Origin of the sequence: Paenibacillus sp. FSL H3-0457 (assembly GCF_037981725.1) — a bacterium.
Classification (GTDB): Bacteria; Bacillota; Bacilli; order Paenibacillales; family Paenibacillaceae; genus Paenibacillus; species Paenibacillus amylolyticus.
Window position 1 is genome coordinate 807,400 of record NZ_CP150283.1, and the last position, 115,343, is coordinate 922,742.

The window sequence follows — 115,343 nt, forward strand, 5'->3', positions numbered from 1 at the left end:
CAGATGGAATACGGCGTTCCACTGAGGGCCAAATATTTTGCCAATGCCCAGAAACAGTACAACCCAGAACAGTGCGCCTGAATAGGCGTAGAGAGCGAATTTGCGAAAGGGAACAGCGGCTATGCCCGCGAAATACCCGGTGAAATGCCTTACACCCGGAATGAAATAACCGATGAAGATTAAGGCATTACCATACTTGGCAAACCACTTTTGCGTTTTATCGAGCTTGTCCTGCTTCAGCAGAAACCATTTTCCGTATCGTGTTATAAAGGGCAGTCCTGCTTTGGCTCCAATAAAATAAGTGATGGTCATGCCAATCGTTGTTCCCAGAAAAGCCAGTATGGTGAGGATTCCGAAGTCCAGATGCCCCTTGTAGGAGAGAAACCCTGCGTAAGCCATCGTTGTTTCACCAGGAAAGGGAAGTGCGATGAATTCAAGCAACAAGCCAAAAAACAATACGCTGTATCCGTAGGACCCAAACAGATGTTGGATCTTCTCAAGCAATTCCAATAGATTTCACTCTCCTGAATACGGGGTGGGAGCATGAATACTCTCCAAGGTGTTTTAATGTGTTCTGCCTGTTCATTATGCTACCTAATCTGAAGCGAAGAATCAATCAGGCTACATAGCAAATTGTGAAAAAATATTAAACAAAATCACGTCTTTTTTCAATGTAGCCTCCATATAATTCTAACAAATCTGCTGAAGTCTATCAGCAAATTACTAGAGACGGTGGAGGTCGATTCATAAATGGTACAGAGACCGGAATTCAGAATCAAGGAAAATGGGGAAAACTCTGCAACAACCATACATATGTTTTTAGCTGGACAGTGGTCTGTCATTCTCATGCGTATTGCGATATTGTTATGTGCATTTGCTGTATATGCAGGCACGGCTTATGCATCTTCTGCTTCCGGCTCAGGTGATCCAATCCCGGAAGATAAGAATACTCAAGACAAGGTAGTTTATCTGAGTTTTGACGATGGACCGGGTAACCATACCCGTGAAGTATTGGATATTTTGCGTAAGGAGAAGGTTTTGGCTACATTTTTTGTGCTGGGTGAGCAGGCAGAACGTTATCCGGAGTTAATCAGGGGGCTTGTGGAGGATGGACATGCTTTGGGCAATCATACGTTCAATCATCAATATGAACAGCTGTACAGTGATTTCAAAGTGTTCTGGAAACAGATCAAGCAGACAGAGGAAGTGCTGGAGCGTATAACCGGTTTCCGTCCGAATCTGGTGCGAGCACCAGGCGGTACATATGGACACTTTGACCAGAGTTATTTTGATTTGCTCCAACTGGGTGGATACACCGTCATGGACTGGAACGTCGATAGTGGAGATTCCAAGCGTAAAGGTGTTCCGGCCAAAGAGATCCTCAGCAATTCGACCAAAGTACCTGCGGGAGCACGTTCGGTCGTTGTCCTGATGCATGACGGTGGTGCACATGCTGAAACGGTAAAAGCACTTCCGGGTATTATCAAATATTATCGTGATCATGGATATCGTTTTGACACCATAAAGAGTACGGATCAACCAGTTCAATTCCGTGTACATCCAGATGGTAAGTATAAGGCCCGCAAGGCGCCGGGAAAGGCATGGATCGCAGAGCATGTAGAAGCGAACGCGACGTTATGGCTTGCAAGCAAGAAGCTGAAGGTAGAGGTGGGATTGGCTGCGGCTACCTTGCAACCGGGCGAGTTCCGCATGGAGGGTCAGCGAATCATGGTGCCTTTGCGTACGTTTATGAAAAAATTCGGGGGCAGCACTCGCTGGGACTCTGAAACAAGGACGGCCATAGCAGTATGGAAGGAAAGAACGATTTATGCAGACAGTGTGAGCGGAACACTGACAACAACAGGGGCAATTGAAACGGACGCAGTACAGAGTCAGGGTGGAACCATCTGGGTTCCGTTACGTGAGTTACTGGAGCAGATGGGGTTGAGGGTGAATTCCTTAACCAGTAATGAAGCAGAGTGGACGGTGAAGGCGGGCACTTCCAGATCCATTTCGGCAATGAATAACATATTTAAGTATAAAATGATCTGAAGAAAGTCATTCTTGCAGGACTATTCTCTCTACTTCCGGGCAACACTGAATCATAGATTACTATGGTTCAGGAATGCTGATGAACGGAAGGAGATCAGAGAAATGTCTTATATCCGAATGGAACATGAACATGCTGTTGAATTGTTAAACCGGGTCATGAAGCGTGTTGAGAGTGTGATTATTGGCAAAAAAACAGAGATTCGTTATGTCCTCACTGCAATGCTCAGTGGGGGGCATGTACTTCTGGAAGATGTGCCGGGTACCGGGAAAACGATGCTGGTTCGTGCCGTTGCTTCTGCACTGGACTGCTCCATGGGCCGGATTCAATTCACGTCCGATGTCATGCCGGCAGATGTTACGGGCACTTCAATCTATCATCCACATACAGCTGAATTCAAGTTTCGGCCCGGACCCGTCATGTCCAACGTTGTCCTGGCTGATGAAATAAATCGCGCTTCACCACGCACTCAGTCTGCCCTGCTGGAGGCAATGGAGGAACGACGTATTACGGTTGATGGCACAACCTATGCCTTGCCACGCCCGTTCTTTCTGCTGGCGACACAGAACCCGTTACAGTTCGAAGGTACGTACCGTCTGCCTGAAGCGCAGCTGGATCGATTTATCATGAGAATTGGACTGGGGTATCCCGATCCGGAACAGGAATTGGAATTGTTAACCCGCATGCAAGGTAGAGAAGCGATTGATGAACTTCGCCCTGTCCTGCTTGCTGAAGAGGTCGTAGCCATGCAGCGTGAAGTCAAACAGGTACATGTTGATCCGGTCGTTAAACAGTATCTGGTGGCTGTTGCTGTAGCCTCTCGCAGCCTTCCGGCGGTCAGACTGGGCATCAGTCCGCGTGGAACACTGGCCTGGATGGCTGCGGCGCAGTCATTTGCCTATCTTCAAGGGCGCAGTTATGTCATTCCGGATGATGTGAAAGAGGTAGCTGTGCCTGTCCTTTCCCACCGTATTCAATTGAAGGCCCAGAACAGAGCGGAGGTTTGGGGGCAAGTACAGGTCATTGAAGAAGCATTGTCAACGGTCCCGGTACCTGTACAGATGGCATCACAGGGAAGGGGACGGAGGCAATGACTGCGCTGGGACAACGGATTGTGAGTGCTGTCTTGGTGGTGGCTTTTGCTTCCTTGTATCAGTGGCATGGGGGCAAAGCGGCGTTGTTTCTATCCGTTATAGCTTTCTTGATGTTCACAGGAGGTCTGCTTCTCCATTGGTTCAGACCACGGCGTATTCACATCCGTCGGAAAATACACACGAACCGGATTGAGGCAGGCGAGCAGGTACGGGTTCTAGTCGAACTGGAATTCAATTGCCGTATTCCACTGTTATGGATCGTTCTGTGTGAGAACACACCTGCTGGTGTTCATCGCAAATTGATTTTCCCGGGAACACGGCGACAATTTTCCTATCAATATGAATGTTCCGGGTTACGCAGAGGAGTCTACAGATGGGATACGGGCAGATTGTACTGGGGTGATATGTTTGGCTGGAATACTCTCTCCGCAGAGACCTCGGGAGGTACCCCCTTGATTGTTGTTCCTCAAGCAACAGCTTGGGGGAAGGGTGATTCGGTAGAATTCGCAGCGATGATCGAAGGGACTCTGTCGGAGCGACGAAATAGCCAGGGAAACCGTAGTCCTGAGTTCCGTGAATATCAGCAGGGTGACCCACTGGGACGAGTTCATTGGAAAAGTACAGCCAAAACGGGAAAACTTCAGACCTTTCTGCCTGATACCACGGATCTGGCTTCGCTCGGCATCCTTGTGTATGAAGGCGCGTCGGGTTATGACGTAAAACAACGAGAGAACATGGATGCACATGCCTTTGAACGAGTGGTTCGTGCAGCTGCCCGCTGGATTCATACCGCTGAACGGGATGACATTCCTTATCATCTGTGGATGGAAGGCGGCGATAAGAACTATGATGCACAAGATCAATGGCAACATGGGCCGTTCCATGCAGATGATGAGAATCATGGACTGGACAAGTTAGCGGGGGCACAAATATCCAAAGCACAATCAGGCTCTGTTTCGCTTCGAACGGAGATGCTGGATGGACTAACGAGCGGGTCGCGAATTGTGGTTCTCACAGGTAAGATGGATCAGGTTCTGGCCGAATGGATCATAACTGCAATCGGGTCGGGTTATCGTGTAGAGGTGCAATTGACTGAAGCAAACCAGGACCAATTAGGATCAACGGATAGATTGATGAATGGATTGGGATATGACAGCTTAAGCTTGGAGCGGCTTCGTCACAGCGGGGTGCCGATCCATGCGGTTACAGACGTTGCGTTATCTTCATTGGGAAAGGTGGGGGTAACGGATGTGGGAGCGTAATGTTAACCAGCAACCAAATTCCACTGTGGTCGACTTAGAGTCAACGGACCGTACGAGAATAGAATCGGCCCATTCCGTATATAAAGCTGTGAACCAGAATTCTGTAACGGATATAAAGGATGAGGGATATGTGAGCGTACCTGTCCTGTACAAAATTGTTATTTCGGCCATTTTACTTATACTGTCTCTGGAGTGGATATATCCGGTTACATCATCAGATCAGCAGGGCAGTGAACGGTTCTTGTCCGTAATGGCGGGATTAACGGGAGCATTGTTGCTCGCGGGGTTAATTCGTACAGGATGGATCACCGGAGTACTGATCCGATTATTCATTGCACTCACTGCGCTATGTCTGATGTACGGAGGAAGTGATCCTGTCCGTTGGGCCGTTGCATACCCGGGGATACTTTCAGCGGATATGGACACGTTTATAAATAACTGGCGATTCCACTCGATTAGTACAGAAACGAGAGGGTTGTTCATGATGTGCGGCTGGAGCATGCTCATGGCTTCTGTGCAATCCCTCGTATTGTTACGTCGAAGCGTGATGCTGTTTGGCAGTGCAACGCTGCTCTATTTGCTTTTGCTTGAATCCTTTGCGGGGCTGGATGTGTATGCTTCCGTAATACGGTCTGTCCTATGGACTTTTCTTATTCAGGCTCTGCTTCAGCTACTACGTCTCAATGGAGGAGTCACGACTCCGAGTTATCGCGGCAGCCCCTATGGCCGTTGGAGTGCAGTAACTATCGTTGCTTCTGCAGGTATGGTGCTTCTCTCCGCGTTACCTGGCCAGTTTGCTTCCATTCCTCAACCGGAACGCATATCTCTGGAGCAGATGGGTGAACGCCTAGCTCGCTGGGCAGGTTATACACAGCATAGTAGTATCCCTGCTGCAACGGCAGTCACGGGATATAGCACAGCTGACGCGCCTATGGGAGCACCGTTAGTGCAGGGCAACTCCATCTTTTTTATAGCGAAGAGTCCAAAAGTGACGTATTGGCGAGGGGAGACCCGTTCATATTATAACGGTAGTACTTGGAGTGATCCGGGTCAAAGCTTCGAAACGGCAAGTCCATCCGGAATGCTGCGTGCTGATGGTTGGGAGAATCCAACCTATTGGAGTCGCATTCGCCAAACTGTCATGATGCAGCGAGAGTGGAAAGGACCAAATCCTCTCTTTACCGGGGGCATACCGGTTAACGTATCGTTCCAGGATAAGAACAAGGATAATCAGGAAAACATGTTTTCTTTGCTGTCTAATCGCGATTCGGCAACATTGTGGCTCGCGAGCTCCGGAAACGATAAGATAGTTAAACATTATTCGGCAGACGTCATGGTTCCTGTCGCAACACCTGAACAGTTACGTCTTCTTGAGAAAACGAATAAAGGGAAAGATCCGGCAGCCATTCGGAGGGATTATCTGCAATTGCCTGCATCACTCCCTGGTCGAGTGAAGACGCTTGCCAAGGAAATCATTCAAGGCAGTGAGACCCGGTATGACGCTGTGCAGGCCGTCAAGACTTATCTGGCTGCTCATGCCGAGTATACGTTGGATACCCGTATGCCACCGCGTGGAACAGATTTTGTGGACGATTTTCTATTCGTCACCCGGCAGGGGTATTGCAATCATTTCTCCACAGCTATGATTGTGTTGCTGCGTGCAGAGGGCATCCCCGCACGCTGGGTTAAAGGCTTTGGGCCTGGAATTGCTGACCCGAATGTGCCCAGTCAATATGTGATTTCACAGGGAGATGCACATTCCTGGGTAGAGGTATATTTTCCGGGTGCAGGCTGGATGCCGTTTGAGGCTACGCCGGGCTTCACCATGGCGCAAGGCGCGGGCAAAGATGCCACAGCACTCGCCGGGGCGCAGCCTGTTGCGGAGAATCCGCCGTATATGAGCGGCGGATTGGGTTACGCGGGCGCATGGCTGCTCGCCCGTGCACGGGCCATTGCCGCGGAGCCATGGCTCGCGGCAGCCCTTGTGGCAGCGGCCCTGTTGGGCGCCGCTGCTCTGGTCCGCATGCGGCGGCTACGCCCCGCGCTGCGGTTAGGGCTGCTGCTGGCGTGGCCACGCAGCAGCTTTCCAGACCGCGAGCGGTTGCTGCGCGCCGCCGCTCCGGTCTGGGCCGCGCTCGCGCGCCGGTACGGCCCGCGGCCGCCGGGTATGACGCTGCGTGAATATGCAGCGTCATAAGCTTTGGCCGCAGGCGCGGACGGCGCGGACATCGCGCGGTTTGCAGCCGACTGGGAACGGCTGCTGTACGGGCCAGACCGTCCGCTGCGCGCGGACAGTCTGAACTTCCTGCGCCGGGCACTTCGTTTGGCCCGGCGGTTGCAGGCGTTGTAACACAAGGATGTTACAACGTTACACCAAAGATTCGAAGCAGCTGCCATACAGTCGCTATCGCTTTCCAATAGAGCTTGGCCACATGTGGGCAGGTGAAGATCTCCATTGCTGGCGCATTGTTATCTAAATGCAGCGTTTGGTTCATCGTTGCATGCCATACATAAGACGCCTTTCGCGCTGCGCTGCGAATGAGGCGTCTTTCCACGATCATACACTTGAACCAGCATCTTGCTACCAAGCTTTTCTATTCGAAATTTCATATTTAGAGGCATTTGGTAATCCTGTTTTGATATGTCGAAAAAAGGAGTTTCGCCTTTCCTTGACGGTATGTTTTGTCGTTGCGTATAATTAGTTTCATTGAATTGAGGGAGGCACGGTTATGAATAAACAGAATGAAATTGTAGTTGTCCTTGACTTCGGGGGTCAATACAATCAGTTAATCGCCAGAAGAATCCGGGATCTTGGCGTATACAGCGAGCTTTTGCCGTATAACACAATTTACGGAAAAGATCGCAGAAATAGCACCAAAAGGAATCGTATTTTCGGGTGGTCCGTCCAGCGTATACGCTGAGAATGCTCCACACGTGGACCCAGGTGTCTATGACCTGGGCTTGCCAATCTTTGGTATCTGCTACGGAATGCAGCTTATGGCCCAGCAGCTCGAAGGTAAAGTAGAACGTTCCGAGAAGCGAGAGTACGGTAAAGCAGACCTTGAGTTTGCCGCTGGATCTACATTGGCAAAAGGCATTGAAGGCGAACATACGGTATGGATGAGTCACGGTGACCACGTGGTTACACTTCCTCCAGGTTTCAAACTGGATGCAGGCACGGAAAGTGCGCCAATCGCTGCCATGAGTGACGATGAGCGTAAATTGTATGCTGTTCAGTTCCATCCGGAAGTACGTCACTCTGTTCGCGGTAACGACATGATTCGTAACTTCCTGTTCGAAGTTTGTGGTTGCGAAGGCAACTGGACGATGGAGACATTCATCGATGACACGATCAAAGACATTCGTGAAAAAGTTGGCGACAGTAAAGTACTGTGTGCGCTTAGCGGCGGTGTAGATTCTTCCGTTGTAGCTGCATTGCTTCACAAAGCCATTGGTGATCAACTGACATGTATGTTTATCGACCACGGTCTGTTGCGTAAAGGCGAAGCAGAAAGTGTAATGGAGACGTTTGTCGGCAAATTCGACATGAAAGTTGTCAAAATTGATGCTCAGGAGCGCTTTATGTCCAAGCTGGCTGGCGTGGATGATCCAGAACAAAAACGTAAAATCATCGGTAACGAGTTTATTTACGTATTTGATGAAGAGTCCAAGCAGTTCGATGATTTTGCATTCCTGGCGCAAGGTACACTGTATACGGACATCGTAGAAAGTGGTACAGCGACTGCACAGACCATCAAATCCCACCACAACGTGGGCGGTCTGCCTGAGGACATGAACTTCAAACTGATCGAGCCACTGAGCACGTTGTTCAAGGATGAAGTACGTAAAGTCGGTACCGAGTGTGGCTTGCCGGACGAAATTGTACACCGTCAGCCGTTCCCTGGTCCGGGTCTTGCGATCCGTGTTCTTGGTGAGGTTACCGAAGAGAAACTTACCATCGTTCGTGATTCAGACTACATCCTGCGTGAAGAGATTGCCAAAGCCGGTCTCGACCGCGAAATCTGGCAGTACTTCACAGCCCTGCCGAACATGAAGAGTGTCGGCGTTATGGGTGATGCGCGTACGTATTCCTACACTGTAGGTATCCGTGCTGTAACGTCCATCGACGGTATGACAGCTGACTGGGCACGTATCCCTTGGGATGTGCTGGAGAAAATCTCCGTACGGATCGTTAACGAAGTTGATAACGTAAACCGTATCGTCTATGACGTAACTTCCAAACCACCTGCAACAATCGAGTGGGAATAGGATATAGACTCTTAACGATAGATTTAAAAAATGCTCTTTTATCTGCGGTATTTCGCAAATAAAAGGGCGTTTTTTTTATTAAGAAGAATATTGTGATCAAATTTTTGTAGGGCTACTTATTACAAGTAATAAACTCTCAAAATTAATCCCATTTTAAAGTTGACTTCATGATCCTTTCAGGTCGGGCCTGTACAATAAGTACATACTAAGAGCTATATGGCTACTGAAAGGAGAATTGAATGTATGCGTAAAACCGACTATATGAGCAAATGGAAGATGGGCATTGGAAGTGCGTTTCTGATGGTGATGCTGGCAGGATGCGGTTCAGGTATGCAAGACCTGGCTTCCGGTTCGGGGGACTTTCCATTTGTGAACTTAGAGGCAGCGGATGCTTCTTCCGATCAGACCAGAAACCAGGAGTTATCCTCTGACACAACAACGAACACAAATCAGGAACAACAAGATATACAGGATACTCCGCAGACAGAGATTTAATTAACATAGGACTGATCCGGTAAAAAATAGCTCCGGAACATGTCGCAAATTGCTCCATATACCTAATGAGTATAAGTCTTCGGAATACGAGATATCGTTATTCCTAGATCATCATTCACCTGATTGCTAAAACGCATCAGAAATATAAGCTAGCCTGATTAGAGCGCTTCTGCTCTTTGATCAGGCTAGCTTTTTATGTTATCCTGCGGAACTTTCAGTCTGAAAGAATGGACATATCCCATTGAGATTACACCGAAAAAAGCGTATTCAATTGGGTTGTAAACCGCTGAACTGGTTCAATCTGTTAAATAATACGAACGATATTCTAAAAGCGTGATATTAATATTCGTTTTTCTCATTGACAAAAACATACTGCCCTCCTAAAATAGTGATGGGAAACAAACAAATAGCGCATACTTATTCGTATAATCCTGGGGATTGGCCCGGGAGTCTCTACGAGATCACCCTAATGATCTGGCTACGAAGAGGAGAAGGCTAAGCACATGAATTCTACATGATTGCGGGGACATCACGCACATTAGAATTTTTTTTGTTCTTAGTAAAGGCATCATGCCACTCCTTGTCAGCTGAACCCTGGGTGAAGAATATTCATCAGGGTCATTTGTCGTTTTTCAATATGGCTTCAACATCTCTAGGGGGAGTTAGTAATTATGGATCGTTTCTTTAAATTAAAAGAAAACGGAACAAACGTTAGAACGGAGATTGTTGCGGGTCTCACTACGTTTATGACAATGGCTTACATTCTTTTTGTAAATACGTTGTTCTTGGGACAAGTAGGTGCGGGGATGTCGGATAATGCAGTATTCTTTGCGACAGCCGTCGGCGCCGGATTAATGACTATTATTATGGGATTGTTCGTGAATATTCCGATCGCACTTGCACCAGGTATGGGGCTGAATGCGTACTTCATGACTGTCGTTCTAAGTTCGAATGGAGCGATTACTTGGCAAGCAGCTCTCGGAGCGGTATTCCTTTCCGGTATCGTGTTCATTATTTTGACTGTGACGAAGATTCGTCAAATGCTGCTTGTTGCAGTTCCGCAGTCAATCAAAATGGCCATTACGGTTGGTATCGGTCTCTTTATTACCATTATTGGTTTCAAACTTGCTAATCTCGTGGCTGTAACAGTTAATGTTGCACCAGACGCAGATCTGAGTCAGCCGATTCCGGGTAGCAGTTTTAACTTGTCATTGGGCAACTTTGTAACACATCACGATGCGTTGCTGGCCCTGATTGGTTTGCTCCTTATTGCTATTCTGATGGTTATGCGCGTCAAAGGCGCTCTGCTGATCGGGATCGTAGCAACAACGCTGATTGGTATTCCGATGGGAGTTACGAATCTGAGTGGTCTTTCAGGCGCAAGCTGGTTGCCTAACTTCAGTGATCTGGCGGTTGGACAGCTTGATTTGAAAGGTGCCATCAGTCTCGGATTGTTCGAGATCATCTTCATCTTTACCTTCGTTGAATTGTTCGACACGTTTGGTACGATGGTAGGTACTGCAACGCGTATGGGGATTATGAAGGATAAGAAAAAGGCGAGAAAACGATCGGTAAAGCGATGCTCGTCGATGCAGTTGGTGTCAGCGCAGGTGCTGCACTAGGTACAAGTACCATTACGGCATACGTTGAAAGTGCTTCAGGTGTTGAGGCAGGTGGACGTACAGGACTGACTTCGGTAACGACAGGTTTATTGTTCATTTTGGCCCTGTTTATCGCACCGCTTGCGCTGGTTGTTCCATCCGCTGCGACGGCTCCGGCATTGATCATCGTGGGTGTACTTATGATGAGTCAAGTGCGCAGCATTGAGTGGGATGATTTCCTGCAAGCTTTCCCTGCGTTCCTTACCATTGTATTGATGCCTTTCACAGGTGGAATCGCAAACGGGATCTCCGCAGGTATCGTATCTTATGTAATTCTGGCGGTGTTCAGTAACTTGGTTACAGAGCGTAAAGTGAAAATTCACTGGCTTATGTGGATCTTGGCGCTCATCGTAGTCTGCCGATACGTATTTATTGGCGGGGAGTAAGCGTGCATTAGGTTTAATGAAGAATACGGAGATAAGTTTGATACCTTATATATGAAAGAAGCGGAAGCCACGGGATTTAAACCCGGAGCTTTCGCTTTTTTTGCATTCTTTTCTTGAGCAAAAATGAATTACAAAAATGTTTTCCTTCTATATAGAAGGAATGAGTATAATGTTCTAAGATCTGTTGGTTGTTTATCCAATGAAATCAGCGGTTAATAAGTTCTATAACGTGATGAGTATGTACTGTATACAACATAATTTCTCTATAATTGGATTAGGAATTATATGAAAAACCTTTTTTATTACTCCGATCATTAAAGTTAGTGCGCAGATGTATCATTTAGCTGGTTATAAGGAGATACTTGTTAAAAGGTCTACAGGGTACTCATTGTATAAGAATTTAATGTTTATCGAAAAAAGACTTGCGTTCCATAACTGTACATGGTATATTCTATTTCCGGCCAAAAAAAACACGAGATACACGGTGCGGCAAGCGAATGAAATAAGCTTCGAAAGAAACTTAAAAAAAGAGCTTGCAAAGTTGGTTCGGACATGATATTATATAAGGGTTGCTGAAGAGAACAACATTCGGTAACGAAAACAAGTTTGATCTTTGAAAACTGAACAACGAGTGAGTAAACATTCTGCTTGCAGAATGAACGCGAAAGTTTGAAACAAGCCTTGGCTTGGATCGACTAGAGCACAAATGAGATTTTTAATCTCGTCAGATTCAAAATGAGCTTATCGCTCTTTTCAATACTTTATTGGAGAGTTTGATCCTGGCTCAGGACGAACGCTGGCGGCATGCCTAATACATGCAAGTCGAGCGGAGTTGATAGGAAGCTTGCTTCCTTGATACTTAGCGGCGGACGGGTGAGTAACACGTAGGCAACCTGCCCTCAAGTTTGGGACAACTACCGGAAACGGTAGCTAATACCGAATAATTGTTTTCTTCGCCTGAAGAGAACTGGAAAGACGGAGCAATCTGTCGCTTGGGGATGGGCCTGCGGCGCATTAGCTAGTTGGTGAGGTAACGGCTCACCAAGGCGACGATGCGTAGCCGACCTGAGAGGGTGATCGGCCACACTGGGACTGAGACACGGCCCAGACTCCTACGGGAGGCAGCAGTAGGGAATCTTCCGCAATGGGCGAAAGCCTGACGGAGCAATGCCGCGTGAGTGATGAAGGTTTTCGGATCGTAAAGCTCTGTTGCCAGGGAAGAACGCTTGGGAGAGTAACTGCTCTCAAGGTGACGGTACCTGAGAAGAAAGCCCCGGCTAACTACGTGCCAGCAGCCGCGGTAATACGTAGGGGGCAAGCGTTGTCCGGAATTATTGGGCGTAAAGCGCGCGCAGGCGGTCATTTAAGTCTGGTGTTTAATCCCGGGGCTCAACCCCGGATCGCACTGGAAACTGGGTGACTTGAGTGCAGAAGAGGAGAGTGGAATTCCACGTGTAGCGGTGAAATGCGTAGATATGTGGAGGAACACCAGTGGCGAAGGCGACTCTCTGGGCTGTAACTGACGCTGAGGCGCGAAAGCGTGGGGAGCAAACAGGATTAGATACCCTGGTAGTCCACGCCGTAAACGATGAGTGCTAGGTGTTAGGGGTTTCGATACCCTTGGTGCCGAAGTTAACACATTAAGCACTCCGCCTGGGGAGTACGGTCGCAAGACTGAAACTCAAAGGAATTGACGGGGACCCGCACAAGCAGTGGAGTATGTGGTTTAATTCGAAGCAACGCGAAGAACCTTACCAGGTCTTGACATCTGAATGATATGCAGAGATGTACCTTTTCTTCGGAACATTCAAGACAGGTGGTGCATGGTTGTCGTCAGCTCGTGTCGTGAGATGTTGGGTTAAGTCCCGCAACGAGCGCAACCCTTATATTTAGTTGCCAGCACTTCGGGTGGGCACTCTAGATAGACTGCCGGTGACAAACCGGAGGAAGGTGGGGATGACGTCAAATCATCATGCCCCTTATGACCTGGGCTACACACGTACTACAATGGCTAGGCACAACGGGCTGCGAAATCGCGAGATGGAGCCAATCCCAACAAAGCTTGGCCTCAGTTCGGATTGCAGGCTGCAACTCGCCTGCATGAAGTCGGAATTGCTAGTAATCGCGGATCAGCATGCCGCGGTGAATACGTTCCCGGGTCTTGTACACACCGCCCGTCACACCACGAGAGTTTATAACACCCGAAGTCGGTGGGGTAACCGCAAGGAGCCAGCCGCCGAAGGTGGGATAGATGATTGGGGTGAAGTCGTAACAAGGTAGCCGTATCGGAAGGTGCGGCTGGATCACCTCCTTTCTATGGAGAATCGTTTCCTGCAACGGAAACATTCAAAACTGCAGCTTAGCTGCAAAACACTCACTCGTTGTTCGGTTTTGAGAGCTCAAACTCTCAAACAGCTTGCTTTTGCATGGAGCTTGTTCTTTGAAAACTAGATATCGAAACGAAACAAACGCGAATTAGAACATTCCTTTTTAGCTGAACTTGTGTTAAACAAGTTTTAATAAAAACGGTAGTTAAATTGCTTTTGCGATGGTATTGAATGGGAGCGACTTTTGGCTTTGCGTAAGCAAACCAAGGGAAGCGAGCAGTCAAAATCCGAGCAATATGGTTAAGCTACTAAGAGCACACGGAGGATGCCTAGGCGCTAGGAGCCGATGAAGGACGTGGCGAACAACGAAACTGCCTCGGGGAGCTGTAAGCAAGCTTTGATCCGGGGGTGTCCGAATGGGGAAACCCAGCTGGGGTAATTTCCAGTTACTCACAACTGAATACATAGGTTGTGTAGAGGCATACCAGGGGAACTGAAACATCTAAGTACCCTGAGGAAGAGAAAACAATAGTGATTCCGTCAGTAGCGGCGAGCGAACGCGGAGAAGCCCAAACCAGAGAGCTTGCTCTTTGGGGTTGTGGGACGTCTCACATGGAGTTACAAAGGAACCTATTAAGCGAAGAGGTCTGGAAAGGCCCGCCAAAGAAGGTAAAAGCCCTGTAGTTGAAAGTCTGTTCCCTCCGAGACGGATCCCGAGTAGTGCGGGGCACGTGAAACCCCGTATGAATCCGGCAGGACCATCTGCCAAGGCTAAATACTTCCTAGCGACCGATAGTGAAGCAGTACCGTGAGGGAAAGGTGAAAAGCACCCCGGAAGGGGAGTGAAATAGAACCTGAAACCGTGTGCTTACAAAAAGTCAGAGCCCGTTTTAGGGGTGATGGCGTGCCTTTTGTAGAATGAACCTATGAGTTACGTTCCCGTGCAAGGTTAAGGTGAAGAGCCGGAGCCGCAGCGAAAGCGAGTCTGAATAGGGCGAGTTAGTACGTGGACGTAGACCCGAAACCGGGTGATCTACCCCTGTCCAGGGTGAAGGTGCGGTAACACGCACTGGAGGCCCGAACCCACGCATGTTGAAAAATGCGGGGATGAGGTGGGGGTAGCGGAGAAATTCCAATCGAACTCGGAGATAGCTGGTTCTCCCCGAAATAGCTTTAGGGCTAGCCTCGGAAAACAGAGTCGTGGAGGTAGAGCACTGATTGGGTGCGGGGCCCGCAAGGGTTACCAAGCTCAGTCAAACTCCGAATGCCATAGACTTACTTCCGGGAGTCAGACAGTGAGTGCTAAGATCCATTGTCAAAAGGGAAACAGCCCAGACCATCAGCTAAGGTCCCCAAGTGTGTGTTAAGTGGGAAAGGATGTGGAGTTGCACAGACAACCAGGATGTTGGCTTAGAAGCAGCCATCATTGAAAGAGTGCGTAATAGCTCACTGGTCGAGTGACTCTGCGCCGAAAATGTAACGGGGCTAAACACACCACCGAAGCTATGGCTTGATGCTTTGCATCAGGGGTAGGGGAGCGTTGTATAAGGGTTGAAGGTGTACCGTAAGGAGCGCTGGACATTATACAAGTGAGAATCTTAGAGATGAGTAACGAAAAGATCAGTGAGAATCTGATCCGCCGAAAGCCTAAGGGTTCCTGAGGAAGGCTCGTCCGCTCAGGGTAAGTCGGGACCTAAGGCGAGGCCGAAAGGCGTAGTCGAAGGACAACAGGTCGAAATTCCTGTACCACCGTAAGCCGTTATGAGCAATGGGGGGACGCAGTAGGGTAGTGACGCGGACTGATGGATGTCCGTCTAAGCAGTAAGGCTGATGTGTAGGCAAATCCGCACATTGTAAGGCTGAGCTGTGATGGGGAGCGAAAATTATAGTAGCGAAGGTCATGATCTCACACTGCCAAGAAAAGCCTCTAGCCAGGTGATGGTGCCCGTACCGCAAACCGACACAGGTAGGCGAGAAGAGTATTCTAAGGCGCGCGGAAGAACTCTCGTTAAGGAACTCGGCAAAATGACCCCGTAACTTCGGGAGAAGGGGTGCCCCGGTAGTGTGAATAGCACGAGGGGGCCGCAGTGAAAAGGCCCAAGCGACTGTTTAGCAAAAACACAGGTCTGTGCGAAGCCGTAAGGCGAAGTATACGGGCTGACGCCTGCCCGGTGCTGGAAGGTTAAGGGGAGTGGTTAGGAGCAATCCGAAGCTGTGAACCGAAGCCCCAGTAAACGGCGGCCGTAACTATAACGGTCCTAAGGTAGCGAAATTCCTTGTCAGGTAAATTCTGACCCGCACGAATGGCGTAACGACTTGGGCGCTGTCTCAACGAGAGATCCGGTGAAATTTTAATACCTGTGAAGATGCAGGTTACCCGCGACAAGACGGAAAGACCCCATGGAGCTTTACTGCAGCTTGATATTGAATTTGGGTACGATCTGTACAGGATAGGTGGGAGCCTTTGAAGTGTGAGCGCCAGCTTGCGTGGAGGCAACGTTGGGATACCACCCTGATCGTATCTAGGTTCTAACCTGGTACCGTAATCCGGTGCGGGGACAGTGTCAGGTGGGCAGTTTGACTGGGGCGGTCGCCTCCTAAAGAGTAACGGAGGCGCCCAAAGGTTCCCTCAGAATGGTTGGAAATCATTCGAAGAGTGCAAAGGCATAAGGGAGCTTGACTGCGAGACCTACAAGTCGAGCAGGGACGAAAGTCGGGCTTAGTGATCCGGTGGTACCGCATGGAAGGGCCATCGCTCAACGGATAAAAGCTACCCTGGGGATAACAGGCTTATCTCCCCCAAGAGTCCACATCGACGGGGAGGTTTGGCACCTCGATGTCGGCTCATCGCATCCTGGGGCTGAAGTAGGTCCCAAGGGTTGGGCTGTTCGCCCATTAAAGCGGTACGCGAGCTGGGTTCAGAACGTCGTGAGACAGTTCGGTCCCTATCTGTCGTGGGCGTAGGAAATTTGAGAGGAGCTGTCCTTAGTACGAGAGGACCGGGATGGACGTACCGCTGGTGTACCAGTTGTTCCGCCAGGAGCACCGCTGGGTAGCTATGTACGGACGGGATAAACGCTGAAAGCATCTAAGCGTGAAGCCCCCTCAAGATGAGATTTCCCAGTATGTAAGACCCCTTGAAGACGACGAGGTAGATAGGCTGGGGGTGGAAGTGCAGCAATGCATGGAGCTGACCAGTACTAATCGGTCGAGGGCTTATCCAATTAGCAAGTTGTAATTCGCATGTTTCGTTTCGAATCTAGTTTTCAGAGAACGATCTCTGAATGTAAGCTATGCTATGCGTTTGGTGGCGATGGCGGAGGGGTTCCACACGTACCCATCCCGAACACGACCGTTAAGCCCTCTAGCGCCGATGGTACTTGGACCGCAGGGTCCTGGGAGAGTAGGACGCCGCCAAGCAATAGGAAGACACACTTGATTATATCGAGTGTGTCTTTTTTATTTTAATCTTAAATACTTGTATAAACCTTAACAGCCTTGGTTATTTACCAGGGCTGTTTACTATTTCAATATTTATGAGCATGTTAAATAACTTTAAAAGGATCATTTCTTCTCTATCATCGATTTAAGTACAACATCTGTCTATACTTTCATTTGGTTGCAAGCCTCCCTAAGGATTGTAAGGGAGTTCTGCAATGCATGCTGGGTTTCCGAATCAATGATGACGCCTTGTTTGTTCATTTTCAATGTAATATGAGGAATGGATAAACAGCCCTCCTGTAGAACTTGTGCATTGATCATGTTTAGTGTGAGCAATAAGGAAGCATGGGCTTTGTCACCTCCCATGGGGCTTGGGGAAGCAGCAATGACAATGGTGGGTTTATTGAGCCATTCTCCAGAAGATACAACCCAATCTAGTGCGTTTTTTAAGACCCCAGGAACGCCGTTTCCATACTCTGGCGTGCAGATAAGGACACCGTCCGAATGCTTAAGTTGGGCTCTCAAGTTCTGTACGGACACTGGACCCTCCTCGACATCGAGGTCAGGGTTAAAATGCGGCAGATCATTTAATCCATCATATACTTCAAACTTAAGGTTAGTGTGAGCCAGTTTAATCATGGCGTGCATTAGTAACGTATTGGAGGACTGATTGCGCAGACTTCCGGAAATGGCAAGGATATTTAATTCTTTTTTCACGGATATAGATCAACTCTATTCTTTAGTAATGTAGGGCAATTTGTTTATTTTCCTCCTGTTTGAATGAGCTGTCTATAAAAAACGCATATAATTAAGGCATTCTTCATGTTAGTCAGGGAATATCCACAATTCTTCATCAAAAAATGCATGCCATCGTTTGTATTGCTCTGGGTAATAGAATGAAGAGATCACTTTAAAATAAACAACTAACGAAAGAATCATAATAAATATTTTATAAAATTAGTACCAAGTACTAAGACTTAGTGCTATAATGGTAAAAAACAAGTGAGGTGACTACCGGTATGAATCATCAATCAAAGGCAACCATCACGGCAATGGGGACGTATGTACCGGATCGAATATTAACGAATGCTGATCTGGAGAAATTGGTCGAGACAAGTGACGAATGGATTGTACAGCGTACTGGTATGAGAGAACGGCGAATTGCAGCTGAAGATGAATTTGTATCTGACCTGGCTACGAAGGCTGTAGAAGATATGATACGTCGTTATGATGTAAGTGTAGAAGAGGTGGATATGATCCTTGTGGCTACAAGTACACCTGAATATGCTTTCCCAAGTACGGCATCCAGAGTACAGGCTAATCTTAAGATCCCACACACGGGTGTACTGGATTTAAATGCTGCATGCGCAGGTTTTACCTACGGATTACAGCTAGCCGACAGTCTGGTGACCAGTGGAATGTACCGTAAAGTACTGGTTATAGGAGCAGAGACATTATCCAAAATTACGGATTACACAGACCGCACGACTTGTGTACTGTTTGGTGATGGAGCGGGGGCCTTCTTGGTGGAGAGATCATCGGGTGCTGAAGGTGACTTTATGGCAGCTATATCAGGTACACATGGAGAAGGCGGTGTACATCTCTATAAGAGTGGCTTGTCTTCGGAGATGAATGGTGTGCCTTTACAGGGCGGAGGTTGTTTAGTTCAGAATGGCCGAGAGATTTATAAGTGGGCTGTACGGACGATTCCAGAGCAATTGGGTAAACTTATAACGAAAGCTGAATTAAGCCCTGACCAGATTGACTGGTTTGTCCCGCATAGTGCCAACATGAGAATGATTGAAGCTGTTTGCGAACGTGGTCCGGTTCCTTTGGAACGTACTTTAACCAGTGTCGAGTATCGGGGGAACACATCTGCTGCTTCCATTCCGCTTGCTTTACAGCTTGCAGTGGATGAAGGGAAATTGAAAGAAGGACAGAACGTAGCTCTCTTTGGCTTTGGCGGTGGTCTGACGTACGCAGGTCTGGTGCTGAAATGGGGCGTGCCGGACAAGGTTCAGGAATGAGTAACATCGGACGGTATGCAACATAAAAATAAATAGAGAACATAAAAGAGACCACCCAAACTTCATGCTGTCATGAAGAAGGTGGTCTCTTTAGTGGGTTAACTCGTTTCAAAAAAGTGATATGATTGCATCTATTTTTTGTGTTAACCGGAATTGCTTAATCCCATAAATATTTTACGGCGTAAGCTTAGGCGCTTGGCGGTGATGTGTACCTTGTTCGTAGCTGTAAGCCAGCTTGATCAAGGTTCCTTCATCAAAGGCACGACCAAGGAATTCCATGCCTACTGGCAAACCATCAGTTGTGAAACCAGCAGGGACCGTAATCGCCGGGAAGCCGGAGAAAGGACTCAATCGGTTGTTACCACCGGAGTTTTGTCCTTCGCCAATAACACCAGCGGCTTGTGTGGACGTAGGATAGATGATGGCATCCAGGTTGTTGTCTGCCATAACTTTCAGCAGGGACTCACGTGTAACTTGGGTGCGTTTCAGGACGATGTCCTTGTATTCGGTAGTCTCCAACGTTTGGCGTGCATCCCGAGTCTTCATGGATTGCTCCTGAGATTTGTCGAACTCTCCGGAAGCGATGATCTCGGACAGACTGTGATATGGAGCGTCTGCACCCAATGAGTCCAGATAGTCATTCAGTTGGAACTTGAATTCATATCCGCTGAGACTTGGGTATTTGTTGATCTCAGTCAAGTTCGGGATGGAAATGGGAACTGCGGTAGCGCCCAGTGTCTTCAGTTCTTCCACAGCGGTGTTGATCACGTCAGCAACGGCTTTTTCTTCAGCTTTGGTACTTGGGATGAGTTCTGTGGCCACACCGATGCGTGCACCTTTCAGTCCGTTTACATCCAAGAAGTCTGTATAGCTGGATGGAATTTTGCCAACCGCGTAGGCTGTAGCGACATCCTTTTTATCATAGCCGGCTGTAGCATCCAGCATAATTGCAGCGTCACTTACCGTACGAGCCATAGGTCCACCTACATCCTGTGTCAAAGCCAGTGGGATAATGCCTTCACGGCTGGACAGTCCGATGGTTGGGCGGATACCCACAAGGCTGTTGAAGCTGGATGGGATTCGGATCGAACCGCCAGTGTCTGTACCCATGCCGGCTGCAGCAAAGTTTGATGCAATGGCTGCACCTGTTCCACCGCTTGAGCCACCTGGATAATGGTCCAGGGCGTATGGGTTCAGCGTTTGTCCACCCAATGAGCTAGATGTCGTGATGCCAAATGCGAATTCATGCAGGTTTGTTTTGCCCAAAATAATGGCGCCAGCTGCTTTGAGTTTCTTCACTTGTTCAGCATCGTGAGCAGGAATGGAATCTTTCAGACAGATACAGCCTGCGGTTGTCGGCATGTCATTGGTATCGAAATTGTCTTTCACCAAAACCGGAACGCCATGCAGAGGCCCGCGGGTACCTTGGGCTGCACGTTCTTCATCCAATTGCTCCGCAATTTGGAGTGCATCCGGGTTCAGGGTTAATACGGCGTTGATGCTTACACCTTGATCATCGTATTTTTCAATGCGGTCCAGATATTTCTGAACCAGCTCTTTTGATGTCAGTTTTCCTTGCGTCATTGCAGTCTGGAGATCCATGATGGTTGCTTCCTCCAGGACAAACGGTTTTATGTAGTTATAAATGCGGTCTTTCAGTATGGAGAGGTCATTCTCGGTAAGTACAGCGTTTGGAAGGAAGAGGGAATCGGTATAACCTTTCATTAGCCCTGCCGTATTCAATGCACCAACAGCACCTGCGAAAGTGGCTTCATTCGGGACATCTTTGAATGATACGATAGTCGAATCCAGCTTGAGCCATTGTTGCAAGGCGACCGCAGCATCTTTACGTTGTACGGTTGTGCCGGAGAGCTTGTCCATGGTAAAAGGAACACCTGCAAGTGTAGCCGCTTCTTCCATAGCCTGAACAAATGCTACCGGAGTTGCTGGCGCTTTTCCTTTGGATACAGTTGCTACTGTTGTTTTACTCGTAGGCGTTGCCGTTGCGGCTGATGCCGAAGGTACCGTTCCTCCCCATGTTGTGGCAACAACAGCACCTGCCAGTAACAAAGCCCCACTTTTTTTCAATACAGATCCATGATAAGTCATGCATCCACGCTCCCTTCCTGTGTCTCATTGATGTGTGTAGCGATTCTGTTTCTATGCTTTTGACACATTGTATAGTTATGTCAGGTAATCTTACAAGGTTTATATTTATCCAAAAAAACGTATACATCAATACTTTTCAGTGTTAATACTTATTCATACTGCTGTTTACATGTACTCAGAAAAACTATTACACACTTCGATGTTAATAAATGTGACATGAACTAGATATATTGATTAAACATGAGGTTACAGGATGCGAGTAGGTTAGGAAGTAGAGATGACAGAGCATACCTTTAGTGTGAAATGATATAATGAAAAGATAGGGATAAAAGAGACATAACGTTCTACCAGAGAGGAAGAGATATGAAGTGAAGACATTGGTACTCGCAGAAAAACCATCTGTAGCACGCGAAATAGCCAGAGTTATGGGTGCGCGTGATAAACATAAAAGTTATATGGAAGGCCCGAAATATATCGTTACCTGGGCGCTTGGACATCTGGTGGGATTAGCTGAACCAGAGGATTACGACAAAAAGTATGCCACATGGAATCTGGAGGACCTGCCCATTCTGCCAGAGCGTACGAAACTGAAGGTACTTAAAGAGACCAACCATCAATATAAAGCCGTGCAGCAGCTGATGAAGCGTCAGGATGTGGGTGAGCTTGTCATTGCCACGGATGCAGCACGTGAGGGAGAATTGCTGGCACGTTGGATCATGCAGATGGCAGGGTGGAAAAAACCTTTTAAACGCCTGTGGATTTCATCCCAGACAGATAAGGCGATCAAAGACGGATTTGCTTCGCTGAAGCCAGGCAGTCAGTTCGACCGCCTCTATGAATCTGCACGTTGCCGGGCGGAGGCTGACTGGATGATCGGACTTAACGTGACCCGTGCATTAACCGTTCGTTTCAATGCCCAGTTGTCTGCTGGACGTGTACAAACTCCGACCTTGGGCATGATTATGGACAGGGAAAATGAAATTAACGGTTTCCGCTCGCAGGAGTATGAGACGTTAACGGCAGACATGGGAGGTTTTCAGGCTGTGTGGCGGGCAGCTGGAGGAGATTCACGAATTTTCGACCCTCAAGAAACACAAGAATTGAAGAAACGGGTAGATGGGCGCAAGGGCACGATTGCCCAAGTGAAGAAAAGCGAGAAGGTTGAGCCGCATCCACTGGCATATGATCTGACGGAACTGCAACGGGATGCCAACCGGAAATATGGTTTCTCTGCAAAGCAAACATCAAATGTCCTGCAACGTCTGTACGAACAGCACAAGCTCGTAACGTACCCACGTACGGACAGCCGGTACCTGACTTCCGATATGACAGCTACATTGAAAGAACGTTTGGACAGTGTAGCCATTGGACCTTATGCGTCTTTGGCACGTCCTTTGCTGCGCAAAAATCTGAATATCACCAAACGTATTGTGGATGACAGCAAAGTTACGGATCACCATGCGATTATCCCAACGGAGCAGACGGTACTTTTGAATCAATTGAATCCAGAGGAACGCAAACTGTACGATCTGATCGTACGTCGTTTTATCAGCCTATTCTATCCGGCAGCGAAGTACGATTCGGTTGCGATCACGGTTCAGGTGGGGAATGACTCCTTCCATGTTAAAGGTACAACGGTGAAAGAAAGTGGATGGCGTGAAGTATACGGCGGCGATTACAGCGATGATGACGATGACCGTACTGATGATGTAGCAGACCATGAGCGTGCGCTTTTGCCAGATGTGCAGCAAGGGCAGTCCGTGACGGTTCAGCGTTGCCATATTAAAAGTGGACGGACGATGCCGCCCAAACGGTATACCGAAGCTGCTTTGCTTTCCCAGATGGAAAAGCATGGACTCGGCACTCCAGCTACACGTGCGGATATTATCGAGAAGCTGGTCAGTTCCGATACAATAGATCGTCAAGGCAACAGCATGCATCCAACCGGTAAAGGGAAACAGTTGATTGAACTGGCTGCCCCGCAGCTTCGTTCGCCGGATCTGACTGCCCGCTGGGAAGCTGAACTGGAACGCATCGCTCGTGGGCAAGGGAAACCGGGGCCGTTTCTGGATAGTATCCGATCCATGGCAAAAGAGCTGGTGTCTACGGTAAAAGGCAGCAAAGCAGAGTACAAGCCGCATAATGTGTCCAATAGCCATTGTCCGGACTGTAATGCACGTTTGCTGGAGAAGAAGGGCAAGCGCGGCAAGTTTCTTGTATGTCCTACCGAGGACTGCGGGTATCGTCGTTCGGCAGAAAAGAGACTCTCCAATCGTCGTTGTGCGCAGTGCCACAAAAAGATGGAAATCAAAGAAGGTAAGGCGGGGTTATACGTACAATGTCTACCTTGTGGTATTACAGAAACGTTGGATAAGGACAAACAGCATGTGAACAAACGCGATCAGCAAAAGCTGGTGAAACAATATGCGAAGCAGGAGTCCATTGGGTCTAACCTTGGAGATCTGCTGAAGGCGGCTATGGAGAAAAAGGGAGAGTAACACGCTTGAGGGTAGTTGAAGTCGTATAAGATCCTCCGTTTTCAGGCAACGTAAGCCAAGGAGGTGATACCTACATGCCGCATAACAAACCAGAGAAAATTCATAACCAGCAAAACAAAGACAGTATTCGGGAAGAGAGTATCGCTGTGCGCCCGGACAAAGCAGCCAAAAGAACACCAAGCCTGAACGGTATTCCAAAGCAGGAGTCCTAGGTCAGAGCGAGGTTAGCGTTATTACACAAAATTGCGGTTCCCTATCCGGTGCGTTGAACATGTCTCTGATGAGGACTATAATGGTGACAGGGAGATGTCCCGGGACAGGGGGATCGCTAGAATTATATGCAAACCGGACTTATATTGTGGTTTTTATTTATTAATGTAGTTGGTTATCTGGTGATGTCGGATGATAAGAGGCGTGCACAACAGCGTCGTGACCGTACACCCGAACGGACGTTATTCTTATTAGCATTTATAGGCGGTGCTTTGGGAGTCTGGATCGCGATGTATCGGAAAAGGCATAAGACTAAACATCCCAGCTTCACTATTGGCATTCCTTTGTTGTTATTCTTGAATGCGGTAATCTATGGTTACTTTATTCAATGAACACATGGAACACATGCGTAACCATTCGAACAAGACTTACGCTGAAGTGAAAGGTGTATCATTCATTCGTCTGATATGTAAATTCATTCGTATAAATGGTTCATTGTGGCTCTGGAACGTTTAAGGAGTTACATGGTTCTGTTATTTAACTGTTAGTTTATTACATGTCAGACCGAAGCTTGCTTCGCGTGCTCTACATATAAAGGAAGGGACGGGATTTACATGTTATTTTCCAAAATATTAGTGGCTTATGATGGTTCCAAAGCTTCAAATAAAGCACTTGATCGTGCGATTGAGCTAGCTAAAGTGTCCCCAAATGCAGTACTGGATGTCATTCATGCTTTTGATTTCCCGCGTGTATTCATCGGTGAGGGGTTGGCTCCACTGCCACCTTCACTTAATAATGACTACTACAATCTGGCTGTGCAGACAACAGATGAAGCGAAAGAACGAATTCAGGCTGCGGGTGTAACGGCCAATGTGGATCTGATTCAAGGAGCAGCTGCGGAAGTATTGCTTGATTTTGCCAAAGAAAATGATTCTGATATCATTATTATTGGTAGCCGCGGCCTGGGTGGAATTCGGGAATTTGTTCTGGGTAGTGTCAGTCACAATGTGGTGCAGCATGCGCGGGTTCCAGTACTGATCGTAAAATAATGGATGAAGTGTGAACACACTAAAAGCAGGAAGCCGGTTGTCTTCGAGAGATTGAAGAGGAGCCGGCTTTCTTTTATGGGATGAAATGGATGGTTAAGTGAATTTAAAGAAGCAATTCCCGAACATTATATTTGTCAATATGTTAAATGTTCGTCTTTAAGTTGACATTAGCTGTAGGGGATTGTTAGAATGTTAGATGTGTCGATCAGGTAAGAATAAGGTCGAGTAGGAACGAAATATGTAATAAGAGATTACAAAAATGAACGAAGATAGTTTGATAGATATTTGCTCGTATAACGCCGGGAATAGGGCCCGGAAGTATCTACCCGGGAACCGTAAATTTCCGGACTACGAGGAGATACGGCTGAGAGTCGCATGCAACCAGATGCGGACAGCAAGCCCCCTTTTGGCATGCCCAAATGAGGGATACGTATTTCTTGGAGTCCGGTGTCCGGAGAAAATGTGATGTTTTCGCGGGTAGCGGATTTTTTCATTTCACACGTAATAAGAGTCCCTTAATAGTCAGATGTAATCAAAAAAGCGCAGACGGGAGTTGGATGTATTCATGTCACTGCAAGTCGCTGTAATTATGGGCAGCAAGTCGGATTGGGAAACGATGAAACATGCGTGCGAGGTGCTGGACGAGCTGGAGATTGGGTATGAGAAAAAGGTGGTCTCCGCCCATCGTACACCGGATTTGATGTTTGAATACGCAGAGCAAGCAATTGATCGAGGATTCAAGGTGATCATTGCAGGGGCAGGCGGGGCAGCACATCTACCTGGTATGGTTGCCGCCAAAACGATGCTTCCAGTCATTGGCGTACCGGTTCAATCCAAAGCATTGAACGGTCTCGATTCCTTGTTGTCCATTGTTCAGATGCCTGGTGGTATTCCCGTCGCAACTGTGGCGATTGGCAAGGCGGGGGCAACGAATGCAGGATTGCTGGCAGCTCAAATGATCGGTGCTTTTGACCAGGATGTCCAACGTCGCTCTGAAGCTCGCCGAGAGCGCATCAAACAAGAAGTACTCGAAAGCAGTGAAGAACTATGAGTAGCACAGGGAACCAATCCGGTATAGCAGGAGAGCTAAAAAAAGTCCTGTTGCCCGGGAAAACAACCATCGGCATTCTTGGAGGCGGACAGCTCGGACGTATGATGACGCTCGCAGGAACGGCAATGGGGTATCGATTCGTTACTCTTGATCCCGCTGCGGATGCGCCTTGTGGTCAAGTTGCTCGTCAGATTGAAGCTGGTTATGACGATGCCAAAGCTGCACTTGAACTGGCTCGGCAATGCGATGTCATTACGTATGAATTCGAAAATGTGGATGCAGAAGTCGCTGGGCTGCTCGAGCGTGAGTCTTACGTTCCACAAGGAAGTGCGTTACTGTACACCACACAACATCGGTTGCGTGAAAAACGTGCGATCGAAGCTGCTGGAGTAAGAGTCGCGCCTTATCGTGAGATCACAAGTGTGGATACGATGCTTGCTGCTGTTAGCGAACTTGGAGTGCCGTGTGTACTGAAGACGGTGACTGGAGGCTACGATGGCAAAGGTCAACGGGTCATCCGGGAAGCAAGTCAGGCTGTTGCGGCATACGAAGAACTTGCAGCTACTGGTGCGGAACTGGTGTTGGAACAATTCATTAAGTTTGAATGCGAAATATCGGTCGTTGTAGCGCGTAGTACAAATGGGGAGATCAAGACGTTCCCGCCAGCGGAGAACATTCATGTGAATAACATTTTGCATGCTTCAATTGTACCGGCTAGAGTTGCCACAGACATCCAGATTGAAGCGCAAAAGCTGGCAGCAGCGGTGGCAGAATCGATGAAGGCTGTTGGGTTGCTGGCTGTGGAACTGTTTGTAGCGGCGGATGGAAGACTGTACGTCAACGAACTGGCACCAAGACCACATAATTCTGGTCACTATACGATGGAAGCTTGTGCGACTTCTCAGTTCGAACAACATATCCGTGCGATCTGCGGATTACCACTTGGGGACACTTCGTTATTGAGTCCGGTTGTTATGGTCAATGTGCTTGGAGAGCATCTGGAAGGTATTATCGGTAGAACAGGGCAACCTGATGCAGAAGCGATAGAGCTCGGTGTGATTCCCAAGCTTCATATATATGGTAAAACCGAAGCAAAAACAGGACGGAAGATGGGGCATGTGAATCTGCTCTGTCAGGATGTTGAAGAAGGATTGCAATGGATTGAACAAACTAATCTCTGGAGGAATACAAATTCATGATTGAACGTTATAGCAGACCCGAAATGAGAGCCATCTGGACCGAAGAGAACAAATTCCAATCGTGGCTGGAAGTTGAAATTTGTGCATGTGAGGCATGGGCGGAACTTGGTGTAATTCCTAAGGAAGAAGCGGCATTGCTTCGTCAGAACGCATCTTTTGACATCGATCGCATCTATGAGATTGAAAAGGAAACACGTCATGACGTTATCGCATTTACACGTACGGTATCTGAAAGTCTGGGTGCGGAGCGGAAATGGGTGCACTACGGACTGACTTCCACAGATGTCGTGGATACGGCTCTGGGTTATGTACTGCGTCAAGCCAATGAGATTCTGGAAAAGGATATCGTGAACTTCATTGAAATTCTTCGTGAAAAAGCACTGGCTTATCAGCACACACCAATGATGGGACGTACGCACGGGGTACATGCAGAGCCAACGACATTTGGACTGAAAATGGCATTGTGGCATGAAGAGATGAAACGGAACCTGGAGCGTTTCCGTCATGCAGCAGACAATGTACAGTACGGCAAAATCTCAGGCGCAGTTGGAACATATGCGAACATCGATCCGTTTGTTGAAGAGTTTGTCTGCGAGAAGTTGGGCACGAAACCTGCGCCAATCTCAACTCAAACATTGCAACGTGACCGTCACGCAGAATATATGGCTACACTGGCGTTGATCGCAACGTCCCTGGACAAGTTCGCTACAGAGGTACGTGCACTGCAGAAGAGTGAATTCCGTGAAGTGGAAGAAGCTTTTGCTAAAGGTCAAAAAGGATCTTCTGCGATGCCGCACAAGCGTAACCCGATCGGTAGTGAAAACATCTCCGGTCTGTCCCGCGTCATTCGCGGACATATGGTATCCGCATACGAGAACGTAACACTTTGGCATGAACGCGACATCTCACATTCTTCCGTAGAACGTATCATTCTGCCGGATGCAACGATGCTGCTGAACTACATGCTGAACCGTTTTGGTAACATCGTGAAGAACCTGACGGTATTCCCTGAGAACATGAAACGTAACATGGAGCGCACCTACGGGGTACCATTCTCCGGTCGTATCATGACAAAGCTGATCGACAAAGGTTTCAGCCGCGAGCAAGCATACGATACCGTTCAACCACGTGCGATGCAAGCATGGGAAGAACAACGCCAGTTCCAGGATATCGTGAAATCCACACCGGAAATCACGGAAGTGCTGAACGAAGAAGAAATCGCAGATGCATTCAACCCGTCATGGCACCTGAAGCACGTTGACACCATCTTCAAAAAGCTCGGCTTGAACGACTAATATATTAAGGTTTTGAATTATTCTACTCTCTAAAAGTATAGGTTGATTATGTGTTCACGCTGGAACGGAGAAGGCAGAAAAAACCTGAAGAAGCAAAGCGCTCGCCTTTATCACCGGATTTCCCCCTTGAGAAAGGGATCAGAAAAATCCGGGGATAACAGCGATCGGAAGGTTATTCTGCATTCGGAGTGGCCCCGCGTGAAGAGGGGAATTGGACGTATACTTTACATCTCCTGAAAGAAGGTGAGCCCATGGCACTGTCCACTGCGGCAGATCTCGTTAAAGCACCTCTGTTATACAAAGGAAAAGTACGTGAATTATACGATCTGGGTGAACATTTTCTGATCGTGGTTACGGACCGTATATCGGCATTTGATTACGTGCTGGACCCGGCGGTTCCCGAGAAAGGAAACGTACTGAATAAACTCAGCAGCTTTTGGTTCGAACTGACGGGTGACATGATGGAGAATCACGTCGTTCATACCGATGTGAATCAACTGGGTGATCTCATCACAGACCCAGAATTGCTCAAAGACCGCATCATGGTAACCCGCAAAGCAGAACGCATTGATATTGAATGTGTCGTGCGTGGATACATCACGGGTGGTGGATGGAGACAATATGAGACAAACGGTGAAGTGAATGGGATTAAATTGCCTGATGGACTTCGCAAAAACGCCAAGCTCGAAGTTCCCATTTTCACCCCGGCAGCCAAAAACGATGTTGGTCATGATGAAGACATTCCAATGGATCGCATGAAAGAACTGGTAGGAGACGCACTTGCAGTGGAGCTTCAAGAAAAAAGCTTACGCCTGTACGAATTCGCCCGTGATTACTGTGATCAACGTGGCATCATTCTGGCAGACTGCAAATTCGAGTTCGGCATCGTGGATGGCAAGGTCATCCTGATTGACGAAATCTTCACTCCAGATGCTTCACGCTTCTGGGCCAAAGAGAATTACGAACTCGACATCGAGATCGACAGCATGGATAAAGAGCCAGTGCGAACCTATCTCGCTGGAACCGACTGGGACAAGAACAGTAAACCTGATCCACTCCCACAAGAGGTAGTTGAAGCAACAACCGCAAGATACGTCGATATTTATAACCGTTTAACGAAATAATAACGTTTGAGCGAGAGGCTATGGGGAAGTTTGGCTTTCGATCGCTGTTGCCCCCGGAATGTTTTGATTGGAACCCTTTTTTCAAAAGGAAACATTCCGGTTGCAAAGGCGAGCGCTTACGCTTCTCCAGCTCAAATCTTTCCCTCCGCCAGTGTTCAAACTGGTGGGTGAGGCAATTAAGAGCGGTGGCTTCCCACAGGTAGGGGAAGCCTGAAAAATTAAGAGAATTAAATTCACTAATTACTAAAGTAACTTAAAGACCATTCGCCATTCACTGTTTTGAAGGAATGGTCAGACTAGACCATTACACACCGTGCAACGTAAAAGGTTTAGGCCTTTAAAAAACGTCGCATGGACTAGCGGAGGGGCGGAATTGTTCTTAAAGGAGCGATAGCGTTCGCCTTTGTCCCCGGGTTTTGACCGCACAGCGGTTCAAAACAATCAAAAAACCTGGGGACAACAAGCGACCGGAAGAACAATCCGCCCCGGAGCAAGCCCCCCAAGTCACTTTTTTTAACAGCGTAAAGCATTTATCCCGTTCATTACTGAGGAGGAACATAAGGATCATGATCAAAGCAACCGTATATGTCACTATTAAGCAAAGCGTACTCGACCCGCAAGGCGTAGCTGTTCAAGGAGCCCTGCATTCTATGGGATTCAACGAAGTGGAAAGTGTACGGATCGGTAAAGTCATGGAATTGAACCTGGATACAACAGATCGTGCGGAAGCGGAGAAACGATTGAAAGTCATGTGTGAAAAGTTGCTGGCCAACACCGTTGTTGAAGATTACCGCTACGAATTGGAGGGTTAATCTCATGAAATTTGCAGTTCTTGTGTTCCCTGGCTCCAACTGCGACATCGACTGTTATAAGGCAGTGGAAGATGCCATTGGGCAAGAGGTTGATTATGTATGGCACACGGCTACAGATCTATCGGCTTATGATTGTATTTTAGTTCCGGGTGGTTTCTCTTATGGTGACTACTTGCGTTGCGGAGCGATTTCCCGCTTTGCACCGGTAATGAACGAGGTAGCGAAGGCTGCTGAACAAGGTAAATATATTCTTGGTATTTGCAACGGATTCCAGATCCTGACGGAAGCGGGATTGCTTCCAGGTGCATTGATCCGTAACACTTCCCTGAAATTCCGTTGTCACGATACGGTATTGAAAGTGGCAAACGCAGATACACCATTTACACGTGATTATGCACCGGGCGAAGAGATTATCATCCCGATTGCTCACGGTGAAGGAAACTATTATTGCGACGAGGAGACGCTCGCGAGTCTGCAAGCGAACAACCAGATCGTATTTACGTACGGGACCAACCCGAACGGTTCCCTGGGTGATATTGCAGGAGTCTGTAACGAGGCTGGAAACGTGGTCGGCATGATGCCGCATCCAGAGCGTGCAGTGGATTCACTGTTTGGTTCGGAAGACGGCAAACGTATGTTTACATCTATTTTGAAAGCATGGAGGGATCGGCATGACGCAGCAGCTATCCGCTAAGGAACCAACAGCAGAACAGGTCGCAGAACATAAACTTTACGCACAAATGGGCGTATCTGACAGCGAGTATGAGCTGATCTGTGAGTTCATGGGGCGTAAGCCAAACTACACGGAAATTGGTGTGTTCAGTGTAATGTGGTCCGAGCATTGTGCTTATAAAAACTCCAAGCCATTGCTGCGCCGTTTCCCAACCACTGGACCACGTGTCCTGATGGGACCTGGTGAAGGTGCCGGTATCGTGGATATCGGTGATAACCAGGCCGTTGTATTCAAAATTGAAAGCCATAACCATCCTTCCGCAGTTGAGCCTTATCAAGGTGCGGCAACAGGTGTGGGCGGCATTATCCGTGATATTTTCTCCATGGGTGCAAGACCGGTAGCAATACTGAACTCCCTTCGTTTTGGCAAGCTGGAGAGCGATCGAGTTAAATATTTGTTCGAACATGTGGTAGCAGGTATTGCTGGATACGGTAACTGTATCGGTATTCCTACCGTTGGTGGCGAAGTGATGTTTGATGAGAGTTATGAAGGCAATCCGCTGGTTAACGCCATGTGTGTGGGTCTGATTGATCATGACAAGATTCAGCGCGGCGTAGCTAAAGGTGTAGGTAACCCTGTGTATTATGTTGGTCCGCCAACAGGCCGTGATGGAATTCATGGAGCAACCTTTGCATCGGTTGAATTGACGGAAGAATCCGAGTCCCAACGGACAGCCGTTCAGGTCGGTGACCCGTTTATGGAGAAACTGGTGATGGAATCTTGTCTGGAATTGATCGACACGGGAATCGTGCTGGGAATTCAAGATATGGGTGCCGCTGGTCTGACATGTTCGAGTGCAGAGATGGCAAGTAAAGCGGGTAACGGTCTGGAACTGTATCTGGATCAGGTACCACAGCGTGAAGAAGGCATGACACCTTACGAGATGATGTTGTCTGAGTCCCAAGAACGGATGTTGTTCGTTGTTGAGCCGAAGGACGAGGCGCAGGCGATGGAAATCTTTGAACGTTGGGGCGTAATCTGTGCCAAAGTTGGTAAAGTAACGGATGACGGTCGTCTGAAATTGATCCACCACGGCGAAGTGGTCGGAGATATGCCAGTAACGGCACTGGTTGACGAATGTCCAGTGTATGACAAACCTTCTTCTGTACCTGCATACTACGAGCAAAGTGCTTCCATCGACACGCTTCGTTACGACGAAGTGTCGGATCTCGGCGGAGCGTTGAAACAAGTATTGGCTTCACCAACAGTAGCTAGTAAAAAATGGGTGTATGATCAATACGACTACATGGTGCGTACAAGCACTGCCGTTCGCCCAGGTTCGGATGCAGCCGTAGTTACGATTCGTGGCACACGCAAAGGTCTCGCGATGACAACGGACTGTAATGGACGTTATGTGTACCTTGATCCTGAAGTTGGTGGACGGATTGCCGTAAGTGAAGCAGCGCGTAACATTGTATGTTCCGGTGCTGAGCCGCTGGCGATTACGGACAACCTGAACTTCGGTAACCCGGAGAAACCGGATATTTTCTGGCAAATGGAGAAAGCGGTAGACGGTATGGCGGAAGCTTGTCGTGTGCTGGATACACCGGTCATCGGTGGTAACGTAAGTCTGTATAACGAAAACGCCAAAGGCTCCATCTATCCAACGCCAGTTGTCGGTATGGTAGGTCTCGTTCATGACACGGATCATATCACGACGCAAGCATTCAAATCCGAAGGTGATGTTATCATCCTCCTAGGCGAAACAAAAGCTGAACTGGGTGGCAGCGAGCTGCAATACGCGGTTCATGGTCAGACGGAAGGTCGTCCACCAGAACTGAACTTGCAAACAGAAAAAGCGTTGCTCAGCACGGTGCTGGAAGCTATTCAATCCGGTCTCGTTCGCTCGGCACATGACTTGTCTGAAGGCGGCTTGGCTGTTGCACTCGCAGAGTCTTGCATCAGTGGTAACGTAGGAGCACAGGTGAATGTGGAGACTGCATTGCGTGCAGATCACGCCCTATTCAGTGAGAGCCAATCCCGTATCTTGTTGTCGGCTACGCCAGAGCAAGCGGGTAAACTTGAAGCATTTGTACGTGAGCGTGGTGTACCTGTAGCTGTGATTGGACGTGTAGAAGGAAGTAACCTGACGATTGAATTGAACGGAACATCAGCCGTGAGCGAACCTGTAGGAGGTTTGGCTCAGGTCTGGGAGGATGCGATTCCATGTCTCATGAACTGACGACAGGACCGTTGTGGACAGGCGATTATTATAATGAAGGGTCCGGCAAGGAAGGACTCGACAAATTGAAAGAAGAATGCGGTGTGTTCGGGGTGTTCAGACACCCTGACGCGGCTTCACTCTCCTATTATGGTCTGCATGCGCTGCAACATCGGGGCGAAGAAAGTGCAGGCATGTGTGTGAGTGATGGCAGCCAGTTTAACTATCATCGCGGCATGGGTCTGGTGAAGGAAGTATTCACCAAAGACCTGATGCAGACGCTGACCGGGGATATTTCCATTGGACATGTCCGTTATTCAACGAGTGGTGACAGTAAACTGACAAACGCACAGCCATTGGTATTCAAATACCGTGATGGCGATTTGGCGGTAGCGACCAACGGGAACATTGTGAATGCACCAACGATCCGGCGCGAGCTGGAGCAGAGTGGTTCCATCTTCCAAACAACGAGTGATACCGAGGTTATTGCACATCTGATTGCACGATCCTCCAAAGGGCTTGTCGAAGCTGCAAAAGAGGCGTTCCAGCGGATTGTGGGTGGTTATGCATTTCTGATCATGACCAACGACAAGTTGCTGGTTGCTTCCGATCCGCACGGACTTCGTCCATTGACGATGGGTAAGCTGGGAGATGCATATCTGTTTGCGTCTGAGACGTGTGCACTGGAAACAATTGGCGCAGAGTTAATCCGTGACATTGAACCGGGTGAACTGCTTGTGTTGGATGCAGATGGTCTACACGAGGATCGCTTTGATCATCACAAACACCGCAAGGCATTATGCGCGATGGAATATATTTATTTTGCTCGTCCGGATAGTGATATGAATGGTACGAACCAGCATGCGGCCCGTAAACGGATGGGAAGCCGGATGGCGATTGAGTCGTTTGTGGATGCGGACTTGGTTACGGGGGTACCAGATTCCAGCATCTCGGCGGCCATTGGATACGCTGAACAGACAGGTATTCCGTATGAGATGGGTATGATCAAGAACAAATACACCGGACGTACGTTTATCCAGCCAAGCCAGGAACTGCGGGAGCAGGGCGTGAAGATGAAGCTGAGCGCTGTGCGTCGCGTTGTGGAAGGCAAACGTGTGGTCATGATTGACGACTCTATCGTACGGGGAACAACCTCCCGCCGGATCGTGAACATGCTGCGTGATGCAGGAGCTACCGAGGTTCATGTGCGCATTACATCACCACCTTTCAAAAACCCGTGTTTCTACGGTATTGATACGCCTGACAGCCGTGAATTAATTGCTTCACAGTTGTCGGTGGAAGAAATCTGCCGTGAAATTAATGCGGACTCCCTGGAGTTCCTCAGTCCCGATGGACTGATTGCATCGATTCAGGGAGATAATCAGGATGATCCTAAAGGCGGACTATGTCTCGCATGTTTTGATCATGATTACCCAACCCGCCTCGATTTTGGCGGCGAGGAAAAATTCGGCTGCAGCTGTTAGCCTTATAGCCCCGCTTTGCGGAGCGACAGGGGCTAGGCAGCCAGGCGAAGCAGCTGCCCCCGGGCCTAGCCCGCGCCCTTTAGCCCCGCCTTGCGGAGCAACAGGGGCTCAGGCAGCCAGGCGAAGCAGCTGCCCCCGGGCCTAGCCCGAGCCCTCAAGCCCCGCTTTGCGGTGCAACAGGGGCTAGGCAGCCAAGCGAAGCAGCTGCCCCCGGGCCTAGCCCGCGCCCTTAAGCCCCGCCTTGCGGAGCAATAGGGGCCAGGCAGCCAAGCGAAGCAGCTGCCCCCCGGGCCTAGCCCGAGCCCTTAAGCCCCGCCTTGCGGAGCAATAGGGGCCAGGCAGCCGAGTGAAGCAGCTGCCCAGCGGGCTTGCCCGCAGCGTAGCTGAGCGGGGTTCGCTGACCGATGGCTTGCAGCCAACGGAATCGGCGAACAATCCCGCGAGATCACGCACGAACCAACCATAGCAAGATCACACCAGCCACCTCTGCACCGCTTTTTTGGCGGGTGTCCAGAGGGCCTGCCAAGGTCCTATGGGGTCCTCCCGGGCGGGAGGATTTAGGTGGGGCGAAAAAAAAGGAGATGATTCCACTTGTCCGAAGCATATAAAAAGGCCGGCGTTGATATCGCGGCAGGTAATGAAGCGGTTGAACGGATGAAAAAACACGTGAAGCGTACCTTCCGTCCGGAAGTGATGACAGATCTGGGTGGATTCGGTGCCCTGTTCGGTTTGAACAAAGATAAATACGATGAGCCAGTGCTTGTATCTGGTACGGATGGCGTAGGCACCAAGCTGAAAATTGCATTTGCCATGGACCGTCACGATACCATCGGAATCGACGCGGTAGCGATGTGTGTGAACGACATTGTGGTACAGGGTGCAGAACCACTCTTCTTCCTTGACTATCTGGCATGTGACAAAGTCATTCCTGAGAAGATTGAAGCTATTGTTGCGGGAATCGCTGAAGGCTGTCATCAATCTGGTTGTGCGCTGATCGGTGGCGAGACGGCGGAAATGCCGGGCATGTACAGTGAAGGCGAATATGATATTGCCGGATTCACGGTGGGCATCGTGGACAAAGCGAAGATCATCAATGGTACAACCATCGCTCCTGGCGACACAGTAATTGGCCTGGCTTCCAGCGGTGTGCATAGTAACGGATTCTCGCTGGTACGCAGACTTTTGTTGGAAGATGCGGGACTTGATCTGCATGATGAAGTAGCGGAACTGGGTGGTAAGCTGGGAGATTCACTGCTGGAACCTACAAAGATCTATGTTAAACCCCTGTTGTCCTTGCTGGAAAAGGTAAAAGTAAAAGGTATGGCTCACATTACAGGTGGTGGTTTCATCGAGAATATCCCACGTATGTTGCCGAGCAACGTGAATGTGGATATTGACTACGGCTCTTGGCCGATCCTGCCAATCTTCAACCTGTTACAGGAAAAGGGTGCTGTCTCGAACCGTGACATGTTCACCACATTTAACATGGGTGTCGGGCTTGTACTGGTCGTTAATGAAGCAGATGCATCGGAAGCGCTGCAACAACTGAAAATATCTGGTGAAGAAGCGTACATCATTGGCCGTGTTACTGAAGGAGATGCGCGAGTAACCTTCACGGGAGCGGATGTTTAATGGCGAACTACCGCATAGCTGTATTTGCCTCGGGTGAAGGGACTAACTTTCAGTCATTGGTCGATGCAGTACGGAATGGTGGGCTGAATGCATCCGTTGATCTGCTCGTGTGTGATAAACCATCTGCACGTGTTGTGCAGCGGGCACAGGACGCAGGCGTGGACTGTCATCTGTTTACTCCGAAAAATTATGCTTCCCGTGAAGCCTATGAGGCAGAGATCGTGGAAGTACTTGAATTCAAAAAGATCGACTTGGTCGTTCTTGCTGGATATATGAGATTGCTGACTTCCGTTGTGGTGGATCGTTACGCAGGGCGGTTGATTAACATTCATCCGTCCTTGCTACCGGCATTTGCAGGTAAGGATGCGATTGGACAGGCATTGGAATACGGTGTGAAAGTTACGGGTGTGACCGTGCACTTTGTGGACGGAGGCATGGATACCGGACCGATTATTGCCCAGCATCCGGTTCCCATTTTGCCAGAGGATACGCCTGAGTCAATCAGTCGTTCCATTCATGCGGCTGAACAGCAGTTATACCCTGAAGTTGTTTCCTGGTTCGCGCAAGGTCTGGTTCAGTTAGACGGACGTCACGTGACTGTTAACAAACCGGTTTGATATAGTTTTAAACTTTTTCACACATTAACGGAGAGGACAGAAATAAGCTGTAGAAGCGAAGCGCTCGCCTTTATTACTGGATTTTTACCATTGAGAAATTGTTCAAAAAAATCTAGGAATAACAGCGATCGAAAGATTATTCTGGACTCGTAGTGTTTTAGTGTGAAAATCCATTTATCAACTGTATAACAGAAGTCGAATATTGGTACGCATTTTGTGATATTTCTCGGGAAATAAATCGGCTGTGTTTCGTCAGGAAACGCGAAGCCATGGGACATTAAAGGAGGAGCATATTGTGAGTATCAAAAGAGCGCTGGTTAGCGTATCGGATAAAACGGGCATCGTGGACTTTTGCCGCGAGCTGTCGCAAATGGGTGTGGAGATTATTTCGACAGGAGGTACAAGCAGCCTGTTGTCGAAGGAAGGCGTACCTGTCATCGGAATTTCGGATGTGACCGGATTTCCGGAAATCATGGACGGACGTGTCAAAACATTACATCCGGCAGTTCATAGTGGGTTGTTGGCTGTGCGTGATAACGAAGAGCACACACGCCAGATGGAAGAACTCGGTCTCGGCTATATCGATCTGGTTGTCGTGAACCTGTATCCATTCCAAGAGACTATTGCGAAACCGGACGTAGCATACGAAGATGCCATCGAGAACATCGATATTGGCGGTCCAACGATGCTTCGCTCGGCAGCCAAAAACCATGCCTTTGTCAGTGTCGTTGTAGACGCATCTGATTACAGCCAAGTGTTGGAGGAAGTGCGCAACGATGGAGATACCACTCTCGAAACTCGCAAACGGCTTGCGGCAAAAGTGTTCCGTCATACGGCGGCTTACGATGCACTCATCTCCGACTACCTGTCCAACGTAAATGGCGATCCACTGCCAGAGCGTCTGACGGTTACTTACGAAAAACTCCAGGATTTGCGTTATGGCGAAAATCCACACCAGCAGGCGGCATTCTACCGCAAACCGCTGGCTGCTCAAGATACGTTGACAACAGCAGAGCAATTGCATGGCAAAGAGTTGTCTTATAATAACATCAACGATGCTAACGCAGCATTGCAGATTGTCAAAGAGTTTGAAGAACCAGCCGTTGTCGCGGTTAAACATATGAACCCATGTGGCGTAGGTATTGGCGCAAGTATCTATGAAGCTTACGGCAAAGCATATGCTGCAGATCCAACGTCTATCTTTGGTGGCATTGTGGCAGCGAACCGCATTATCGACAGCGATACAGCAGGCAAATTAAGCGAGATTTTCCTGGAGATCGTACTTGCTCCTGACTTTACGCAAGAAGCTCTCGATATCCTGACGAAGAAGAAAAACATTCGTTTGCTCAAAACGGGTGAACTGAATGCTGCTCGTAAACGGGAGAGCCAATTCGTGGTAACGTCCATCGACGGTGGTATGATCGTGCAACAGTCCGATGTACACTCCATCGAAGCGAGCGAGCTGAACGTGGTAACCGATCGTGCGCCATCGGAAGAAGAACTGAAACAGCTATTGTTTGGCTGGAAAGTAGTTAAACACGTGAAATCCAACGCTATTGTGCTTGCTGCGAATGACATGACAGTGGGTGTGGGCGCTGGACAAATGAATCGTGTGGGTGCAGCCAAAATTGCGATTGAACAAGCGGGCGAGCAAGCAAAAGGGGCTATTCTGGCATCTGATGCGTTCTTCCCAATGGGTGATACGCTGGAACTGGCAGCAAAAGCCGGAATTACAGCGGTAATTCAACCGGGTGGTTCGATCAAAGATGAAGAATCCATCAAAGTAGCGAATGAATACGGAATTGCCATGGTCTTCACAGGCGTTCGTCACTTCAAACACTAGAACGAAAAAGGTTTAATAAGGGGTGTCGCCAGTCATACTTATGACTTATGGTACACCCCCTCTTTTTTAGTTTTTTCAACACGCGATAGCGTAACAAATCCAGTTATGCACGGAGGGGGAACAGAACGAATGGATATTCTGGTAGTAGGCGGCGGTGGCCGAGAGCATGCAATCATCTGGGCACTGGCGAAGAGTCCAAAGGTAGACAAGATTCACTGTGCACCGGGAAATGCAGGCATTGCTCAGCTGGCTGAGTGTCATGCCATTGCGGTGAATGAATTCGATAAACTAACGGCTCTTGCTGTAGAGCTTAAAGTAGGTCTGGTGGTTATTGGTCCGGATGATCCGCTTGCGGATGGGATTGTGGATGCATTTGATTCGACAGGTATTCCGGTATTCGGACCCCGTCGTAATGCAGCAGAGATCGAAGGAAGTAAAACGTTCATGAAGGACCTGCTGCACAAATACAACATTCCAACCGCAGCCTATGAAAAATTCGACAACTACGAACAAGCTCAAGCATACCTGAATGAGCAAGCAATTCCGGTTGTCATCAAGGCAGATGGACTGGCAGCGGGCAAAGGTGTGACCGTAGCTTATTCGCGTGAAGAGGCTGATCAGGCACTTCGCAGTATCATGGTGGACAAAGTATTTGGTGAAGCGGGAGCCAAAGTAATTATCGAGGAATTCCTCGCAGGGCAGGAAATGTCCATTCTGGCTTTTGTTGATGGGGAGACGGTTCGCCCGATGGCGGCGGCACAGGATCACAAACCTGTATTCGATAATGATCAGGGGCCAAACACAGGCGGTATGGGTACATATTCACCTTTGCCACACATTCCTGCATCCATTATTGAAGAAGCCGTGGAGACGATCATCAAACCAACTGCCAAAGCGATGGTTTCTGAGGGACGCCCATTCCAGGGTGTATTGTTTGCCGGGCTGATGATTTCACCAGATGGTAAGCCCAAAACGATTGAGTTCAACGCACGTTTTGGTGATCCGGAAACACAGGTCGTATTGCCACGCCTAAAGAGTGACTTGTTTGATATCTTCTGGGCAACCGTTCATGGCAAGCTGGCTGATATTGAGATTGAATGGAGCGACGAAGCCGCAGTATGTGTGGTGCTTGCTTCAGGAGGTTATCCGGGCCCTTATGCCAAAGGTGTAGTCATTAAAGGACTGAACCAAGTAGATGACGCCGTGGTATTCCACGCAGGTACAGCGCGTAGTGAAGCGGGAGACTGGGTTACGAATGGTGGACGGATCCTGGGTGTAGTTGGCCTTGGTGCGGATATTGCCGAAGCCAGAAACAAAGCTTATCAACAGGCGGAGCGTATCCATTTTGATGGTAAACATCAGCGAACGGATATTGCTGCCAAAGCACTCGTATAGAATGAATATAAGAGCCCGTAAAGATGTATACCGGAAAGGTATTTGCATCTTGCGGGCTCTTTGATACGTATATAGATGTATCTTGTGCATAAGGCCGGACTTGTTTTATACGGGAAAGAATATGGGGAAGATTCAAAACGGGATTAAATCAGGGAGATCCGGCATGTTTAATGCCCTAAAGTAAGGGGTAGTATTTTTATAAATTGAACTATACTAAACATGTGAACAATATCACATTACGAGGTAATATCAATCATATTATATAAAGTACGTAACATACATAGAGACTAATTTGTGAACATTATACTGTAAGCTTGTGGCAAACCATAACGTGCAACTGGATGGTTGAGCGGGAAACATGGTATACTTTTCGGAAACAGGAATGAGTACGAGGGGAGGTGGATATCTATTGGGTAGGCGATATTGTAAATTGTCCAAATGGCGAATCTAGGTGGAGTTAAGCGAGGAACAATTTACAGCATGAGGGGTAACCCGATTTGAATGAAGAAGTTTCTGCAAGTCATTGACTTCATCTTGAATTCCTGTTTTGTAAATTTACAAGGTCAAACGTAAGACTTATACAAAAGATATCATTGAAATCAATTTTATATAAGGCAGACGTCGTGTTGAAAGACTAACAGTTGATGAATGGTTAACACAGTTAACGGATCACGCTGTAACTATCTCTGGAGGTGAATCCCTGAGAACCGGGGAAATCATTGGACATAATTACCATATTGAATATCGCTTTACTTATTATCTTGATTGCATTGACTGCATTTTTCGTAGCATCGGAGTTCGCTGTAGTCAAAATTCGTACATCAAGAGTGGATCAACTGGTCGCGGAGGGCAATAAAAAGGCCGTATTGGCTAAAAAAGTTGTCTCGGACCTGGATTATTATCTGTCAGCCTGTCAGCTCGGTATTACGGTCACTGCACTGGGACTGGGAGCGCTCGGAAAACCGACGGTTGAGAGATTGTTATATCCGGTATTCAATTATTTAGATGTACCTGCTTCAATCTCGTCGATTGCTTCCTATGCGATCGCCTTTATCCTCGTCACGTTCTTGCACGTGGTTGTTGGTGAGATGGCACCGAAAACGTTGGCGATTCAATTCTCAGAAAAACTGACATTAATGCTCGCCCCATCGCTATACTGGTTTGGTAAAATCATGTATCCGTTCATCTGGGCGCTTAATGGAACATCACGTGTTCTTCTGCGAGGATTCGGTGTGAAGCCTGCCAAACATGATCAGGCCTACTCGGAGGATGAGATTAAGATCATCATGAACCAGAGTTATGAAGGTGACGAGAACAACAAGACCAAGCTTTCGTATCTGGAAAATGTATTTGTGTTCGACGAACGTGATGCCAAAGACATCATGGTACCACGTACGGAACTGGTGACATTAGATCAGGATATGACTTATGACGATATTATTCCTATATTGGATGAACATAACTATTCACGTTACCCTGTCATCGAGGATGGGGACAAGGACCGCATTATCGGCGTTGTGAATGTGAAAAAGATTTTGCCTGACATGGTAGCCGCAAGAACATATCAACTAAGCGAGTTCGTTCGTGAAATCCCATTTGTTTCCGAAGTTACAAGTATCCAGGATGCAATGATTAAAATGCAGCAGGAACGTGTACACATGGCCGTGGTCGTGGATGAATATGGGGGTACCTCGGGTATCATTACGATGGAGGATATTCTGGAGGAACTTGTCGGTGAGATTCGCGATGAATTCGATGCCGATGAGGTGGCCGATATTCAGGAGACCGGAGAGAATCAATATCTCATTAATGGCCGGGTACTTTTGGATGAAGTGGAGCGGCAGTTCGGACTTAGCTTTGAAGGTAATGAAGAGATGGATACCGTTGCTGGATGGATTCAATACCAGAAGGGTGTAGGTGTGGAAAAAGGAGACACGGTAGAACACGGCGATTATGTCTGGACCGTTGTGGATACCGAAAACTATCACATCAAACAAGTTCTTCTGGAACGAGTGAGCGGCGCGCAGGTTGAGGAAGCTACAAGCGATCTGGCGTGATCTTGGTTGGTTCGATCTGACTGTAATCTAGGGTTTGACTGCCTATTTGGCTACTGCCCTCAGAATTTAGAACGTTTTGGCAACGTAGCAGTGTAGGGGACGGAATCGATCCTGAAGAAGCGTAGCGTTCGCGTTTGCAAACCAATTTTAAACCTTTGAAAACAATAATCAGGAAAATTTGGAGGCAATGGCGATCGGAAGAACGAGCCGTCATCGGAACGTCACTCGTGCAACCTTATTTTAAAATTTAATGGAGGTGAATCCCTCAACCCGAGGGAAATCATTGGACGGAATAATAGCCTTGAATTTATTTTTAGTAGCCGTATTTATAGGTCTGACAGCCTTTTTCGTTGGAGCCGAATTTGCAATTCTTAAAGTACGGATGTCCCGAATCGATCAATTGATCTCGGAAGGCAACAAAAAGGCAGTACTGGCCAAAAAAGTGGCGCACAACCTGGATTATTATCTGTCGGCATGTCAATTGGGGATCACCATCACGGCGCTGGTATTGGGAGCCTTGGGTGAACCTACTGTTGAGAAAATGCTGCATCCGCTCTTTGAGCGAATGGAAGTACCAGCGGCATTGTCTACCGTGCTTTCCTATGGTATTGCTCTGGCGATCATTACGTTCCTGCACGTGGTTATTGGTGAATTGGCACCGAAAACCCTGGCGATTCAGTTTGCAGAGAGAATGACGCTGTTGCTGGCACCACCACTGTATTGGTTCGGTAAAATCATGAATCCATTCATCTACGCGCTAAATGGAGCTGCTCGTCTGTTGCTTGGCATATTTGGTGTAAAACCTGCCGGGCATGATACCGTTCACTCCGAAGAAGAGCTGAAGCTGATTATGGCACAGAGCTACGAGAGTGGCGAGATCAACCAGACGGAGCTGGACTATCTCAAAAACATTTTTGCTTTTGATGAGCGTCTGCTTCAGGAGATTATGATTCCAAGAGATAAAATTGTTACTCTGAATAAGGAAATGCCGATTGATCAGATCATTGAGACGCTGAATCGACACGAATACACGAGATACCCTGTTATTGCGAATGGGGATCAGGCTCATTTTGTTGGCTTCATTAACACGAAAGAAATGCTGACGAGTGTAGCAGCAGGCAGAGACTTCAATATGGAGACATTTGTTCACAATACACCGAGTTTCTCCGAGCGTTCTCCAATCAAGGATGTACTGATCCAGATGCAGCAAAGCCGTGTACACATTGCAACCGTGAAAAACGAGGCAGGTGCTACGGTAGGTATGGTTACGATGGAGGATATCCTTGAAGAGATTGTCGGAGATATCAAGGATGAATACGAGCATAAAGATTTGGTGAATCCACCAAAAAGAATGAAACTGGTTTAAGAAGCATTAATACAAAAGTAATACAGGAATACGAAACAAGCTAATCAATCGTTATAACGCTAAGCAGGTTCCCGGAGTGATCGGGGCCTGCTTTTTGTATTAAATCTTAATTTTAAAATAAAAGCTTGCATAATGTGGTCCAATGGATTAATATAAATTTAAAGAATCTTAACTTAAAGATAAATAACAGAAACCAATAAATAAAAGAAGCAAAAACAACCTATGATACAACTAAAACCAAGGGAGTGGAGATTATGTTCAGAACTTCAGGAATTCATCATATTACAGCTTTTGTTGACGATGCGCAGAAAAACGTTGATTTTTATGCAGCTGTGTTGGCGCTCAGACTGGTGAAAAAAACAATAAACTTTGATGCACCGGACGTGTATCACTTGTATTACGGGAATGAGCAGGGTGCACCGGGCACAATCATTACCTTTTTCCCACAGCAGAATTCAAGAAGAGGTGTCATTGGGTCAGGTCAGACTGGAGTTACCGTATATGCGGTTCCTGTAGGAAGCCTGCCTTTCTGGAAAGAACGTCTTGCTTCCTTCGATATTCCATATGAAAATAAAACCAGATTTGGTGAGCAGTACATTCGTTTCTTCGACAAAGGAGGTCTGCTGCTTGAACTGGTTGAGCGTGAAGGCGGTCAGCCAAGCAACTGGAGTTTCAACGGTGTGACACCGGAGCATGCCATCAAAGGATTTGGCGGAGCCGTATTGTTCAGCCAAGTTCCTGAGAAAACCATGGACGTCTTGGTGAGCAAACTGGGTCTGGAGCAAGTCGGTGAAGAGAACGGACTCCTTCGTCTTCAGGCAAGCGGCGATATTGGTCAGATCATCGATATTCAGTCCACAGGTATCCAACGCGGGATTGGTGGAGCCGGAACGGTTCACCATATTGCATGGCGTGCCAAAGATTACGTGGAACATGAACAAATTCAGCAGGATCTTGAACAATCCGGATATCATCCAACGCCAGTCATTGACCGTCAATACTTCAACGCTGTGTATTTCCGGGAGCCGGGTGGTATACTGTTCGAACTGGCTACGGATCCTCCGGGATTTGCACGGGATGAACCAGCAGAGAGCATGGGTGAGAAACTGATGTTGCCTGAATGGTATGAACCACAGCGTGAGCAGATTGAACAATTGTTGCCACGAATTGAAGTACGTGAATGGAAAGGAGAGTCCAAATCATGACCACAACCAATACAATGAAACATATCTATAAAGCAGGTGCTCAGCCGGATGCGCCAACAATCTTGTTGCTTCATGGCACAGGCGGAACCGAGAATGATCTGATCGGTCTGGCGGAGATGATCGCACCAGGAGCTGGCATACTTGGGGTGCGGGGTAATGTATCGGAGAACGGGATGCCCCGTTTCTTCCGCCGCCTGGCCGAAGGCATTTTTGATGAAGAAGATCTGATTGCTCGTACGGCAGAGTTGGGATCTTTTGTCGATGCAGCTGCGGTGGAATATGGGTTCGATCGGTCCAACGTGTATGCACTGGGTTACTCTAACGGTGCCAACATTGCGGCAAGCTTGATCTTCCATCAAGCAGATGTATTCAAAGGTGCAATTCTGCATCACCCGATGGTACCGTTGCGCGGACTCGAACTGCCGGATCTGAAAGGTCTGCCTGTGTTCATTGGTGCGGGCGAGAACGATCCGATTGTACCAAGACGTGAAACCGAGGAACTTGCTTCGCTGCTCAGCGGTGCAGGTGCCGATGTAAACACGCATTGGGAGCGTCAGGGTCATCAGTTGACTCGTACTGAGGCAGAAGTTGCGGTAGCTTGGTTTAAGACTCAGGCGTAAATTGGGTGGATAGACGGTTATGAAACGTATAGAGACAGCCTGATCGTGAAGATCGGGCTGTTTTTCCTTTTTATTTTGATCATCGTCAGGAAGAAGAAATGATTGACTGGTGTTATGTAACCGTTACTAACCGGGTAAACATTTGAATGTGTGGTAGATAACCTTGTATGCTTAGTGATATAGCTATGTATCAACATCATGAACTGGAGGGGTTAATGTGGAACGTAACATCAAGGAACTGGTACAGCGGATGACACTGGAAGAAAAAGCGGGCATGTGCTCGGGACTGGACTTTTGGCATCTGAAAGGGGTGGAGCGTCTTGGCATTCCATCCATCATGGTGACGGACGGACCTCACGGACTACGCAAGCAGGATGGGAGTGCGGATCATCTTGGACTAACGTCGAGTGTGCCTGCAACCTGTTTCCCGTCTGCGGCAGGATTGGCTAGTTCATGGGACAAGGAGCTGGCGCGTCAGGTCGGGGTGGCTTTGGGAGAGGAATGTCAGGCCGAGGATGTAGCGGTATTACTTGGACCGGGTGTAAATATTAAACGTTCCCCATTGGGTGGACGTAATTTTGAATACTTTTCCGAAGATCCGTTGTTATCTACGCAGATGGCTACCGGTCATATTCAGGGTGTACAGAGCCAAGGTGTGGGTACGTCTCTCAAACACTTTGCAGTTAATAATCAGGAAGAACGGCGTATGTCGATTGATGCGGTAGTGGATGAACGGACGCTGCATGAGATCTATCTGGCGAGCTTCGAAGGTGCGGTGAAGGATGGACAGCCGTGGACGGTAATGTGTTCCTACAATAAGGTGAACGGCACGTATGCAGGTGAGAATGAATGGTTACTTACGGATATCCTGAAAGACGAATGGGGACACGAAGGTCTTGTGGTGTCAGACTGGGGCGCGGTCAATGAACGTGCAGACGCTCTTGCAGCAGGATTGGAACTGGAGATGCCAACAAGTGGTGGAATCGGGGAGCGTAAAGTGATTGATGCCGTAGAAAGCGGACAACTGCCGCTGGACAAGCTGGATCGGGCGGTGGAGCGTCTGCTTACGCTGATCTTTAATGCCGTTGATCAAAAGCAAGATGGGGCTACATATAACAAGGATGAGCATCACCAACTTGCGCGTAAGGTGGCAGCCGAGAGTATGGTTTTGCTGAAAAATGAAGAAGGTATCCTGCCGCTTGGGCGTGAAGGCGATGTGGCGATAATCGGGGCATTTGCGCGTAAACCTCGCTTCCAGGGCGGGGGAAGTTCCCATATTAATCCGACCAAAGTGGATGATATTGTGGAAGAGATGACACAGGTGGCTGGCGAAAGTGTAACCTTCTCGTATGCCCCAGGTTATCGGATTGAAGCGGATGATGTGGATGAGACATTGATGCATGAGGCTGTTCAGGCAGCACAGTCAGCGGATACCGCTGTTGTGTTTGTTGGATTGCCGGATCGTTATGAATCCGAAGGGTATGATCGTGCCCATTTGCGTCTGCCTGACAATCATATTCGTCTGATTGAAGAGATTGCAAAAGTACAATCACGTGTGGTTGTGGTGCTGAGCAACGGATCTCCAGTGGAGATGCCTTGGTTGCCGCAGGTGCAAGCGGTGCTTGAAGCTTATCTTGGTGGACAGGCCGTTGGTGGAGCGATAGCTGATCTGCTGTATGGAGAGGTGAATCCGTCCGGTAAACTGGCAGAGACATTCCCTGCCAAACTCAGCCATAATCCATCTTATCTGAATTTCCCGGGTGAAGGGGATCGAGTTGATTACCGGGAAGGCATCTTTGTTGGTTACCGCTATTATGATAAAAAAGAGCTGGAGCCACTGTTTCCGTTCGGTTATGGACTAAGTTATACGACATTTGAATATGCTGACCTGAAGGTAGATCGCACAGAATTGACCGATCAGGATGAGGTGAATGTGCAAGTAAGGGTCACCAATACCGGTGACAGAGCGGGCAAAGAGATTGTACAGTTGTATGTCAGCGATGTAGAGAGCACAGTTATTCGTCCTGTAAGAGAATTGAAAGGATTTGCGAAGGTGGCCCTTGAACCTGGAGAGTCCAAAGTGGTGAGCTTCACACTAAACAAACGTTCATTCGCCTATTACAACGTAGATATGAAGGACTGGCATGTGGAGACCGGAGAGTTCGAGATTCAGGTAGGCAGTTCCTCACGGGACATTCATGTGCACACACGTGTGAATGTAGAGTCTACAGCGACATTCCTTCCAACCTATACGCGTAATAGTACATTGGGTGATATCCAGCGTGATCCGGCCCATAAACAGCTACTGGACCAGGCTTTGCAACAATTCCAGGAAGCCAGTGGGTTCGGCGGTGATGATGCCGGGGATCATGCAGATATGATGGATGCGATGATGAAATATATGCCGCTACGAGCACTGGTTGCGTTTAGCGGTGGGGCCATGACGGAAGAAGCGATGAATGAACTTCTGGAGCAGCTGAACAACAAGAATCATGGTATTCGGGGATAAGGGGCTGTGCTCTTAAACCGAGTATTCGTCCATCCTTGGATTAAGTAATTATGCAATATGTGCAGGAACTGCGCACGAAGCAACAGGAAGGTGTATATGAGGGCCAGCCGTTTAGTAGCTGGTACATTTACCCGATCCGATCATGGATCGGGTTTTCTTTTTGTATAAGGAAAAAGGAGGGTTACCGAAACGGTGGGATAGGGATGATCCTTGCAACGTGACAGAGGAGACAGGACTGCTGTAACTTGATGAAGCAATATGGTTGTCGTATAGCATGGATTATTCTATAATGAAGTAATTGATAATCATTTTCAATTAGATTCGGTGAAAGATGACTATGCTTGTAATCAGGAGGGGAATATGAATCCTAACCCTAGCTCACATACGTTTGGTTCAAGTGCGTTTGTTCGGACCCGTGATGGTCGCAAACTACATTATATGTCCAGGGGAACAGGAGAGCTGACGGTTGTATTTGAGTCCGGTATGGGCGTCTCCAGATCAAACTGGGGACTGGTTGCACCAGCCATTGCTGAGCATGCACGTGCAGTTGTGTATGACAGGGCAGGGGCGGGACGAAGTGATGTCGACTCGGCTCCCCGCAGCCTTGAACGCATTGCAGGGGATCTTGGAGAGCTGCTGACAGCTCTGGGCCCAGGCCCATTCATTCTGGTTGGACATAGCTGGGGTGGTCCGATTGTACGGGCTGCGGCAGCTGCACATCTATCTCGATTACGTGGCATTATTCTGGTAGATCCATCAGACGAGCATTGCGAAATGTATTTTTCCAAGCTTACTAAAAAGAGCTTTGCCATCAATGGTTTCATTATTCCAATCATGGCGCGGACTGGCTTATATAAGATACTTGGCAGCAAAGCTGGAAGTGTTCAGCCTGACGATGTGGCAGCGGATCACCTCAAGGAGGATTTCACTGTACGGGCAGCCAGCACGATGCTTGCAGAAGGCAAAACATTTCTGGATGACATGGCAGGGCTCCTGGAACATCCTCCGGCTCTGGGTAATATGGAAGTTAGCGTGATCTCGGGTACGAACCCGGGCAAGGGAGAGGGGAAAATCAGACCTGCCCTCATCACGGCGCATCGCCAGACGGTGAGCCAGCTATCCAATGCGAGATGGATTGGGGCCGATCAATCGGGACATATGGTTATGTATACAGACCCTCAGGTCATTATTGATGAGATTTTACGAATGATAAATGATGAGAGCTCAGGCGCAAGAACAGAACAAAAGTGATACAATACAAAGAAAAGCAGTGCGCGACATTGCTAGACAATAAAAGCGGAGTGTGGAGACAACATGAAACCAGTTGAACAAGAACCAACGGGAACCACAAGTCCCGGTCGTGCCAGTGTTGGCATGGAAGATATCGTACGCGCACATCATGTGCTGCGTGAGGTCATTGTAAGAACGCCGTTACAGCGGGATGCTGTATTGTCGGCCAAATATAACTGTAATGTGTATCTGAAAAGGGAAGACCTTCAAGTGGTGCGTTCGTTCAAAATTCGGGGTGCCTATAATATGATTCGCAGTCTAACACCAGCCGAGATGGAGAAAGGTATTGTCTGTGCGAGTGCAGGCAACCATGCCCAAGGTGTTGCTTTTAGCTGTAATGCCCTTGGAATTAACGGCAAAATCTTCATGCCGAGTACAACACCGAACCAGAAGGTGAAGCAGGTGCGTCGCTTTGGTGGAAACAACGTTGAAGTGGTGCTGATCGGGGATACGTATGACGATGCATACGCAGAAGCAATGCGTGCATGTGACGAACAGGGCATGACGTTCATCCATCCTTTTGATCAACCGAAGATTATTGCAGGTAATGGTACGGTAGCGATGGAAATCATGGAAAGTCTCGATGAGAATGCCGACTATGTGTTCGTGACAATTGGTGGCGGAGGGTTGGCAGCCGGCGTGGGAACCTACATGAAGACCGTGAGTCCAGAGACACGCATCATTGGAGTTGAGCCACTTGGGGCAGCTTCCATGAGTGAGGCGATGTTCCGCAAACAGGTTGTGACGTTGGATGATATTGATAAATTCGTGGATGGTGCAGCGGTGAAACGGGTTGGCGATCTCACCTTTGATATCTGCAATAGTATACTTGATGACATTGTGAAAGTGCCGGAAGGCAAAGCCTGCACAACTATTCTGGAACTATATAATGAAAATGCGATCGTTGTCGAGCCTGCCGGTTCCTTGGCTGTTGCGGCGCTTGAGCAATATCGTGAGCAAATCGTGGGCAAGACGGTGGTCTGTGTTATTAGTGGGGGGAACAACGATATCGACCGGATGCAGGAGATCAAGGAACGTTCCCTGATCTATGAAGGTCTGAAGTATTATTTCATGGTTAATTTCCCGCAGCGTGCAGGAGCTTTACGTGAATTCCTGGAGGAAGTTCTAGGGAAAAATGATGATATCACCCGGTTTGAATATACGAAAAAGCATGATAAGGAAAATGGCCCTGCCTTGGTGGGCATCGAGCTGATGTACAAGGAAGATTACCACCCGCTCATTGAACGCATGAACCGCAAAGGTATCGCCTATACCGAACTGAACAAAAATCTAAATCTGTTCAACATGTTAATCTGATGAATAATTCCAAAATGCAATTAGATCACCAAGAAACATCTCCTCTGATCAGACCTGCACGCATAGAAGATGCTGATCAGGTTATTCCTTTGCTGTATCAGGCGATAGGAGACATTGCATACGCGCTTGCGGGTGAGGCGGATCATGAGAAGGCGATGCAGATTTTGCAGGAGTTCTATGTACAGGAAAACAACAGGATTAGCTATCGTCATGTGACAGTGATGGAGCAGGATGGGCTGATCGCGGGGATTCTGGTAGCCTATGATGGCGGAGAAGCAGATCGTCTGGACCAGCCGATTCTGGATCGACCTGAACGAAGCCGGGAAGAGAAGTATGCATTGGTTAAAGAAACCCGTCCGGGGGAGTATTATCTGGATACTCTTTCGGTAAGTGAAGCTTATCAGGGGCAGGGCATCGGCCGGGCACTGATGGCTGCTTTTGAGCAGCAGGGCAGAGATCTGGGTCACTCGCAGGTATCCTTGATTGTAGAACGAGACAACGGCCGTGCGCTAATGCTGTACGAACGGCAGGGATATGTCAAAGACGATGTGATTGTCATCGCAGGACATGAGTATAATCATATGGTCAAACCGATTCAATAGTGCAGGGAGCTGACCGGTTGAGTTAGTTCTGATGATAAAGCATGAAGAAAACCGCCACAGGAGCGAATCCTGTGGCGGTTTTTGTTGTGGTTATCTGTTGGGATTTAGCCTGAATTTTGGCCCGGATATTAACTTAGGAACGGATTAACTCAATAATTCGCATAGTCGCTGACCGGCACATTCTGTTCCAGCCATTTCTCGACAGCAGCGGTTTTCTCGAATTTGGCTTCGGTTACGATGTCCATGAACTTTTCGAGTTTGGTCAGGAAGGCACTGTCTTCGGATGAGTTACGTTGTAAGACAGCTTTGTAACCTTTCTGGGCATTGGCTGTCATTTTGTTCGTTTCATAGTCAAATAAAGGCGTATTATTCAGGCCATAAAAGGTATACAAGGTATAGTTATTCATCAGGTTCTTCACCTGTTGTACCCGATTGGACTTCGGATATTCGTTCAGGAATCGTTCCTGATTCAGAGCGCGATTGAGTATCTCCTGATAGCCAATGACCAGTGCACCATCATCGGCGGCAAGGTTGCTGGTTTCAACTGCCATAATATTAATGTATTGTTTGATGTCTGGTTTCACGTACGAGATATATTTCTGAAAAGCCATATAATTCATGATCGGATAGAGGGAACCTTCCAGCATAACCAGGCGATAACCGCTATCCCGTGCCTGCTGGAGCAGCGCACGCAGACTGGTGTCGTTGGTGCGGCTCATCAGTTGGGTGAAGCTATCATTCCACTTGTAGGCTTTGATCATCTTGTCTTGAACATTAGGCACCAGTAGACGGTCCGTCATGGCTGTTAACGCCTTGTTGCGGGCATTCTCCAGTTGTAAGACCATCAGAGTTGCATGATAAGTGGTGACTTGATTGATATGAGATTCGAGATAAATATCCGCGGCAGGCAAGCCGTTCTTTTTGTAGAGCATAGACTGAAATGTTTTATATATCGTTGTTGAACTGGCAGTTGTGACTTTGGTATCTGTACTGGAAGATGCGGCTGCAGCGACTCCGGATAAGGGAGCGACAGCCGTTTGGAGCAGCATGAGGATGGCGGTGGCTGTAATGAAGGTGCGCATGCCTTTACGTTTGGCAGATTGGAACGATGATGTCATAGATATGAACCTCCCGTAGTTGAGAAAATGATAGGTGTTGTTCACTAGTCACTATACATTAACCCAATTGGTGCAGGATGTGGTTGCGGAATGGTGACAAATTCTTCTGTTATTTTTAACTTTTGGAGGGTGGAAGATAGAGGAAGATTTCTGAGAAAATATTTTTTGTACAACTGGAAACTTTTGAGCCGATCGGAACGTCTTAGTTGTGCATAGGTAAATACAGGAATTAATGAAAAGAACAGCGAATCTATTTCGATGTTAACTAAATGTGAGAATGGGGATATGGGATATGAGGAAAGCGGGAGGAAAACAAGTGAAGAAGGTAATGTCAGCGCTGGCTGTATCGGCCATGCTGATGTCCGCACTTCCAACGTCGGTTATGGATGCAGCCGCGAGAATCAGCATATACATCAATGATGCAGAGTTATCATCTGCTCAGGCACCTGTCATGAAAGGTGGACGCGTACTCGTTCCGCTTCGGTCGATTTTTGAAGGATTGGATGCGAAGGTACAATACACGAACAGAACCAAAACGATTGTTGCAACTCGCGATGATCAGGAAGTTACTTTGAAACTTGGTTCCAAAACGGCATACATCAACGGGGAAGCGATATCGCTGGATGTACCTGCAAACACGATTAAGGGCAACACGATGGTTCCAATTCGTTTTGTCAGTGAAGCTTTTGGAGAAAAAGTATTCTGGAACTCACGCAATCAGCGTGTAGATATCAAGACAACAGCAACACCTCCAGTAGATGAGACACAATATGCTGCATGGAACATCTATGGTTCGGTATCCGGAAGTAACGGAGATGGTCGTGACTTGACCGTGAGCTTCACACGTCCAACTTCAGAGAAGGCGGTATCTGCTTACCGGATTATGCTGGTAAAAACTCGCGATGTGAATAGCTTCACGGAGTCCTCAGCAACTGCCGTACCTTCTGCGAACTATACATCTGTTACACCAAATGGCAGCAACCCGAAACTGACACTTAACGCGCAGACACGTGACGTGAACGGGGATTTGCTCAATAGTAATGAAACGTATCGTCTGTACGTACTGACTGTTGGTAACAGCAGCAATAATTATAAAAATGCACTGAACTGGTCTTCCCAAGCATTGAAGCTCAATAATGTGAAATCCACAGTACAGGCGGTTGCAAGTCTGCGTGCCGCAGATATTAGTGACTATGGCGATGGCCGCGATCTGGAGATTAACTTCACGCAGCCGAGCACAACATCGAACATTACGTATTATCGTGCTTTTGTAGTCAAAGCGAAGGACTCTTCTGCGTTCAATCTGGCTGCAGCGAATAAAGTGTCCAGTGCAAACTCCACGATCATATACAAAGGAAACAGTACCGCAGTGAAAAGCCAGCTGACTTCTTCGACACGGGATACGTCTGGCGAAATGATTAAAAGTGGCACAGCGTATGTGGTCTACATCTTGTCGGTAAGCACTAATACAACAACAGACAGCAAGCTGTCCGCAGCATCATCTTCACTTACGTTGTCCGTGAACACAGCAACGTCTCCAGTAATTACGCAGGTGAAGGATAACTCGGATTATGGAGATGGTCGTGACATTCAGGTGAGTTTCAACCGTTCATCAGATGAGTCCAAGGTGGCGAATTATCGCGTCTTTGTGGTGCGTAACTCGGTTGCCAGCAGCTTTAATCTGACAACGGCGAGTAACCTGTCCTCCAGTCTGTACTATACGGTGAATAAAACAGGCAACAACATTACAACGACATTACCTTCATCCATGAAGGACACAAGTGGTTATAATGTAACGAATCTGCAAGATTATCGCATCTTTGTGATGGCGGTGGGCAATCAGCAAAATGGATACACCAATGCGCTGTCAGCTTCCTCCACAGCTCTGAGACTGACAACGACCGGTAACGCGGGAGTCATTAGCAACCTGGCTGTTGCGGATATTGGTGACAACGGTGATGGGCGTGATCTACGGGTTTCGTTCAACAAGTCCGCGGATGAGTCCAGAATCTCTGGATATCGAGTATACGTTGTTCGCTCCGGTAATGCGGGCAACTTCACACTAAGTGCAGCTAATGCGTCGAACTACTATACGCAGGTGAACAAAACGGGTGGTAACTTGTCAGTTACGCTTCCGAATGCATATGATACAAGCGGTTCCCTTATTTCCAATAACGTTTCCTATCGTGTATTCGTTATGTCAGTAAGCAATAGCGGAAACTCAAGTCAAAATGCGTTGTCTTCATATTCTTCTCAGATCACACTGACTGCGAACACGGCTGTTACCGCTCCCACCAGTGTGACTGCGAAGGACATCGCGGATAACGGAGATGGACGTGATTTGCGTGTGACATTTAATCGATCGTCGAATGAGACGAACGTGTACCATTACCGTGTATTTGTAGTCAAAACTTCCAACTTGAGTGGATTTGATTTGGCGGAAGCTAATCGGAACTCCAACTTTAAGGTGGTAAATAAAGCTGGAGGAAGCGGAAATTACACGGTGACTTTAGACGATACCAAGGCAACAGATAGTACAACTATTCGCAATGATGAGAACTATCGCATATTTGTACTTGCGGTAAGTAATACAGGTAATTCATCCAATGTGCTGTCAACGGCCTATGCAGATGTTAAATTGTCCGTAACTAGTGCAGTAGGAGCAGTTACAATTACTAACGTTGAAGTTAAGAAAGAAGAGCAAGCTGCAGGTAATGCTACCGATGTAAAAGTGACATATACAAAACCAGTCCCTGATCAAGCCATTGGACGTTATGTGTTAATGGTAGTACCTGCATCTACAACTTTCGATCTAAATGCGGCCAAAAAAACTGCGAAATCCAGCAATTCACTCGATGTTTCTACAAGTACAGTTACAGAACTTCCTATTTCTTTATCCGATAGTAATGGTGACGAGATCAAAGCTGGAACATACAAGGTTGTTATTTTATCCGAATCATCTGACGGTAAAAGGGAATCAAATATAACTACGTCGACTCCTTTCATAATTAAAGCAAAAAAACAGGCACCAACGACTGTTGATAGTGTAATAGATCTAAAAACAACTGTAAGTGCTTCTTCCATTAATATAAGTTTCACTAAGCCAAATGAAGTAGGCATCGCTCGTTACGATGTGTATATCATTAAAGAAGAGAGCAGCTCAGGAACTACTGGGAGAGTTTTAACAGATGTTAGTGTAGGTGGTACTTCTTCAGGGACAGCAATAGTGGATATTGGAAATTCCGCCAATGATTCAAATAATATGGCTTTTGGAGCGGGTAAATACAAAGTTTTGGTAGTCTCAGTGGTGAGTGAGCCGACGAAATATACATCTGTCAGTGCAGAAGGCACATTTGAGATTTTGCCAGCTTCTTCTGGCAATGGTCAGTGAACTGACAATACGGGCGCGGGAACTTCAGGTGGTAATGTCACTCAATCATCTGCTGCAGACCCCTCTACGCCAGGTTCATGAATCCAGATAGACAAATGCGGTTGAAACGCATACTGGGTAATTAATTTTTAGGAATTTAAAGCCATTAACTCCCTTTCCAACCGGAAAGGGAGTTTTTAATATTCCCGCGTAGACACCGCTTAACATCCTCGCGGCAATTCACTTGATAAAAAATTTGTCGCCAGAACGGTTCCTTAGACCAATGTTGCATTTGAACCAATTATTGGATAATAAAGGGAAGTTGGCTATATAGATTGAACTAAACATTTACATGAAACGGAGTGGACAGTGTAAATATCTTTAGTTCACTTTATGTAGAAGCCTATGAGCCGAAAGGAATGATGGAATGCTTGCATTTCGTTTGACGGGCCTGCCGGATTCCCGGTTGCCGCTGTACCTGTATTGTGTTGGCACGCAGGAAGAGAAAGTTCTGCATAGACCGGATGGATTTCCGGTGTATCAGTTGTTTTTGTCAGGCGGCGGTGAAGGGCAGTTCAGGGTTCCGGGAAAAGGGACATGGACGATGGGAGCAGGGCAGGTATTCATCGTGGAACCCGAGGTTGCGCATGAGTATGTGCCTCATTCCAAATCCAAAGGGGAACTGGGTTATATCGGTATTGGCGGTACATCGGCTGGATCGGTACTACAATCCACGGGTTTGCTTCAGAACGAACCGTGCCATATCTCTGGTTTTGAAGTCATCTGGTCACGCATGACGAATCTCTGGCACGCGCTGGATCAAGGAGCAACGGAGATGTGGAACACATCAACCCTTATCTACCAGCTTATTTTGGATATAGCACAATCGAAAATTCCATCTGATGTCGGTATTGGAGGTGTTGGATCATCGATGGCCCGTGACGTAGCTGTAAAACACTCTAATCGGGAGACCGATCCGAGCAAGGATGCACTCATCCGAGCAGTAGCATTGATGCATACGCACTATCAGGACGATCTGTTATTGAAGCATGTTGCTGACGCAGTGGGTTATTCGGTGCAGCATCTCAACCGACTATTTCACCAGCATTATGGCGTGACAGGGCATCAATATATGCAACGATTACGTTTGCAGAAGGCTTCGGACTGGATGGACAAGCATCCACGAGCAAGTGTGCGAGAGGCGGCAGAGACCGTAGGGATGGAAGTGAACTATTTTATCCGGATGTTCAAGCGGGAGTTTGGAGAGACACCGGGCAAAGGAATCAAACATCGGAACCAGCTCCAAATGGAAAAAGACCTCACGAATTCGTGAAGCCCCTTAATCGCTTATATACGTGTTATGCTGTTTTCTTTTGTCCAAATAAAGGCCTTACCGTTGCAAGTCCCACAACTCCGATCACTGCACTCACCCACGGAGCCAGTGCAAATACCGGAAGTTTATCACGCAGTGGATACCCTACAAAGAGCACAAGGACCACGATGACGATGTAAATGATGATTCCCTTAAGGTTAACCTTAGGTACGGTGTTCTTGTCCGCTCCTTCATCGTCCGGTCGTTCAGCAAGACGGCGAAGCATCTCCACCAATGCGATACCGCCAACTGCCGCAACGATCAGAGAGAACAGACTGATGTGTTGGAACGGCTCCGTATCTCCGCCAGTCCAACCCACGAACAATCCCACACATCCTTGAATCAACATGACAAAAGACAAAGCCGCCCAAGCGATCATGGCATACCACTTTGGTGTCCGTTTCACAGGCTCTGGATTCTCAGTTGGCTGTGGTTCTACAGCGTTGGCATTCTTTTTCGATGAAGCTGTTGAACTATTACCACGGGTTGGGCTGGATTTACCCACCTCAACGGCAGCCGTCTTCTCCGGTGCTGTATTTGTAATCCCGAGCTGTGCATGGATGTCTTGTTCCAGATCAGGTCCGTATAACTCGCGAGCGGATTTGTTATCCCGCTGAGCCTGTACGATTGCTTTTCCTGCGGAGAGTATCCACTCTTCCTGTGTTCTCTCGTCCGCTGGCGCATGACGCGCAATTGTGCTGATCTCGTCATACAATTTCACATGTTCAGGTGTCATTCGACTCATCTCAGTTATTTGCCGATTCTGTATTTCTTTAAGCTTCTTATAGGAAATCCCCAATGATTGCTCCCCCTGTCTACACACGTTCTGATCTTCCAATGGACTGAAGACCCTGACGGTATTTTAGTATACGGGAAGGGCTCTCGTTTCGCAAAGTCATTCCTTATAAAAAAGCTGCTCATGGTGGACCCATATCCATACACAGGCCAGTATAACACAGGTGCATAACAGTACCAGTTTACCGTGATGTTGAATCCATTCCAGTAGATGTTCCATGAATTCATTCCTTTCGGCAGAAGGATTCCGAGGCATATGCTGCCTATGTTTGTTCGTTTATTTTCCCCCGTTCATGTGAAAAAATACCCTCACGCCTCACAGATCTAACGATTGTGTGAAGTATGCATAAAGAGCAGCCGATTCCATCACAATAGTAGCATTTCCAACAGAAATCCAAGATTGGAGTGTGCTTGTTATGGATAAACAAACAGAATTGACGCGGAAGCTGCTACTGAACAGCAACTCCCGTGGAGTCGTGGACGAGGTTGTATCCTTTGAAGAGAACCTGGAGGATACGGAGTATGCAGAAGAACTGACAGATGGCAATTTGAAGGGAAGAAGTTTCTGGGACAATAGTGATTCGGGTCATGAGCATGAGTGGAATGGACGGGTGGAGACCCACGAGATGTTCCGTAGAAGCTACGAATAACGATCCTGTAACACTTGATTTGAATTCCAAATGATATCCGGGCCAGCTGTCATCAGCGTGGCTCATTTTTTTGTGCTTATTATCCGATAAAATGTAGATTGGTAGTCGACGTAGAAAGGTTTTTACTTACGTTGACTTGAAGGTTACGGGATGATAATATATGAATAACATCTTAATACACACTAAACTTATCGGATTATATATATTTAATAAATAAAGCTCAACAGGCTAAGCGTGGAAAGGGGAAATCGGTATGGAACGTCAGATCAGTATCCGTCATGGACAGGAAGAATTAACAGCCACGATTCATTATCCGGTTGTGAAAGATATCAAGGAGGAGAAGAGTCAGCAGCGAGTCCCTCTGGCGGTCATCTGCCACGGCTTCGTTGGTAGCCGGATTGGCGTGGATCGTTTGTTTGTAAAGACTGCACGGGAGCTGGCTGAAGACGGTTATCTGGTCTTGCGTTTCGATTATATCGGTTGCGGAGAGAGCAGTGGGGAGTACGGAGCGGAGGGACTGGAATCCATGGTGCTGCAGACCCGTTCGGTGCTGGATTACGCGGTGAATTGCAGTGATGTAGATCCTACGCGTGTTACGCTGATTGGTCATAGTCTGGGTGGTGCCGTTGCATTACTAACTGCTGTACGTGACAAACGTGTCAAAAACCTGGTTATGTGGTCCTCCGTGGGTTATCCATTCAATGATATCGTGAAGATTACGGGACGGGAAGTATACGATGAAGGCGTGAAACTGGGTGCGGCTGATTATCTGGGATACAAATTCACACCGACGTTTTTCGAGTCTCTTGCTGAACAACAGCCATTCCAAGAAGCAGTTAAGTTTAGCGGAGATGTACTCGTCGTACATGGCACGTCAGATGAGATTATTCCTGTAGACTACGCATTCCTGTATCAAAAGGTATTCTGGATGCGCCAAGAGGGCCGCTGTGACAAGGAGATCATCTTCCAGGGCGATCACACCTTCTCTTCAGGTAAAGAGCGGGAACAGCTAATTACGCGTACCAGAGAGTGGCTTGGCGAACGTCAGAAGATCGAGCAGGATTGGCAGCACTGGATGATATAAGTGGCAGGATTACAACTGTTTGGGATGTCCGCTTGGAAAAGCGCCTTCTTAAGGGTAAAATAGAGGAGTAAGCATTCTATCCGTGTCTGGAGGTTGGCAGCAATGACATTACCCGCACTTTTCATTGCGCATGGTTCTCCCGCTCTGGCGGTGGAGAGCAATGACTACACTCACTTCTTGAACCAGCTTGGAGACAGGCTGCCGGCTCCGAAAGCCATTGTCGTATTTACGGCGCATTGGGATTGTCCTGAACCGTCCGTGACGATGGATGATACACATCAGACCTTGCATGATTTTTACGGATTTCCTTCTACGATGTATACGATGGAATACCCTGCATCTGGGCAGCCAGATTTAGCGAACGAGATATGTGCTTTGTTCACCCGCAGCAATCTGGCACATCAGCCGATTCGAGGCCGAGGGCTGGATCATGGCGTATGGGTACCGTTGCTCCATATGTATCCCGAGGCTAACATACCTGTGATTGCTGTATCTGTAGACTCGCTGCGTACGCCGCAGGAACAGTATGATATTGGCCGAATGCTGGAACAGCTACGTCATGATGATGTGTTAATCATTGGCAGCGGTGGAACGGTTCACAATTTGCGATTGCTGGGCAATACGGATGAACCGCAAGAGTGGGCGGTTGAATTTGATAACTGGATTGGGGAGCGCTTGCAGCAGTGGAACACAAGAGAACTGTTTCAATATGAGAAAAAAGCCCCTCATGCACGTACGGCGGTTCCGTCGTATGGTACAGAACACATTGCACCTTTGTTCTATGCCATGGGTACAGCGGATATGTCCCGATCAGCGAAGCGTCTATTCCAGTCTTACCCTTACGGAACGCTCAGTTTGAACTGCTGGCAGTTTGGAGACGGCGTGTAACTTGGAACAGACAACAGCCTGATTATGGTGCTTGAAGCCAGTTTCGTACGGATAACATAACGTGTATTAATGCATACAATTACAATATATAAACAAAAGAAGGTTACTGTACACCCTTGAAGGGCTACAGTAACCTTTTTTCAATACGAGGACTTATTCATGCAATAGATCTTTATTTGCGGATTTCGAACAATTCACAGTCTGTACGCGAATGATAAGCGAGCTCACTAACACTGGATTGTACCACTACGGTGTTGCTGTCAAAACGGATAATGATGCCACCGGAGTCAATCTGGTGATTATCTTTAAAAACTCGAACCTTATACTTCATATTCATGGCTTCCTGGAAGTCCGCATCGGTCTCGAGACGTCGCTGGGTCGGCATATCGTGTACTCCTTTGAAGTTCAACTTTATTTCATCATAATACGATTTTCTGTGGATGGGCAAGTCAGTCAGGCATTCAGGCTGATTTTGAAAAGTAAAAAGCCCTGCTCTCCAGGGGGATTGGGAGCAGGGCCGAGAATTCTATGAATGATTGCTTAAGCTGTTTTTTGAGTAGGGCTAATCGTTGGTGTGTCTTTAGGAAGATTTCCTTTGTTGTTACGAGTGAACAATCCGCGAAGGTAAGGCAGTACCCAGTGATCCAGACCGATTTTACCTGCATTTGCACCAGCAACGACAAGGAAGATTTCCATTACAACCAGTTGAGCATTCGTGCTTACTGTTCCCGAGAAGAGGAACGCGAAGTTCATGACCATAGCCATCAGTGCTGCTAGTGTAGTGAAGCAACCGAGGATGAGACCCAAACCTACAAGGAATTCACCCAATGGGATAACGAAGTCGAACAGTCCTGCGTTTGGTACTGCGAATTTCTCAAGGAACGTTGCCCACCATGCTTGAACTGCTGGATGATCACCTGTTGCTTTTTCTACCGCACCGGCCAAGAACCCGCCAGCTTGGAATCCGCCAGTCAATTTGCTCCATCCGTGAGTCATCCAATCATAACCGATATACACCCGAAGTACTGTCAAAATCCACATTGCTACTTTGTTTTCTCTAAGCCATTGGTTTGTGCTGAACATATGAACCACTCCTTCATGGAATCTAGTGTGTGTTGTTTTTGTTTTTCTAAGTGATCACCTTTGATGTCTTTATTGTATAGTTCAAAAGTTGTTTTGTTTGTGATTAAAATCACAATCTAGTTCAAATTTTAAGTAAGGTTTGAGAAGTTCACATTTAGGACATATTTTTCTCGCAAATCGCTGTTTCAAATGTGAATTTCAAGCTGTATCAAGGCCTTCTAGGCGCAGACAAATCGGATGGGGTGTGATTAAATGGAAAGAAATACGTGAAATGGTTGCCCACATGAGACATATATCACAACTTAGAACCAGGCCATATCGTTCAGGAGGTCCTATATTGAAGCTTTTTAAATGGAACAAAGCAGCATCGGCTGCATCTCTGTTTATTCTCTCATTAAGTCTTGTTGCCTGCCAAAACCAGGAGGTGGCGCAGATGCCAGTTCAGCCAGAACCGACACCTGCACCTGTACAAGAAGAACACGTGGAGGAAACCAACACGTCTCTCTATACAGCACCTCTGACGGGTATGCCTGTAGATGAAGCGATTACGCGTCGACCACTCGCCGTAATGATTAATAATGCACCCGCAGCTCGGCCCCAATCGGGTCTAAGTTCAGCCGATATCATTCTTGAAGTTCTCGCTGAGGGAGGCATTACCCGTTTCATAGCCATCTTCCAGAGTGGAGGCGGTGCGGAGACGGTTGGACCCGTTCGCAGTATACGTCCATATCTAATTGAGCTCGGCGAGAGTTATGATGGGGTACTTGTTCACGCCGGAGGCAGTCCGGAGGCGTATTCCATTTTGCAAAGGCAGCAGAAACAGCATATGGATGAAATCTCGAATGGTGGACCTTACTTCTGGCGTTCCTCGGATCGTAAAGCCCCACATAATCTGTATACTTCAGCGGACAAGCTGAGAGAAGGGTCAGACATCAAGGGTTACAGCCATGATTTCAAGTCGCCGGTATACAATTATAACGAAGAAGGCGCGACATCCGCAGGAGAGGCAGTGAAGCAATTTGATATCCATTATTTATTGGATAGTTACCGGGTGACGTATGATTATGATGAAGTTAGCGGACGATATATGAGAATGGTGAATGGCAAGGCAGATCAGGATCTGGATAATGGGACTCAACTTGGTGCAGCAAACATCATTGTGGCAGGTGCAGATCACAAGGTGCTCGATAATGTAGGTCGGTTGTCCGTTAATTTGGAACAGGGCGGGGAAGCCATGCTTTTTCAGAAGGGCAAGATGATTCGTGGGCAGTGGGTGAAGAAGCAGGGGGATATTATCCGGTTTGTTCAAGGTGGCAGTGAAGTTGCTCTTGTACCGGGTAAAACCTTTATCAGCATTGTTCCCAATCAACCGGAATTTTCCAGTCATGTGAAGCTGGCTGCGCAGCAATAAAAGGATGTAATGAAAGAAAACAATGAAACATGTATTCATTTTGTCGTCGAAAAGGCATTATATTTGTCCTTAGCGTGAAAAGTAGAATCGTGTCGATTTTGAATTTTGATGTCGAATTGTAAACGCAGTGTAAAATCTTGACTTGAATTTACCATTATTCCAAATAATTAAGATTCATTTCAGATTAATGTGATAAGAATATAAAAAAGGATCACACCTTTTGTACAAACCATGAAACAAATATGATAAGATATCAAAGGTTGTCATTTCATGTTTCATCGGTTGTCGGCAATTTTTCTCGTAAAGGGGATAGAGCTATGAAGCTTAAGAAGAAGAAGGATATATTTTTTGAGACACTGGAGAATATGGCAGATACGGTTGTTCAAGCGGCAGATTATTTCTCCCAGCATGTTTCCAACCTTCAGGATGTGACTCTTTTTGCTAATGAAATGAAGAAGTACGAGTCGAAATGTGATGATTACGTGCATACGATCATTACAGAACTCAACAAAACATTTATCACGCCGATTGAACGCGATGATATTATGGAGCTGACAACAACACTTGATGACGTATTGGACGGACTCGAAGCAACGGCTTCCCGTTTCTATATGTACCAACTGACAGATCCAGATGATGAGTTCGTCATACAGTTTGCTGAAATTTTGCGCCAATCGGCTTACGAAATTCAGAAGGCGATCCATCTGCTGTCCCAGAAAAAATTGCTCGCGATCCGTGAGTATACCATTCGTTTGAATGATCTGGAAAACCAAGGCGATGAAGTGCTGCGCATGTGTATCAAACATCTCTTCGCTACCGTGTCTGATCCGATTGAACTGATCAAGCGTAAGGAAATTTACGAACGTCTTGAGACAACAACGGATGCTTGTGAAGACGTAGCGAACGTGCTTGAATCCATCATTATGCGTAATTCTTAAGGAGCCAGAGAATAATGGAAACAACGATTTGGGTATTGGGTATAGTCGTCTTCCTTGCACTGGCGTTTGACTTCATCAACGGTTTTCATGACACGGCCAATGCCATTGCGACTTCGGTCTCAACCCGAGCACTGACGCCGCGTCGAGCTATTCTTATGGCAGCGGTGATGAACTTTGTCGGTGCGATGATGTTCACAGGTGTTGCGAAGACGATTGGGGGGAGTGTGACCGACCCCACCACGCTGGATAACGGAATAGAGGTCGTCATAGTCACCTTGATATCAGCGATTATCTGGAACCTGGTTACATGGTGGTTTGGTATTCCGTCTTCCTCATCACATGCACTTATTGGAGCCCTTGCAGGTGCCGTGCTCGTTGGCGCAGGATCTGATAAAGTGAAATGGAGCGGATTCATTGATATCGTTGGAGGTTTGCTATTATCACCTCTGATCGCGTTTGCCATCGGTTATGTGGTCATGACGATTCTCAAATATATTTTCGCCAAACGCAGTCCGCATAACGTGAACAAAGGTTTCCGTACGGTACAGATTTTCACGGCAGCACTGCAAGCATTCACGCATGGTACGAATGATGCACAGAAAGCGATGGGTATTATTACCTTTGCTCTGGTTGCAGCAGGTGTGCAGGATAATCTGGATGTTCCGCTGTGGGTTAAAATTTCAGCGGCAACAGCGATGGCTCTGGGTACGTCCATCGGTGGTTGGAAAATCATCAAAACGATGGGTACCAAAATCTTTAAAATTGAACCGATTAATGGTTTTGCTGCGGATATTTCAGCTGCTTCCGTTATTTTCACAGCAACGTTGCTTCACCTTCCAGTTAGTACAACGCACGCGATCACCTCAGCTATTCTGGGTGTGGGTTCCGCGAAACGTTTCTCTGCGGTGAAATGGGGACTTGCTGGACGTATCATTATTACGTGGTTCATTACGATTCCGATTACTGCGGGACTGGCAGGATTGCTCTACTGGATTATTTTCTAAAAAGAGAAGTTATCCCGAACGAATTCGGGGTTACCAGACCATCTGTTCATAACTGTGTGAATATCGGGATATGTGGACAATTATACAACCAAAATCAAGAGACGCCTGTGCATGAACGTGTGGACAGGCTGGATATGTGGATAGCCATCCGTGGAATGATAAACCAAAAGAAGATATTCCTGTGGATACAGGGAACTGTGGATAGGGAAATGAGAGAAGCCAACAGGGTTGGCTTTTTTTGTTGTCGAGTTTGAATGCGTCTGTGGATATTTTGGACACGTGGGAGACGTACCTATGGTTAAAGTTGTACAATGACGTAAAGATACAGGACAAGGACGTGGTCTAATTTATGATTCGTACACTCGCCATTACACGAGAACATCAAGTCTCCGTTAACGTACCACTTACACAGCTGGATCTGAACGATTACGCCTGGGTATGGGCCGATTTTAACCAGCCAACGGAAGAGGAAAGCCGTTTGCTGGATACATATTTTCATTTTCACCCTTTAGCTATTGAGGACTGTCTGCATGTATTGCAGCGGCCAAAGCTTGATTATTATGATAATCTGCAGTTTCTTGTACTACATGCACTGAACCCGTCCACACTTGAAGCCGAGGAGGTTGACTTGTTTCTCGGATCAAACTTCCTAGTGTCTTTTCATCATGGAGTTTTGGAGGAAGTAGATGAAGCGTGGGAGCGCTTGTTGCACCATGCACATGAACGAACCATCTGGGCGCGAGGTCCGGTGGCAGCAGCCTATACGGTGATGGACAAGCTGGTCGATCATTATTTTCCGTCTCTATTTGCCATTGAGGATGAACTGGCTGAACTGGAGAACCGGGGTGGACAAGAATCGGTTGAAGACTTGATGAACCAGGTGTTTGATCTGCGGACTCGATTGCTGAAGCTTAGAAGAACCGTAGTACCGATGCGGGATCTGCTCTATCGGGTGGTGAACTCCCAGCATGTACAGCGAACAGGTGAACATACGGCTTATTTTACCGATATCTATGACCATTTATTGAAGCTGACGGACATGATTGAAGCCGATCGGGAGATGACTGCTGACCTGCGCGATAGTTATATTTCCCTGAACTCCAACCGGATGAATCAGATCATGAAGACACTCACGGTGATTACGACTGTATTTATGCCGCTTACACTGATCGCGGGTATTTATGGCATGAACTTTGCCTATATGCCTGAGCTTCAATGGAAGTTTGGGTATGGGGCGGTGCTGCTGTTGATGTTTGTGCTTGGCGGAAGCATGGTCGCCTGGTTTGTAAAACGGGGCTGGTTTAAGTGAGAACCAGTGTAATCAGATGTTAGTAACAAAAACTTGTAATAACGTGTATCCACAGGTAAAATATAACGATATGTGAATAGATTCTGGATGAATTATCCATACATATCATTGTGGAAGGATGGGATACGATGAGATTGGCAGAGGCTCTTGTACTGCGTGCAGATGAGCAGAAGAAGATAGCTCAGCTCAAGCAACGTCTGGAACGCGTAGTTAAAGTTCAGGAAGGTGAACAGCCAGCAGAGGACCCACAGTTGCTTATGATTGACCTGGAGAATACGATCCGGAGCCTGACGGTATTGGTTAAGAAAATTAATAAGACCAATGCACAGACTGACTTCACAGCTGGAGTTACGCTTGCTGATGCCCTTGCAGAGCGGGATGGAATCATGCAAGAAAGAGCATCGTTTAACGAGGTTTTGCAGCATGCGTCCATTCGCCAGGATCGGTACAGTCGTTCTGAAGTGAAGTATGAGCGAACCGTGAACATAGCAGATATTCAACAAAAAGTGGATAGCCTTTCGAAATCCTACCGGGAACTGGATTTTAAAATTCAGGAGAAGAACTGGACCATAGACTTAATCGAGGAATAAAACTGCGTCGGTAACCCTATCCAAATGAAGCGAGCATAACCCACCAACGGGAAGTTGGAAACCTGGTAGACGCTGGGCCATGTCTAACCCATATCATCATTTAGCCCAATATTGTTACAAGAATGCGCAGCATGGATGTATCGTGTATCTTTCTAATTGTTACGACCATATGCAGGTCTTTGGATAGCGGTGAGGGTGGGTAAGGGGAATTGCAGTTTGAACTACATATGAAGAAGGCCACTGGGCCATGATCTCGGGCAGTAATAAATGTCGGGAGATGATGTTTGCCAGGTGGCCTTTCTGATTCTTCTATTAGAAGTTTTGAAAAAATGTATCCACATGTGAATAACTATTCCGCTTCAACAAGCTGTGTATAACTTATGATGACTTCCTTTTACTCCATTTCAAGAACAAAAGAAGTTGTAGCTGCTTCTTTGCCATTCACAAGAATGGTAAGCGTATGCAGACCGGCATAATATTTTCTCGTTGTGATGACTTTGAAGGATTGTTTGGTGGCTACCTTGGTTCTGCCTGTCGGGTACATTTTATCGGAGCATTTGAACCGTTTGGGGGCCTGCTTGCCGTTTGCCTTCATATAACCCATCTCATATTCAATTCGCAGCATCTGGGACTCGCCGCTCTCATTAACGACATCGAACGAAAAATGGAGATCCTCGCCAATGCTAATCGTATCCTGGACAAGCTGAAGCTGCTCAATGTGAATCGAATCCTGCTCGTTATAACCAAAAAGACTCAGTGCTTTGCTATGTCCTTTCTTCAGTAATGACCTGCTGGCATGCCGGACAATCCAGTCTGTGTGTGCATGTTGTCCGTACCAGGTCGTGGCCAGATCCATAACCAGTTCAGGGTGGTCCTTGGAGATGTCATTCAGATGATTGGCGACACTTTTGCGAACATAGAGGGACTCGTCCTGTTTCAATGCATGCAGAATCGGAAGTACAGGTGTTGGATCAGTGATAAAGTTCTGGAGTTTCGCACCCCATGGCAAACGTGGCCGGCTGCCCTCACTGGCAAGTCTGCGGATATGCTCGTTGTTGCTCTCTGCCCACGCCATCATATGTTTCATCGTTTGGATTGGATAATGTTCAATAAACGGGCGTACCGCGAACTCCGAGCTGGAATAAGGTGTGAAGAGGGTCAGATACTTCATGGATAACTCGTAATCCTCTGGGTCAAGTCCGTTCACTTCGATAAAATCCGGTACAAACAGATATTCAACGCCTCTCATCGTCGGGGCGGCTTGTTCGATAATATGTAATGCTTCCTCATAATTGTCCGGCAGTACCTGGGTCAAAGCCAGTGTGATTCTGCGAATGCGCGCTTTAAATTCCAACTGTTCCCAGCCTTCGGCGAAAACCAATTCATGAAATTGCTGTGTATCCAGCTTAGGGTAGAATTGACGCATCTGTTCGCCGGTCCGATCGATTAATGCGGGAGTGTATTTGTCTTTGATAAGTTCCATGGTCCGCCTCCTTTAGTTACTATCCAGTATACCTCAAATTACAGAAATAAGAACGTAAGTTCCTGAAATTTATTTGTATACGGATGAACGGTGTTAAGGCACCCGCCTTCTATAAAGGGGTGCCTGAATTTTTTTTAACCTTTGCGACTTTTGGGACGGCGCTTTGTGGAATTGGATTTGCGACGGACTGGAGTTGGATTGCGGCGACGTGTAGCATTCGTTGTTTTGTTCCGACGTTTGTTTTTGCGTTTTCGGGACGGCTTATATTCTTCATAGTCTGCATCGGCCGCGCTGTTATCCGTTTTTCCTTTTCCAAAAGGCAGAATGCCCATAACGAGTTTCATCATCGGAGCCATCTGCTGGATACCACCGACGACCTTTTGCATTTTGCCTATTCCAGTCATGATTCCATCAATACCCCCGAAGCGGTCGATCATTCCCTTTAACTCACCGATGTTGGCTAATGAAAAGCCGGAACTGCCAGTAGCAGGCGCCGGTACCGGAGCTGGGGGAAGAACCTGAGCTGCACCTCCATAAAAGTTCCCGCCAGCCACACCTTGCCCATAGGGTACGACTGCAGAAGCTTCGACTTCACCAAAGCCCGGGTAATGGGGCTCTACTCCAGGATACATCGGTTGGATCTGGGTTTCATTCAAAGACCGCGGAACCACACCGGGCGGCATATAGGCAGAAGTATGTGCCTGCCGATGAGCATGAGAAGACGGACGCTGCCCTGGTGCTGGCTGGCGGTGATAATAATGCTGTGGCATGAACGATCACGTTCCTTCTATGTTGGATTTCGGAATTGCGTTCCATGAGTTGCATGACAGATGTACATCATAGACCCTTGTGGAACTCCCATTTGTTATACTGTATGTCATTCGCGGAGAGACGGCGTAGGCGGGTATCCTGGAAAACGGGATATTTGCGGATTTGGGCGCATGTAAGATGGCAGGTTCACGAAGAGTAAAATGCAGTTTAGACACAAAATTGTCACATTTAGAAGGATTGAAATCCTACATAAGTAATCGGATATATACAGGTGAAAACTGGGAAAAAGCGCGGAAATTTCGCCCGATGTACGCGAGGGGAGGACAATAGTACCTTTTGTAAGCGGTAACATGTATTTTTATTCTGTAGTGCGTGAAATCGGTAACGCTTGAAATACCAACTCAGGGTGAGTACAATGTAGGTACACAGTAACCGCTAGGGGATGATGATGAAATGCAGCTGAAAAAGCTAAATGATAAAAGCATTGAACAACTATTCGAGGCTATTTTGACGCTAAAAGATATTGAAGAGTGTTATGTTTTCTTTGATGACCTCTGCACAGTTAACGAGATCCAATCCATGTCCCAGCGGCTGGAAGTGGCTCGTATGTTGGGTAAAGGCAATACGTATAACCAGATTGAAGCAGAGACAGGTGCGAGTACAGCTACAATTTCACGTGTGAAACGCTGCCTGAATTACGGTAATGATGGTTATAAAATGACGCTGGAACGCCTGGGACGCTAACATGAAGAAGCCGGGTGTACTCATCATCAGTCACGGTTCACAGGAGCAGACCTGGGTGGAATCCGTCGATGACGCGATCTCCCGGTTGAATCTGCCTGTTCCATTACCGGTTGAAGCCGGTTTTCTTGAACTTGTGGAAGGACGCCTGATCCAGGACGGTATCGACCGACTGGAAGCACAAGGCGTAACCGATATTCTGGTCGTACCTCTATTTGTTTCGTCCGGGAGTACACATGTGGATGAAATTGAATATGCCATTGGTGCAAAGGAAACACCTGATCGCGAAACGGATCTGGAACCGTTCGATGTAAAGGCTCGGGTTCACTTCGGTTATCCGGTGGATAACGATCCGGATATTGCCGTGATGGTGTGGGACAAAGTCCGAGTACTGTCGCAGCAACCGGAGGAAGAAACGATTCTGCTGGTTGGCCATGGGAGTATTCATGATGGTTTTCGCGAGCGTTGGGAAGCCGGAATTTCTTCCCTTGCAGAGCGTGTGCAGGAAGTTAGTGATGTAGCCCATACGGATTATGCATTGCTGAATCCGGAGAGTGTGTACGACAAAGTGAAGTACTGGAGCGAAGAGCGGGGGAACCGAGTCATTGTGGCGCCGCTGTTTTTGAGTGCCGGTTATTTCACGAGGAACGTTATCCCGGGTCGACTTAAGGAATTGAATTACGCGTATAGCGGTGAGACGTTTCTTCCACATCCGTTGTTAGGGCAGTGGATGGAGCGCCAGATCCAGATTTTGCTGGAAAGATGCAATGAAGATAAGGCCGAAGTTGAAGCTTCTTCTTGAAAAGGGCCTTAGCGCTCATGGGTGAGCGCATCGCTGCCAGCGATGCGGTCAGGGGTTCGATCCGCCTAGGCTCCATAACGAAAAAAGTCATCACCTCATGTGATGGCTTTTTTTCGTTATGGAGGGGCTCATCTAACGAACCTTGGCTTAGTCCGTGGTATTCATTGAGGTGTACGCCCAAGTACACTGAATTTGTTCGCCGCTGTTTTGGTCTGGTACGGTGGAAAAGAACAAGAACCGCGCAAGCTCATCCAAATTGATTCGGATAATGATTAAATTTTCTACGATCTGTGAAAGTTGAATGAGTCATCCCACATCAAAGGAATTTTCCCTAAGGCTATTCATTAGCCTGAAGGCAAATTCCTTTTTGTATATGTATATGAGGTGAGAGGGAATCTATATTTTTCTTTTATCTGAGTTAATTAGGGAGAGAATGAATGAGAAGTCTGTGATCGATCGGTGAAGACATGACAATCAGGCTCGTATAGGTTCCATACTTGTCACACTGATTACTAAACTCTTCGAGAGCTCGTGTGGATTCGGTAACAATCTTTAATAAGTAACTGTGTTCGCCGCTTATACGGTGACACTCGGCAACATGGGGAGATGCATGGACAAAATCAAGAAATGCCAGACAGTCTCTAGTCCGAAACAACATATAGGCTGCCGTATGCTTTCCGATTTTTTCAGGAGAGATGACGGTGCGATACTCCTGAATAACTCCGCTTTCTTCCATTCTTTTAACTCGTTCCGTTACAGCAGGTTGAGATAACCCCACGCTTTTACCCAGCTCAGTCATTGAAATCCTTGCCTGATTTTGAAGATATAAGAGGATTTGTTTGTCTACATGATCCATTTTCAATTTCCTCCTTTAAATTTAAGGCGTTTTGTACAAAACTTCTTTAATTAATTTGCATTTTAATTATATGCGTTTGAATGTGATATGTAAAATCAATGACTTTAATTATAAAATAATCTACAGCAATGAAATGATTATATATGAAAAAGGAGAGAGAGGATGGCATCATTGAGTAAACACGACTCCAATAAGGTAGGTACAGAAGATTTTAAGGCACGAATGGATAAGGTCAAAAATATAATCGCATTAGCTGCTATATGTTTGTCCACGCTAATGTTCGGACTCGAAATTTCCAGTGTGCCAGTGATACTGCCAACACTGGAAAAGGTATTGCATGGAAATCTCAAGGATATGCAATGGATTATGAGTGCCTACACCATTGCTAGTACAACTGTTCTGATGGCTGTTGGAACGCTGGCTGACCGGTATGGAAGGAAGCGTATTTTTATTGTCAGTCTCATCTTGTTCGGTATTACATCCTTGATTTGTGGCTTGGCGCAAAGCACGATAGTTCTGATCGTCAGCCGATTTCTTCAAGGCGTGGGTGCTGGCGCGATGCTCATCTGCCAGATAGCAATTCTTTCGCAACAGTTTCGGGAAGGAAAAGAACGGAGTAAAGCTTTTGGCGTATGGGGTATCGTGTTCGGCATCGGTCTTGGTTTTGGACCCATCATCGGGGGGATGATCGTGTCGTTTTCGAACTGGCATTGGGTTTTCCTAGTCCACGTCCCACTGACCATCCTCACGTTGATCTTGGTTATAGCCGGTGTGGAGGATTCCAGAGATCCGCAGGCGAAAAAGCTGGACATCATCGGCATCATCACGCTATCGTTGACGGTTTTTGGGCTAGTATACTTTATCACGCAAGGGCCTGAACTCGGCTTTACCAGCGCGACGGCCATCAGTATCCTTGTTGCAACCGCAATATGCTTCACTATTTTTTGGTTTGCAGAAAAACTCAGCACCCATCCGATGTTCGATTTTTCCGTATTCAGGATACGAAATTTTTCTGGCGCTCTTTTAGGCTCCATCGGAATGAATTTCAGTTTCTGGCCGTTCATGATCTATCTGCCGATTTATTTCCAGAGTGGTCTTGGTTACGGCATTGTGCCAGCAGGGTTGTCTCTCTTGGCTTATACACTGCCCACCTTGGTAATCCCTCCACTAGCAGAGCGTCTTTCGCTTCGCTATCAGTCGCGCATAATCATCCCAATGGGTCTGTTTATTATCGGAACCGGCTTCTTATGGATGAAATTAGGCAGCAGTAGCGATCATGCTAGTTGGTTGACCATGCTCCCCGGTTCCCTATTGGCTGGTATAGGGCTTGGCTTAACCAACACGCCTGTAACCAACACGACCACCGGCTCGGTTCCGAGCACTCGTTCAGGCATGGCTTCCGGCATAGACACGAGTGCCAGATTAATCAGCCTAGCTATCAATATCGCATTGATGGGATATATTTTGCAGGAAGGTATCTTGTCTTATCTGAAGGATGTGCTATCTGGGACCATTGATGAAGTGCAATTGAGGTCTTTGGCGGAAAAAATAGCTGGCGGCAACACATCATCTCTCCAGTTGGATTTACTAAATATTACCTCTCTGGATACAGCCGGAGCAATCGTCCATGCAGCTCTTGTGCACGGCTTTGGTTTGGTGATGCTCTATGGCGGTATCGGAGTCTGGATTTTGGCCGCGATCAGTTTTATCATTTTTAGACCCAAGAAAGCTTCGTTGCATAATTAGAGCCTGAAGAATATGTATTTCTGTTAACCTATAATAACTCTCTTCACTGGCCGCGATGCGTGTTCGCGGAGCGATCTGATCGGTTTGCCAAAAAAACGAAGCCACGTCCTCAGGACGTGGTTTTTGTTTGTTGTAGATCACTTGAGCGAGGATTAGTTTATCCATTAATGGGTGCGTGCAATTGCAGATGTAGCTCCAGTAAATTTATTAATTGGTCAACGATCTCCTCGGCCGGATAAGGCATGGAATTCATAATCCACCACTCCAGGATACCGACCGCAGCGGAAGCAAGAAACTGTATGGTAATCTCTTTTTTCATACCTTCCTGGATTCCACAAGCATCCATTTGATCCTGTACTCCCTGGACCAACAATGTCATCAACTTACTACGGAACGCTGGAATACCTTTTTTGGTTAGAAGTGTGGTATAGGTAGAGGCATGTTGTTCCAGATAACTGAAGGTTCGGAGCAGCGCATCCTTGGCCGTAACGGGTGTTGTAGTAGGGCTTTCGAACATACAGGCATCCAACAACCGCTGCAAATAGGTCTCAATGCATTGATCCAACAGGTCGAACTTGTCTGCGTAATGCAAATAGATGGTTCCTCGGTTTACATTAGCCCGATCAGCAATATCGTTTATCGTAATTTGCTCGAATTCCTGTTCCTCCAGTAACCCCACAAAAGCTTCGATTATCGCCTTTCGTGTCTTAAGTACTCGTCTGTCCATGGCCCCTCCTATGATGGTTTTCAACAATAAGGAATCATTCGTTGATTATTCAACAAAAACGGATATTTTAACGATTGAAGCACAGTAGGTGCTTTGTTACTCTTATTTTATCAACAAATGTTCATAAAACAACGATTATTTATAAACTATGAAATTGAGGGATAACCAATGAAGATATTAGTGTATGGTGCAGGTGTTTTGGGCAGTCAACTGGCACAGGTTCTGGTGCGCGGCGGCAATGATGTTACTATTCTGGCTAGAGGGAAGCGGGCAGAGGAGCTGGAGAAGGATGGAATCGTCATCCGGCATATTTTTCAATTCAAAACGACAGTTGATCAGGTTCGGGTAGCCAGAACGTTGGAAGTGGATGACCAATATGATCTGATTTTTGTTGTCATGAAATATAACGATTTTCCTTCAGTGTTACCTGTCCTGGCAGACAATCAGAGCAGCAATATTGTGATTGTGGGAAACAACGCAGATGCAAGAAGCATGCAAAACTTTTTGGAGGAAAACAGCAGGGTAGCAAAACAGGTCGCGTTTGGATTCCATGTGAGTGCAGGGAAGCGGGAAAAGGACCGCATGTTATCGGTCGGTGGAGGCAACGGACAAATGGTAATCGGTAGTCTGGACGGAGAGATAGGCTTTAAACCTTTGCTGGACCAAGCTTTCCAACATGTGAAATACAAGTTAAATGTTCTGAGCGATATTGATGCCTGGCTGAAAAGCCATATCATCCCCATTCTGATGCTTAATGCGGTGAGCTTTAATGAGGAGCGTGAGTTGATCAAGTTGGACGGGAATAGAAAGCAAATCCAACATATGATTGGGGCGATGGATGAAGGCTTTAGCGTACTTGAGGCTATGGGCATAACGATTATACCGGAGATTCAGGCTAAAATGATCCGCAAGCATCAACGGATGTTGTACCTTCTGTTGAAGATCTATAGCATGCTTCCGGTTCATAAGCTGGTCGCGGGTTCTTTTGGAGAGATTGAGGCGTTAAATAATGCATTTAACGATTGGAAAAAGACAACAGGCACCCCGACTCCCCATTGGGACGTGCTGAAAAGAGATTTTACTCCCCTTAAATGAAGTGTTGCTCATTAACCCAATACCGACTACAATAAAACCAACTAATAAAATGGGGATAAGGAGATATACAGATGCGGGAAGTACCTATGCGCTATGTGAAAGCAAATCAGGTTGGTATTGTATTGTTTGTTTTGCTCTCGTTTGTGTTCAATCCTCTGGTAGTTCTGGGCGTGCTGTGGGTCATTCAGGTGGTTGGTCTGGCTTCCAGTGGCAAGCTTAATCTGTTTGTGCAGATTGGGAAAGCTGTGTTGACTGCTAAAGGTACAGAGACGCAGGCGGTGGAGCTGCAGCGATTCAACAATATTCTGGCCGTGCTCTTCCTGTCTCTGGCACTCATCTCGTTCTCGCTTGGCTGGGTAGCCACAGGTTATGTATTCTCCGTCATGCTTCTCGCGGCTACAAGCGCGGCGCTGCTGGGTTATTGTGTAGGCTGCACCGTCTATTTCTGGTATAAACAGCTGCGTGCAGGTAGAAAAATTGGATTTTGAAGTTGGCTGAAGAAGTGATACAGGTATCCGGGATACTACAATAACTTCATAACGAAATCCCCCTCAAGTGAGCTGCCACTTGAAGGGGATTTTTTTTATCTGAACCAGGCCTTATTTAAATTGTTGGTAAAATTGTTATCGTTGAAAGGCACGTTGGCGCTACCGAAGTTTGTTGTGTTGAGTGCATTTCGTGCCGCAGAAGTCAGATCGTCCCATCCGATCAAAGGCTGAGTTCCACCCACAGCATTAGTAACGCCAAGCTCATGGTTCAGCGGCCAGGTACTATTATAGGAAATCAACGGATGGTTACCTTGTGTATTGTTATTGCTAGGTGTAACTTTGGTAAACTGGCCGTGACCGGAATATGCGATAGAGAGGGTTTTGGAATTGGCAGCTGCCGGATTATCGACCCACACGACGATTCCTTCCCAATCATGACGATGGCCGAGTCCAGAGGAAGGGGAGTCTTTGGGGAAATACCACGAATACATGATAGCCCACACCCCATTGTGCCATGCGGAGCGGGAGTAGATCTGCCCTGTATTTGAGCTACAGTTCCCATTCGATGACCCGGACGTATTCAAGCCAGCGCTGGTATTGCCCTGTTGATCCACTGCGGGAAAAGGCACGCATCCATGATAGACCTTCAAAAACGGCTGAAAACGCTTGGCTGCTTGTTGCATCACGGTGACTGGTGTGACTTCCTGAAATCCGACAACCTGATCATGATTGATTTCTGCTGCTTCAACAACGGTGACCCAAGGAATACATGCCATAAGTGAGACCAGGAGCATTAACACGATTTTTTTCATTTACACATCTCCTTCAAGGGTATGATGTAGTGCTAAGTCGAGGGTTCACTAAAACTATATTGGAAAAAGGTTTATGTTATTTATCTTTTCATCTTAAGATTTGTAAATTTGTAGCATATCTATGTCATAATCATATGAAGATCATCGAAATCGAAGACTAATTCCTGTCCAAGCGGGCAGAATGGTTGATTAATGAGACTATTTTACATAAAAGGTAGTGGGGAAGATTCAGGATCGGTGCGTGAGGTTTATTGGGTAATGGATGGTTTAGTAGGTACGTATATGAAAAAATATACTTATAGATTACAGAATTCCCGAACGAGAAAGCCCAATTCTTTAGATGTGGGATGAAAGTGAGGTCGGATACGGAGTATCACTATTGTGATGCTTCAAGTATCCGAAATGTCTGCCTTCTTAATTTTTTTAGTTTGTTTCAATTCATCTATTAAACTGATACAATATAGATATGAATGAATATAGAAGAACAAACACAACCGTATCTTTGTTGAACTATCATTTTGTGTTCTGCCCACGATACAGAAGAAAGATATTTCTCAAATTAGAGGTAGAACAGCGCTTCAAGGAACTGGTGCATGAGGTATGTGCAGAGCTTAAAATTGTGATTGTTGCCATGGAGTGCGACAAAGACCATACACATATGTTTCTCAATGCACTTCCAACATTAAGCCCTGCTGATATCATGGCAAAAATAAAAGGAGTCACATCAAAAAAACTACGAGAAGAGTTTCCACACCTTCTGCATTTGCCCAGTTTGTGGACACGTTCCTATTTTGTTTCTACCGCTGGAAATGTATCAAGTGAGACCATCAAGCGTTATGTTGAACAACAAAAGACAAGGGGGTGAAGTAACTGTCTCAGACCCTAACGGTTAAGGTAAAGCTGCTGCCGACTAAAGAGCAGATCCAACTATTGCAACAAAGTAGTCATGAATATATCCGAGTTGTTAATACACTCGTGGCCGAGATGGTAGAAGAAAAGAAAAGGTTGAAGAAGACAACAAAAGACATTCCTGCTAATCTACCAAGTGCAGTAAAAAATCAAGCGATTAAAGATGCGAATAGTGTCTTCTCTAACAAAGTTAAGAAAAGTAAATACGCAATCATACCGATCCTAAAGAAACCGATTTGCGTATGGAATAACCAAAACTATTCTCTTGACTTCACGCACATTTCCATTCCATTCATGGTAGAAGGAAAATCTAAGCGTTTAAAAATTCGTGCATTGTTCATCGACAAGGACCATCGAAACGTTGACCTTTTGAAGCATAAACTTGGTACGCTCCGTGTCACGAAAAGCTCAGGTAAGTGGATAGCCCAAATTGCTGTCACCATGCCAATAACTGAAAAAACGGGTATGCGGATTTTGGGCATTGATTTAGGGCTGAAAGTCCCTGCCGTAGCCATCACAGATAATGATCACGCTCGATTCTTTGGGAATGGGCGAGAAAACAAATACAAGAAACGGAAGTTTCGTAGTGTTCGTCAAAAACTAGGAAAACAAAAGAAAGTGAACGCTATTCGCAAGTTAGATGATAAAGAACAACGATGGATGAAAGACAAAGACCACAAAGTCAGTCGTGAAATCGTTAATTTCGCAGTCGAAAATAAGACTTCTGTCATTCGCTTAGAGCAACTAACGAATATTAGGCAGACGACAAGAACAAGTCGTAAAAACGAAAAGAATCTACACACATGGTCATTCTACCGTTTGGCACAATTCATTGAATACAAAGCAAACATGGCAGGGATCAAAGTGGAATATGTGAACCCTGCATATTCAAGTCAAACCTGTCCAGAGTGTTCAAAAAAGAACAAGGCGCAAGATAGAAGATATACGTGCCCATGTGGATTCAAGAGACATCGTGATATCGTTGGGGCGATGAATATTCGCTACGCAACTGTGATTGGCGGTAACAGTCAATCAGCCTAAGATGCTATATGCACTGTCTTAGGAGGGGTAATGGCATACCCTAATCTTAGCATCTGTCCAAAGCAGAAATGAAATGAGGACGTTAAGCTTAGCTAAGAATCCCAATCACTTTAGTGATCTTGCCCCTTTAGGGGTGGGAGTGTCAAAGGCTAGGACATCTTTACATTTGATGATATGATAGGAGTTAAAGGCTTTGGCATGAGACGGAATTCCTGATGCATAGATATAGGTAAGACGAAAGATTAGAGCAACATTAACGGAAGTTCATTATTGTGTAAAAAATATGCCCTTTTGTGGACTGATGCAACGTAAGAATATGAGGTCGTTTAGACTCATGGATAATGTGGAATAGGTGGCGTATGAGATGAAAAAAGCTCGCTTAATATATAATCCGACCTCAGGCCGGGAAGAAATGAAGAAACGTCTGGCTGACATTTTGCAGCGTTTGGATCAAGGTGGTATTGAAGCTTCATGTCACGCAACAACGGGCGAAGGTGACGCAACCCGGGAAGCCGAACTCGCGATTGAGCGCGGATATGACATGATTATTGCTGCTGGTGGCGATGGCACGTTGTACGAAGTGATTAATGGTATGGCGGAGCGGGAGAACCGTCCTCCGCTGGGTGTGTTTCCTTTGGGAACGACAAATGATTTTGCACGTGCACTCGGCATTCCGAGACAGTGGGAAGATTACGTGGATCTGGTCATTAACCAGCAGCTTCGTCCGCTCGATCTGGGCAAAGCAAATGATAAATATTTTATCAACATCGCCGGCGGTGGATCACTGACTGAACTGACCTATGAAGTACCGAGTCGTCTGAAAACGATGATTGGGCAACTGGCCTATTATATGAAGGGTATTGAGAAAATGGCGAGCCTGTCTCCCCAGGAGCTGATTATTCGCGCCGACGGTCAGGAAGAAATCCATGATGAATTCATGTTATTCCTCATCGCCAATACCAATTCGGTCGGGGGATTTGAGAAGTTGGCTCCAGGTGCAACCATTGATGATGGTCTGTTCGATGTCATTTGCGTGAGGAAATGTAATTTGGCTGATATGATCCGCCTCGTAACGCTTGCGCTGCGTGGGGAACATCTGAACGACAAGAAAGTGGTTCATTTCCAGACGAGTCATATGGAAGTTACGTCCCCGGGATATGTACAATTGAACCTCGATGGAGAGTTGGGCGGCACGCTGCCTGCTACGTTTACGAATTTGCGTCATCATCTGATGTTGTATCGTTAAACTTGGCACTTGGCGGAGAATGTGGTCGCTTGCGGAAAGCGTTAATGCCGCAGTGGTTGTTGTATAGCATCGCACAAGTGGTGAGGAGAGTTGGATTCAGCTCTGCCGTAAGGCGTGATGGAAGTGCATTTTCCAGTTGCTGTGTACGGTGGGATCGCGTATAATCTCATGTGGTCACTGTGTGTTGAGCTTAACGAACTCAGAAAGCCTTAATGTGGCGAAATCGCTTAAGTTGCGAATCTAACGAATCTCAGCGTTGTTATTTTGGAGAAAATGAACGAAAAAGGTCGGAAAACACCATTCGAAATGATATAACGTTTCTGAAATTCATTAGAAATTCGGAACGTTATTTTTTGATGTGATACCATATAAGAAGAAAGAAGTGAATGTACGTTGTCTAATACGAACCGCAGCGGTCGTGGAAAAAACCGCCGGAATTCGGCTGCCTCTCAGGGGCAAGGGAACGCTTCAGCGTCCCGTCAGCCAAGTCAATCATCTCGTCCATCTACACGTCAGCAGGGAAAAGAGGTGCGGCCACAAGGCGCATCTCTTTCTGCCGTTCGTCCAAAGGGAAGAACGCGTGAATCTGCACCAATCGAAGGACTGCCCGTTAGCAAAAATGAGGAGACCGTCATCGACATCATTGGTATGAACCATGACGGTGAGGGTGTAGGTCGTGCGAATGGATACACGCTCTTTGTGCAGGGTGCGCTTCCAGGTGAAACCGTGCGTGTGCGTGTGATGAAAACCAAGAAGCAGTACGGTTACGCTAAACTGCTGGAAATCGTGAAAGCAAGCCCGGATCGAGTGTCAGCGCCTTGCCCGATCTACGATCAGTGCGGCGGCTGCCAGATCCAGCATATGAGTTATGCCGGACAGCTTGCGTGGAAACGCCAGTTGGTGATCGATAATTTGCAACGGATTGGCAAGTTGAACGTGATGATGGAGGATGCAGAAAATACAGAACACGCGATTCGCGTACTGCCTACGATGGGTATGGACGAGCCATGGCGCTATCGGAATAAAGCACAGGTGCCAATTGGAGCTGCCGAGGGTGGTCTGGTAGGTGGTTTTTATGCTAAAGGAAGTCACCGGATCATCGATATGGAGAGCTGTCTTATTCAACATGAGCACAATGACGAAGTGGTCGCGAAGGTGAAGGAGATCGGCAGTCATTTTGGAATTAGCGCCTATAACGAAGAGACAGGTCGCGGCTTATTGCGCCATGTGGTTGTGAAGAAGGCATTCCGTACTGGCGAGATGATGCTCGTACTGGTCACGAATGGTCGAGACATTCCGTACAAAGACGAATGGATTGGCAGTATCCGTGAAGCGATTCCGCATGTGGCAAGCATCTGCCAGAACGTGAACAAAAAACAGACCAACGTCATCTTTGGCGATGAAACCCGCGTCCTGTGGGGCCGTGATGTAATTTATGATTATATCGGTGATGTGCAGTTTGCCATCTCGGCACGTTCGTTCTATCAGGTGAATCCGGTGCAGACGGAAGTACTGTATGGGAAAACGGTAGAGTACGCAGGACTGAGCGGCAAAGAGACGGTGATTGATGCCTATTGCGGCATCGGTACGATTTCTCTTTTCCTCGCGCAACATGCGGATCAGGTGTATGGTGTTGAGATCGTGCCCGAAGCAATTGAGGATGCGCGTAGCAATGCTCTATTGAACGAGATGCGCAACGTCAAGTTCGAAGTTGGTGCCTCTGAGGACGTCATCCCGCGCTGGAAAGAACAAGGCATCGAAGCTGACGTCATCGTTGTCGACCCACCACGAAAAGGCTGCGACCCGCGTTTGCTCGATACCATCCTGGAGATGAAGCCGGAACGCGTGGTTTACGTGAGTTGTAATCCGAGTACGCTGGCACGTGATCTTCGTGTGTTGGAAGATGGCGGCTATCGCACCGTGGAGGTAACGCCGGTGGATATGTTCCCGCATACGGTGCATGTGGAATCGGTGGCGATGTTAAAATGGAAGGGGCAGGATTAATTCATACGCCTCTCGTTGTTCCAACTTCCTTATGGATTGAGGACGGGAAATATATAATGTATGGCTTTGATTGAACCGTCTTTAATAACTTCAATTTTTTGAATAAGTCTTTGAAGTGCCTGCTTAAAGACTTGTTGACCTTCAATTTGAAGTTCGGTGAAGCGGGATAATTGCTTTATATAGGCACGGAGTTGTTCTTCCGTGTCTTTTTTTGTACCTATAATACAGATAGAGGTGAAATTTCTTGAACTATAGGGGCATAGATCTCATCAAGTAGAAGCTTCTTATCATCACGCTTGTAGCCAAATGTGGGTAGAGAAGCCTTGTAGGGCGGTTCGTGAAAATATCATCTTCATGTGGCTCGCCGCTGGCCAACAGCCAGACTTTCGTACCAGTAACCTCTTTCTTTCCGAACGGATGAAAGAGGTTACTGGAAACCGTGTTTACCCATGTGCTAGAGTTATAACTGATTTCGATTGGACGTCAAAGCGAGGCAAAACTTCATTAACTCAGCTTTGGACGCTGATACACGTGGTTCTGTATCGTGTTCATGAGCGATTCCAGTTTGAAGTCGAGCCGTTCTCCTTAAATAATTGACGTTCGTTCTTGACAGCCCAACAGCATGCGTTGAACGTCTCCTTGGCATCAACGGGCTTTTTCAAAACTGTTGACAATTGGTATATTTGTAATTATATTAAATATATCGGGCGCTTGGTGCTGTAAATCTACTAGTGTAAACGCTACCAAGCAAGACTTTACGCAGTATAGTTCGATCCCGTCGAGGAAGAAAATGGAGAGTTGATTGGGGACTTACTCCCAGTTTTATATACACTCTGTCCATTTACGAGTGACATTCATCGTAGTTTTGTAAAGCATTTTCAGCAACGCTTCATTGCTTGGGAAAATGCTTTTTTCTTTGGCTTTGCGATGTTGACGATGGTAACCCTCAATTATTTCCGTCGTTGTACTCTTCGCGTCAAGCTTTTTATGTCCTGCATCGTGTCATACTCCGCCTCCAGCATGAATTGCAGAATCTCTGCATACAACTATGCAAACAACTCTTTCAGTGCAAATTCACCTTGTACATCGTTATGAACTTTTTTTTCTTCACAATACTCTCACTTGCTTATCACGTATACTATCCTCTTAAATCAGCCTTTCTAAAGATTATCTAACGGGGGAATATGATGTCTAAATCAATAGAATATATCTTGAGAGATGAAATTTTTGCTGAGCTGGACATCGAGTATCCGGAAGACCACGATACCCGTTTGTTGGACCAAGGGATCGATTCAGTAGGCTTCATCAAGCTTATTGTTTTAGTGGAATCGAAGTTTAACATCTCCATCCCTGATGAAGATCTGTTATTTGAGAAGTTCTCCACGGCTGGATTAATCCTTAATTATTTGACTGTGAAAACGCTATGATGACTATCATTCAGCGTCTATTTCTGGAGGCCTCTGATCGCCAAGATCATATTATCCTTGAAGATCTAAAGCAGCAATGGACTTACGCAGAAGTGATGACAGAAGCTTACTTGATTTCTTTATATATCCACAAGAATTTTGAGCTTGAGTCCGGAAGCCATCTTGCATTATACACAAATAATGAGCCCTTGTTCATTTTTGCGGCGCTGGGCATTCAATTCTGCGGTTATGTGTTAGTACCGGTTCCTTATTCGGCGTCCAATACTGAAATTGAAAATATTTTAAATGCCAGTGACGCCAAATTGGTTATCAGCAAATCTGCACAGCCAGCGCATTTAAATTCCGACATTCCTTGGGTTACCGCTCAGGATTTATCGCAAGAACCAATGCCTTCGTTCGAATCGATCTCGTTAACCAATCAGTCCGATCCCAATCAATGTGCGATTCTCCTTCCTACATCGGGCACAACCGGAAAATCTAAAATCGTTATGTTATCCCATTGGAATGTATTAACGAATGCGTTGGCACATGGCGGAAAGGTGGGATATACAGAACAAGATTCGTTTCTTGTAACGATGCCCGTTCATTTCAGTTCTACGATTGTCACGCAATTGATTTCTTGTATGTTATATGGAACCCGAATTAAACTTATCAGCTTGCCCTTGCTGCCGCGCACAGCGTTTAAACTGTTTCAGAATAAGGCGGTCACGGGATTCTCAGCGGTGCCTACGCAATTGATGCACTTTGTTTCCGATTTCCATCAGACAAAGAACTGGAGTGCCTTTGATTCCATTGAATTTATTGTAATTAGCGGTGCGGCGATTCCCGCGAAATTAGTAGACCATCTTCAGACTGTATTTCCTCACGCGGACATTATTCAAACCTATGGATTGACCGAAGCTTCTCCGCGGGTGACCATGATGGAACGGGGAGAGCGCTACTTATCCTGTGGATCACCCATAAATGACGTTTCTATTTGTCTTGTTGACGAAGAAGAGAATGAGGTAGAAGGAGCTGCTATCGGAGAAATTTGGGTCAAGGGCCCGAATGTGATGCTCGGTTATTACAAAAACCCGGAGTTAACGAACGCTACCATTGTTGAGGGTTGGTTAAAGACAGGAGATTTGGGATATTGGAATGAATCAGGGTGTCTTATACTCACAGGCCGAAAGAAGAATATCATTATATCCGGCGGTATCAATATCTATCCGGAAGAAATCGAGGAATTTTTGTACGGCTTGAAAGAAGTGGAGGAGGTCATGGTTGTTGGTGTACACGATGATCTGTTAGGCGAAGTGCCTATCGCATTTCTGAAAGTTTTTAATGAATGCCTGGTTGATATAGATGCACTGACACGACATTGCAACTTGCATTTGTCAACGTATAAAGTGCCTAGACAATGGAGGATTATCGATAACATTCCAAAAACAAAAACAGGAAAACTGGACAGGGCAAGCACGAAGCGCTTATTGCTAAATGAGATATACTGATTCGAAATGCTTAAGCTATTTAACCAGATAACGAGGGGTGAACGAGAGGTTGAAGAATTCAACTCAAACGTTAGGCAGAAAAATATTGCCGGTCAGTTATCCGATGATTACAACATATACGCAACATGCTCATCTCTTGTCCATACTTACCCATTACGAGTGCGCACACCCATGGATATTTAGCAATTATATCCAATTGTTTATTAACAAAGATTATAAACACCATTGGGGAGATTTTTATTTTCCTGTGACTTATGAGCTGCGGCCTTCGGATGCGTGCAAATGGATTACTACTCAAAAGATACATAGAGATACTGTAACAACTAAATGGGACTCTGTTATTCATTTTATTGTAGAAAATATTAATGCTAATAACTATGTCCACACCATGATCAATTATTTCTACGTGCCCCTAAGCGATCGCTACAATAAACTTCAATTGCATCATGACATATTTGTTTACGGCTATGATTTGGATAGAGAGATGTTGTATGTTTCCGATTTTTTTAAGAACGGGGTGTATAGTCAGGCTGAGATATCATTTAATGATTTCAATCTTGCGTTCGACACAAATCATCTAACAACCAATCATGATTACCTTAGAGAAATGGTTTATCTGTATACATTCAATGATCAATATCAGGATAAATTCAGTGCAGATACCCTATTGAATTCTATAAGAAATTATTTCACTAAGCAAACGCCGGAGTATTGGGAGATGTTCAACTACGGGGGTGACAAGGATAATCTTGACTTCGGCATGCAAATATACACAACTCTATTAAATTATGCGAAAGAGACATTGGAACATAAGGTTATGCTTGATATAAGACCCTTTCATTTACTTTATGATCATAAGAAGATAATGACGCTAAGACTCAAGTACTTGTATGATAATCGGCATTTAATTAAATTAAATCAAGAGCATATAGATGAATTCACAGCCATTGAACTTCAGGCAAAGATACTTGTGAATGTAGCGATTAAATATAATTTGACAAAGGATACGAGTATTTCCGAAAGTTTACAAACGCTGATTACGAATATAGAAAATGAAGAATCCATATTCCTTGAACGATGGCTGAAGAAGGTAGTTATTCAGTAATGTTGAGGGAGCAGATGATGTCAGTTGTGGATATCTCTTCTTGCACCCGAATAGAAGCTTTAGCGCGAAGCCCGTGGTGATCCGGGCATATTTATGGAAGGAGTGATGCCGGGATTATAATCGTTGGGAGACAGCGTGTTGAGTAAGCCAAACCGTTGCTCTTGTCTTAAAGATTCCGTTTGCTGACAGCCTATTGCCTTCTTGTCTTTCAACGATCCGCATTGCTTCAAGCGCTTTTTCCGGCACAACCACAACGGATCCACTCACCTCAAGAATCTCTCCTAGTATTTAACCCAACATCTTGTGACTCATGCATAGAACCAAACCTGTTTCGATTGAATTAATAGTGGTTTCACAGTCCTTAAGCAAGGGGGAGGATCATAATATTCATTGTATTAACAGGAGTCGCAGGCTTCATCGGTTCCAACCTCGCCGAGAGGCTGCTGCGGGAAGGCCATACCGTTATCGGCGTCGATAATTTTCTGACCGGGTCTACTGTCAACATAGACAATCTCTTACGGTCGCCAAATTTCAAATTTATCGAGCATGACGTCATTTATCCGCTCGCAATTGAAGGCCCTGTCGATTGGGTGATGCATTTTGCCAGTCCTGCCAGTCCGCCCAAATATCTGTCCTATCCGATCGAAACGATGAGGGTCAACAGCGAAGGGACGATGCATCTGCTGTATCTGGCCAAAGAAAAGCAGGCTGCTTTCTTCTTGGCTTCAACAAGCGAGATCTACGGTAACCCAACTGTTCACCCTCAGCCGGAGAGCTACTATGGCAACGTGAATTCGGTTGGAGCAAGAAGCTGCTACAACGAAGCGAAGCGGTATGCAGAGGCGATCACCTACTGGATGAACAGGAAATACGGTATACCGGTAAGGGTCATTCGGATCTTCAATACATTCGGTCCGAAGATGGATTTACATGACGGACGCGTCATTACCAATTTCATTAATGAAATCATGTCCAAGCAAAACCTTACGATTTATGGCGACGGCAGACAGACGAGAAGCTTTCAGTATATCGACGATTTGCTGGAAGGGATTGTGAGACTGCTGAGCACCACGTATGAACAGCCAGTCAATTTGGGGAATCCGGAGGAAGTTACCATACTTGAAGTCGCCCAAATATTGAAGGAGCTAATGAAGTCCAACGCGCAGTTAGAGTTTCTCCCGTTGCCGGAAGACGATCCAAGGAGAAGGAAGCCGGATATTACCATTTCAAGGACGATTATGGACTGGGAACCGGCGATCAGTTTGCATGATGCACTCGCTAGAACGATCCATTATTACCAGGGTCAATAATCCATTAAACGGGAGGTACCTATGCAAGAACAGATCATAGCGATGATATGCGAAATCAAGGAAGACGCCCAACTGGCAAACAGTTTGAACGAGCATTCGAACATCATGGAAGACGGGGGATTGGACTCTTTACAGCTAATTACTTTTGTACTACAGGTGGAAGAGCGTTTCGGTATTGAAATCGATTTTGAACAATTCGACTTCGATCTTATGGAGTCGGTAACGACCTTCTGCAATTATATCTCGGAGCTGCAGAAAACAGCGCCTGTATGAACGATAGACGCAAGTTCGAGCTCATTATCGGGACATTTGACGCGGAACGCTTCTGGCGCGACCCTAATCTAGCCAAACTGCCGTCGTTTCACGATCCTGAAATGGAGAATATCGTGATGGCCATGGATGAGCTGCTCTTCCCATTTTGCGAGGCGCAGGATAAGCTCATTACTCGCTATCGAATGAACGTTTGCCATAAAGAGTATTTGCATGAGATCGGATTTGAATTTATTTCCAATTCAACCAATCTCGAGAGTCCTGATGTAGGAAGCGTAGGCAGAACCGCCAATATATTCGACCTGCTCACATCAGCCGATCGAATGGGTGACATGGATCTCTACTTGCTGGACGGCGCCCGGTTGTCGCCCTTTGCCGTCATTCCGGGGGCGGATCGTACTGCAGCGCGTTACGGGCTGAAACAGGATTTTCCAGCTATCGAAACGGTTCAGACTGTCAATTCGAAGCTGTATTCAACCGAATTGAACCGTCGCCTTGATCTTCGGTGTGACAGCCAGACGGTCTATTCTCCCGAAGAGCTGCTGGCAAGCGGCTTGACTTTGCTGAATCAAGGATCCTTCCTGATCAAAGATGAGTTTGGGGTATCCGGGAAAGGGAATTTGCTGATCGAGTCGGAAGCGATTTTGCAGCGAGTCACATCCTATGTCGCCGATCAGTGCGGCAAGGGAAAAACGGTTCGGTTTATTATTGAGCCATTCCTCCGCAAGGAATTGGATTTTTCTTGCCAATTCCACATCGATTCGGACGGTACTTACCGACATATCTCAGTGCAGCAGTTGGTTAATCACAATTTTGCTTACCAAGGCTCCTATACAGCAGACGATAGGTTGCTTCATATGCTGCAGGAAGCGAAGTATTTTGATGTAATGAAACGGGCGGCTCGCGAGCTTTTTCGGTCGGGTTATCACGGCGACGTATGCGTCGATTCTATGCTGTTGACAGACGGCCGCATCGTTCCGATTGTTGAGGTGAATGCAAGAAGATCGATGAGTCTGATCAAGCATTACGTTGACCGCTACCTGAAGAAGCACGACACGGCCGGGAGCATGACGCATGCGACTTTACAGTTTGCATGCGATGTATCATTCGATCAATTGCTTGAATCGCTGGACCGCGAGGGTGTTCTATATAAGCCTGATCGAGGATTCGGTATTTTACCGTTAAGCGCGAATACGCTCCTTATTAACAAAGTCGTCAGCGAGTGCAAGGGGATCCGGAATAAGCAGGTGAAAGGCAGATTATATTATTCGTTGATCCAGGGGGAATGGGATAACGAACGATTGACCGCTAAGGTTAAGGAGGTGCTGTCGTCGTTATCCTTCAAGATCGCCCGCTGATGCAGTCCGAAGCGCTTGAAGCCATGAATGGAGGAAGAAATTTTATGGGTAAGCGTAAAGTGACGATTCTATGCTCGGGTTTCGGTCTGGGTTTCTATATTCCCGGTCTGTTAGCTGCAAGTGATTTCGAGAAAAGGGATATCGCGACGGAAGTGCTCGTGTTCGAAAGCTATTTGGAGCAAGACAAGATGGATCATATTGTAGACAGCAGAAAGGCTTACCACAATAATTTCGCACTTGCCAATTTATCGGCCCGAATGCCGATGGATATACGCAACAGCATTGATTATGCCCAGGTCGAGCTATTGCTGGAGGCGTGGAAAGCGGAAGACCGGTACGAATTCATATCGTTATCCGGACACTGGATCTATATTCTGGATTTGTATAGGGAGAAGATGCTGCCGAATCAAATTCATGTAGACCTGCTCTACGTCGATTCAGATCTGGCCCCGTCTTGGAAGAGCTTGAAGAAGTTTCATTCTCGCTATGACGAGTATTACTACAATGCTTGTCTCTATGACACTGACAAGATGGAGATTCGATGCGAAGTCCCAGTTCTTCATCGTACGCCACTGCCCTTCCACTCAAGGAAGCGGCGGCTTGTTGTTCATGGCGGCGGCTGGGGGATGGGCACTTATCAAAGTACAATTCCAGAGCTTGCCGGCCATAACTATGGGCTTGATATCGTAGCTTACGATTGGAAGGAAGCGAAGCCCGATCCCGATCACCGATATTGGATGAATGATCCGGAATGGTGTGCATGGGTGAAGAGTGCGAACGGCCTGCACGAGTTTCCGCCATACATCGAAATAACGGGAGAAGACACGAAGTCATACGCGGCTGAGGTTGATCATCATTGGTTATTCGATATCGCTTCGGAGGCGATGGCTATCGTGGCCAAGCCGGGAGCGGGCACATTAATCGACTCGCTTGCATCCGAAACACCTCTTATTCTGCTGGAGCCGTTCGGAAGTCACGAGCTTAGCAATTTGGAATTGTGGGAATCACTGGGGTTCGGAATACGCTACGAGAAGTGGCGGGAGATGGATTTTTCCGTAGAGGTCCTTAGGGAGATGCATCAAGCGATCATGAACAGACCCGGAGAACGGACGAATTATGTGGATCATTATTGTGCGAGAGTCGCGTTAACGAAGGGGTAAGATTTCAATGGCAGAAGGGGTTATGCGATGAGCGTAAACAAATTGAGTGTCGTCCAAGATAAGACAAAGACAAGCTATCCGAGATGGATCGTCATGCAGCTGTTGGAGGAGTGTAATTTACGATGCAAGATGTGCTATGAGTGGGGACTCGAAGGTCCCTATAAAAGCAAAAAAACGTTAGCGCATCTGGATCCGGATCTCATTAAAAAGATCATCGTCGAGTGCAGCCCGGGCAAGCCGTATTACGATTTCTTCGGCGGCGAGCCGCTGATGTACCCTTGGCTGAGCGACATTCTCGCCATGATCAATCATTATGGAAGCATAGCGGACTTCCCCACGAACGGCACATTGCTTGAGCAGCATGCCGAGATGCTAGTCGAGACTGCTCCAAATAAGATCTGGATGTCGCTCGACGGCCCTGAGGAAATCAACGATAGGCAGAGAGGCAAAGGCGTATTCAAGAAAGTAATCAAGGGGATCGAGAAGCTTTATGAGCTTCGGGAAAGCAAGGGCAAGCAATTTCCGAAAATGGGTGTATCCTTTATCATTACGCCCTTGAACTATATGTACGTTGAGGAATTTTTCTTTAAGCATATCGACTTGTCGATGTTGGACCATATCAGCATGGAAGTGCAGCTCTATGCAACGGAAGAGCAGTATGCCCAATATGTGGAGGTTCTTAGTGACAAATTCGACGTGCATGAAGCTCCTTATGCCAAGGGGATGGTCTGGCGGGACACCAGTTCGTTCAGCCAGATCGATATTCCGGAATTGACGAGACAGCTCAATAATGTTAAAGCGTATTGCTTGAAAAACCGCATCCATGTGATCACCTATCCGAAGACGATAGATGAACAAAATTTGAGTAACTATTTCTCGGGGCAATTCCATCAGATGGCTGATAAACGAAATCGGTGCTCCCTTCCATGGGTTTATGCGGAGATTACGGCAAGGGGCGACGTTTCGCCCTGCCATGCCTTCTATGATTTGACCTTCGGCAACGTGAACGAAGAGAGTTTGCTGGATATCTGGAGTAGTGACAAGTACAAAGATTATCGCGCGTATATGAAAAAAAATATGCTTCCGATTTGTACGGCTTGTTCAAGGTATTATATCTATTGATTCATGTGAATGACCTAATAAGTTTAAGAAGGGTGTGTTGATATGAATCCAAAATCAGAGATTAAACATTCCCCAAAGGATTTGCAAATATTGAAACGTACTATCAAGAATACGGTGGAAACAAAGCGGAACATGGAGAAAATAGCGGGTTACGCGACACCGTTGCCAGAGTCGGTCGGGATTAAACTGACGAACCAATGCAACTTGCGCTGTAAGCATTGCTATCAATGGAACGACACCGGCTACCATCACTTTATGACACCGGAGCAGCAGCGGGAACAGCTCGACTACGGGCTGCTGGAGAAGCTGATCCTTGAGACGGAACCAGCCAAGTCGAGACTCTATATCTGGGGCGGCGAGCCGCTCGTATACAGCCATTTCGACCGTTTGGCCGATTTGCTTGAAGCCCATCCTCGCGAGACGACGATCTGCACGAACGCGATGCTGATCGAGCGAAAGCTGGACGCCTTGCTGAGAATCTCCGACAATCTGGAGCTGCTCATTGCTCTTGATGGATTCGAAGAAGAGAATGATGCGCTTCGCGGCAAAGGGGTATTCAACAAGGCGATAGATGCTATTCGGATGCTAATCGAGCTGCGCAAGGAAAACCGATTCAGGGGCAAAATTACGATCCATACCGTCGTTAACGATGCTATGACCGACAAGCTTTACGATCTGCTGGACTTTCTGGAGGACGTCGGTGTAGATATGGTCATGGTCTGCTTCCCGTGGTACATCTCGGACGAATGCACGCAGGGAATGGACGATTACTTTGACCAAAAGTTTGACTTCCTTCCGGCGAGCGAGCACAAGGGCGAACGAAGCTGGCACGCATTTAACTACAAGCTCGATCCGGAGCGTATCCCTGCTTTGATGAGCGAGTTGGACCGGGTGAATAATCGGGTCTGGAAAATGCGTTTACGTTACCAGCCGAATCTGGATTATGACCAGATCGAAGATTTCGTGCTCGGCAAAGAGGTGAGGAGTAAAGGCACGATGAACAAGAAGTGCCTGGCTCTTTCGAACCGGATGGATATTACGCCCGATGGAACGATTGTTGCATGCAAATTTTTTAAGGAGTTCGAGATCGGCAAATTAAATGAAGCGTCCGTACAGGAATTATGGCACGGCATGACCTACAGAAGGATAAGGGAAATGATGGATGAACGACTGACACCGGCATGTTCCAAGTGCAGTGTCTTGCATTTGCACGGTGTTTAACTATTCTACATGAGCATAAATGAGGTGAACCAGTGAGCATTATCCAAGTGGAACGCTTATCCAAAAGCTTCAATTACTACGAAAAAGAATTGGGGTTCAAAAAATCGCTAAAAAATTTAGTGAAGCGGAAATCACTGATCAAAGAAGCGGTTAGCGAGATATCACTTGTAATCGAGCAAGGCGAGATGGTCGGGTTCTTAGGCCCGAACGGTTCCGGCAAAACAACTACGCTTAAGATGCTGTCCGGCATCTTGTATCCGACAAGCGGGCAAGCGACGGTATTAGGCTATGTCCCTTGGGAGCGAAAAAAAGAATTCAAGATGCAGTTCTCGATCGTGATGGGGCAGAAATCGCAGTTGTGGTGGGATTTACCGGCGAACGAATCGTTGTACCTGAACAAATGCATTTATGAGGTCGAGGATAAGCCCTACAACCTTGTCCTGGATGAGCTTACGGAGATACTTGATGTTAAAGATCTGCTCAATATTCAGGTACGTAGGCTTTCGCTGGGGGAACGGATGAAGATGGAGCTAATTGCGTCGCTCATCCACCGGCCTAAGGTGATTTTTCTGGATGAGCCTACAATCGGACTCGATCTGATTTCGCAGAAGCGCATTCGGGAGTTCCTGAAGTATTATAACCAGCAGACGAAAGCAACGGTCATTCTGACAAGCCACTATATGGCTGATATTGAGGATTTGTGCAAACGAACGATCATCATCAATCAAGGGAAGATCGTATACGACGGCGATCTTCGGCGTGTGAACGAGTTGTTTCATGCAAAAAAAATCATCAAGCTGCAATTTACGGACGAAGTGCCAAGGCAAGCGCTAAGCGACTATGGCGCTATCATGCAACATGACGGCATGAATGCCGTCATGGAGATCGATAAGCATGACCTTCAGCGGCTTTCCAAGATGATGCTGGACCGGTTCCCGATCCTCGATTTCACAGTTGAAGATATACCTGTCGAGCGAGGCATCGAAAGCTTGTATCAGAAAGATGGGGTCAGACATGAAAGCCTTACAGAAGTATAAAAGGACGTACATCCTTGCGCTTCAGAATGCGATGGAGTATCGGACCGATTTCTTTATGAGTATCATCAGCGGCGGCTTCATCATTCTCGTCCAATGCTTCCTCTGGACGGCCGTGTTTCGCAGTTCGCCGCAAGAGATTATTAATGGCTATACTTATTCACAGATCATCATTTATTCCGTGTTGTCCGGCGTCGTCTCCAAGCTGGTTTCTGCCGGCTTCGAAGGGGAAATCGCAAATGATATCAAGACGGGTGGACTGAGCAAATTTATCGCTCAGCCCATTCATTATTTCAGCTATCGGATATGCAATTTTTTCGGTGGGAAAACGGTTCAGATCGGGGTCGTCCTTGTCTTATTCGTCATACTGATGATCGTTTTTACTCAGATTTGGGGGTTTCAGCTTAGACTGGTGCAGATCGTTATGTTCCTGGTCAGCATTCTGTTCGGACTGCTCATCAACTTCCTGCTTTTTTATTCGATTAGTGCTCTCGCGTTCATCATTACCGAGGTTTGGGGCGTTTATATCGCGTTCAATCAAGGCGTCTATCTGCTCAGTGGTGCCATCTTTCCGCTTAATATTTTCGGAGATACGTTTGCCAGAATCTCCAGCTATTTACCGTTTCAATATGTCGTATTCTTCCCGGTTAACATCATCAATGGGAGCATGGCGATTCATGAAATCGTGCGCGGACTCCTCTTACAAGCGGTCTGGGTAATTGTGCTTATGATGATTTCGAAGTTGTCGTGGGATTCCGGGATGAGGAAATATGTAGCCGTTGGAGGTTAGATCTGTGAGTATCAGCTTGACGGAGTTTCGGAAGCATGTACGTATGTTCTTTATTTTCGCAAAGAACAGCTTGGTCGGTTACATGGAATACAAAGCGAATTTCTACTCCGGTTTGATCATGGAGACCGTATTTCTGTTTTCCAAGCTGATCTATATCTTGTTCGTTTTCCAGCTCGGGATCGAAATCAATGGCATTTCTCCTGACCAGATGTTGATCTTCACGGGGACCTATACGATTATGATCGCAATCTATACAGGACTGTTTATGGATAACTTTTATAGATTCGCCGGCCATATCCGCAACGGGACGCTTGACTTGTATATGACGAAGCCGCTTTCGCTGCAGTTCATGATTTCATTCCGGCACGTTAACTTCGCGTTTCCGATCCCGAACCTGATCGCCGGGATCACGATGATCGTACTGGCTTGGCGGCGTCTTGACATCGAGCCAAGCTTGATCCACGTGGCCGGATATATCGGCGTGATCTTGAGTAGCACGATCGTGACCTATTCGGTGCTTCTACTTCCGCAAATCCTTGCCTTCTGGACGGTGAAGTCCGGTTCGATCTTCGAAATACTCGACAAATGTTGGGATTTGAACAATATGCCGATGTACATATACCCCAAATGGCTGCGGAGAATTGGGCTGTATGTCGTGCCGATCTTGTTCATCACCAACATGCCGTCGGTTTATTTGATTGATCGATTGGACTTGTTCCTTGGGATATGGATTTTTGTAGCTCCCGTTATATCGCTTCTAGTGGTCAGGCTGTTCTGGAAGCTGGCCGTCAAACGCTATGAAAGCGCCAGCAGTTAGAGAAATGCCCTATAAACAAATTATTGAGAAGGTGAATTGAATGAGCAAGACGGAGCATGAGCGTCATCCATTGCAGACAGAGGCCATTACAAAAAAACGGCTGCACAACGGGATTGAAATCTATCAAAACAACGATGGCGAGACCGAGTTTCTCTACAACGAGATTTTCCAAAAGGAGATGTATTTCAAGCACGGGATTACGCTTCCGGATCATGGCACGGTCCTGGACGTCGGGGCTAATATCGGCATGTTCAGCCTATATGTCAGCAGCAAGAGTGACTGCAGAGTATATGCCTTTGAGCCACTGCCTCCGACGTTTAAACTCTTGAAGATGAATACGAGCTCGCTTCCTCGCGTAACGACGGTTAACGTCGGGCTTTCCAATGAGATCAAGGAAGCGGAGTTTGCCTATTTTCCTACGATGTCCACGGACTCTGTCCAGATCAAATACAGGGAGAACCACGATCAGGATCTCCGATACGGGTTAATCAACCATTACGAAGATAATTTCGCTGACCGGCGAATGCTAAACCGCTTTGTCGATCATCTTATGTCGCCGAAGCTTCTGAATGAACAAATCTATCGTTGCAAGCTAACTACGATCTCCGAAATGATCCGTTTTTATGATCTGAACCAAATTGATCTGCTCAAAATCGACGTGGAAAAAAGTGAGTTTGAGGTGCTGGAAGGAATCGAACCGGAAGATTGGGGCAAAATCAGGCAAATTGTAATGGAGGTACACGGACTGGATGGAGAGCAGATCAGCAGGCTCGAGAACATCTTCCAAACCAACGGCTTCTATGCCGTGATCGATTACTACGAAGATTTGAATATCCCAAATTACTATAATGTGTACGCGTTGAATCAAATGCATACGTCGGCTGGGTGATAGTCATGTTACAACATCTACATGCAAGGTTGGTATGCTCCAGCTGCAAGGGCGTGCTGGTCCAGTCGGAGGCATTGCTGCAATGCTGCAGCTGCGATGCGGTATATACGAACGATGACCGTTATGTATCGATGCTCGACCGGCGTGAGCAGTTTGTCCACCCTTCCGAATGGAATCGGAAAGAGGCTGAAATTCGGGATTATAGCGAGATTTCGCACTCTCTTGCGCTGTCCGGTATAGGCCGATTCGCCACCTTCTTAAATTATGGTTACGTCCCGCACGGGAATGAGCAACATGCGGTGATCGAGCCCGACGATGCATGGAATAGAAACTCGGTCAAGCTGCTGCTTGAGACAGTGGGCAGGACGGCGATTCGGGAGCGGCAGGTGATCGACATCGGATGCGGCAGGGGAGGGAACATAGCAGCTCTGTCTAAATATTTCAAGCCGCTGTCTATTGTCGGTCTCGACATCTGCCCGGCGAATATTGCCTATTGCAATGCCAAATCCCGAGGGGGTGAATCTTTGTATCTCGTCGGCGATGCGGAGAATATACCGTTTGCAGACGAGAGCTTCGATGTGGTGTTAAATATAGAATCCGCACATGCCTATCCGAACCGATCACGATTCTATGAAGAGGTGTACCGGATAATGAGAGTTGGCGGCGTATTTCTGTATACGGAGCTGATGCTGGGAGATCAGGTAGCGCAGAACATCAGGCTGTTAGAGGAAGCAGGCCTGTCTGTAATCCGCAATCAGGATGTGACTTCGAATGTTCTTCTATCATGTGATGAGAGTGCGAAGCAGCGTACTGGCACACAAGGGATTGCGAGCAACGCCAAAGCGAGCACGAATATTGGAGATATCAATGAATTCATCGCATTGCCCGGCTCGAAGAAATATGAAGAGATGAAGGCTGGAACGCGGCAATACCGTATGATGAACCTTGTTAAGAGGTAATATAGCCGTAATATCAACAATAATTTTAGTATAGGAGAAATATTTTATGGAAGAAATTATTTCCCTGGACACCTTTCAGCCCTTCGACGGCATGACAAAAATGTATCCTCATCATAATTTTCCTTATTTTAATTGCGGCTACAATTTGTTGTTAACGCTTGCCAGATATTTTAAAAAAGATGAGTTGCCGATTTTGAATAATGTTATTAGTATTTATAGATTTAATAAACAAAAAATACAAACAAGAGGATATTTCAAGTTAGAGGTGTTGGATCTTGAGGAGGGAGATCAGATCCTTGAGGAAATGGGGATCTCTATTCGTAAAAAATCCCCTGAACTAGATACGTTACAAGATGAGATCATAAACTCTATTTCAAGTGGTCATCCGATTTCCATATTTATTGATTTATTTTATCAACGCGGGAGAGACTTTTACTATAACAAAAAACATGGACTGCACCCTGTTTTTGTCTATGGCTTCAATCTTACGAACGAGGAAATATATACGGTTGATGATATTACAGAATACAGACAATATTCTCTGCCATTTTCAGAATTTAAATGGTCATGTATGACTTCGGAACACGTAAAGATGCCAGACTACTTTTGGGAATATGCGCTAGTGCCCCCCGGTAATCATGAGATCTTGAACAATAAGAATTTAGCACACACAACCATCAATACATTCGTAGAAAATATGTGCAGGTATCAAAATGAAATAACGGAAAGTTTGAATAATATACTGTTGTTGGCAGAAAATTACGAGCTCATTATAAAAAATGAAACGATTATAGAAACACTGAGCAGTACTATTTATAGAAAATGTTCTGAGAAATACAGGTTAAATACTCTCTATAAGTACAACATTGATCATATCAATGCAAAAAATACGCTTGACCCGTTATTGGACCAAATTATTCATGACTGGAAGACAGTAAGGATCTATTCGAATAAAGCCATCATGTCCCAAAAGTTCACTGGGGAAATCATAGACAAGTGCATTGGTTTAGTTACAAAAATATATACGAATGAAGTACATTTTCATAATCAATTATTTTTAATGTTAAAGGCTTTCAGGTAAAATCACATCTAATATTGCTAGAAATGAGCCGCATCAACAGGCATACTGTGCATGTGTCTTTTCATCTTATGAAAACCGCCGCTTTCTGCATCAACACTTTAAACACAAACGGCAGAGATGCCGTTTTTTTTGATTTTGTTACAGCACACTAGTCATGTGGAGTCAGTGTAGCGATGTTGGTTAGGGTGTAGTGTTTTGAAGCTACATTTACCTGTTTTAATAAATTACTTTGCCCGAAGCTTCTAAAGCTCGGGCTATAGTTGTTATAACCATTAGTAGAGTTGATGTTGGTCTGAACAATATCAAGTTTTCCAGTTTATCCTTTTTCAATAGCTTTGTGTTGTTGCTCAGTGTTTGCAAATGCCGCAGTAAGACGTGGTGAAGGTATACCTAACTTTTTTGCTTCTCTCACAACTTCAAGTACTGCAAAACCGGCTTTACTATTGTTGTATTCAATGAAAAGTCGCGGTAAGCTGCCCTTTGCAAAAATAACCTTGTTAAACAGCGTGCCGAGAAGTGCTGATGGAATTTTGGTCAACAGTAGAGTAATCGCGTCCATCTTTGCGCCTCTTGCTTTAAGTACAGGTGCCATTTCCCGCATATTCTTACCAACATTTGCGAATGAGTCACGATGATTCATAAGTGCTGGAAAACTTCCCCGTTTTAACACCTCGGTCTCCATCGCCGCATTCACGGCAAAGTGATTCCATAGCCAGCTTTGCATATCCTTTATCCAATTGATTTTAAAATGGGCGCTTTCAAATAGTTCTTTGACCTTGTTGTTTATCTGTTCCGTGCCTACACGTGGTTTTTCGAGAAATATTGTTTTTAAGAAGCCGCCCCTAAGCTTATTGTCCTCAATGCCGCCTCCTGCTCCTGGGAAACCAAAGACAACATTGTTCATAGACAAGGGCAAGATCGATGATTTTAAATCCTGCCAAATATTATTGAAAATAAGGATCGGGGTGTTACCCGCGGTAGTCGATAGTAATTGTGCTGCTTCGGGAAGTTGTTTCGTGTTGACACTCGCAATAATAAGATCGTAATTTGGGCTTATCTCCTCATGCAGCTTGACTTTCCAGTTTTCCTTGATTAACCGTTTCGCTCTTCGTGCGTCCCACATTTCAAGCGCTATATGACTTCCGAAGGTTTCTTTTCTCCCTTTTCTAACGTAAAACTCAACGGTGTGGCCTGCCTTTTCGAAAGCCCACGCGTATTGGGTCGATATTACACCTCTACCGAAAAATAAAATTCTCATCTTAGCCTCCTAATAATCAATATTCATCCTTGTTGATGATCCAACAACGTGTTGTATAATATTATTGTATTGATTCACTATACGGTCATCAACCATCAGATTTTTAATATCTGTCGGATAATTGATCGAACAGCAAACGGAGGAAAATAATGAAAAAGCAACCTGAAATTACGGACAAAACAAGGCAGACATTCATAAATGTATTCTGCGATTTATATAGCCAAAAACCCATCGAAAAAATATCTATTCAAGAGATTGCTAACCAATCAGGATATAATCGGAGTACATTTTATCAATACTTTACAGATATCTATGAGTTGTTGGACTGCGTTGAAGAACGTATTTTGAAATCCATTAAGGAGGAAATGGCAGGCAGAGAGTTTTCTACACATACTATTCAAGATGCACTTCAATGCTTAGAAAATGCAGAGGAGATTTCAGTTCTTAAAGCTATATTGGGCGACTATGGTTCTGTTCATTTTGTGGAACGCTTGAAAAGAGAAATTCCCTTTGAGCGATTGATTGTGGATTTTCCAACAGATGATGTCTTGGCACCATATATCATCGAGTTTTACATTTCAACATTAATATCTATGTTTCGTCTTTGGATACGCAACGACAAAGATCTATCGTCGGAGGAATTGATCAAACTGATCGATAGTCTATTTTCAAAGGGGATAACACCGTATCATATCTTTGGCACGGTCAATCCGCAGCGTTCTGGAGTGTAGCGATGTTGGTTAGAAGCTAAACATAAACAGAAGGGGTTCGAGAATTTATACATAATTCTCGAACCCCTTCTTGTCTTTGTTTCAATACCATCCATTAATTATAGTAGTATAAAACTCCCATCATCCCAGGCGGTAATTAATATACCTTCACGTCCGTTCCAAGCACGGATTTGTTTTGCACGGAATTACCGGATAGATATACCTTTTGCAGATTAGGCAGCTGACTTAGGGTCTCGATATTGGAAATGGCATTGTTCTCGAGATGAAGCTCTTCTATGGCCTGCCAGTTACTCATGAATTCGAGAGAAGCCAAGTTGCTGTCTTGCAGAGTGAAGGAACGCAGAGCGGACAATTTGGCAAAGTAAGGCATCATTTGGTCAACTTCAGTAACAGAGGTGTTGTTTATGCTGAAATATGGCTGCTCTAAGGTTAAATGTTCAAGTACGCTGTTCTTCGCGGCCGCCTTTTGTTCAAAGTTCAGCCTGCACTCGGAGCAAACCAAAGATTTCACCTGCTTCAAACGATATAAGGCGTCGCTTTCCTTGAACAGTGACGAGTCGTAAATGTTTAAGGTCTCTAAGCGGGACAAGCCGTCCAGGGCGGCAAGACGGATTATTTCATCGATCTCCCAGAGCGAGAGTTGCTCCAGTTTCGGGAATTTCCCTAGCGCAGCCAAGTTCAATTCCCCACTTCCGCCACGGAGCGTCAGACTGGTTGTAACCGGGGCCTTTAGCCCGGGGAGAAAGGAGCTTGGAATTTCCACTCGCTCTACTTTAGGCAGTGTCAGCGCTTCTGCATTCTCGTAGTAGCCGGACAACGTTAATTCCCGCAAAGAGGGCAGACTGTTTATGGCCTTTACGGAGCCAAGCTCACTTAGAGAAGCCAGGCGTAGTGTGGTAATAGAGTTTTTGCCGGTCAAGCGCTCCAGACTGGAGAAGTTTACATTTTCAATATCTAACGTTTGTAGAGCAGGCATATTTTGCACAAAGTCGATGGACTTTACATTCGTTAAATAGGACAACTGAAGCTCCTGAAGCTGGGTCAAGGCATACAGCGGCTGCAGGTCTGTGGTTTCACTGTAATGTATAGACAAGGATGATAACCCGGTCATGGACGACAACCATCCGAGTTCATCGACAAAGGTGAGCGACAGGGACTTGATTGGCAATTGGTTTAACAAGTGAAAATCTGTTACGGACTCATCCACATAGGTAATGGATAAAGAGTTCAGATTGGGGAATTCCAGCAACATAGCCAATTCCTGATTGCTGCGAAGCTGAGTGGTAAGCTCCGTAATTTTAGACTTGTTGCCAAAGTAGCCCGAAAATGTACTAAAGGATTCGTTAAAAGCGCCACCATAACTTTTTAATCCGGGCATATGGGCCAAAGTGGTTTGGTCCGTCTGGGATATTTCATAGGTATTCGTCAGGTCCAATGCCGTCAGTCCCTTAAAAGCTTCAAAATCTCGCTGATCAATCCGCTGGCTATTCAGTTTCTTGTCCTGAGTAATATAAGTGATCTTCTCGGCCTGTTCATCGCTGAAGGGATCGGAGAGGCTATATGTAAACTTCCACTGATCATTCTCCGAATGCTCTACGGTTAAATAGCGAATACGAGCCAATTCCTCCTCTGTTGGCAAGGCGGCCCCTTTATCGAAGATATCTCGCAAAAATGAGAGCAGAACCTCGCTTTCAGGCATCTTTCGTACAGGCAGATTGGCTTCTGTTTTTGGATAGGTGGAGCTGTTGCTATAATAAAAATATGTACCGATCGCGCCAGTTAGGACTAACATCAGTATCAGCATTACCTTTACGGAGGCAGTCTGCTTCGGTGGTACTTTAGGGGGCGTTCCATGGTAATGATTAATAGTCTGGTCTACGTAATAGACATGATTTTGCTTCAATAAAAGTTCTGTTTCACAATAGGGACACTTTAAAACCTCATCCTTCTTGTATTCAATTTTTCCGTTGCAATTGGGGCAGTTTAGCGGGATAAACGCCACGAATGTCCCCTCCTTCATTAATGATGGTCATAAGATCATGCTGAACGGTCATCTGATTTCATTATACCTTGTGAATTTACGTTTGATGAGAGAAAGAAGTTTCACATAGCAAAGGAGCAGGGAAATCCTGCTCCTTTTTGGTCTTATTCAAAGTGTAGCTGGTGGTAGGCATTTAAAATAAATCATCAAGCAATAGATGTAATCGGATGTTTAACGTGCACAGGGTAGAGATGCTCACCATGGGTTCTTACAAATAAACCTTCATTGGTGATCGAACTTTTTAGATCAAGACCTTGATCATCTGGAGTGAAATGAAAGGTTATTTTCTCCGTATCTTCATCTGCAATCTTATCCAAGATATCTTTCATATTCATTTCGTTTAAGCTAACAACGTCGAAGAGCTCAATATGATTGTCTTCTTTCTGATAAATAACAATGACGTTTTCGTTTTCCAAGTAATAAATGTCATCACTAAAGACATTCAGGCAATAAAACATGAGTATTCCTTGAGCATGATGGGTTGCGAAATGCTGAGAAACAGGCAATCTTTCCGATGCCAATTTTTGAATAAGACGTAAATCCTCCGCGTTAGTTACATTTAGTTTTCGGATGTTCGCAGGCTCAGGTGATTTTTTTGCCGTATAATTCATTGAAAAAAGATGTTCTTCCACAGGTTCAAACCCAAACTTGGGGTAAAAATCGAGCACCGATTCATTGGCAAAAAGGTACATGTAATCGTACTTGTTCTCGTATTCCTCTAAAACTTTGTTCATTAAACGTGTAGAGAGTCCTTTCCCCCGATAATCAGGATGTGTCATCACCGTGCCGATTTGAATCGCTTTTTTCTTCTCACCGTGAATGATGAGCTCAAGGATGTTAACAGAAACGTTGGCAATAACCTGGTCTCCATCGACATATGAATAAGGGATGTAACGCTCGCCCCAGTATCCTTGTTGATACCAATCTTCAAAATTGATCTCAAACGTGTTGACAGCAAGCTCGAAAAAACTCTTGCGCAGTACTTCATTGTTTTTATAATTCTTCATAAATATTAATTCTTGCATGGTATTACCCCCTTAATCCTCAAAAGTGACTGTTTGTAAAGTGGTACGATCCCGTATTTAACTATGTAAAGTATGATTACAGGTGACAAAAATCCTATTTTAACACCGCGTTTTAAACAAACTTGGCGATGTTATTTAAGCAGGAGTTTTAATAAGAGAAAATGGAGTTTGATATGGAAAGAGACGCGAGCGAATTCGCGTCTTCTTTTTTGCATGCTTTATAGGATATGTTTAAATGCAATTGCGTCAGTGAACTGTTTTTCACTATTGAAAATCTTGGTCCATTAATTTACGGCAAAATGCACGATTGCACTATATAACATCTTGTTGCGAAAAGGGTCAAACGTCACTTGATGTTGAACTTGTTTCACGCGTAGCATAAGTGCCTTATTGATCTCGATTCGTTCTTCCATTGCTCGTGCCAGTTCATGAAAGTCATAAGCCTGCAAGCATTCGACTTTGTCTTTGATCATATCCAGTGAAATTTCCATATATCATTCAGGCCTCCTTAAAATCTCGATTTGCAGGTTAAAAGCCTGTCGAGCTTCATTTTAGAGGAGCTTTTCCAGTTCGGCAAGAGCAATCGGGCTGAAAATCTAATAAAGACGTGATAAAATCGGGAAAGGGCAATTTTGAGATCATCGAACTTCCATTAATCTGAAGATCTAATGGAAGTAATAACAGATACTGCTGTTTGAACAAAGTTACATTTGCATGGTATAAGTGAAGAAGCTAGGACACCATAATGTGAATTGCAACGAAACTGCGAATGATCATGTAAATGATAGGCCAGCAGATGCATGAGTTACGAGTTTTACTATTTTAACTATTAATGAGGACAAAGACTGTCCTGGAATGTATAGAGGAGCTTTTGAGATGACAAAGGAAAACTTTTGGCGTGAATTGCCACGACCATTTTTTATACTGGCACCCATGGAAGATGTGACGGATGTTGTGTTTCGGCATGTCGTAGGTGAAGCGGGCAGACCGGATGTGTTTTTTACGGAGTTTGCGAATACAGAGAGTTATTGTCACCCGGAGGGGCACCATAGTGTGCGCGGGCGTTTGACGTTTACAGCGGATGAACAGCCGATTGTGGCTCATATCTGGGGAGATAAACCGGAATTCTTTCGTGAGATGAGTATCGGTATGGCGAAAGAAGGCTTTAAAGGCATCGATATCAATATGGGTTGTCCGGTAGCGAATGTAGCCGAGAATGGAAAAGGAAGCGGCTTGATCTGCCGACCAGCCCTTGCGGCGGAGATTATTCAGGCGGCGAAAGCCGGGGGGCTGCCGGTCAGTGTAAAAACGCGTCTCGGATTTACTGAGGTAGACGAATGGCGTGACTGGTTGACCCATATTTTGCAACAGGACATTGTGAACCTGTCCATTCATCTGCGGACGAGAGAAGAAATGAGTAAAGTAGACGCTCACTGGGAACTGATTCCGGAGATTAAAAAACTTCGTGACGAGATAGCACCTAATACACTGTTGACGATTAATGGGGATATTCCTGACCGTGAAACAGGTCTCAGGCTCGTGGAGCAATATGGTGTGGATGGTATTATGATTGGACGCGGTATTTTCCAGAATCCGTTTGCTTTTGAGAAGGAGCCGAAGGAACACAGCAGTAAGGAATTGCTTGATCTGCTACGGCTGCATCTGGATCTCCATGATCAATACTCCGAGCTTGAACCACGTTCGTTCAGCCCGCTGGCCCGGTTTTTCAAAATCTATGTTCGTGGCTTCCGCGGTGCTAGTGAGCTGAGAAACAGCTTGATGAACGCCAAAACCACTTCTAAAGTACGCGAATTGCTCAATGAGTTTGAAAGTAATGAACAGGTGGAGTAGAGTAAGACGTAATTATGGATACGGAGTATGATTCAGGTAGATTTAATAGAAAAAAAGAAGCGGTAACTTTTCCGCTTCTTTTTTTGCTTTGCTGTTTAACGCGTATACGCAGGCTTCTCTATAGTGACCGGCTGAGGATTGGCAAGCACCCATAACACAGCCAACTCGGATAATCTGGCGGGCGCATCAAAATCGTATCCATTGTGAAGTCTGCTGACCAAGTCTGCTGCCTCTTGGAGAAGTGCGGGGGCGAGTGGCGCACCAGAGCCCAGGTGACGAATCAGTGCATCCAGCATCTTGCGATACTCCGCATCCCAGTTTCCACCGCCATTATCCAATACTTCATGGGATACACGTCCTGTTATGCGGATGACCTCTCCCTGCACCGTTTGAGCGTGGCCTTGGGCCGGAATGAGATATTCCCACAGCTCTTGGTGCTGTTTGGTCCAAGTGGTTGCCTTTACCTGAATGGGGGAAGTCCCATCATGCATGATACGATTCGCTACCGGTTCGACATCAAATAACTGGTACAGTTTGATCAGCGCATCTGAAACTTCATCGACCTTGTCCTTATTGAACTTCTCACGGACGAATTCAAAATCCTTACCGATCCGCTTCACCGAATCTTTCATATCCGGGGTGACCGATGCTCCGGCATCCAGCAGAATTGCGGCAATCTCTGCCAGACTGACTATATCGCTATTCCTGCAATTGACCAACCCCTTAGCTAATGGCGTATTTCCCTGTTTATTTTCTACGTTAATCGTAGCGCCTTGGTTTACCAACTCTTGAACCACTTTGGTTCGATACCCATTGACCGCTGCATGTAACGGAGTTTCATTTTGGTAATCCACAGCGTCCAGATCCGCACCTAATTCAAGGAACAGGGGCACATTTCCTGACCAATGTGAGGCATGGGCATGTAAAGGCGTGCGTTGATATTTGTCGCGTGCATTAATATCTGCCCCTTGCTCTACCAGCCAACGAACCAATTCATCCGATATTTGACGAAAGCTGAGGGTCGTACCTTTGCTGTAGCCCCCGCGGGCATCCCATTCGCATTGCTCGAAAATTTCTTTTACGGTTGCGATATCATTATCTTTAACGAGTTTTTCCATATGAGCAGGTAAGGTTGCTTTCTTCGTAGCCATTACACTCTTCCTCTCCTTTGTGAATAACAACGTATGTTCCAATGGTAGGCTATGACGCTTTAATAGTAAGTAGATAATTTTCTGCAATTTTATCACATAGGGGATTTTAAAACCAATAACTGGGTTTCTTCCATCATCAATTTGGTTTGCTATGTTATAATTTAGATGAATGTTGATACTGGAGACGGATTGAAAAATATTTGAAATGATCGCCGTAATTCATGCGGTAGGCTTTTGATAATAGGAGGATCTATGTCCTGGAGTAAATTGAAGCAACAACTGGAGAGTTTTCTTAGTCCTGCGTTAGTTGGAAGGGTGGAGTACCGTGCCACCAGCTATAGCTATTCACCTGATAAATCAGGCAATTGTTATATTACTGTAGATAAAAAGAATGTACTCAACATGAGTGATACTACAACCCCAATTCGATGGTATCAGTCAGAGCAGGAGATCAAGAGCGACCCGGAAATCATGATTCCTGTGAGCGATGAAGAGATTGAAGCTATCAGAAAAGATTCCAAAGGACCCATTCCCGAGGATCGTCTTCAAGTCATGGCAAGAAGTAGAAAAATCTCCGTACATGCCAAAGAGCTTTTGTTGGCTCAGACCGCACTTAGTAAATCGAATTTTACCGTTGCAGCTACGACATATTTATCCACTTCTATAGAGGATAATCTGGAGAGCAAGGATATCTTGTTTAATATTCTGGCTTTAATGGACAGACGAGTTGGCAAAAAGCGAATTCTAAATATGTCGAAGCAGGTCAAATTAAAGCATCCAGCCGTTCAGTATTTTTATGAACTGCGTCGTCGTACGGTGTGAAAATGAAAGACTTATATTGTTGGGAGAAGATTTTTACAATTTTAGATTGAGACTAGTGTCAGCGTTAAAATCAATACTTAAATTTATTGTATATAGAGTCTACACAATGCATCATGTATCACGTGTGCTGTAAGATGATGGGAGGACATCCACATGGCAAATAAAAAAATTAAAACGCCAAAAAAAGACATCGTAGATTATTGGTTTTCAATTGTTGATGAATGTGGTTTAAGTGTTGATGTATCCGAGGCATTAGAGAGGTGTTGGAGATGTGGGTGTGAAGAACTATTAGAAAGGTGTCATATTATTCCTGACTCTTTAGGCGGTGAAGATAGTGCTTCTAATCTTGTTTTGCTATGTCGTAGATGTCATTTAGAAAATCCGAATATTGCCGATAAGGATGTTATGTGGGATTGGCTCCGAGCATATGGCACAACATTTTATGATACATTTTGGGTAGAACAAGGAATGAAAGAATATGAGTTTATCTATGGTAAAACTTTGAATCAAGAGTTTGCAGAGAGAAGCATAACCAACATTGAAATGTTTAGTGAGATTGTTAGAGAGCAGATAAAAAACACAACATATCATTTCGGACATCCATATCTGAATTCTGCAACATTGGCGGGCATGTTTAGAGTTGCGTTGAAAAAATATAATGAAATTACTTAAAGGGACAATAGAATAAGTAGCTAATGTTATTAAGGAAATTAAAACATCTATACCTTAACGTAATCCTGTAGGCTTCTCGATCCAAGCTTAAACTCTCTATCAATCGTTTTGATATAGCTTTTAACTATAACCAGTTATGGTTTTTTAGTATCCCTTCTAACTGCTCTTAGCGTGATATGATCATTGTATACAACGAGGGGGTTTTTTACATGACTGATAAGTTCCAGATCGTAGGAAGTTTATTGCGGCCGGATGAGCTGCTGAAATATAAAACGCAAATTGAACATAATGATGATATCCAATATCCGTTCTATGAAAACTACGAAGGATATGAGAAGTGTGAGACGGAGGCAATAAAACAAGTTGTCGCTAAGGAAATCGAACATAACTTGTCCGTGGTTACCGATGGCGAATTCTCCAAATCGATGTGGCATCTGGACTTTGTATGGGGATTTGGCGGAGTGAAGCGTTACATCGCGGATCACGGCTATTTTTTCAGAGATGTGGACGGAACTTCGAAGTATGAAACACGCAAAGATATTGGATTGCGCATCACTGATAAATTGAGTGGAAAGAACCATCATTTCATTCAACTGTTCCAACAACTGCAAGACACGGCTGGGGAGCAACAAACGAAACTTTGCGTACCGTCTCCTTCCCATATTTTCGGTGAGCTTTCCTGGTCAGATAACATTGGCGGTACGGATGCTGTATATCAAAACATACAGGAGCTCAAAGAGGGTCTTGTGATCGCGTATAAGGAATTCGTGGAGGAATTCGCTGCAGTGGGCGGTAAAATTCTGCAATTCGATGATTGCTTGTGGGAACTGTTTGCAGACGACAACCCGAACTCTCCTTTTACAGGGGAAAATATTAATCAAGATGAAGTAAAGGGTCTCGCTACCGAATTCATTGATATTAATAATACCGTGATTGACTTCGGACATAGCCTTGGCTTGAAAATGTGGACACATAACTGCCGCGGCAATTATGATTCCCGCAACATGGGTGGTGGATCGTATGCCAAAATTGCGAATCTGTTCCTGAAGCAATTGAAGTATGACCGTTTCTTCCTGGAGTGGGATGATGATCGTGCGGGTTCAATTGAAGCTCTGGAAGTGTTCAAGGACAGACCTGAAACGGAAATTGTATTAGGTTTGCTTTCATCCAAAACGAGTACACTCGATGATGAAGAACGTGTTGTCCGTTTGCTGGACGAAGCTTCCAAAATCATCGATAAGGATCGGCTGTTGTTGTCTCACCAATGCGGCTTTGCATCTTGTGATGGCGGTAACGAATTAAGCGAAGCTCAGCAATGGGCGAAGATTGATCAAGGGCAGAAGATTGCAAAGCAATATTGGGGCAGCACGGTCTAGGATTTAAGCTGAATGTATTGTGACCTTATAAACACATTGTTTGATCAATAGTGTTATGCACGATAATGAAACGGCGACTTTTCCTCTGGAATCTATCCAGGGAGAAGCCGCCGTATTTGTTGTGGAACGTACACATGGGTACGTTCTCATTTCTACAACTTTTTTAAACTAATGATGAGGCAGGCATGTCTTTCTTTATTACTGCGATTCACGCTGTGCCAGCCATTCCTTTTTCAACAATGCATATTGATACGTATTCTCGTATTTCGGTGTGCCGTCCTCATTTTTGACAAATGAAACGAACTCCAAAAAAAGACCCTCCCGGCGCATGCCCAGCTTCTCACACAGTTTCTGAGAACGGAAGTTATCATCCTCGACATAAGCGTACAATCTTCTTATTCCCTGTTCCATAAAGAGATTTTCGATGAAAGCATTGGCGCTCTCACTGGCGTACCCTTTCCCTTCAAATCTGCCATTAAAATTCCAACCTATACTATACGTATCTGAATTCGAATCTTTATCCGTATCGGAATCCCGATCTTCCCTCATACCAAACAGCTCACCGATCAACTCGTTACTGTCTTTCAGGCAGACCGCGATGTGGGAATCGTCACTGCTTCTTTTTGCGACCTCGGCCGCCGCGTCTTCCAATGTTGAAATTTGTTGATCCATAAAACAATTTTCTCTGGGATTTGCTGTGTATTCCAACAGTCCGGCTGCGTCCGTTAAGGTGAAATTTCTCAGGATTAATCGATTGGTTTTAAGTATTTGCATAAGATGATATACCTCCGGTTTTCATATCAATAGATTGGCTTTGTTCATGTTGTATCTCTTTTTATTTTACGAGACGCCCTATTCGTACTATAACTGGGTATAGCCTTGGGTTTGGCTTTGGTACTGTCTGACCGGGAGAACAATCCCACCAATTTCTCCCTATAGATATAACCGAGTACAAACCCGATTACAGCGATAACAGAAATAATAATGGCGATTGTGTATTGTTGCATATGAATCGTGGACCCTACAATGGTAGATGCGATGATCCACGGCAGACGACCGACGATAAGGATCGTGAAGAACCTAAACGAACTAATCGATGTAAGTGCGGCGACAAATACAAGCATGTCTTTGGGCAAGCCGGGAATTACGAAAAAGATGAATAAAAAAGCGGAGAACTTCTTCTCATCATGAATTAACGACATCCACTTATTATTTTTCTTTTGCATTAGCCGTGAAATATAAGCGCGACCGATAAAACGAGTAAAATAAAAAGCAATCGCTGAGCCTATAATCAAACCTATTGTAGTATACAAGGACCCAAGTGTAACCCCATAGATATAACCGCCTGCAATCTGTACCACTTCTCCTGGAATGGGTGCAACCACGATCTGAAGAATCTGGAATAAAATAAACATGACCGGACCCCAATGGCCTGTTGAATGAATATACGCTCTGAAGTTGTCCATGGAAGACATGATTTTAATAAGGGCAGGAGAATAATACACCAGTAGACCAATGGACAACATGATGAACAGACCCAACAATATGTTAATCATTACTTTTTTCGAAGTTTGTGGCATTCCTGACGACCCCTTTGTGTAATAACTTCTACATATTTACAGTATAAGACGAAATTATTAAGAGATACCTACATAACTTCTGAAGAATTCTTAAGTCGATTGTATTTGCTGGTAGTCGCTAATAGCGCATATTATACTGAAATTAGACGGAGGGATCAGATGAGCAAGAAAATTCTAATTGCTGATGATAACAGTGAAATTCGTGAAATTGTAAGGATTTTGTTAGAGAGTGAGAATTATGAAGTGATTGAAGCGATAGATGGTCAAGATGCGATTGATAAAGTGAACGAAGAGACGGATCTCATTATTTTGGATATGATGATGCCCAATAAATCGGGGCTGAAGGCGTGTCTGGAGATTCGTGAAAAAACAAGCGCACCGATCCTGTTTCTCACGGCGAAAACGCAGGATTCTGACAAACAATTGGCCTTTTCCTCAGGCAGTGATGACTTTTTGTCCAAACCCTTTTCCTATACAGAACTCGTTTCGCGGGTGAAGGCTTTACTGCGGAGGTATTATGTATATCGGGGCAAGGAGAAGACCGAAGAAAAGGACCAGATTATCGTTAAGGATCTTACCGTCCATCAGGATTCAAAAGCCGTGTTTGTTGGGGAGAAGGAGATTGCTCTAACTGAAATTGAATACCAGATCTTGCTGCTGTTGGCTAAGAAGCGACGAAAGGTATTCTCGGCAGAAAATATATATGAGAGTGTTTGGGGGCAACCCTATTTTTATACGTGTAATAACACGGTGATGGTTCATATTCGTAATTTGAGAGGCAAACTGGAGGATGACCCGCAGAACCCTAAATATGTGAAGACTGTTTGGGGGAAGGGGTACAAAATTGAATAGATTATTAATCGGAAAAAAGCTGAAGATTAAACTGGTTCTGGCGGTTGTCATTTCTTTGGTCATTTCCATAAGTGCACTCGTTATTTTACAAGTTGTTGGCGAGACTGTATTGGATAGTTATTTAAGCAAATCCACTTTTGTAGAGAACAGGCAGCAAGATGCGCTTGATCGATTTGAAGCATTTGTGGATAACCAGAACGTGTCAACCCGTGATCATGAGGAATTGTCTGCTTGGATAAGACATGAGCGCTACTTAAATCTGTATATTTTTGCAAAAGACAAATTGATATTTTCCTCCAACACGGAGATTGATCCTGCCATTAATGAAGAGTTGTTAACTCAATTCGTGCCATCAAAAATACCCATCACCACCATCCATTTTGCGGATCAGGATGCCCAGATATACTTGGTTAGCTTTTATGAGTATCAATACTACAACCTCATTCTGATTATTGGTGTTTTCATAGCGGCCATTGTGTTTATTGTTTCCTTTCTACTGATGATTAATAAGAAAACATCTTATATTGGCGTGCTTGAACAAGAGATCAAAATACTCGAAGGTGGAAATTTGGATTATTCGATTACGATATCGGGAAAGGATGAACTGTCATCTCTGGCCCAGAGTATTGATGAGATGAGGAAATCATTTGTGGAGCGGCTGGACAGCGAGGAGAGGGTCAGGATGGCCAACCGTGAATTGATCACGGCGATTTCCCATGATTTGCGAACGCCACTCACGATTCTATTAGGATATATGGATATCATAGAGCTTAACAAATATAAGACACATGAGGATCTGTTGCAGTATATTCATAATAGCCGGGAGAAGGCCTATCAGATCAAAGTGCTGTCGGACAAACTATTCGAATATTTTACGGTATCCTCTGCCGCTGAAGAAGAGGAAGTAGAATTTGAAATGTATGAGGGCAGAGCACTTATCGATCAACTTATAGATGAGCAATTAGTGGTTTTGGACGATATAGACGTGCAGGTTCAGACAGATGCACATCATGAGGAGTTTTTGCTGGAAATCAATCTGGTCGCTATGCGTCGCGTAATGGATAACATATTTTCAAATATTCGAAAATACGCCGATCCAGGGCATCCCGTTCATATCCAGATTTCTTTGAAGCAACAATGGGTCATTCTTGGGGTGGAGAATAAGATTAAACGTGTTGGCAAAAAGAATGATAGCAACGAAATTGGGCTCGTTAGTAGTCAGAAAATGATCCAGCAGAACAACGGGACGTTGACAGTATCGGAGGAAGAATATACCTTTTCACTACAGATTATGCTACCTGTCATCATCAACAAACCAACACAGACTCATATATAACGGATCTCTTGAAATGATGCTGAGTGTTCGTGGAATCCATCTTGCTGTCTAATTTTGTTACCTTAGGGTGCTGTAGTGGAGGAGCTTGCTAAATAGGCGTAGGAGAAAGAACATCGCTCTACCATTCACACTATACAAAAAGAGCCATGTGACAGCATGGCTCTTACATATATCGCGAGAGGGCAAACCTCATGTTTTAAACAACAGGTGCATTCTGTTTCTTGAAATATTGTTCAATTAAAAACGCGAGCATCGGTCCGGGCTCAGCCTGCTGTAATTGAGCCTGATCGCCAAATTCCATGAGATACGGCTGTTCCGTAGTACAAGGAGTCCAATGAGGCATCAGCTTTCCGGTGGAGTCCGAGCCGTTCGGATCACCTGTAGCAATAAAGTTGGATAAATAATTACACATCTGGCGAGCCAGATCATAATGCTTGCCTGTGAAAGGCCGCCAGCATTTGGCGAGTGTTTCGAAGAAAAACCACAGATCAACGGAGTGAAAAGTGCCTGGCTGGTCCCAGCCCGGAATCTCGGCGTCGAAGTTATAATAGTAGAGAGGCGTTTCAGACGGATGACCGCTATTCGCGCGGATGGCAAGCAGAATGGCATGTTGGATCATGCGGACCGATGCTTGTTGCAGAGCATGTTCGATTTGGCCGGAATCAGCCTCACATAGTTGCAAAAAGGCAGGAGCATCCTCGCCAAACAGCTCCACAGCCATCTGCTTCAGTTCTTCCAGATTGGCTGCGGCGGGACGGGTCCAAAATTCGGAAGACGTATGCCCCAGCATTACGGGGATCGCCTCGCGCTCCTGCTGAACAAAACGAGTAAACGGATCGCCTGCGCAGAATTGTTCGTCGATGACGGTTCCCCAGAAGCTTTTGTATTCGAGTGCTTTGTCACGGAGATATTCAGCATCCAGTTGTCTCGCCTCAGCCAGGGAAGATACGCCCAGGAAGCCGAAAAATTCAACCCCGGCCTGCTCTGCATCTCGCAGTGTGGAGCGGACAGAAGGCACGCGGACCTTCGGGTACAACTCGGTAGCTATACCGCTCATGATGACGGCTCGCTGGAACAAACCTTTATTTTGCGGAGAGGTCATCTGGCTGAGTACACTTCCTCCGCCTGCCGACTGTCCGCCGATGGTGATCTGGTCTGGATCACCGCCAAAGGCGGCAATGTTGCGTTTGACCCAATGGGTACCTGCTTGTTGATCAAGATGACCAAAGTTGGCGGGTGCATGTGGGGATTCGGCACTAATCTCAGGATGGCACAGGAAGCCAAAGGCATTCAGCCGATAATTAATCGTCACAACGACAATACCTCTACGAGCGATTCGCTCGCCATCAAATTCCATTTCGGCCGTATGGCCGACTTGCAGGCCCCCTCCAAAATACCAGACAAAGACAGGCAACTTCTCGTCCGTACGCTTGGCGGGTGTCCAGACATTCAGATACAGACAATCCTCGTCCATGGGCAGGTCGGGATCAACGGCCCATTCGCGGGTATAGATATTGTTATCATCGATGACTGTTGGGGCTTGCATGGAGATTGGGGCAAAATCAAAAGCTTGCAGTACACCTTCCCAGTTCGACTGCGGCTGCGGAGCGCGCCAGCGGTTCTCACCTACAGGAGGTGCGGCAAAAGGAATTCCCTTGAAGCTGGTAATCCGCGGGTCCGCCGCGGGCAGTCCTTGCACTTGTCCATGTTCTACCGTAACCATTCTAAGCATACAACATTCTCCTCTCTGGATTTAGCGTGTAAGCGTTACCGAACATCTGATCAACGTGTCATTAGAAAGGGGGAATCGTGGTTGAATCCGATTTGGCATGAGAGCAGTAGAGCCAGTAATTTGTATTTTATCAGCGGTGGTCACAAGCCAGCTAACCCTCACCAATGGGGGCCAGGCGTGCGTGACGTTTATGCGCTGCACTATATTATCCGCGGCCAAGGGACGCTGGAGACGGGCGGCCGCGTTTTTCGGCTCGTTACGGGGGAAAGCTTTATCATATTTCCGCAAAAGGAGATTTACTATTATCCAGACCCGCAAGATCCATGGGAGTACGTCTGGGTGGAGTTTAGCGGTGAGGATGCCGGGCGGTTGCTGGGGCTGACACAGCTCTCAGAGGTACAACCCGTGGTGACGGTCTCGCCGGAGACATTGCAGCCTTTTTTCCACCTTGCCTGGAACGCGGGTGCATCATCTTATGAATTACTGCGGGCGGATGCACGTTTGCGTCTGCTGCTCTCCTACTATATGGAGCATTATCCGAAAGAGCCGCAGGTGGACGCCAAGGATTATGTCTGGCTGGCGAGAAAGTACATCGAGCAGAACTACTGGAAGCCAACATTGACCGTCACCGAGATCGTAAAGGCAGTTAATCTGGAGCGCAGTTATTTGTTTCGTCTGTTTAAGGCAGCAACCGGCAAGTCTGTTTTGGAGTATATTACATCCTGCCGAATCGAGCGCGCCTGTGAACTGTTGAAAACGTCGGGCCTGCCGATTCAATCGGTAGCTTATTCTGTCGGCTACAATGATCCGTTATATTTTTCCAAAGTATTTAAAAAAGCAACTTCACACACGCCAACATCGTACATGATGCTGCACGGGACCAAGGCATAACGTTAACGGAACAGGGCGCAGTTCCCGGACTCTCGGAAATAACGGATCAGCTTCTCAATAGGCTCACGTCCACAGTTCAGCTTCACTCCTATACAATCAATGCACAGAAATTGCTGGGCAGAGCGCGAGATCAATTTGAGGTAGATGCCCACATCGTCTGAAGAGAGCGGGACCTGACAGGAGGTGCACAGGCGATGTTGAGCCATCTATTTCACCAGTTTGGCCCGGACGACGAGGCAATCATGTGCTGCGACAACGGGAGCGAAGCGTTCACGGAACACGCCAAGCTCTTGATGTTCCCAGCAGTCATACAGGGAAAGGGCATAACCGGCAGCGTAAGGCAGACCCATATCCCAAAATTGCAAAGACAATTCCCGCTGGCTGTCGCTCAGGTTGAAGAAACCAATAGCTAGATCACCATCTGTGAGTACCTTCACCAGCATAAATACATCGTCTGTGTGAAACCATT

Annotated in this window: 97 protein-coding genes, 1 tRNA gene, 3 rRNA genes, 3 pseudogenes and 2 riboswitches (2 of these 106 only partly in view); of the genes and pseudogenes, 78 read left to right on the plus strand and 26 right to left on the minus strand. The window is 46.3% G+C overall.

Features of this window, described 5'->3' with window-relative positions; all coding sequences use genetic code 11:
* Positions 1 to 510: the 5' portion of a DedA family protein gene (locus MHH25_RS03750; protein ID WP_127550916.1), read on the minus strand. The gene continues 138 nt to the left of window position 1, outside the view; 510 of the gene's 648 nt are visible here — the first part of the coding sequence; it begins with the start codon at positions 508 to 510; its stop codon lies beyond the left edge, outside the window.
* 240 nt (positions 511 to 750) lie between these two features.
* On the opposite strand from MHH25_RS03750, the gene MHH25_RS03755 reads away from it, so the two are divergent.
* The 4 genes from MHH25_RS03755 (at position 751) to MHH25_RS03770 (ending at position 6,603) form a co-directional block, all read left to right on the plus strand.
* Positions 751 to 2,052: a polysaccharide deacetylase gene (locus tag MHH25_RS03755; protein WP_340019198.1), complete on the plus strand. Its 1,302-nt coding sequence runs from the start codon at positions 751 to 753 to the stop codon at positions 2,050 to 2,052.
* A gap of 102 nt (positions 2,053 to 2,154) precedes the next feature.
* A complete protein-coding gene (locus tag MHH25_RS03760; protein WP_076254857.1) occupies positions 2,155 to 3,144 on the plus strand; it encodes a MoxR family ATPase in 990 nt (329 codons plus the stop codon).
* A complete protein-coding gene (locus MHH25_RS03765) occupies positions 3,141 to 4,406 on the plus strand; it encodes a DUF58 domain-containing protein (protein WP_340019199.1) in 1,266 nt (421 codons plus the stop codon). Before MHH25_RS03760 ends, MHH25_RS03765 begins: the two co-directional genes overlap by 4 nt.
* Positions 4,393 to 6,603, plus strand: coding sequence for a transglutaminase-like domain-containing protein (locus tag MHH25_RS03770; protein ID WP_340019200.1), 2,211 nt, complete (start codon positions 4,393 to 4,395; stop codon positions 6,601 to 6,603). The genes MHH25_RS03765 and MHH25_RS03770 overlap by 14 nt, the downstream gene beginning before the upstream one ends.
* A 163-nt stretch (positions 6,604 to 6,766) precedes the next feature.
* Here MHH25_RS03770 and MHH25_RS03775 read toward each other — a convergent pair whose 3' ends face one another.
* Positions 6,767 to 6,961, minus strand: a complete 195-nt coding sequence (locus MHH25_RS03775) for a hypothetical protein (RefSeq protein ID WP_340019201.1) — start codon at positions 6,959 to 6,961, stop codon at positions 6,767 to 6,769.
* Positions 6,962 to 7,135: 174 nt separating this feature from the next.
* Here MHH25_RS03775 and guaA point away from each other — a divergent pair.
* The 6 genes and pseudogenes from guaA (at position 7,136) to rrf (ending at position 16,964) form a co-directional block, all read left to right on the plus strand.
* Positions 7,136 to 8,675, plus strand: a pseudogene (gene guaA, locus MHH25_RS03780) (glutamine-hydrolyzing GMP synthase).
* Between the two features lie 243 nt (positions 8,676 to 8,918).
* On the plus strand, positions 8,919 to 9,170 hold the full coding sequence (locus MHH25_RS03785; RefSeq protein WP_133387496.1) for a hypothetical protein: 252 nt from the start codon (positions 8,919 to 8,921) through the stop codon (positions 9,168 to 9,170).
* A gap of 401 nt (positions 9,171 to 9,571) precedes the next feature.
* Positions 9,572 to 9,671, plus strand: a riboswitch (purine riboswitch).
* A gap of 170 nt (positions 9,672 to 9,841) precedes the next feature.
* Positions 9,842 to 11,217 (plus strand): annotated as a pseudogene (locus tag MHH25_RS03790) (NCS2 family permease).
* A gap of 761 nt (positions 11,218 to 11,978) precedes the next feature.
* A 16S ribosomal RNA gene (locus MHH25_RS03795) occupies positions 11,979 to 13,531 on the plus strand.
* A 311-nt stretch (positions 13,532 to 13,842) separates the two neighbouring features.
* Positions 13,843 to 16,768 (plus strand): 23S ribosomal RNA (locus MHH25_RS03800).
* A gap of 79 nt (positions 16,769 to 16,847) precedes the next feature.
* A 5S ribosomal RNA gene (gene rrf / locus MHH25_RS03805) occupies positions 16,848 to 16,964 on the plus strand.
* Together the 16S, 23S and 5S rRNA genes form the textbook arrangement of a ribosomal RNA operon.
* Before the next feature lie 183 nt (positions 16,965 to 17,147).
* On the opposite strand, the gene MHH25_RS03810 is transcribed toward rrf, so the two are convergent.
* Positions 17,148 to 17,702 carry an NAD(P)H-dependent oxidoreductase gene (locus tag MHH25_RS03810; RefSeq protein WP_340019202.1) on the minus strand — a complete coding sequence of 185 codons (555 nt, stop codon included), beginning with the start codon at positions 17,700 to 17,702 and terminating at the stop codon, positions 17,148 to 17,150.
* A gap of 302 nt (positions 17,703 to 18,004) precedes the next feature.
* On the opposite strand from MHH25_RS03810, the gene MHH25_RS03815 reads away from it, so the two are divergent.
* Positions 18,005 to 19,012: a ketoacyl-ACP synthase III gene (locus MHH25_RS03815; protein WP_340019203.1), complete on the plus strand. Its 1,008-nt coding sequence runs from the start codon at positions 18,005 to 18,007 to the stop codon at positions 19,010 to 19,012.
* A gap of 174 nt (positions 19,013 to 19,186) precedes the next feature.
* Here the strand turns inward: MHH25_RS03815 and MHH25_RS03820 are convergent, their stop codons facing one another.
* A complete protein-coding gene (locus MHH25_RS03820; RefSeq protein ID WP_340019204.1) occupies positions 19,187 to 21,121 on the minus strand; it encodes an amidase family protein in 1,935 nt (644 codons plus the stop codon).
* 368 nt (positions 21,122 to 21,489) lie between these two features.
* Here MHH25_RS03820 and MHH25_RS03825 point away from each other — a divergent pair, with 368 nt between their 5' ends.
* The 12 genes from MHH25_RS03825 to purF all read left to right on the plus strand — a co-directional run bounded on the left by MHH25_RS03825 (position 21,490) and on the right by purF (position 34,737).
* On the plus strand, positions 21,490 to 23,619 hold the full coding sequence (locus tag MHH25_RS03825) for a DNA topoisomerase III (protein WP_340019205.1): 2,130 nt from the start codon (positions 21,490 to 21,492) through the stop codon (positions 23,617 to 23,619).
* Between the two features lie 74 nt (positions 23,620 to 23,693).
* Entirely contained in the window at positions 23,694 to 23,831 is a 138-nt protein-coding gene (locus tag MHH25_RS03830; protein ID WP_340019206.1) for a hypothetical protein, read from the plus strand.
* 126 nt (positions 23,832 to 23,957) lie between these two features.
* Entirely contained in the window at positions 23,958 to 24,221 is a 264-nt protein-coding gene (locus MHH25_RS03835) for a DUF1294 domain-containing protein (RefSeq protein WP_017690702.1), read from the plus strand.
* Positions 24,222 to 24,443: 222 nt separating this feature from the next.
* Positions 24,444 to 24,878 (plus strand): universal stress protein, encoded by a 435-nt coding sequence (locus MHH25_RS03840; RefSeq protein WP_017690701.1) that lies wholly within the window; start codon positions 24,444 to 24,446, stop codon positions 24,876 to 24,878.
* 269 nt (positions 24,879 to 25,147) lie between these two features.
* A riboswitch (purine riboswitch) is annotated at positions 25,148 to 25,249 on the plus strand.
* A 194-nt stretch (positions 25,250 to 25,443) separates the two neighbouring features.
* A complete protein-coding gene (gene purE, locus MHH25_RS03845; protein ID WP_076329583.1) occupies positions 25,444 to 25,929 on the plus strand; it encodes a 5-(carboxyamino)imidazole ribonucleotide mutase in 486 nt (161 codons plus the stop codon).
* Positions 25,926 to 27,128, plus strand: a complete 1,203-nt coding sequence (purK, locus tag MHH25_RS03850) for a 5-(carboxyamino)imidazole ribonucleotide synthase (protein WP_340019207.1) — start codon at positions 25,926 to 25,928, stop codon at positions 27,126 to 27,128. The genes purE and purK overlap by 4 nt, the downstream gene beginning before the upstream one ends.
* Positions 27,125 to 28,423: an adenylosuccinate lyase gene (purB, locus tag MHH25_RS03855; RefSeq protein WP_036668399.1), complete on the plus strand. Its 1,299-nt coding sequence runs from the start codon at positions 27,125 to 27,127 to the stop codon at positions 28,421 to 28,423. Before purK ends, purB begins: the two co-directional genes overlap by 4 nt.
* Positions 28,424 to 28,674: 251 nt before the next feature.
* Positions 28,675 to 29,547 (plus strand): phosphoribosylaminoimidazolesuccinocarboxamide synthase, encoded by an 873-nt coding sequence (locus MHH25_RS03860; RefSeq protein ID WP_340019208.1) that lies wholly within the window; start codon positions 28,675 to 28,677, stop codon positions 29,545 to 29,547.
* A gap of 566 nt (positions 29,548 to 30,113) precedes the next feature.
* On the plus strand, positions 30,114 to 30,359 hold the full coding sequence (purS, locus tag MHH25_RS03865; RefSeq protein ID WP_017690695.1) for a phosphoribosylformylglycinamidine synthase subunit PurS: 246 nt from the start codon (positions 30,114 to 30,116) through the stop codon (positions 30,357 to 30,359).
* Positions 30,360 to 30,363: 4 nt separating this feature from the next.
* Positions 30,364 to 31,053: a phosphoribosylformylglycinamidine synthase subunit PurQ gene (purQ, locus tag MHH25_RS03870; RefSeq protein ID WP_036606071.1), complete on the plus strand. Its 690-nt coding sequence runs from the start codon at positions 30,364 to 30,366 to the stop codon at positions 31,051 to 31,053.
* Positions 31,031 to 33,274, plus strand: a complete 2,244-nt coding sequence (gene purL, locus MHH25_RS03875) for a phosphoribosylformylglycinamidine synthase subunit PurL (RefSeq protein ID WP_100526311.1) — start codon at positions 31,031 to 31,033, stop codon at positions 33,272 to 33,274. Before purQ ends, purL begins: the two co-directional genes overlap by 23 nt.
* Positions 33,259 to 34,737: an amidophosphoribosyltransferase gene (gene purF, locus MHH25_RS03880; RefSeq protein ID WP_036606069.1), complete on the plus strand. Its 1,479-nt coding sequence runs from the start codon at positions 33,259 to 33,261 to the stop codon at positions 34,735 to 34,737. The genes purL and purF overlap by 16 nt, the downstream gene beginning before the upstream one ends.
* A 305-nt stretch (positions 34,738 to 35,042) precedes the next feature.
* Here purF and MHH25_RS03885 read toward each other — a convergent pair whose 3' ends face one another.
* A complete protein-coding gene (locus MHH25_RS03885; protein WP_179086593.1) occupies positions 35,043 to 35,201 on the minus strand; it encodes a hypothetical protein in 159 nt (52 codons plus the stop codon).
* Between the two features lie 127 nt (positions 35,202 to 35,328).
* On the opposite strand from MHH25_RS03885, the gene purM reads away from it, so the two are divergent.
* From purM to MHH25_RS03945, 12 genes are all read left to right on the plus strand, one after another.
* Positions 35,329 to 36,369 (plus strand): phosphoribosylformylglycinamidine cyclo-ligase, encoded by a 1,041-nt coding sequence (gene purM, locus MHH25_RS03890; RefSeq protein WP_340019209.1) that lies wholly within the window; start codon positions 35,329 to 35,331, stop codon positions 36,367 to 36,369.
* A complete protein-coding gene (purN, locus tag MHH25_RS03895; protein WP_340019210.1) occupies positions 36,369 to 36,986 on the plus strand; it encodes a phosphoribosylglycinamide formyltransferase in 618 nt (205 codons plus the stop codon). Before purM ends, purN begins: the two co-directional genes overlap by 1 nt.
* 295 nt (positions 36,987 to 37,281) lie before the next feature.
* The gene (gene purH / locus MHH25_RS03900; protein WP_036606066.1) at positions 37,282 to 38,829 is read left to right on the plus strand and encodes a bifunctional phosphoribosylaminoimidazolecarboxamide formyltransferase/IMP cyclohydrolase; all 1,548 of its coding nucleotides are present in this window, start codon (positions 37,282 to 37,284) and stop codon (positions 38,827 to 38,829) included.
* A 129-nt stretch (positions 38,830 to 38,958) separates the two neighbouring features.
* The gene (gene purD / locus MHH25_RS03905) at positions 38,959 to 40,224 is read left to right on the plus strand and encodes a phosphoribosylamine--glycine ligase (protein ID WP_340019211.1); all 1,266 of its coding nucleotides are present in this window, start codon (positions 38,959 to 38,961) and stop codon (positions 40,222 to 40,224) included.
* Positions 40,225 to 40,943: 719 nt separating this feature from the next.
* Positions 40,944 to 42,281, plus strand: coding sequence for a hemolysin family protein (locus tag MHH25_RS03910; RefSeq protein ID WP_076329575.1), 1,338 nt, complete (start codon positions 40,944 to 40,946; stop codon positions 42,279 to 42,281).
* Between the two features lie 283 nt (positions 42,282 to 42,564).
* Entirely contained in the window at positions 42,565 to 43,647 is a 1,083-nt protein-coding gene (locus MHH25_RS03915) for a hemolysin family protein (protein WP_036606063.1), read from the plus strand.
* A gap of 251 nt (positions 43,648 to 43,898) precedes the next feature.
* Positions 43,899 to 44,852 carry a ring-cleaving dioxygenase gene (locus MHH25_RS03920; protein ID WP_155985011.1) on the plus strand — a complete coding sequence of 318 codons (954 nt, stop codon included), beginning with the start codon at positions 43,899 to 43,901 and terminating at the stop codon, positions 44,850 to 44,852.
* A gap of 14 nt (positions 44,853 to 44,866) precedes the next feature.
* A complete protein-coding gene (locus MHH25_RS03925) occupies positions 44,867 to 45,472 on the plus strand; it encodes an alpha/beta hydrolase (RefSeq protein WP_340020441.1) in 606 nt (201 codons plus the stop codon).
* A 217-nt stretch (positions 45,473 to 45,689) separates the two neighbouring features.
* Positions 45,690 to 47,981 (plus strand): glycoside hydrolase family 3 C-terminal domain-containing protein, encoded by a 2,292-nt coding sequence (locus tag MHH25_RS03930; protein ID WP_339285431.1) that lies wholly within the window; start codon positions 45,690 to 45,692, stop codon positions 47,979 to 47,981.
* Between the two features lie 360 nt (positions 47,982 to 48,341).
* Complete coding sequence (locus MHH25_RS03935) at positions 48,342 to 49,232, plus strand: alpha/beta hydrolase (protein ID WP_340019212.1); 891 nt, start codon at positions 48,342 to 48,344, stop codon at positions 49,230 to 49,232.
* 63 nt (positions 49,233 to 49,295) lie between these two features.
* Entirely contained in the window at positions 49,296 to 50,588 is a 1,293-nt protein-coding gene (gene ilvA, locus MHH25_RS03940) for a threonine ammonia-lyase IlvA (RefSeq protein ID WP_036606060.1), read from the plus strand.
* The gene (locus tag MHH25_RS03945; protein ID WP_340019213.1) at positions 50,588 to 51,190 is read left to right on the plus strand and encodes a GNAT family N-acetyltransferase; all 603 of its coding nucleotides are present in this window, start codon (positions 50,588 to 50,590) and stop codon (positions 51,188 to 51,190) included. The genes ilvA and MHH25_RS03945 overlap by 1 nt, the downstream gene beginning before the upstream one ends.
* Positions 51,191 to 51,339: 149 nt before the next feature.
* Here MHH25_RS03945 and MHH25_RS03950 read toward each other — a convergent pair whose 3' ends face one another.
* Positions 51,340 to 52,308: a hypothetical protein gene (locus MHH25_RS03950; RefSeq protein ID WP_340019214.1), complete on the minus strand. Its 969-nt coding sequence runs from the start codon at positions 52,306 to 52,308 to the stop codon at positions 51,340 to 51,342.
* A gap of 316 nt (positions 52,309 to 52,624) precedes the next feature.
* Here MHH25_RS03950 and MHH25_RS03955 point away from each other — a divergent pair, with 316 nt between their 5' ends.
* Positions 52,625 to 55,699 (plus strand): copper amine oxidase N-terminal domain-containing protein, encoded by a 3,075-nt coding sequence (locus tag MHH25_RS03955; RefSeq protein WP_340019215.1) that lies wholly within the window; start codon positions 52,625 to 52,627, stop codon positions 55,697 to 55,699.
* Positions 55,700 to 56,105: 406 nt separating this feature from the next.
* Positions 56,106 to 57,011, plus strand: a complete 906-nt coding sequence (locus MHH25_RS03960) for an AraC family transcriptional regulator (RefSeq protein ID WP_340019216.1) — start codon at positions 56,106 to 56,108, stop codon at positions 57,009 to 57,011.
* A 25-nt stretch (positions 57,012 to 57,036) separates the two neighbouring features.
* Here MHH25_RS03960 and MHH25_RS03965 read toward each other — a convergent pair whose 3' ends face one another.
* Positions 57,037 to 57,849: a DUF1129 family protein gene (locus tag MHH25_RS03965; protein WP_100526322.1), complete on the minus strand. Its 813-nt coding sequence runs from the start codon at positions 57,847 to 57,849 to the stop codon at positions 57,037 to 57,039.
* Between the two features lie 412 nt (positions 57,850 to 58,261).
* Here MHH25_RS03965 and MHH25_RS03970 point away from each other — a divergent pair, with 412 nt between their 5' ends.
* From MHH25_RS03970 to MHH25_RS03980, 3 genes are all read left to right on the plus strand, one after another.
* Positions 58,262 to 58,495, plus strand: coding sequence for a hypothetical protein (locus MHH25_RS03970; RefSeq protein WP_047840502.1), 234 nt, complete (start codon positions 58,262 to 58,264; stop codon positions 58,493 to 58,495).
* A gap of 253 nt (positions 58,496 to 58,748) precedes the next feature.
* A complete protein-coding gene (locus MHH25_RS03975; protein ID WP_036606057.1) occupies positions 58,749 to 59,579 on the plus strand; it encodes an alpha/beta fold hydrolase in 831 nt (276 codons plus the stop codon).
* A 102-nt stretch (positions 59,580 to 59,681) separates the two neighbouring features.
* A complete protein-coding gene (locus tag MHH25_RS03980; RefSeq protein ID WP_017690674.1) occupies positions 59,682 to 60,467 on the plus strand; it encodes a class III extradiol ring-cleavage dioxygenase in 786 nt (261 codons plus the stop codon).
* Positions 60,468 to 60,639: 172 nt separating this feature from the next.
* Here the strand turns inward: MHH25_RS03980 and MHH25_RS03985 are convergent, their stop codons facing one another.
* Together MHH25_RS03985 and MHH25_RS03990 are read right to left on the minus strand one after the other, a co-directional pair.
* Positions 60,640 to 60,852: a hypothetical protein gene (locus MHH25_RS03985; RefSeq protein WP_017690673.1), complete on the minus strand. Its 213-nt coding sequence runs from the start codon at positions 60,850 to 60,852 to the stop codon at positions 60,640 to 60,642.
* 155 nt (positions 60,853 to 61,007) lie between these two features.
* Positions 61,008 to 61,550, minus strand: a complete 543-nt coding sequence (locus MHH25_RS03990; protein ID WP_036606056.1) for a DoxX family protein — start codon at positions 61,548 to 61,550, stop codon at positions 61,008 to 61,010.
* 337 nt (positions 61,551 to 61,887) lie between these two features.
* Between MHH25_RS03990 and MHH25_RS03995 the strand changes: the two genes are divergently transcribed.
* The 5 genes from MHH25_RS03995 (at position 61,888) to MHH25_RS04015 (ending at position 66,802) form a co-directional block, all read left to right on the plus strand.
* On the plus strand, positions 61,888 to 62,961 hold the full coding sequence (locus MHH25_RS03995) for a DUF3048 domain-containing protein (protein WP_340019217.1): 1,074 nt from the start codon (positions 61,888 to 61,890) through the stop codon (positions 62,959 to 62,961).
* Between the two features lie 317 nt (positions 62,962 to 63,278).
* Positions 63,279 to 63,899 carry a DUF47 family protein gene (locus tag MHH25_RS04000; protein ID WP_017690670.1) on the plus strand — a complete coding sequence of 207 codons (621 nt, stop codon included), beginning with the start codon at positions 63,279 to 63,281 and terminating at the stop codon, positions 63,897 to 63,899.
* A gap of 14 nt (positions 63,900 to 63,913) precedes the next feature.
* Positions 63,914 to 64,903 carry an inorganic phosphate transporter gene (locus MHH25_RS04005; protein ID WP_036606054.1) on the plus strand — a complete coding sequence of 330 codons (990 nt, stop codon included), beginning with the start codon at positions 63,914 to 63,916 and terminating at the stop codon, positions 64,901 to 64,903.
* 349 nt (positions 64,904 to 65,252) lie between these two features.
* Positions 65,253 to 66,212: a magnesium/cobalt transporter CorA gene (gene corA / locus MHH25_RS04010; protein ID WP_036668386.1), complete on the plus strand. Its 960-nt coding sequence runs from the start codon at positions 65,253 to 65,255 to the stop codon at positions 66,210 to 66,212.
* 128 nt (positions 66,213 to 66,340) lie between these two features.
* Positions 66,341 to 66,802 (plus strand): DIP1984 family protein, encoded by a 462-nt coding sequence (locus tag MHH25_RS04015; protein WP_076329570.1) that lies wholly within the window; start codon positions 66,341 to 66,343, stop codon positions 66,800 to 66,802.
* A 394-nt stretch (positions 66,803 to 67,196) separates the two neighbouring features.
* Here MHH25_RS04015 and MHH25_RS04020 read toward each other — a convergent pair whose 3' ends face one another.
* Positions 67,197 to 68,285: a DNA alkylation repair protein gene (locus tag MHH25_RS04020; RefSeq protein ID WP_339189855.1), complete on the minus strand. Its 1,089-nt coding sequence runs from the start codon at positions 68,283 to 68,285 to the stop codon at positions 67,197 to 67,199.
* 134 nt (positions 68,286 to 68,419) lie between these two features.
* A complete protein-coding gene (locus tag MHH25_RS04025) occupies positions 68,420 to 69,055 on the minus strand; it encodes a tyrosine protein kinase (RefSeq protein ID WP_340019218.1) in 636 nt (211 codons plus the stop codon).
* A gap of 454 nt (positions 69,056 to 69,509) precedes the next feature.
* On the opposite strand from MHH25_RS04025, the gene MHH25_RS04030 reads away from it, so the two are divergent.
* The 3 genes from MHH25_RS04030 to MHH25_RS04040 all read left to right on the plus strand — a co-directional run bounded on the left by MHH25_RS04030 (position 69,510) and on the right by MHH25_RS04040 (position 70,674).
* Positions 69,510 to 69,800 carry a YerC/YecD family TrpR-related protein gene (locus tag MHH25_RS04030; RefSeq protein WP_017690665.1) on the plus strand — a complete coding sequence of 97 codons (291 nt, stop codon included), beginning with the start codon at positions 69,510 to 69,512 and terminating at the stop codon, positions 69,798 to 69,800.
* 1 nt (position 69,801) lies between these two features.
* A complete protein-coding gene (locus tag MHH25_RS04035) occupies positions 69,802 to 70,599 on the plus strand; it encodes a CbiX/SirB N-terminal domain-containing protein (RefSeq protein WP_340019219.1) in 798 nt (265 codons plus the stop codon).
* A 3-nt stretch (positions 70,600 to 70,602) separates the two neighbouring features.
* A tRNA-Gly gene (locus MHH25_RS04040) sits at positions 70,603 to 70,674 on the plus strand.
* Positions 70,675 to 71,017: 343 nt separating this feature from the next.
* Here MHH25_RS04040 and MHH25_RS04045 read toward each other — a convergent pair.
* Positions 71,018 to 71,455 carry an Lrp/AsnC family transcriptional regulator gene (locus MHH25_RS04045; protein ID WP_074093493.1) on the minus strand — a complete coding sequence of 146 codons (438 nt, stop codon included), beginning with the start codon at positions 71,453 to 71,455 and terminating at the stop codon, positions 71,018 to 71,020.
* A gap of 162 nt (positions 71,456 to 71,617) precedes the next feature.
* On the opposite strand from MHH25_RS04045, the gene MHH25_RS04050 reads away from it, so the two are divergent.
* On the plus strand, positions 71,618 to 73,201 hold the full coding sequence (locus MHH25_RS04050; RefSeq protein WP_340019221.1) for an MFS transporter: 1,584 nt from the start codon (positions 71,618 to 71,620) through the stop codon (positions 73,199 to 73,201).
* Between the two features lie 157 nt (positions 73,202 to 73,358).
* On the opposite strand, the gene MHH25_RS04055 is transcribed toward MHH25_RS04050, so the two are convergent.
* Positions 73,359 to 73,928, minus strand: a complete 570-nt coding sequence (locus MHH25_RS04055; protein ID WP_340019222.1) for a TetR/AcrR family transcriptional regulator C-terminal domain-containing protein — start codon at positions 73,926 to 73,928, stop codon at positions 73,359 to 73,361.
* Positions 73,929 to 74,096: 168 nt separating this feature from the next.
* On the opposite strand from MHH25_RS04055, the gene MHH25_RS04060 reads away from it, so the two are divergent.
* The gene (locus MHH25_RS04060; RefSeq protein WP_340019223.1) at positions 74,097 to 75,023 is read left to right on the plus strand and encodes a 2-dehydropantoate 2-reductase N-terminal domain-containing protein; all 927 of its coding nucleotides are present in this window, start codon (positions 74,097 to 74,099) and stop codon (positions 75,021 to 75,023) included.
* A 71-nt stretch (positions 75,024 to 75,094) separates the two neighbouring features.
* Positions 75,095 to 75,511 carry a DUF4395 domain-containing protein gene (locus MHH25_RS04065; protein ID WP_340019224.1) on the plus strand — a complete coding sequence of 139 codons (417 nt, stop codon included), beginning with the start codon at positions 75,095 to 75,097 and terminating at the stop codon, positions 75,509 to 75,511.
* A gap of 95 nt (positions 75,512 to 75,606) precedes the next feature.
* Here the strand turns inward: MHH25_RS04065 and MHH25_RS04070 are convergent, their stop codons facing one another.
* The gene (locus tag MHH25_RS04070; protein ID WP_340019225.1) at positions 75,607 to 76,323 is read right to left on the minus strand and encodes an NPP1 family protein; all 717 of its coding nucleotides are present in this window, start codon (positions 76,321 to 76,323) and stop codon (positions 75,607 to 75,609) included.
* Positions 76,324 to 76,789: 466 nt separating this feature from the next.
* Here MHH25_RS04070 and tnpA point away from each other — a divergent pair, with 466 nt between their 5' ends.
* The 4 genes from tnpA (at position 76,790) to rlmD (ending at position 81,523) form a co-directional block, all read left to right on the plus strand.
* The gene (gene tnpA, locus MHH25_RS04075; protein ID WP_047840510.1) at positions 76,790 to 77,188 is read left to right on the plus strand and encodes an IS200/IS605 family transposase; all 399 of its coding nucleotides are present in this window, start codon (positions 76,790 to 76,792) and stop codon (positions 77,186 to 77,188) included.
* 5 nt (positions 77,189 to 77,193) lie between these two features.
* A complete protein-coding gene (locus tag MHH25_RS04080) occupies positions 77,194 to 78,273 on the plus strand; it encodes an RNA-guided endonuclease TnpB family protein (protein ID WP_047840511.1) in 1,080 nt (359 codons plus the stop codon).
* A gap of 364 nt (positions 78,274 to 78,637) precedes the next feature.
* The gene (locus MHH25_RS04085) at positions 78,638 to 79,519 is read left to right on the plus strand and encodes a diacylglycerol kinase (RefSeq protein ID WP_047840512.1); all 882 of its coding nucleotides are present in this window, start codon (positions 78,638 to 78,640) and stop codon (positions 79,517 to 79,519) included.
* A 393-nt stretch (positions 79,520 to 79,912) separates the two neighbouring features.
* The gene (rlmD, locus tag MHH25_RS04090; protein ID WP_340019226.1) at positions 79,913 to 81,523 is read left to right on the plus strand and encodes a 23S rRNA (uracil(1939)-C(5))-methyltransferase RlmD; all 1,611 of its coding nucleotides are present in this window, start codon (positions 79,913 to 79,915) and stop codon (positions 81,521 to 81,523) included.
* Between the two features lie 822 nt (positions 81,524 to 82,345).
* Here the strand turns inward: rlmD and MHH25_RS04095 are convergent.
* Positions 82,346 to 82,486 (minus strand): annotated as a pseudogene (locus MHH25_RS04095) (IS256 family transposase); the annotation flags it as partial.
* 221 nt (positions 82,487 to 82,707) lie between these two features.
* Here MHH25_RS04095 and MHH25_RS04100 point away from each other — a divergent pair.
* The 3 genes from MHH25_RS04100 to MHH25_RS04110 are packed head-to-tail and all read left to right on the plus strand — an operon-like array spanning position 82,708 to position 85,545.
* On the plus strand, positions 82,708 to 82,950 hold the full coding sequence (locus MHH25_RS04100; RefSeq protein WP_340019227.1) for an acyl carrier protein: 243 nt from the start codon (positions 82,708 to 82,710) through the stop codon (positions 82,948 to 82,950).
* On the plus strand, positions 82,947 to 84,440 hold the full coding sequence (locus MHH25_RS04105) for a class I adenylate-forming enzyme family protein (RefSeq protein WP_340019228.1): 1,494 nt from the start codon (positions 82,947 to 82,949) through the stop codon (positions 84,438 to 84,440). Before MHH25_RS04100 ends, MHH25_RS04105 begins: the two co-directional genes overlap by 4 nt.
* A 49-nt stretch (positions 84,441 to 84,489) precedes the next feature.
* Positions 84,490 to 85,545 carry a hypothetical protein gene (locus tag MHH25_RS04110; RefSeq protein WP_340019230.1) on the plus strand — a complete coding sequence of 352 codons (1,056 nt, stop codon included), beginning with the start codon at positions 84,490 to 84,492 and terminating at the stop codon, positions 85,543 to 85,545.
* Between the two features lie 114 nt (positions 85,546 to 85,659).
* Here the strand turns inward: MHH25_RS04110 and MHH25_RS04115 are convergent, their stop codons facing one another.
* Complete coding sequence (locus MHH25_RS04115; protein ID WP_340019231.1) at positions 85,660 to 85,812, minus strand: hypothetical protein; 153 nt, start codon at positions 85,810 to 85,812, stop codon at positions 85,660 to 85,662.
* Between the two features lie 122 nt (positions 85,813 to 85,934).
* Between MHH25_RS04115 and MHH25_RS04120 the strand changes: the two genes are divergently transcribed.
* Genes MHH25_RS04120 through MHH25_RS04175 form a run of 12 tightly spaced genes read left to right on the plus strand, consistent with a single transcriptional unit; the run spans position 85,935 to position 97,556 of the window.
* Complete coding sequence (locus MHH25_RS04120; RefSeq protein WP_340020442.1) at positions 85,935 to 86,855, plus strand: NAD-dependent epimerase/dehydratase family protein; 921 nt, start codon at positions 85,935 to 85,937, stop codon at positions 86,853 to 86,855.
* 21 nt (positions 86,856 to 86,876) lie between these two features.
* Positions 86,877 to 87,128 carry an acyl carrier protein gene (locus MHH25_RS04125; protein ID WP_340019232.1) on the plus strand — a complete coding sequence of 84 codons (252 nt, stop codon included), beginning with the start codon at positions 86,877 to 86,879 and terminating at the stop codon, positions 87,126 to 87,128.
* Positions 87,125 to 88,483 carry a hypothetical protein gene (locus tag MHH25_RS04130; protein ID WP_340019233.1) on the plus strand — a complete coding sequence of 453 codons (1,359 nt, stop codon included), beginning with the start codon at positions 87,125 to 87,127 and terminating at the stop codon, positions 88,481 to 88,483. The genes MHH25_RS04125 and MHH25_RS04130 overlap by 4 nt, the downstream gene beginning before the upstream one ends.
* A 44-nt stretch (positions 88,484 to 88,527) precedes the next feature.
* Positions 88,528 to 89,643, plus strand: a complete 1,116-nt coding sequence (locus MHH25_RS04135) for a UDP-glucuronosyltransferase (protein WP_340019234.1) — start codon at positions 88,528 to 88,530, stop codon at positions 89,641 to 89,643.
* A gap of 27 nt (positions 89,644 to 89,670) precedes the next feature.
* Positions 89,671 to 90,765 carry a radical SAM protein gene (locus MHH25_RS04140; RefSeq protein WP_047840523.1) on the plus strand — a complete coding sequence of 365 codons (1,095 nt, stop codon included), beginning with the start codon at positions 89,671 to 89,673 and terminating at the stop codon, positions 90,763 to 90,765.
* A 42-nt stretch (positions 90,766 to 90,807) separates the two neighbouring features.
* Positions 90,808 to 91,986 (plus strand): radical SAM protein, encoded by a 1,179-nt coding sequence (locus tag MHH25_RS04145; RefSeq protein ID WP_340019235.1) that lies wholly within the window; start codon positions 90,808 to 90,810, stop codon positions 91,984 to 91,986.
* 32 nt (positions 91,987 to 92,018) lie between these two features.
* Positions 92,019 to 93,023, plus strand: coding sequence for an ATP-binding cassette domain-containing protein (locus MHH25_RS04150; protein WP_017690647.1), 1,005 nt, complete (start codon positions 92,019 to 92,021; stop codon positions 93,021 to 93,023).
* Complete coding sequence (locus tag MHH25_RS04155) at positions 93,001 to 93,810, plus strand: ABC-2 family transporter protein (RefSeq protein ID WP_340019236.1); 810 nt, start codon at positions 93,001 to 93,003, stop codon at positions 93,808 to 93,810. The genes MHH25_RS04150 and MHH25_RS04155 overlap by 23 nt, the downstream gene beginning before the upstream one ends.
* A 4-nt stretch (positions 93,811 to 93,814) precedes the next feature.
* Complete coding sequence (locus tag MHH25_RS04160) at positions 93,815 to 94,627, plus strand: ABC-2 family transporter protein (protein WP_017690645.1); 813 nt, start codon at positions 93,815 to 93,817, stop codon at positions 94,625 to 94,627.
* Positions 94,628 to 94,667: 40 nt separating this feature from the next.
* Positions 94,668 to 95,516 (plus strand): FkbM family methyltransferase, encoded by an 849-nt coding sequence (locus MHH25_RS04165; protein ID WP_340019237.1) that lies wholly within the window; start codon positions 94,668 to 94,670, stop codon positions 95,514 to 95,516.
* Positions 95,517 to 95,521: 5 nt separating this feature from the next.
* Positions 95,522 to 96,475, plus strand: a complete 954-nt coding sequence (locus MHH25_RS04170) for a class I SAM-dependent methyltransferase (RefSeq protein ID WP_051446948.1) — start codon at positions 95,522 to 95,524, stop codon at positions 96,473 to 96,475.
* Between the two features lie 46 nt (positions 96,476 to 96,521).
* Positions 96,522 to 97,556, plus strand: coding sequence for a hypothetical protein (locus MHH25_RS04175; protein WP_340019238.1), 1,035 nt, complete (start codon positions 96,522 to 96,524; stop codon positions 97,554 to 97,556).
* A gap of 316 nt (positions 97,557 to 97,872) precedes the next feature.
* Here the strand turns inward: MHH25_RS04175 and MHH25_RS04180 are convergent, their stop codons facing one another.
* Entirely contained in the window at positions 97,873 to 98,814 is a 942-nt protein-coding gene (locus MHH25_RS04180) for a 2-dehydropantoate 2-reductase N-terminal domain-containing protein (protein ID WP_036668355.1), read from the minus strand.
* A gap of 149 nt (positions 98,815 to 98,963) precedes the next feature.
* Between MHH25_RS04180 and MHH25_RS04185 the strand changes: the two genes are divergently transcribed.
* Positions 98,964 to 99,545 carry a TetR/AcrR family transcriptional regulator gene (locus MHH25_RS04185; protein WP_017690637.1) on the plus strand — a complete coding sequence of 194 codons (582 nt, stop codon included), beginning with the start codon at positions 98,964 to 98,966 and terminating at the stop codon, positions 99,543 to 99,545.
* 136 nt (positions 99,546 to 99,681) lie between these two features.
* On the opposite strand, the gene MHH25_RS04190 is transcribed toward MHH25_RS04185, so the two are convergent.
* The 3 genes from MHH25_RS04190 to MHH25_RS04200 all read right to left on the minus strand — a co-directional run bounded on the left by MHH25_RS04190 (position 99,682) and on the right by MHH25_RS04200 (position 103,102).
* Complete coding sequence (locus tag MHH25_RS04190; RefSeq protein ID WP_340019239.1) at positions 99,682 to 101,337, minus strand: leucine-rich repeat domain-containing protein; 1,656 nt, start codon at positions 101,335 to 101,337, stop codon at positions 99,682 to 99,684.
* 395 nt (positions 101,338 to 101,732) lie between these two features.
* On the minus strand, positions 101,733 to 102,611 hold the full coding sequence (locus tag MHH25_RS04195; RefSeq protein ID WP_340019240.1) for a GNAT family N-acetyltransferase: 879 nt from the start codon (positions 102,609 to 102,611) through the stop codon (positions 101,733 to 101,735).
* Between the two features lie 284 nt (positions 102,612 to 102,895).
* Positions 102,896 to 103,102 carry a DUF2536 family protein gene (locus MHH25_RS04200; RefSeq protein ID WP_340019241.1) on the minus strand — a complete coding sequence of 69 codons (207 nt, stop codon included), beginning with the start codon at positions 103,100 to 103,102 and terminating at the stop codon, positions 102,896 to 102,898.
* A gap of 385 nt (positions 103,103 to 103,487) precedes the next feature.
* Between MHH25_RS04200 and MHH25_RS04205 the strand changes: the two genes are divergently transcribed.
* Positions 103,488 to 104,462: a tRNA-dihydrouridine synthase gene (locus MHH25_RS04205; protein WP_340019242.1), complete on the plus strand. Its 975-nt coding sequence runs from the start codon at positions 103,488 to 103,490 to the stop codon at positions 104,460 to 104,462.
* 95 nt (positions 104,463 to 104,557) lie between these two features.
* Here the strand turns inward: MHH25_RS04205 and MHH25_RS04210 are convergent, their stop codons facing one another.
* Positions 104,558 to 105,613 carry an ankyrin repeat domain-containing protein gene (locus tag MHH25_RS04210; RefSeq protein ID WP_340019243.1) on the minus strand — a complete coding sequence of 352 codons (1,056 nt, stop codon included), beginning with the start codon at positions 105,611 to 105,613 and terminating at the stop codon, positions 104,558 to 104,560.
* Positions 105,614 to 105,865: 252 nt separating this feature from the next.
* Between MHH25_RS04210 and MHH25_RS04215 the strand changes: the two genes are divergently transcribed.
* From MHH25_RS04215 to MHH25_RS04225, 3 genes are all read left to right on the plus strand, one after another.
* A complete protein-coding gene (locus MHH25_RS04215; RefSeq protein WP_340019244.1) occupies positions 105,866 to 106,435 on the plus strand; it encodes a hypothetical protein in 570 nt (189 codons plus the stop codon).
* Positions 106,436 to 106,588: 153 nt separating this feature from the next.
* Positions 106,589 to 107,107 (plus strand): HNH endonuclease signature motif containing protein, encoded by a 519-nt coding sequence (locus MHH25_RS04220; protein ID WP_340019245.1) that lies wholly within the window; start codon positions 106,589 to 106,591, stop codon positions 107,105 to 107,107.
* Between the two features lie 209 nt (positions 107,108 to 107,316).
* Positions 107,317 to 108,483, plus strand: a complete 1,167-nt coding sequence (locus tag MHH25_RS04225; RefSeq protein WP_036606026.1) for a cobalamin-independent methionine synthase II family protein — start codon at positions 107,317 to 107,319, stop codon at positions 108,481 to 108,483.
* Positions 108,484 to 108,681: 198 nt separating this feature from the next.
* Here MHH25_RS04225 and MHH25_RS04230 read toward each other — a convergent pair whose 3' ends face one another.
* Together MHH25_RS04230 and MHH25_RS04235 are read right to left on the minus strand one after the other, a co-directional pair.
* A complete protein-coding gene (locus MHH25_RS04230; protein ID WP_036606025.1) occupies positions 108,682 to 109,257 on the minus strand; it encodes a GNAT family N-acetyltransferase in 576 nt (191 codons plus the stop codon).
* A gap of 44 nt (positions 109,258 to 109,301) precedes the next feature.
* On the minus strand, positions 109,302 to 110,063 hold the full coding sequence (locus tag MHH25_RS04235; protein ID WP_036606024.1) for a TVP38/TMEM64 family protein: 762 nt from the start codon (positions 110,061 to 110,063) through the stop codon (positions 109,302 to 109,304).
* 159 nt (positions 110,064 to 110,222) lie between these two features.
* Between MHH25_RS04235 and MHH25_RS04240 the strand changes: the two genes are divergently transcribed.
* The gene (locus MHH25_RS04240) at positions 110,223 to 110,915 is read left to right on the plus strand and encodes a response regulator transcription factor (RefSeq protein WP_036668346.1); all 693 of its coding nucleotides are present in this window, start codon (positions 110,223 to 110,225) and stop codon (positions 110,913 to 110,915) included.
* Entirely contained in the window at positions 110,908 to 112,251 is a 1,344-nt protein-coding gene (locus tag MHH25_RS04245) for a HAMP domain-containing sensor histidine kinase (protein WP_340019246.1), read from the plus strand. The genes MHH25_RS04240 and MHH25_RS04245 overlap by 8 nt, the downstream gene beginning before the upstream one ends.
* Positions 112,252 to 112,447: 196 nt before the next feature.
* Here MHH25_RS04245 and MHH25_RS04250 read toward each other — a convergent pair whose 3' ends face one another.
* A complete protein-coding gene (locus tag MHH25_RS04250) occupies positions 112,448 to 113,983 on the minus strand; it encodes a carboxylesterase family protein (RefSeq protein WP_340019247.1) in 1,536 nt (511 codons plus the stop codon).
* An 81-nt stretch (positions 113,984 to 114,064) separates the two neighbouring features.
* Here MHH25_RS04250 and MHH25_RS04255 point away from each other — a divergent pair, with 81 nt between their 5' ends.
* The gene (locus MHH25_RS04255; protein WP_017690624.1) at positions 114,065 to 114,874 is read left to right on the plus strand and encodes an AraC family transcriptional regulator; all 810 of its coding nucleotides are present in this window, start codon (positions 114,065 to 114,067) and stop codon (positions 114,872 to 114,874) included.
* Between the two features lie 2 nt (positions 114,875 to 114,876).
* Here the strand turns inward: MHH25_RS04255 and MHH25_RS04260 are convergent, their stop codons facing one another.
* Positions 114,877 to 115,080 (minus strand): hypothetical protein, encoded by a 204-nt coding sequence (locus MHH25_RS04260; RefSeq protein ID WP_074093540.1) that lies wholly within the window; start codon positions 115,078 to 115,080, stop codon positions 114,877 to 114,879.
* Positions 115,081 to 115,343 carry the 3' end of a glycoside hydrolase family 27 protein gene (locus MHH25_RS04265; protein WP_036606020.1) on the minus strand. It continues 901 nt past the right edge of the window, so only the last 263 of its 1,164 coding nucleotides appear in the window; its start codon lies off the right edge, out of view; it ends in the stop codon at positions 115,081 to 115,083.

Coding starts and splice junctions, on each gene's coding strand:
- MHH25_RS03925 (WP_340020441.1), top strand. CDS start 44,867: ATGAAACATATCTATAAAGCAGGTGCTCAGCCGGATGCGCCAACAATC.
- MHH25_RS04215 (WP_340019244.1), top strand. CDS start 105,866: ATGTCCTGGAGTAAATTGAAGCAACAACTGGAGAGTTTTCTTAGTCCT.
- purK (WP_340019207.1), top strand. CDS start 25,926: ATGAGTAGCACAGGGAACCAATCCGGTATAGCAGGAGAGCTAAAAAAA.
- MHH25_RS03830 (WP_340019206.1), top strand. CDS start 23,694: ATGCCGCATAACAAACCAGAGAAAATTCATAACCAGCAAAACAAAGAC.
- MHH25_RS03765 (WP_340019199.1), top strand. CDS start 3,141: ATGACTGCGCTGGGACAACGGATTGTGAGTGCTGTCTTGGTGGTGGCT.
- MHH25_RS04250 (WP_340019247.1), bottom strand. CDS start 113,983: ATGCTTAGAATGGTTACGGTAGAACATGGACAAGTGCAAGGACTGCCC.
- MHH25_RS03860 (WP_340019208.1), top strand. CDS start 28,675: ATGGCACTGTCCACTGCGGCAGATCTCGTTAAAGCACCTCTGTTATAC.
- MHH25_RS03990 (WP_036606056.1), bottom strand. CDS start 61,550: ATGTTCAGCACAAACCAATGGCTTAGAGAAAACAAAGTAGCAATGTGG.
- MHH25_RS04165 (WP_340019237.1), top strand. CDS start 94,668: ATGAGCAAGACGGAGCATGAGCGTCATCCATTGCAGACAGAGGCCATT.
- MHH25_RS03950 (WP_340019214.1), bottom strand. CDS start 52,308: ATGACATCATCGTTCCAATCTGCCAAACGTAAAGGCATGCGCACCTTC.
- purE (WP_076329583.1), top strand. CDS start 25,444: ATGTCACTGCAAGTCGCTGTAATTATGGGCAGCAAGTCGGATTGGGAA.
- MHH25_RS04050 (WP_340019221.1), top strand. CDS start 71,618: ATGGCATCATTGAGTAAACACGACTCCAATAAGGTAGGTACAGAAGAT.
- MHH25_RS03840 (WP_017690701.1), top strand. CDS start 24,444: ATGTTATTTTCCAAAATATTAGTGGCTTATGATGGTTCCAAAGCTTCA.
- MHH25_RS04000 (WP_017690670.1), top strand. CDS start 63,279: ATGAAGCTTAAGAAGAAGAAGGATATATTTTTTGAGACACTGGAGAAT.
- MHH25_RS03960 (WP_340019216.1), top strand. CDS start 56,106: ATGCTTGCATTTCGTTTGACGGGCCTGCCGGATTCCCGGTTGCCGCTG.
- MHH25_RS03755 (WP_340019198.1), top strand. CDS start 751: ATGGTACAGAGACCGGAATTCAGAATCAAGGAAAATGGGGAAAACTCT.
- MHH25_RS04230 (WP_036606025.1), bottom strand. CDS start 109,257: ATGCAAATACTTAAAACCAATCGATTAATCCTGAGAAATTTCACCTTA.
- MHH25_RS04145 (WP_340019235.1), top strand. CDS start 90,808: ATGAATCCAAAATCAGAGATTAAACATTCCCCAAAGGATTTGCAAATA.
- purF (WP_036606069.1), top strand. CDS start 33,259: ATGTCTCATGAACTGACGACAGGACCGTTGTGGACAGGCGATTATTAT.
- MHH25_RS03985 (WP_017690673.1), bottom strand. CDS start 60,852: ATGCCGACCCAGCGACGTCTCGAGACCGATGCGGACTTCCAGGAAGCC.
- MHH25_RS04195 (WP_340019240.1), bottom strand. CDS start 102,611: ATGCAAGAATTAATATTTATGAAGAATTATAAAAACAATGAAGTACTG.
- MHH25_RS04125 (WP_340019232.1), top strand. CDS start 86,877: ATGCAAGAACAGATCATAGCGATGATATGCGAAATCAAGGAAGACGCC.
- MHH25_RS04055 (WP_340019222.1), bottom strand. CDS start 73,928: ATGGACAGACGAGTACTTAAGACACGAAAGGCGATAATCGAAGCTTTT.
- MHH25_RS04070 (WP_340019225.1), bottom strand. CDS start 76,323: ATGAAAAAAATCGTGTTAATGCTCCTGGTCTCACTTATGGCATGTATT.
- MHH25_RS04105 (WP_340019228.1), top strand. CDS start 82,947: ATGATGACTATCATTCAGCGTCTATTTCTGGAGGCCTCTGATCGCCAA.
- MHH25_RS04030 (WP_017690665.1), top strand. CDS start 69,510: ATGCAGCTGAAAAAGCTAAATGATAAAAGCATTGAACAACTATTCGAG.
- MHH25_RS04020 (WP_339189855.1), bottom strand. CDS start 68,285: ATGGAACTTATCAAAGACAAATACACTCCCGCATTAATCGATCGGACC.
- corA (WP_036668386.1), top strand. CDS start 65,253: ATGATTCGTACACTCGCCATTACACGAGAACATCAAGTCTCCGTTAAC.
- purN (WP_340019210.1), top strand. CDS start 36,369: ATGGCGAACTACCGCATAGCTGTATTTGCCTCGGGTGAAGGGACTAAC.
- MHH25_RS04085 (WP_047840512.1), top strand. CDS start 78,638: ATGAAAAAAGCTCGCTTAATATATAATCCGACCTCAGGCCGGGAAGAA.
- MHH25_RS03975 (WP_036606057.1), top strand. CDS start 58,749: ATGGAACGTCAGATCAGTATCCGTCATGGACAGGAAGAATTAACAGCC.
- MHH25_RS04130 (WP_340019233.1), top strand. CDS start 87,125: ATGAACGATAGACGCAAGTTCGAGCTCATTATCGGGACATTTGACGCG.
- MHH25_RS03785 (WP_133387496.1), top strand. CDS start 8,919: ATGCGTAAAACCGACTATATGAGCAAATGGAAGATGGGCATTGGAAGT.
- MHH25_RS04235 (WP_036606024.1), bottom strand. CDS start 110,063: ATGCCACAAACTTCGAAAAAAGTAATGATTAACATATTGTTGGGTCTG.
- MHH25_RS04035 (WP_340019219.1), top strand. CDS start 69,802: ATGAAGAAGCCGGGTGTACTCATCATCAGTCACGGTTCACAGGAGCAG.
- MHH25_RS03770 (WP_340019200.1), top strand. CDS start 4,393: ATGTGGGAGCGTAATGTTAACCAGCAACCAAATTCCACTGTGGTCGAC.
- MHH25_RS04170 (WP_051446948.1), top strand. CDS start 95,522: ATGTTACAACATCTACATGCAAGGTTGGTATGCTCCAGCTGCAAGGGC.
- MHH25_RS04060 (WP_340019223.1), top strand. CDS start 74,097: ATGAAGATATTAGTGTATGGTGCAGGTGTTTTGGGCAGTCAACTGGCA.
- tnpA (WP_047840510.1), top strand. CDS start 76,790: ATGAATGAATATAGAAGAACAAACACAACCGTATCTTTGTTGAACTAT.
- MHH25_RS03935 (WP_340019212.1), top strand. CDS start 48,342: ATGAATCCTAACCCTAGCTCACATACGTTTGGTTCAAGTGCGTTTGTT.
- MHH25_RS04200 (WP_340019241.1), bottom strand. CDS start 103,102: ATGGAAATTTCACTGGATATGATCAAAGACAAAGTCGAATGCTTGCAG.
- MHH25_RS04205 (WP_340019242.1), top strand. CDS start 103,488: ATGACAAAGGAAAACTTTTGGCGTGAATTGCCACGACCATTTTTTATA.
- MHH25_RS03945 (WP_340019213.1), top strand. CDS start 50,588: ATGAATAATTCCAAAATGCAATTAGATCACCAAGAAACATCTCCTCTG.
- ilvA (WP_036606060.1), top strand. CDS start 49,296: ATGAAACCAGTTGAACAAGAACCAACGGGAACCACAAGTCCCGGTCGT.
- MHH25_RS03885 (WP_179086593.1), bottom strand. CDS start 35,201: ATGGTTGGTTCGTGCGTGATCTCGCGGGATTGTTCGCCGATTCCGTTG.
- MHH25_RS04135 (WP_340019234.1), top strand. CDS start 88,528: ATGGGTAAGCGTAAAGTGACGATTCTATGCTCGGGTTTCGGTCTGGGT.
- MHH25_RS03760 (WP_076254857.1), top strand. CDS start 2,155: ATGTCTTATATCCGAATGGAACATGAACATGCTGTTGAATTGTTAAAC.
- MHH25_RS04155 (WP_340019236.1), top strand. CDS start 93,001: ATGAAAGCCTTACAGAAGTATAAAAGGACGTACATCCTTGCGCTTCAG.
- MHH25_RS04175 (WP_340019238.1), top strand. CDS start 96,522: ATGGAAGAAATTATTTCCCTGGACACCTTTCAGCCCTTCGACGGCATG.
- purD (WP_340019211.1), top strand. CDS start 38,959: ATGGATATTCTGGTAGTAGGCGGCGGTGGCCGAGAGCATGCAATCATC.
- MHH25_RS04045 (WP_074093493.1), bottom strand. CDS start 71,455: ATGGATCATGTAGACAAACAAATCCTCTTATATCTTCAAAATCAGGCA.
- MHH25_RS04225 (WP_036606026.1), top strand. CDS start 107,317: ATGACTGATAAGTTCCAGATCGTAGGAAGTTTATTGCGGCCGGATGAG.
- purL (WP_100526311.1), top strand. CDS start 31,031: ATGACGCAGCAGCTATCCGCTAAGGAACCAACAGCAGAACAGGTCGCA.
- MHH25_RS04065 (WP_340019224.1), top strand. CDS start 75,095: ATGCGGGAAGTACCTATGCGCTATGTGAAAGCAAATCAGGTTGGTATT.
- MHH25_RS04025 (WP_340019218.1), bottom strand. CDS start 69,055: ATGCCACAGCATTATTATCACCGCCAGCCAGCACCAGGGCAGCGTCCG.
- MHH25_RS04210 (WP_340019243.1), bottom strand. CDS start 105,613: ATGGCTACGAAGAAAGCAACCTTACCTGCTCATATGGAAAAACTCGTT.
- purQ (WP_036606071.1), top strand. CDS start 30,364: ATGAAATTTGCAGTTCTTGTGTTCCCTGGCTCCAACTGCGACATCGAC.
- purB (WP_036668399.1), top strand. CDS start 27,125: ATGATTGAACGTTATAGCAGACCCGAAATGAGAGCCATCTGGACCGAA.
- MHH25_RS04005 (WP_036606054.1), top strand. CDS start 63,914: ATGGAAACAACGATTTGGGTATTGGGTATAGTCGTCTTCCTTGCACTG.
- MHH25_RS03820 (WP_340019204.1), bottom strand. CDS start 21,121: ATGACTTATCATGGATCTGTATTGAAAAAAAGTGGGGCTTTGTTACTG.
- MHH25_RS03835 (WP_017690702.1), top strand. CDS start 23,958: ATGCAAACCGGACTTATATTGTGGTTTTTATTTATTAATGTAGTTGGT.
- MHH25_RS03980 (WP_017690674.1), top strand. CDS start 59,682: ATGACATTACCCGCACTTTTCATTGCGCATGGTTCTCCCGCTCTGGCG.
- MHH25_RS04140 (WP_047840523.1), top strand. CDS start 89,671: ATGAGCGTAAACAAATTGAGTGTCGTCCAAGATAAGACAAAGACAAGC.
- MHH25_RS04260 (WP_074093540.1), bottom strand. CDS start 115,080: ATGGCTCAACATCGCCTGTGCACCTCCTGTCAGGTCCCGCTCTCTTCA.
- MHH25_RS04180 (WP_036668355.1), bottom strand. CDS start 98,814: ATGAGAATTTTATTTTTCGGTAGAGGTGTAATATCGACCCAATACGCG.
- MHH25_RS04015 (WP_076329570.1), top strand. CDS start 66,341: ATGAGATTGGCAGAGGCTCTTGTACTGCGTGCAGATGAGCAGAAGAAG.
- MHH25_RS04220 (WP_340019245.1), top strand. CDS start 106,589: ATGGCAAATAAAAAAATTAAAACGCCAAAAAAAGACATCGTAGATTAT.
- MHH25_RS04240 (WP_036668346.1), top strand. CDS start 110,223: ATGAGCAAGAAAATTCTAATTGCTGATGATAACAGTGAAATTCGTGAA.
- MHH25_RS04185 (WP_017690637.1), top strand. CDS start 98,964: ATGAAAAAGCAACCTGAAATTACGGACAAAACAAGGCAGACATTCATA.
- MHH25_RS04100 (WP_340019227.1), top strand. CDS start 82,708: ATGATGTCTAAATCAATAGAATATATCTTGAGAGATGAAATTTTTGCT.
- MHH25_RS03815 (WP_340019203.1), top strand. CDS start 18,005: ATGAATCATCAATCAAAGGCAACCATCACGGCAATGGGGACGTATGTA.
- MHH25_RS03970 (WP_047840502.1), top strand. CDS start 58,262: ATGGATAAACAAACAGAATTGACGCGGAAGCTGCTACTGAACAGCAAC.
- purS (WP_017690695.1), top strand. CDS start 30,114: ATGATCAAAGCAACCGTATATGTCACTATTAAGCAAAGCGTACTCGAC.
- MHH25_RS04190 (WP_340019239.1), bottom strand. CDS start 101,337: ATGTTAGTCCTAACTGGCGCGATCGGTACATATTTTTATTATAGCAAC.